Annotated in this window: 103 protein-coding genes and 4 pseudogenes; 61 read left to right on the top strand and 46 right to left on the bottom strand. The window is 71.0% G+C overall.

What is annotated here, in order from left to right; all coding sequences use genetic code 11:
• Nucleotides 1-100 precede the first annotated feature (100 nt).
• A complete protein-coding gene (locus AB0D59_RS22250; RefSeq protein WP_362567892.1) occupies nucleotides 101-577 on the top strand; it encodes a DoxX family protein in 477 nt (158 codons plus the stop codon).
• 288 nt (nucleotides 578-865) lie between these two features.
• On the opposite strand, the gene AB0D59_RS22255 is transcribed toward AB0D59_RS22250, so the two are convergent.
• Nucleotides 866-1,477, bottom strand: a complete 612-nt coding sequence (locus AB0D59_RS22255) for an RNA-binding S4 domain-containing protein (protein ID WP_362567894.1) — start codon at nucleotides 1,475-1,477, stop codon at nucleotides 866-868.
• Nucleotides 1,478-1,619: 142 nt separating this feature from the next.
• Between AB0D59_RS22255 and AB0D59_RS22260 the strand changes: the two genes are divergently transcribed.
• Nucleotides 1,620-2,348, top strand: a complete 729-nt coding sequence (locus tag AB0D59_RS22260) for a uracil-DNA glycosylase (protein ID WP_362567897.1) — start codon at nucleotides 1,620-1,622, stop codon at nucleotides 2,346-2,348.
• A gap of 11 nt (nucleotides 2,349-2,359) precedes the next feature.
• Here the strand turns inward: AB0D59_RS22260 and AB0D59_RS22265 are convergent, their stop codons facing one another.
• On the bottom strand, nucleotides 2,360-3,832 hold the full coding sequence (locus tag AB0D59_RS22265) for a LamG domain-containing protein (RefSeq protein ID WP_362567899.1): 1,473 nt from the start codon (nucleotides 3,830-3,832) through the stop codon (nucleotides 2,360-2,362).
• A gap of 113 nt (nucleotides 3,833-3,945) precedes the next feature.
• The gene (locus tag AB0D59_RS22270) at nucleotides 3,946-4,620 is read right to left on the bottom strand and encodes a GntR family transcriptional regulator (RefSeq protein WP_362567901.1); all 675 of its coding nucleotides are present in this window, start codon (nucleotides 4,618-4,620) and stop codon (nucleotides 3,946-3,948) included.
• Between the two features lie 265 nt (nucleotides 4,621-4,885).
• Between AB0D59_RS22270 and AB0D59_RS22275 the strand changes: the two genes are divergently transcribed.
• Together AB0D59_RS22275 and AB0D59_RS22280 are read left to right on the top strand one after the other, a co-directional pair.
• Nucleotides 4,886-6,343, top strand: a complete 1,458-nt coding sequence (locus AB0D59_RS22275; RefSeq protein ID WP_362567903.1) for an NCS1 family nucleobase:cation symporter-1 — start codon at nucleotides 4,886-4,888, stop codon at nucleotides 6,341-6,343.
• A 5-nt stretch (nucleotides 6,344-6,348) separates the two neighbouring features.
• A complete protein-coding gene (locus tag AB0D59_RS22280) occupies nucleotides 6,349-7,071 on the top strand; it encodes an aspartate/glutamate racemase family protein (protein WP_362567905.1) in 723 nt (240 codons plus the stop codon).
• A 104-nt stretch (nucleotides 7,072-7,175) separates the two neighbouring features.
• On the opposite strand, the gene AB0D59_RS22285 is transcribed toward AB0D59_RS22280, so the two are convergent.
• The 3 genes from AB0D59_RS22285 to AB0D59_RS22295 all read right to left on the bottom strand — a co-directional run bounded on the left by AB0D59_RS22285 (nucleotide 7,176) and on the right by AB0D59_RS22295 (nucleotide 8,546).
• A complete protein-coding gene (locus AB0D59_RS22285) occupies nucleotides 7,176-7,634 on the bottom strand; it encodes a GNAT family N-acetyltransferase (RefSeq protein ID WP_362567907.1) in 459 nt (152 codons plus the stop codon).
• The gene (locus AB0D59_RS22290; protein WP_362567910.1) at nucleotides 7,631-8,044 is read right to left on the bottom strand and encodes a RidA family protein; all 414 of its coding nucleotides are present in this window, start codon (nucleotides 8,042-8,044) and stop codon (nucleotides 7,631-7,633) included. Before AB0D59_RS22290 ends, AB0D59_RS22285 begins: the two co-directional genes overlap by 4 nt.
• A 118-nt stretch (nucleotides 8,045-8,162) precedes the next feature.
• Nucleotides 8,163-8,546 carry a hypothetical protein gene (locus AB0D59_RS22295; RefSeq protein ID WP_362567913.1) on the bottom strand — a complete coding sequence of 128 codons (384 nt, stop codon included), beginning with the start codon at nucleotides 8,544-8,546 and terminating at the stop codon, nucleotides 8,163-8,165.
• Between the two features lie 123 nt (nucleotides 8,547-8,669).
• Here AB0D59_RS22295 and AB0D59_RS22300 point away from each other — a divergent pair, with 123 nt between their 5' ends.
• A complete protein-coding gene (locus AB0D59_RS22300; protein WP_362567915.1) occupies nucleotides 8,670-9,188 on the top strand; it encodes an adenylate kinase in 519 nt (172 codons plus the stop codon).
• A gap of 349 nt (nucleotides 9,189-9,537) precedes the next feature.
• Here AB0D59_RS22300 and AB0D59_RS22305 read toward each other — a convergent pair whose 3' ends face one another.
• Complete coding sequence (locus tag AB0D59_RS22305) at nucleotides 9,538-9,942, bottom strand: nuclear transport factor 2 family protein (protein ID WP_362567918.1); 405 nt, start codon at nucleotides 9,940-9,942, stop codon at nucleotides 9,538-9,540.
• A 95-nt stretch (nucleotides 9,943-10,037) separates the two neighbouring features.
• Nucleotides 10,038-11,018 (bottom strand): aldo/keto reductase, encoded by a 981-nt coding sequence (locus AB0D59_RS22310; protein ID WP_362567921.1) that lies wholly within the window; start codon nucleotides 11,016-11,018, stop codon nucleotides 10,038-10,040.
• Between the two features lie 232 nt (nucleotides 11,019-11,250).
• On the opposite strand from AB0D59_RS22310, the gene AB0D59_RS22315 reads away from it, so the two are divergent.
• Together AB0D59_RS22315 and AB0D59_RS22320 are read left to right on the top strand one after the other, a co-directional pair.
• Complete coding sequence (locus tag AB0D59_RS22315; protein WP_362567924.1) at nucleotides 11,251-12,165, top strand: helix-turn-helix transcriptional regulator; 915 nt, start codon at nucleotides 11,251-11,253, stop codon at nucleotides 12,163-12,165.
• Nucleotides 12,166-12,680: 515 nt separating this feature from the next.
• Complete coding sequence (locus tag AB0D59_RS22320) at nucleotides 12,681-14,537, top strand: FUSC family protein (RefSeq protein ID WP_362567927.1); 1,857 nt, start codon at nucleotides 12,681-12,683, stop codon at nucleotides 14,535-14,537.
• 68 nt (nucleotides 14,538-14,605) lie between these two features.
• On the opposite strand, the pseudogene AB0D59_RS22325 reads toward AB0D59_RS22320, so the two are convergent.
• From AB0D59_RS22325 to AB0D59_RS22340, 4 genes and pseudogenes are all read right to left on the bottom strand, one after another.
• Nucleotides 14,606-14,707, bottom strand: a pseudogene (locus AB0D59_RS22325) (IS5/IS1182 family transposase); the annotation flags it as partial.
• Between the two features lie 42 nt (nucleotides 14,708-14,749).
• Nucleotides 14,750-15,535: a DUF4253 domain-containing protein gene (locus tag AB0D59_RS22330; protein WP_362567930.1), complete on the bottom strand. Its 786-nt coding sequence runs from the start codon at nucleotides 15,533-15,535 to the stop codon at nucleotides 14,750-14,752.
• A gap of 90 nt (nucleotides 15,536-15,625) precedes the next feature.
• Nucleotides 15,626-16,993 carry an SMI1/KNR4 family protein gene (locus AB0D59_RS22335; protein ID WP_362567932.1) on the bottom strand — a complete coding sequence of 456 codons (1,368 nt, stop codon included), beginning with the start codon at nucleotides 16,991-16,993 and terminating at the stop codon, nucleotides 15,626-15,628.
• 93 nt (nucleotides 16,994-17,086) lie between these two features.
• Nucleotides 17,087-18,043, bottom strand: a complete 957-nt coding sequence (locus AB0D59_RS22340; RefSeq protein WP_362567935.1) for an endonuclease/exonuclease/phosphatase family protein — start codon at nucleotides 18,041-18,043, stop codon at nucleotides 17,087-17,089.
• 122 nt (nucleotides 18,044-18,165) lie between these two features.
• On the opposite strand from AB0D59_RS22340, the gene AB0D59_RS22345 reads away from it, so the two are divergent.
• The 3 genes from AB0D59_RS22345 (at nucleotide 18,166) to AB0D59_RS22355 (ending at nucleotide 20,716) form a co-directional block, all read left to right on the top strand.
• Entirely contained in the window at nucleotides 18,166-19,593 is a 1,428-nt protein-coding gene (locus AB0D59_RS22345) for an amidohydrolase (RefSeq protein ID WP_362567937.1), read from the top strand.
• A 144-nt stretch (nucleotides 19,594-19,737) separates the two neighbouring features.
• Nucleotides 19,738-20,382, top strand: a complete 645-nt coding sequence (locus AB0D59_RS22350) for a DUF899 domain-containing protein (protein ID WP_362567940.1) — start codon at nucleotides 19,738-19,740, stop codon at nucleotides 20,380-20,382.
• 154 nt (nucleotides 20,383-20,536) lie between these two features.
• Entirely contained in the window at nucleotides 20,537-20,716 is a 180-nt protein-coding gene (locus AB0D59_RS22355) for a hypothetical protein (RefSeq protein ID WP_362567943.1), read from the top strand.
• On the opposite strand, the gene AB0D59_RS22360 is transcribed toward AB0D59_RS22355, so the two are convergent.
• The 3 genes from AB0D59_RS22360 to AB0D59_RS22370 all read right to left on the bottom strand — a co-directional run bounded on the left by AB0D59_RS22360 (nucleotide 20,713) and on the right by AB0D59_RS22370 (nucleotide 24,034).
• Nucleotides 20,713-22,587 carry an ABC transporter ATP-binding protein gene (locus AB0D59_RS22360; protein WP_362568527.1) on the bottom strand — a complete coding sequence of 625 codons (1,875 nt, stop codon included), beginning with the start codon at nucleotides 22,585-22,587 and terminating at the stop codon, nucleotides 20,713-20,715. The two genes, AB0D59_RS22355 and AB0D59_RS22360, sit on opposite strands and share 4 nt — an antisense overlap.
• Before the next feature lie 440 nt (nucleotides 22,588-23,027).
• Complete coding sequence (locus tag AB0D59_RS22365) at nucleotides 23,028-23,462, bottom strand: hypothetical protein (protein WP_362567945.1); 435 nt, start codon at nucleotides 23,460-23,462, stop codon at nucleotides 23,028-23,030.
• Nucleotides 23,459-24,034: an ATP-binding protein gene (locus tag AB0D59_RS22370; protein ID WP_362567948.1), complete on the bottom strand. Its 576-nt coding sequence runs from the start codon at nucleotides 24,032-24,034 to the stop codon at nucleotides 23,459-23,461. The genes AB0D59_RS22365 and AB0D59_RS22370 overlap by 4 nt, the downstream gene beginning before the upstream one ends.
• 500 nt (nucleotides 24,035-24,534) lie before the next feature.
• Here AB0D59_RS22370 and AB0D59_RS22375 point away from each other — a divergent pair, with 500 nt between their 5' ends.
• The 3 genes from AB0D59_RS22375 (at nucleotide 24,535) to AB0D59_RS22385 (ending at nucleotide 26,538) form a co-directional block, all read left to right on the top strand.
• Nucleotides 24,535-25,395 (top strand): helix-turn-helix transcriptional regulator, encoded by an 861-nt coding sequence (locus tag AB0D59_RS22375; RefSeq protein WP_362567950.1) that lies wholly within the window; start codon nucleotides 24,535-24,537, stop codon nucleotides 25,393-25,395.
• The gene (locus AB0D59_RS22380) at nucleotides 25,396-25,671 is read left to right on the top strand and encodes a DUF397 domain-containing protein (RefSeq protein WP_089100964.1); all 276 of its coding nucleotides are present in this window, start codon (nucleotides 25,396-25,398) and stop codon (nucleotides 25,669-25,671) included.
• Nucleotides 25,672-25,755: 84 nt separating this feature from the next.
• Nucleotides 25,756-26,538, top strand: a complete 783-nt coding sequence (locus AB0D59_RS22385; RefSeq protein ID WP_362567953.1) for an SAM-dependent methyltransferase — start codon at nucleotides 25,756-25,758, stop codon at nucleotides 26,536-26,538.
• Between the two features lie 125 nt (nucleotides 26,539-26,663).
• Here AB0D59_RS22385 and AB0D59_RS22390 read toward each other — a convergent pair whose 3' ends face one another.
• The 3 genes from AB0D59_RS22390 to AB0D59_RS22400 form a co-directional block, all read right to left on the bottom strand.
• A complete protein-coding gene (locus tag AB0D59_RS22390; RefSeq protein ID WP_362567954.1) occupies nucleotides 26,664-28,151 on the bottom strand; it encodes a glutamate synthase subunit beta in 1,488 nt (495 codons plus the stop codon).
• A gap of 199 nt (nucleotides 28,152-28,350) precedes the next feature.
• On the bottom strand, nucleotides 28,351-28,830 hold the full coding sequence (locus AB0D59_RS22395; RefSeq protein ID WP_362568530.1) for an anthrone oxygenase family protein: 480 nt from the start codon (nucleotides 28,828-28,830) through the stop codon (nucleotides 28,351-28,353).
• Between the two features lie 123 nt (nucleotides 28,831-28,953).
• The gene (locus tag AB0D59_RS22400) at nucleotides 28,954-29,655 is read right to left on the bottom strand and encodes a DUF2293 domain-containing protein (RefSeq protein ID WP_362567957.1); all 702 of its coding nucleotides are present in this window, start codon (nucleotides 29,653-29,655) and stop codon (nucleotides 28,954-28,956) included.
• Nucleotides 29,656-29,860: 205 nt separating this feature from the next.
• On the opposite strand from AB0D59_RS22400, the gene AB0D59_RS22405 reads away from it, so the two are divergent.
• Complete coding sequence (locus AB0D59_RS22405; protein WP_362567960.1) at nucleotides 29,861-30,493, top strand: uridine kinase; 633 nt, start codon at nucleotides 29,861-29,863, stop codon at nucleotides 30,491-30,493.
• Nucleotides 30,494-30,721: 228 nt separating this feature from the next.
• Here the strand turns inward: AB0D59_RS22405 and corA are convergent, their stop codons facing one another.
• The gene (corA, locus tag AB0D59_RS22410; protein ID WP_362567962.1) at nucleotides 30,722-31,849 is read right to left on the bottom strand and encodes a magnesium/cobalt transporter CorA; all 1,128 of its coding nucleotides are present in this window, start codon (nucleotides 31,847-31,849) and stop codon (nucleotides 30,722-30,724) included.
• Between the two features lie 351 nt (nucleotides 31,850-32,200).
• Here corA and AB0D59_RS22415 point away from each other — a divergent pair, with 351 nt between their 5' ends.
• Nucleotides 32,201-32,995, top strand: a complete 795-nt coding sequence (locus AB0D59_RS22415) for a methyltransferase domain-containing protein (protein ID WP_362567965.1) — start codon at nucleotides 32,201-32,203, stop codon at nucleotides 32,993-32,995.
• 49 nt (nucleotides 32,996-33,044) lie between these two features.
• On the opposite strand, the gene AB0D59_RS22420 is transcribed toward AB0D59_RS22415, so the two are convergent.
• Nucleotides 33,045-33,959 carry a sugar kinase gene (locus AB0D59_RS22420; protein ID WP_362567967.1) on the bottom strand — a complete coding sequence of 305 codons (915 nt, stop codon included), beginning with the start codon at nucleotides 33,957-33,959 and terminating at the stop codon, nucleotides 33,045-33,047.
• Nucleotides 33,956-34,861 carry a pseudouridine-5'-phosphate glycosidase gene (locus AB0D59_RS22425; protein ID WP_362568533.1) on the bottom strand — a complete coding sequence of 302 codons (906 nt, stop codon included), beginning with the start codon at nucleotides 34,859-34,861 and terminating at the stop codon, nucleotides 33,956-33,958. Before AB0D59_RS22425 ends, AB0D59_RS22420 begins: the two co-directional genes overlap by 4 nt.
• Before the next feature lie 102 nt (nucleotides 34,862-34,963).
• On the opposite strand from AB0D59_RS22425, the gene AB0D59_RS22430 reads away from it, so the two are divergent.
• Complete coding sequence (locus AB0D59_RS22430; RefSeq protein WP_362567970.1) at nucleotides 34,964-35,392, top strand: VOC family protein; 429 nt, start codon at nucleotides 34,964-34,966, stop codon at nucleotides 35,390-35,392.
• 22 nt (nucleotides 35,393-35,414) lie between these two features.
• On the opposite strand, the gene AB0D59_RS22435 is transcribed toward AB0D59_RS22430, so the two are convergent.
• Nucleotides 35,415-35,969: a methylated-DNA--[protein]-cysteine S-methyltransferase gene (locus tag AB0D59_RS22435; protein ID WP_362567973.1), complete on the bottom strand. Its 555-nt coding sequence runs from the start codon at nucleotides 35,967-35,969 to the stop codon at nucleotides 35,415-35,417.
• A gap of 51 nt (nucleotides 35,970-36,020) precedes the next feature.
• Entirely contained in the window at nucleotides 36,021-36,890 is an 870-nt protein-coding gene (locus AB0D59_RS22440) for a glycerophosphodiester phosphodiesterase family protein (protein WP_362567976.1), read from the bottom strand.
• 276 nt (nucleotides 36,891-37,166) lie between these two features.
• Between AB0D59_RS22440 and AB0D59_RS22445 the strand changes: the two genes are divergently transcribed.
• The 7 genes from AB0D59_RS22445 to AB0D59_RS22475 all read left to right on the top strand — a co-directional run bounded on the left by AB0D59_RS22445 (nucleotide 37,167) and on the right by AB0D59_RS22475 (nucleotide 45,929).
• Nucleotides 37,167-38,033, top strand: coding sequence for an MHYT domain-containing protein (locus AB0D59_RS22445; protein ID WP_362567979.1), 867 nt, complete (start codon nucleotides 37,167-37,169; stop codon nucleotides 38,031-38,033).
• Nucleotides 38,034-38,073: 40 nt separating this feature from the next.
• On the top strand, nucleotides 38,074-40,221 hold the full coding sequence (gene uvrB, locus AB0D59_RS22450) for an excinuclease ABC subunit UvrB (RefSeq protein WP_362567981.1): 2,148 nt from the start codon (nucleotides 38,074-38,076) through the stop codon (nucleotides 40,219-40,221).
• Between the two features lie 157 nt (nucleotides 40,222-40,378).
• Nucleotides 40,379-40,957 (top strand): TerD family protein, encoded by a 579-nt coding sequence (locus AB0D59_RS22455; protein WP_362567984.1) that lies wholly within the window; start codon nucleotides 40,379-40,381, stop codon nucleotides 40,955-40,957.
• 49 nt (nucleotides 40,958-41,006) lie between these two features.
• Nucleotides 41,007-43,058: a TerD family protein gene (locus tag AB0D59_RS22460; RefSeq protein ID WP_362567986.1), complete on the top strand. Its 2,052-nt coding sequence runs from the start codon at nucleotides 41,007-41,009 to the stop codon at nucleotides 43,056-43,058.
• Nucleotides 43,059-43,280: 222 nt separating this feature from the next.
• Nucleotides 43,281-44,282 (top strand): TerC family protein, encoded by a 1,002-nt coding sequence (locus AB0D59_RS22465; protein ID WP_362567989.1) that lies wholly within the window; start codon nucleotides 43,281-43,283, stop codon nucleotides 44,280-44,282.
• Between the two features lie 129 nt (nucleotides 44,283-44,411).
• Entirely contained in the window at nucleotides 44,412-44,714 is a 303-nt protein-coding gene (locus AB0D59_RS22470; protein WP_362567992.1) for a hypothetical protein, read from the top strand.
• Between the two features lie 114 nt (nucleotides 44,715-44,828).
• Nucleotides 44,829-45,929, top strand: coding sequence for an ionic transporter y4hA (locus AB0D59_RS22475; RefSeq protein ID WP_362567995.1), 1,101 nt, complete (start codon nucleotides 44,829-44,831; stop codon nucleotides 45,927-45,929).
• Between the two features lie 10 nt (nucleotides 45,930-45,939).
• Here the strand turns inward: AB0D59_RS22475 and AB0D59_RS22480 are convergent, their stop codons facing one another.
• Nucleotides 45,940-47,211, bottom strand: coding sequence for an MFS transporter (locus AB0D59_RS22480; RefSeq protein WP_362567998.1), 1,272 nt, complete (start codon nucleotides 47,209-47,211; stop codon nucleotides 45,940-45,942).
• Nucleotides 47,212-47,383: 172 nt separating this feature from the next.
• Here AB0D59_RS22480 and aroQ point away from each other — a divergent pair, with 172 nt between their 5' ends.
• Nucleotides 47,384-47,857: a type II 3-dehydroquinate dehydratase gene (gene aroQ, locus AB0D59_RS22485; protein WP_362568001.1), complete on the top strand. Its 474-nt coding sequence runs from the start codon at nucleotides 47,384-47,386 to the stop codon at nucleotides 47,855-47,857.
• Nucleotides 47,858-47,861: 4 nt separating this feature from the next.
• Here the strand turns inward: aroQ and AB0D59_RS22490 are convergent, their stop codons facing one another.
• The 5 genes from AB0D59_RS22490 to AB0D59_RS22510 all read right to left on the bottom strand — a co-directional run bounded on the left by AB0D59_RS22490 (nucleotide 47,862) and on the right by AB0D59_RS22510 (nucleotide 52,304).
• Nucleotides 47,862-48,614 carry an amino acid ABC transporter ATP-binding protein gene (locus AB0D59_RS22490; protein ID WP_362568004.1) on the bottom strand — a complete coding sequence of 251 codons (753 nt, stop codon included), beginning with the start codon at nucleotides 48,612-48,614 and terminating at the stop codon, nucleotides 47,862-47,864.
• Nucleotides 48,611-49,531, bottom strand: a complete 921-nt coding sequence (locus AB0D59_RS22495) for an amino acid ABC transporter permease (protein WP_362568006.1) — start codon at nucleotides 49,529-49,531, stop codon at nucleotides 48,611-48,613. Before AB0D59_RS22495 ends, AB0D59_RS22490 begins: the two co-directional genes overlap by 4 nt.
• A complete protein-coding gene (locus AB0D59_RS22500) occupies nucleotides 49,528-50,412 on the bottom strand; it encodes an ABC transporter substrate-binding protein (protein WP_362568009.1) in 885 nt (294 codons plus the stop codon). Before AB0D59_RS22500 ends, AB0D59_RS22495 begins: the two co-directional genes overlap by 4 nt.
• 501 nt (nucleotides 50,413-50,913) lie before the next feature.
• A complete protein-coding gene (locus AB0D59_RS22505; protein ID WP_362568012.1) occupies nucleotides 50,914-51,570 on the bottom strand; it encodes an MBL fold metallo-hydrolase in 657 nt (218 codons plus the stop codon).
• Between the two features lie 44 nt (nucleotides 51,571-51,614).
• Entirely contained in the window at nucleotides 51,615-52,304 is a 690-nt protein-coding gene (locus AB0D59_RS22510) for a maleylpyruvate isomerase family mycothiol-dependent enzyme (RefSeq protein ID WP_362568015.1), read from the bottom strand.
• 225 nt (nucleotides 52,305-52,529) lie between these two features.
• On the opposite strand from AB0D59_RS22510, the gene uvrA reads away from it, so the two are divergent.
• Nucleotides 52,530-55,559, top strand: a complete 3,030-nt coding sequence (uvrA, locus tag AB0D59_RS22515; protein ID WP_362568018.1) for an excinuclease ABC subunit UvrA — start codon at nucleotides 52,530-52,532, stop codon at nucleotides 55,557-55,559.
• 187 nt (nucleotides 55,560-55,746) lie between these two features.
• Here uvrA and AB0D59_RS22520 read toward each other — a convergent pair whose 3' ends face one another.
• Nucleotides 55,747-56,658, bottom strand: a complete 912-nt coding sequence (locus AB0D59_RS22520; protein WP_362568021.1) for a carbohydrate kinase — start codon at nucleotides 56,656-56,658, stop codon at nucleotides 55,747-55,749.
• Nucleotides 56,655-57,815 (bottom strand): LacI family DNA-binding transcriptional regulator, encoded by a 1,161-nt coding sequence (locus AB0D59_RS22525; RefSeq protein ID WP_362568024.1) that lies wholly within the window; start codon nucleotides 57,813-57,815, stop codon nucleotides 56,655-56,657. The genes AB0D59_RS22520 and AB0D59_RS22525 overlap by 4 nt, the downstream gene beginning before the upstream one ends.
• Before the next feature lie 375 nt (nucleotides 57,816-58,190).
• On the opposite strand from AB0D59_RS22525, the gene AB0D59_RS22530 reads away from it, so the two are divergent.
• Nucleotides 58,191-58,622, top strand: a complete 432-nt coding sequence (locus AB0D59_RS22530) for a Rieske (2Fe-2S) protein (RefSeq protein WP_362568027.1) — start codon at nucleotides 58,191-58,193, stop codon at nucleotides 58,620-58,622.
• Nucleotides 58,623-58,648: 26 nt separating this feature from the next.
• On the opposite strand, the gene AB0D59_RS22535 is transcribed toward AB0D59_RS22530, so the two are convergent.
• Nucleotides 58,649-59,596 (bottom strand): hypothetical protein, encoded by a 948-nt coding sequence (locus tag AB0D59_RS22535; RefSeq protein ID WP_362568030.1) that lies wholly within the window; start codon nucleotides 59,594-59,596, stop codon nucleotides 58,649-58,651.
• Nucleotides 59,597-60,564: 968 nt separating this feature from the next.
• Between AB0D59_RS22535 and uvrC the strand changes: the two genes are divergently transcribed.
• From uvrC to pgi, 12 genes are all read left to right on the top strand, one after another.
• Nucleotides 60,565-62,856, top strand: a complete 2,292-nt coding sequence (uvrC, locus tag AB0D59_RS22540) for an excinuclease ABC subunit UvrC (protein ID WP_362568032.1) — start codon at nucleotides 60,565-60,567, stop codon at nucleotides 62,854-62,856.
• Entirely contained in the window at nucleotides 62,853-63,893 is a 1,041-nt protein-coding gene (gene rapZ / locus AB0D59_RS22545) for an RNase adapter RapZ (RefSeq protein WP_362568035.1), read from the top strand. The genes uvrC and rapZ overlap by 4 nt, the downstream gene beginning before the upstream one ends.
• Complete coding sequence (yvcK, locus tag AB0D59_RS22550; protein ID WP_351694916.1) at nucleotides 63,890-64,957, top strand: uridine diphosphate-N-acetylglucosamine-binding protein YvcK; 1,068 nt, start codon at nucleotides 63,890-63,892, stop codon at nucleotides 64,955-64,957. The genes rapZ and yvcK overlap by 4 nt, the downstream gene beginning before the upstream one ends.
• The gene (gene whiA, locus AB0D59_RS22555; protein WP_089100932.1) at nucleotides 64,948-65,937 is read left to right on the top strand and encodes a DNA-binding protein WhiA; all 990 of its coding nucleotides are present in this window, start codon (nucleotides 64,948-64,950) and stop codon (nucleotides 65,935-65,937) included. Before yvcK ends, whiA begins: the two co-directional genes overlap by 10 nt.
• 168 nt (nucleotides 65,938-66,105) lie before the next feature.
• Complete coding sequence (locus tag AB0D59_RS22560; RefSeq protein WP_362568040.1) at nucleotides 66,106-69,060, top strand: M14 family zinc carboxypeptidase; 2,955 nt, start codon at nucleotides 66,106-66,108, stop codon at nucleotides 69,058-69,060.
• Between the two features lie 274 nt (nucleotides 69,061-69,334).
• Entirely contained in the window at nucleotides 69,335-70,345 is a 1,011-nt protein-coding gene (gene gap, locus AB0D59_RS22565; RefSeq protein WP_362568043.1) for a type I glyceraldehyde-3-phosphate dehydrogenase, read from the top strand.
• A gap of 150 nt (nucleotides 70,346-70,495) precedes the next feature.
• Nucleotides 70,496-71,707: a phosphoglycerate kinase gene (locus tag AB0D59_RS22570; RefSeq protein ID WP_362568046.1), complete on the top strand. Its 1,212-nt coding sequence runs from the start codon at nucleotides 70,496-70,498 to the stop codon at nucleotides 71,705-71,707.
• A gap of 41 nt (nucleotides 71,708-71,748) precedes the next feature.
• Complete coding sequence (gene tpiA, locus AB0D59_RS22575) at nucleotides 71,749-72,504, top strand: triose-phosphate isomerase (RefSeq protein ID WP_362568536.1); 756 nt, start codon at nucleotides 71,749-71,751, stop codon at nucleotides 72,502-72,504.
• A 142-nt stretch (nucleotides 72,505-72,646) separates the two neighbouring features.
• Nucleotides 72,647-72,877, top strand: coding sequence for a preprotein translocase subunit SecG (secG, locus tag AB0D59_RS22580; protein ID WP_351733361.1), 231 nt, complete (start codon nucleotides 72,647-72,649; stop codon nucleotides 72,875-72,877).
• A gap of 210 nt (nucleotides 72,878-73,087) precedes the next feature.
• Nucleotides 73,088-73,423, top strand: a complete 336-nt coding sequence (locus AB0D59_RS22585; RefSeq protein ID WP_362568048.1) for an RNA polymerase-binding protein RbpA — start codon at nucleotides 73,088-73,090, stop codon at nucleotides 73,421-73,423.
• A gap of 116 nt (nucleotides 73,424-73,539) precedes the next feature.
• Nucleotides 73,540-74,232 (top strand): hypothetical protein, encoded by a 693-nt coding sequence (locus tag AB0D59_RS22590; protein ID WP_362568051.1) that lies wholly within the window; start codon nucleotides 73,540-73,542, stop codon nucleotides 74,230-74,232.
• A 65-nt stretch (nucleotides 74,233-74,297) separates the two neighbouring features.
• Nucleotides 74,298-75,950, top strand: coding sequence for a glucose-6-phosphate isomerase (gene pgi / locus AB0D59_RS22595; RefSeq protein WP_362568053.1), 1,653 nt, complete (start codon nucleotides 74,298-74,300; stop codon nucleotides 75,948-75,950).
• Nucleotides 75,951-76,020: 70 nt separating this feature from the next.
• Here the strand turns inward: pgi and pgl are convergent, their stop codons facing one another.
• The 5 genes from pgl to tkt are packed head-to-tail and all read right to left on the bottom strand — an operon-like array spanning nucleotide 76,021 to nucleotide 82,688.
• Nucleotides 76,021-76,803: a 6-phosphogluconolactonase gene (gene pgl, locus AB0D59_RS22600; protein ID WP_362568056.1), complete on the bottom strand. Its 783-nt coding sequence runs from the start codon at nucleotides 76,801-76,803 to the stop codon at nucleotides 76,021-76,023.
• Nucleotides 76,800-77,927 (bottom strand): glucose-6-phosphate dehydrogenase assembly protein OpcA, encoded by a 1,128-nt coding sequence (gene opcA, locus AB0D59_RS22605; protein ID WP_362568059.1) that lies wholly within the window; start codon nucleotides 77,925-77,927, stop codon nucleotides 76,800-76,802. Before opcA ends, pgl begins: the two co-directional genes overlap by 4 nt.
• Nucleotides 77,924-79,447: a glucose-6-phosphate dehydrogenase gene (gene zwf / locus AB0D59_RS22610; protein ID WP_362568062.1), complete on the bottom strand. Its 1,524-nt coding sequence runs from the start codon at nucleotides 79,445-79,447 to the stop codon at nucleotides 77,924-77,926. The genes opcA and zwf overlap by 4 nt, the downstream gene beginning before the upstream one ends.
• Nucleotide 79,448: 1 nt before the next feature.
• A complete protein-coding gene (gene tal, locus AB0D59_RS22615; protein WP_362568065.1) occupies nucleotides 79,449-80,567 on the bottom strand; it encodes a transaldolase in 1,119 nt (372 codons plus the stop codon).
• Nucleotides 80,568-80,600: 33 nt separating this feature from the next.
• A complete protein-coding gene (gene tkt, locus AB0D59_RS22620) occupies nucleotides 80,601-82,688 on the bottom strand; it encodes a transketolase (RefSeq protein WP_362568068.1) in 2,088 nt (695 codons plus the stop codon).
• 390 nt (nucleotides 82,689-83,078) lie between these two features.
• Between tkt and AB0D59_RS22625 the strand changes: the two genes are divergently transcribed.
• From AB0D59_RS22625 to AB0D59_RS22640, 4 genes are all read left to right on the top strand, one after another.
• The gene (locus tag AB0D59_RS22625) at nucleotides 83,079-84,032 is read left to right on the top strand and encodes a heme o synthase (protein ID WP_362568539.1); all 954 of its coding nucleotides are present in this window, start codon (nucleotides 83,079-83,081) and stop codon (nucleotides 84,030-84,032) included.
• 69 nt (nucleotides 84,033-84,101) lie between these two features.
• Nucleotides 84,102-84,422: a hypothetical protein gene (locus AB0D59_RS22630; protein ID WP_362568071.1), complete on the top strand. Its 321-nt coding sequence runs from the start codon at nucleotides 84,102-84,104 to the stop codon at nucleotides 84,420-84,422.
• Nucleotides 84,423-84,587: 165 nt separating this feature from the next.
• Nucleotides 84,588-85,694 (top strand): amidohydrolase family protein, encoded by a 1,107-nt coding sequence (locus AB0D59_RS22635; protein WP_362568074.1) that lies wholly within the window; start codon nucleotides 84,588-84,590, stop codon nucleotides 85,692-85,694.
• Between the two features lie 18 nt (nucleotides 85,695-85,712).
• Nucleotides 85,713-85,925 carry a hypothetical protein gene (locus AB0D59_RS22640; protein ID WP_362568077.1) on the top strand — a complete coding sequence of 71 codons (213 nt, stop codon included), beginning with the start codon at nucleotides 85,713-85,715 and terminating at the stop codon, nucleotides 85,923-85,925.
• Here AB0D59_RS22640 and AB0D59_RS22645 read toward each other — a convergent pair.
• Genes AB0D59_RS22645 through AB0D59_RS22665 form a run of 5 tightly spaced genes read right to left on the bottom strand, consistent with a single transcriptional unit; the run spans nucleotide 85,880 to nucleotide 91,317 of the window.
• Nucleotides 85,880-86,902 carry a COX15/CtaA family protein gene (locus AB0D59_RS22645; protein WP_362568080.1) on the bottom strand — a complete coding sequence of 341 codons (1,023 nt, stop codon included), beginning with the start codon at nucleotides 86,900-86,902 and terminating at the stop codon, nucleotides 85,880-85,882. The two genes, AB0D59_RS22640 and AB0D59_RS22645, sit on opposite strands and share 46 nt — an antisense overlap.
• 58 nt (nucleotides 86,903-86,960) lie before the next feature.
• Nucleotides 86,961-88,712: a tetratricopeptide repeat protein gene (locus AB0D59_RS22650; protein WP_362568083.1), complete on the bottom strand. Its 1,752-nt coding sequence runs from the start codon at nucleotides 88,710-88,712 to the stop codon at nucleotides 86,961-86,963.
• A gap of 46 nt (nucleotides 88,713-88,758) precedes the next feature.
• Complete coding sequence (locus tag AB0D59_RS22655) at nucleotides 88,759-89,547, bottom strand: ABC transporter permease (RefSeq protein ID WP_362568086.1); 789 nt, start codon at nucleotides 89,545-89,547, stop codon at nucleotides 88,759-88,761.
• Nucleotides 89,544-90,467, bottom strand: a complete 924-nt coding sequence (locus tag AB0D59_RS22660) for an ABC transporter ATP-binding protein (protein ID WP_362568088.1) — start codon at nucleotides 90,465-90,467, stop codon at nucleotides 89,544-89,546. Before AB0D59_RS22660 ends, AB0D59_RS22655 begins: the two co-directional genes overlap by 4 nt.
• 46 nt (nucleotides 90,468-90,513) lie before the next feature.
• Nucleotides 90,514-91,317 carry an AAC(3) family N-acetyltransferase gene (locus AB0D59_RS22665; protein ID WP_362568091.1) on the bottom strand — a complete coding sequence of 268 codons (804 nt, stop codon included), beginning with the start codon at nucleotides 91,315-91,317 and terminating at the stop codon, nucleotides 90,514-90,516.
• Nucleotides 91,318-91,489: 172 nt separating this feature from the next.
• Here AB0D59_RS22665 and AB0D59_RS22670 point away from each other — a divergent pair, with 172 nt between their 5' ends.
• From AB0D59_RS22670 to AB0D59_RS22705, 8 genes are read left to right on the top strand one after another with little or no spacing between them, the layout of a single operon-like run.
• Nucleotides 91,490-92,224: a metalloregulator ArsR/SmtB family transcription factor gene (locus AB0D59_RS22670; RefSeq protein WP_362568094.1), complete on the top strand. Its 735-nt coding sequence runs from the start codon at nucleotides 91,490-91,492 to the stop codon at nucleotides 92,222-92,224.
• On the top strand, nucleotides 92,221-93,642 hold the full coding sequence (sufB, locus tag AB0D59_RS22675; RefSeq protein WP_362568097.1) for a Fe-S cluster assembly protein SufB: 1,422 nt from the start codon (nucleotides 92,221-92,223) through the stop codon (nucleotides 93,640-93,642). Before AB0D59_RS22670 ends, sufB begins: the two co-directional genes overlap by 4 nt.
• Nucleotides 93,643-93,697: 55 nt before the next feature.
• Complete coding sequence (sufD, locus tag AB0D59_RS22680) at nucleotides 93,698-94,882, top strand: Fe-S cluster assembly protein SufD (RefSeq protein ID WP_351732935.1); 1,185 nt, start codon at nucleotides 93,698-93,700, stop codon at nucleotides 94,880-94,882.
• Nucleotides 94,879-95,208, top strand: coding sequence for a non-heme iron oxygenase ferredoxin subunit (locus AB0D59_RS22685; RefSeq protein WP_362568100.1), 330 nt, complete (start codon nucleotides 94,879-94,881; stop codon nucleotides 95,206-95,208). The genes sufD and AB0D59_RS22685 overlap by 4 nt, the downstream gene beginning before the upstream one ends.
• Before the next feature lie 7 nt (nucleotides 95,209-95,215).
• Nucleotides 95,216-96,007 (top strand): Fe-S cluster assembly ATPase SufC, encoded by a 792-nt coding sequence (gene sufC, locus AB0D59_RS22690; RefSeq protein WP_362568103.1) that lies wholly within the window; start codon nucleotides 95,216-95,218, stop codon nucleotides 96,005-96,007.
• Complete coding sequence (locus tag AB0D59_RS22695; RefSeq protein WP_362568106.1) at nucleotides 96,004-97,260, top strand: cysteine desulfurase; 1,257 nt, start codon at nucleotides 96,004-96,006, stop codon at nucleotides 97,258-97,260. Before sufC ends, AB0D59_RS22695 begins: the two co-directional genes overlap by 4 nt.
• Nucleotides 97,261-97,278: 18 nt before the next feature.
• Nucleotides 97,279-97,749, top strand: a complete 471-nt coding sequence (sufU, locus tag AB0D59_RS22700; RefSeq protein WP_362568109.1) for a Fe-S cluster assembly sulfur transfer protein SufU — start codon at nucleotides 97,279-97,281, stop codon at nucleotides 97,747-97,749.
• Nucleotides 97,746-98,078: a metal-sulfur cluster assembly factor gene (locus AB0D59_RS22705; RefSeq protein WP_351694866.1), complete on the top strand. Its 333-nt coding sequence runs from the start codon at nucleotides 97,746-97,748 to the stop codon at nucleotides 98,076-98,078. Before sufU ends, AB0D59_RS22705 begins: the two co-directional genes overlap by 4 nt.
• 92 nt (nucleotides 98,079-98,170) lie before the next feature.
• On the opposite strand, the gene AB0D59_RS22710 is transcribed toward AB0D59_RS22705, so the two are convergent.
• A complete protein-coding gene (locus tag AB0D59_RS22710; protein WP_362568112.1) occupies nucleotides 98,171-99,046 on the bottom strand; it encodes an AbfB domain-containing protein in 876 nt (291 codons plus the stop codon).
• A gap of 272 nt (nucleotides 99,047-99,318) precedes the next feature.
• Here AB0D59_RS22710 and AB0D59_RS22715 point away from each other — a divergent pair, with 272 nt between their 5' ends.
• The 5 genes and pseudogenes from AB0D59_RS22715 (at nucleotide 99,319) to dapD (ending at nucleotide 103,039) form a co-directional block, all read left to right on the top strand.
• Nucleotides 99,319-99,639, top strand: coding sequence for a multidrug efflux SMR transporter (locus AB0D59_RS22715; protein ID WP_351694858.1), 321 nt, complete (start codon nucleotides 99,319-99,321; stop codon nucleotides 99,637-99,639).
• A complete protein-coding gene (locus AB0D59_RS22720) occupies nucleotides 99,639-100,175 on the top strand; it encodes a TetR family transcriptional regulator (RefSeq protein ID WP_362568115.1) in 537 nt (178 codons plus the stop codon). The genes AB0D59_RS22715 and AB0D59_RS22720 overlap by 1 nt, the downstream gene beginning before the upstream one ends.
• A gap of 116 nt (nucleotides 100,176-100,291) precedes the next feature.
• Nucleotides 100,292-100,932, top strand: a pseudogene (locus AB0D59_RS22725) (sigma-70 family RNA polymerase sigma factor).
• A 2-nt stretch (nucleotides 100,933-100,934) separates the two neighbouring features.
• The gene (locus AB0D59_RS22730; protein ID WP_362568118.1) at nucleotides 100,935-101,918 is read left to right on the top strand and encodes a CU044_5270 family protein; all 984 of its coding nucleotides are present in this window, start codon (nucleotides 100,935-100,937) and stop codon (nucleotides 101,916-101,918) included.
• Between the two features lie 131 nt (nucleotides 101,919-102,049).
• Nucleotides 102,050-103,039: a 2,3,4,5-tetrahydropyridine-2,6-dicarboxylate N-succinyltransferase gene (gene dapD, locus AB0D59_RS22735; protein WP_362568121.1), complete on the top strand. Its 990-nt coding sequence runs from the start codon at nucleotides 102,050-102,052 to the stop codon at nucleotides 103,037-103,039.
• A gap of 173 nt (nucleotides 103,040-103,212) precedes the next feature.
• Here the strand turns inward: dapD and AB0D59_RS22740 are convergent.
• Nucleotides 103,213-103,430: pseudogene (locus AB0D59_RS22740) on the bottom strand (hypothetical protein); the annotation flags it as partial.
• A 222-nt stretch (nucleotides 103,431-103,652) separates the two neighbouring features.
• Between AB0D59_RS22740 and AB0D59_RS22745 the strand changes: the two are divergent.
• The 4 genes and pseudogenes from AB0D59_RS22745 to AB0D59_RS22760 form a co-directional block, all read left to right on the top strand.
• Nucleotides 103,653-104,588, top strand: a complete 936-nt coding sequence (locus AB0D59_RS22745; RefSeq protein WP_362568124.1) for an FG-GAP-like repeat-containing protein — start codon at nucleotides 103,653-103,655, stop codon at nucleotides 104,586-104,588.
• Between the two features lie 153 nt (nucleotides 104,589-104,741).
• Nucleotides 104,742-109,142, top strand: a complete 4,401-nt coding sequence (locus AB0D59_RS22750) for a Hint domain-containing protein (RefSeq protein WP_362568127.1) — start codon at nucleotides 104,742-104,744, stop codon at nucleotides 109,140-109,142.
• Nucleotides 109,139-109,414, top strand: coding sequence for a hypothetical protein (locus tag AB0D59_RS22755; protein ID WP_362568130.1), 276 nt, complete (start codon nucleotides 109,139-109,141; stop codon nucleotides 109,412-109,414). The genes AB0D59_RS22750 and AB0D59_RS22755 overlap by 4 nt, the downstream gene beginning before the upstream one ends.
• A gap of 90 nt (nucleotides 109,415-109,504) precedes the next feature.
• Nucleotides 109,505-109,651 (top strand): annotated as a pseudogene (locus AB0D59_RS22760) (site-specific integrase); the annotation flags it as partial.
• 90 nt (nucleotides 109,652-109,741) lie between these two features.
• Here the strand turns inward: AB0D59_RS22760 and AB0D59_RS22765 are convergent.
• Nucleotides 109,742-110,251, bottom strand: coding sequence for a hypothetical protein (locus AB0D59_RS22765; RefSeq protein WP_362568132.1), 510 nt, complete (start codon nucleotides 110,249-110,251; stop codon nucleotides 109,742-109,744).
• A 141-nt stretch (nucleotides 110,252-110,392) separates the two neighbouring features.
• Between AB0D59_RS22765 and AB0D59_RS22770 the strand changes: the two genes are divergently transcribed.
• On the top strand, nucleotides 110,393-110,953 hold the full coding sequence (locus AB0D59_RS22770) for a SigE family RNA polymerase sigma factor (protein ID WP_362568135.1): 561 nt from the start codon (nucleotides 110,393-110,395) through the stop codon (nucleotides 110,951-110,953).
• Nucleotides 110,950-112,167, top strand: a complete 1,218-nt coding sequence (locus tag AB0D59_RS22775; protein ID WP_362568138.1) for a WD40 repeat domain-containing protein — start codon at nucleotides 110,950-110,952, stop codon at nucleotides 112,165-112,167. The genes AB0D59_RS22770 and AB0D59_RS22775 overlap by 4 nt, the downstream gene beginning before the upstream one ends.
• Here AB0D59_RS22775 and dapA read toward each other — a convergent pair whose 3' ends face one another.
• On the bottom strand, nucleotides 112,168-113,097 hold the full coding sequence (dapA, locus tag AB0D59_RS22780; protein ID WP_362568141.1) for a 4-hydroxy-tetrahydrodipicolinate synthase: 930 nt from the start codon (nucleotides 113,095-113,097) through the stop codon (nucleotides 112,168-112,170).
• Nucleotides 113,098-113,269: the final 172 nt, after the last annotated feature.

Consider the following 113,269-nt stretch of genomic DNA (forward strand, 5'->3'; position numbering starts at 1 on the left):
CCGGAGAGCCGGACGGCCACTCCTGAGAAGCCACTGAAGGCAAGACCCCATAAGCCACATCCGGCCCTCCCGGGCCACCTAACAACTTACGGAGAACCCCATGCCCAAGCCCACCGCTTCCGTCGCCCTCGCCGCTTCCACCGCATCCACGGCTTCCGCCGCCCCCGTCGTCGCCGAGTCGGCGACGGCCCGCGGGCGCCGTGCCCGCCTGGCCCTGCGCACGGTGCAGGTGCTGCTCGCCCTCTTCTACGCCATCGCGAGCGCGCTGCCCAAGCTGATCGCGCATCCGTCGGCCGTCGAGTCCTTCGACAGGATCGGCTGGGGCAGTGCCGGCATGTACACCATCGGCGCGCTCGAACTGGCCGGTGCCGTCGCCCTGTTGATACCGCTGCTGCAGTCGGTGGCGGCGATGGCGCTGAGTGCGCTCATGGTGGGCGCGTTCATCGTCCAGCTCACCGTCTTCGACGGCCAGTACGCGGCGACCCCGCTGATCCTGATCGTGCCGCTGGCCCTGATCGCCTGGGCCCGGCGCGGACAGAACGCGCGGCTGTGGGGACTGGTGCGGTCACGTGCGTGACGCGCCGCGCCCGCCGAACGAGGGCAGAGCCGAAACCCGACCCGGTGGGCCGGACCAGACCCGGCGGGCCGGACCAGACCCGGCGGAGCCCTGCCGGTCGCTCCTGCCGAGGCCGACCCTCGCGCCGCCGGTCCCGACCTGAACCGAGCCTTGCGCTGCCGACCCTGACCAGGCCGACCCTCGCGCCGCCCACCCCGACGAGGCCGGGCCTTGTGCCGCCGACCTCGTTCCGCTCCTCGCGCCGCCGACCCTGACCGGGCCGGGCCCTGAGGAGTCAGCCCCGGTGGGTTACCGTCCGCCGGGGCGTTCGCCGCCCGGCCGGCCCGTTCCGGTCGCTCCGCCCGCGCCTCCCATCCCGCCGAGGCCGCGCAGCCGTTCCAGCTCGCGGCGGTCGCGCTTGGTGGGGCGACCGGTGCCGCGGTCGCGCAGGCCGATGGGGACGAAGGCCTCGCGGGGCGGTGGCGGCGGCGAGTTGTCGATGTAGCACTGGGCGGCCACCGGGGCGCCGACCCGCTTGCGGATCAGACGCTTCACGATGACGACCCGCTCCCGCCCCTCATGGCGCAGCCGCACCTCGTCACCCACGCGCACGGAGTGGGCGGGCTTGACCCGCTCGCCGTTCACCTGGACGTGCCCGCCCCGGCAGGCGGTGGCACCCATCGAGCGGGTCTTGATCAGGCGCACAGCCCAGATCCAGCTGTCGATCCGCACGTTCTCGCCGGGAGCGGGCGCCGCGGCCTCGGCGGCGGCGACGGCGGCGGCGACGGCCGCGGGATCGGAGTCGGGGGCCTGGGCGGCAGGCGCCCCGGTGCCTTCGGCAGGCTCGGCCGAGGCGGCGGCGGGGGTTCCCGCCCCACTGCTCTCCCGCTCCCTGCTCTCGCCCGCGTCCTCAGAAGCCATGCCCCGACCTTAGCCCCCCGAGCCGGTAGAAACGGAGCTGATTTCCCGGTCACCCACGCGGCCCACGCACCCCACGCGCCTCACGCGCACCGACCGCATCGATCCCGCACGGCCGGGTCCGCCCGGCTCTACCGTGGACCTTGTGCCCCACTCCCCTCCCACCCCTCCCACCCCTCCCGCCCCCCTTGATCCGCTCGCCCGCCTCGACCAGCGCGTCAGCGCCTGCCGGGCCTGCCCTCGCCTGGTCGCCTGGCGCGAGGAGGTGGCACGCACCAAGCGCGCCGCGTTCGCCGACTGGACGTACTGGGGCAGACCCGTCCCCGGCTTCGGGCCGCCCGACGCCCCGCTGCTGATCATCGGCCTCGCCCCGGCCGCGCACGGCGGCAACCGCACCGGCCGGATGTTCACCGGCGACCGCTCCGGCGATGTGCTGTACCAGGCGCTGTACGACGTCGGGCTGGCCTCGCAGCCGACGTCGGAGCGCATCGACGACGGCCTGGAGCTGTACGGCGTGCGCATCACCGCGCCCGTGCACTGCGCCCCGCCCGACAACAGACCGACCCCCGAGGAACGTGACACCTGCCGGTCCTGGCTGGTCGAGGAGTTGACGCTGCTGCGGCCGACGGCGCGCGCGGTCGTCGTGCTCGGGGCCTTCGGCTGGCAGGCGGCGCTGCCCGCTCTGGCCGAGGCCGGCTGGAGCGTGCCCCGGCCCCGTCCGGCCTTCGCCCACGGCACCCGCGTCGACCTCGACGGCCTGGACCTCTTCGGCTGCTTCCATGTCAGCCAGCGCAACACCTTCACCGGCCGCCTCACCCCCGAGATGCTCCGCGACGTGCTGCGGACGGCGGCCGAGGCGGCCGGGCTGCGGTGACGGCAGTGGGCTCAGACGATGCGGGCCGCCGCCACCGGGCGGTCGGTCACCGGGTGGGTGCCGGTGGACGCGGAGGAGTTGACGCTCCAGCGGTAGCGGGAGAACGCACCCGTGGAGTTGGCGGCGTAGAACATCATGTGGCCGATGCCGACGCCCTGGAAGTTCTCGCCGTCCACGCTGCCGACCATGCGGGTGTCGGGGTACTGCGGGTAGTTGCTCAGGCCGTACACCCCGTGCGGGTCGGAGGTGCAGTCGATGATCTCGACGGCGTACTGGGTCTCGTTCGGGAAGTCGGCGACCCCGCTGAAGACCCCCTTGACCTCGCGGACCATCACGATGTGCCCGGTGTTCTCGGCGTCCTGCCCGTTGTAGTCGACCGCGATCAGGTCGCCCGGCCGTAGGTCGGCGACCTTGCGGACGGGACGCAGGCGCGGGCCGCCGGTGTTCTTCAGGAAGGCCGAGCAGTAGTCGGCGGCCTCCGGGCCCTTCTCCTGGAAGTACTGGAGGAAGTAGGCGTCGGTCGCCCAGCCGTAGGTGTGCCCGAGCAGTGCCGTGACGAAGGACGCGCAGCGGGCCCGGGCCACCCAGCTCGCGAGGTCGTCGGGGCGGCCCCAGGTGACGGTGGCCGTCGAGTTCATCAGATAGACGTTGTTGGCGCGTGCCGTGGCGCCGCTGATCAGGGCGATCTCGGCGGCGCTCAGGGCACGGCCGTAGGCGCGGACGTCGCCGACCGCGCCCTTGAAACGGTTGACGTAGCCGCCGTCCCAGCGGGCCCGGCCGATGCTGAAGCCCTGGGTCGCGGCCCAGGACAGGGTCGTGTCGGCGCTGCCTTCCAGCACGCCGTTCACGTACAGCTGGACGCGTGTGCCGTCCCAGACACCCGTGAGATGGGTCCAGACGCCGGTCTTGGTGACGGGCGTGGAGCCGAGGGCGGATGCCTTGGCGCTCTGGTCCTCGCTGCGCACCTTGAAGGCCCAGGTCCCGGCTGTGTCGTCGTACTGGAGCAGGAAGCGGCTGGCGCTGCCGCCGTCCTGGCTCACGGCCGTGTACATGTTCGTGAGCACGGCGTCGTCGGCCAGCCGGACCCAGGCCGCGACCGTGAACGGGGCCGTGGTGTCCAGGACGGAGCCGGTGGCCGCGTAGGCACCGGAGGTGCCGTCGAAGCCCAGCTCACCGCCCGCCCGCAGACTGGTCCAGCTCGCCCCGGAGCCCAGCGTGACGGGATGCTCCAGGCCGGAGCGGTCGGTGCCGGAGCCGTCCAGCGGCCAGTGCCCGGCCAGTCCCGTCGGCAGGTAGCCGGACGCCAGCATGCGCTGGTACTGGACCAGCTGTTCGGCCTCGGCCAGATGCGGTGCGGCGACCGGGGTGAACGGTGTGTCCAGCGGCGTGTCGGCCGAGGCGGTCCCCGTGCCCGCCGCCGTGCCGGCCGCCGCGCTCATCCCCATGAGTGCGGCTCCGCTCAACAGCCGCCGTCTGCTCACCATGGTCAGGCCCTCCCCGTGTGGTCCGATCGGATCCGTTCCGATCTTCACTGATGAGGAGAACTCTAGGAGATCCCTGTGCGAACTGGTGTTCCTGTGGGAAACCCGGTGCGAGGTCAGAGCCGCTGTTCGGTCTCCTCGCCGAAGAGGTGCCGTACCGTCGACCGGTAGTTGGCCCGGACGTGGCCGAGGGCGCGGGCGCGGGCCCGGTCCGGGTCGCCGGAGGCGATCGCGTCGTACAGCTCGCGGTGTTCGGTGAGCAGCTGCGGCCACTCCTCGTTCCGCCGGGTGAGCCAGCGCAGCCGGCCGTCGACCGGTTCCATCACCGAGATGAGCAGGCTGTTGCCGGCCAGGGCCAGGATCCGGTCGTGGAAACGGGTGTTGATGTCGGTGATCGTCTCGGCGTCCCCGGCCCGCGTCGCCGCGGCGGCCCGGTCCAGCAGGTCCCGCAGCTCGGCCAGCGCCTGCGGGGTCGCCCGTGCCGCCGCCAGCCCGGCCGCGTACACCTCCAGCGCCTCGCGCAGCTCGAAGAGTTCCTTGACGTCGGTCGGGGTCAGCCGGCGTACGACGGTCCGGCGGGCCGACTCGAAGTGGACGAAGCCCTCGGCGACCAGGGCCCGGATCGCCTCCCGGACCGGCACCCGGGACACCCCGAACCGCTCGGCCAGCTCGCGTTCGACCAGTCGGTCGCCCGGGCCCAGACGCCCCGCGATGATGTCCTGCCGCAGGGTGGCGAGGACGCGCTCGCGCACCGCGCCCAGAGGTTCGATCTTCGTCGTGGGGGATCCCATGAGGCCATCTTCGCCGACCTGAGGGGGCTTTTACGGAGCCGTAACGGGGCGGACATCGGTCGGAACGCTTGACGGGAGGACCATGACGACAGTTTGGTATACCAAACCCGGGCAGCAACCGGAATCCGGCATCCGCCAGCAGCACCCCGCAGCCGTCCCCCTCCCTCGCTCCTTCCCCCTCGCTCTCTCCCTCTCCCTCGCCCTCTCCCTCTTCCTCTTCCTCTTCCTCTCCCTCCCTCCCCGCCCTGTAGTCCCTGGAGGCTCCGTGTCCCTGGCCGATCGCGCCGAAGCCACCGGCGCACCCGCGTTCGTCCCCGACCCACGGCTCACCAACGAAGACCTCGCCCCCGCCGAGCAGCGGAATTGGAAGGTCTTCGACCTCTTCGCCATGTGGATGTCCGACGTCCACAACCTCGGCAACTACACCTTCGCCGCCGGACTGCTGGTCCTCGGCATGAACGTCTGGCAGGTCTTCACCTCCCTCCTCGTCGGCTTCGTGCTCATCTACATCGGCATGAACTGGATGGGGCGGATCGGCCAGCGCCACGGTGTGCCGTTCCCGGTGGTCAGTCGGATCAGCTTCGGCGTCTGGGGCGCCAACATCCCGGCGCTCATCCGGGCCGTGATCGCCATCATGTGGTACGGCATCCAGACCTATCTGGCGTCCGTCGCCGTCAACGTGATGCTGCTGGCGGCCTGGCCCGGCCTGGAGTCGTGGACGCACCACTCCTTCCTGGGCCTGGACGCCCTCGGCTGGATCTCCTTCGTCTCCCTCTGGCTGATCCAGGCGGCGATCATCAGCCGGGGCATGGAGACGATCCGCAAGTTCCAGGACTTCTGTGGACCCGCGATCTGGCTGGTCATGATCGCGCTCGCCGTCTGGATCCTGGCCAAGGCCCACTGGACGATCTCGCTCACCTCCACCCCGCACCCGGTCTCCATCGGCGAGCAGTGGCGGCAGTGGTTCGGCGCGATCGGCCTGATCCTGGCGACCTACGGCACGCTGATGCTCAACTTCTGCGACTTCTCGCGCTTCGCGCCGGACTACCGCACCGTCCGGCGCGGCAACTTCTGGGGCCTGCCGATCAACTCCACGGCCTTCGTCGTCGTCTCCGTGATCGTCACGGCCGGTTCCCTGGAGGTCTTCGGCGAGGCCATCACCGACCCGGCCGAACTGGTCGCCAAGGTCGGCAACACCTGGGTCCTGGTCGTGGCGGCCCTGACCTTCGCGGTCGCCACCATGGGCGTCAACATCGTCGCCAACTTCGTCTCACCGGCGTACGACCTGGCCAACGTCTGGCCGCAGAAGATCAGTTTCCGGGTCGGCGGCATGATCAGCACGGTCGCCGCGCTGGTCGTCACCCCCTGGAACCTCTTCTCCAACCCCACCGTCGTCAACTACTTCCTCGGCGGCCTCGGTGCCTTCCTGGGCCCGCTGTTCGGCGTGATCATGGTCGACTACTACTGGGTCAAGCGCGGCAGGGTGGACGTCGACAAGCTGTTCGACGCAACGCCGGGAGCGCCGTACCACTACCGCAAGGGCGTCAACCCCAAGGCCCTGTGGGCGTTCCTGCCGTCGGCGGCGGTCGCGGCGGTACTCGCGCTGGTGAAGACGTTCAGCGACGTGGCGCCGTACTCCTGGTTCATCGGCACGGCCCTGGCCGCCGGACTGTACGCGGCGCTCTGCCGCACCGACCGAGCCGTCGCACCCCGGGAGGTCTGACGACCGTGCGGATCGTCGTCACCAACTGCAACACCACGCAGGAGATGACCGAGGAGATCGTACGAGGTGCCCGGGCCGCCGCAGGCCCGGGCACCACCGTGACCGGACTGACCCCGAGCTGGGGCCCGGAGTCGGCGGAGGGCTGGCTCGACAGCCACCTCTCGGCCGCGGCCGTGATCGACGCACTGCGGACGTACCACGGCCCGCCGTACGACGCGGTGGTCATGGCCGGTTTCGGCGAGCACGGGCGGGAGGGCGTACGGGAGTTGGTGGACGTACCGGTCGTGGACATCACCGAGGCCGCCGCCCATCTGGCCTGTCTGCTGGGGCGCCGGTACGGCGTCGTCACGACCCTGGAGCGGTCGCGCGGGCAGATCGAGGACAGCCTGGAGACGGCCGGGGTGGCCCGCAACTGCGCGGCCGTGACGGGCACCGGACTGGGCGTCCTCGACCTCGCCTATGACCCCGGGCGCACGGAGGCCGCGTTCCTCGCGGCGGCCGAACGGGCCCGGGACGCGGGCGCCGAGGTCCTGGTCCTCGGCTGCGCCGGGATGACGGGACTGCAGCGCGCGGTGGGGGAGAAGCTCGGGCTTCCGGTGGTCGACGGGGTCGGCGCGGCGGTGAAGCTGGCGGAGTCGCTGGTGGCGCTGGGGCTCACGACCAGCCGGGCGGGGAGCTATGCGAAGCCGTTGCCGAAGAGGCGGGTGTGGGGGGCCGGGTCCTCCTAGGTCGACGGTCGCGCGGGAGCCCGGATCCCCGGGAGTCCTCGACGCCGGCCTGATCACCGGGGTGCGCGCTCGACCGGCACCGGCGGTGGATCCGGCGCGTGGCTTCAGGGCCGCCAGACGTACCGCACGTCCGGCTCCCGCTCCTCGTTCCCGCTGCCGTCCGTGTGCTCGACGGCGAGGAAGCCGTGCCGCTCGTAGAAACGGTGGGCGGGCCTGTTGACCTGGAACGTCCAGAGCGTGAGTCCCTGCGGGGAGCGCTCCTTGGCCAGCGAGACGAACCGGTCACCGAGGCCCCGCCCCCGCCAGTCGGGGGCCAGATACAACTGGGACAGCAGATCCCCCGCGAGCACCATCACGCCCACGACGCGACCCCCCACCTCCGCGAGCCAGGTCTCCCGCTCCGGCACCACGACATCCCGGAAGTACGCGCGCACCTCGTCGTCGGAGCGCGGCCGGACGACGGTGGGCAGGGCGGCGGAGAACGACCGCAGCCAGACGTCGGCGACGGCGCCGGCGTCCGGTCCGGCCGCCCGGCGCAGCACGGCCTCGTCACCCGCGCTCACGAACGCGCCTCCTCGGGCACGACGGCCGTGGCGGTGATCTCCACCAGCTGACCGGTGTACCCGAGGCAGGCCACGCCGACCAGCGTCGACGAATGCGGCCCGGCACTGAGCCCGGAAGCCTCGACGACCTCCCAGACGCTGGACAGCACCGCGGGTTCACTGCTCACGACGTACACGTCGGTCGTCAGTACATGCTCCAAGTCGCTGCCGATCGAGCGGAGTTGCGCCCGCAGATTGGCGATCACCCGCTCGGCCTGCCGCGGTGGATCCCCCTCCCCGACGAGCTTCCCCTCGTCGTCCAGCGGAACGGAACCGGCGAGGAACGCGAGCTTCGCACCGGCCTCGACGACGGAGACGTGGGAGTAGCCGGGCGGCGGGAAGAGAGCCGGGGCGGTGACGCGCTGGATCACTGGGGCTCCTGACATAGACGGCGGGCGACTGCCGATCATCCGCGCTCGGACCGGGCGCCCGCACCTGAATTTCCGGCGCAGGCGGCACAGGGCGGGCAGGCCGCCGTACGACCTGGCCTCACACCGCCGCGGAGGTGCTCTCGACCTCAGGTGCGGCTGCGCTGCCCAGCAGGCGCAGAGCCGCCTCGGAGGGTGAGCCCGGTTCGGCCGTGTAGGCGATCAGGCGCCGGCCGGACGAGCCGGGGATGACGAGGTTCTCGAAGCTCAGGTCCATCGTGCCGACCAACGGGTGACGCAGCTGCTTCACCCCCGAGGTGCAGGTGCGCACCGGATGGCGGGCCCAGCGGGAGGCGAACTCATCGCACTGAACGGCGAGTTGGCCGACCAGTTCGGTCAGTCGGCGGTCGTCGGGGTGCCGGCCCGCGATCAGCCGCAGCGAGGCGACCGCGAGGTGCGCCTCGTCGTGCCAGTCGGTGTACAGCGCGCGGTAGCGCTCATCCACGGGGTCACGGATATGGGGCTGCATCGTGGCCCCCGCGAACAGTGAGGGATGGCGAAGATCCGGCCCGACCCGGGTGAGGAGCGCGGGAGCGTTCGTGCCAGGGCGCCGGGATAGGCTGCACCCGTGGAACGGATCTTGGTGGTGGGTGTCACCGGTGCGGGCAAATCCACGCTCGCCCAGACACTGAGCAGCCGTCTGGGCCTGCCGTACCACGAGATGGACGCGGTGTACTTCAACGGCCCCGACTGGGCCGTCAACGACAACTTGGCCGAAGAGGTGTCGAGGCTCGCTGCCGGGTCTCGCTGGATCATCGACTCCCTCGGCTATCCGGAAGTCCGTGACCTGCTGTGGGACCGGGCCGATACCGTGATCTGGCTGGACTATCCCAGACACGTCATCATGCCGCGTGTTCTGCGCCGCTCCTTCCGGCGCACCGTCACACGCGAGGTCCTCTTCGGCGGCAACAGGGAGACGTGGACGGGCTGGCTGAGCCGGGAACACCCGGCCTGGTGGGCCTGGTCGCAACACGGGGCCCGACGCCGCGAAGTCGAGCGCCGTATCCGCGATCCCCGCTTCGCCCCTCTCGAGACGCTCCGCTTCGGCCATCCCGATGACATGGCGGTCTGGCTGGCATGCCTCTGATCCGGCAGGCCCGGCAGGCCCGGCAGGCCCGGCAGGCCCGGCAGCCGGGCCATGCCCGCGGGCAACTGGTCGGCCGGCACCGCAGTGCGCTGGCCCCAGGCGGGACAGGCGTACGCGGAGCATCTGAGGCGAATCGATGGAGCGGACGGGGTGCGACGACTGATCGCCTCAAGGACCCGGGGACCGTCTCCTGGGGAGGCCCGGCCGGAGCGCGGCGAGGGCCGGCGTTCGCGGTGTCCGGGGTACGCACAGAGGCGCCTTCCGGGACCCGAGCCGGGCCGGCGGCGGTCCGCGAGTTCCACCACTGGGTGAGGAACGTTCGAGGGCGGTCGGCGAGTTCGAGTGCGCGCTACACGACCTTCGGCTTGTCGATCAAGCTGCCGACGTTGTGGTAGAATACCCGGTTCTCAATGATCTTGCCCTCCTTGAGGGTGAATTGTTCGATGAAGTGGGTCAGCTCTCCGGTCGCGACGTCCGTGATGCCGACGCACGCCGCGACGCGGTCGCCGTCGGCGATGGTGTAGTGCACCGTGATCTTGGAGACGTCGAGGTAGTTCGGCAAGACCTGGGCGAGGCCGAGGAATTCGTCCTTGCCGTGGTAGGCCTTCCCGAAGGGCAGGAACACCGGCTCGATGACCGCGACGTCCTCGGACAGGTAGGAGAAGACTCCCTCGACGTCACCGTTGTTCGCCGCCGCGAACATGGCTTCGACGACCGCGCGGTTCTGCTCGGTCGGTGATGTGGCTGCGGACATGGCGTCTCTCCTCTGAGGCGAAGGCTCTCGTGCGTCAAGAACCCCCTTGGGGTCCGGTGTTCGGGCTGGTTGCGGCAGACTCGTCGATGCTGGGTTCAGCGGTCGATCGTGGACTCGTTGAAGTCGTCGTGCCGGGCGCCGGTGGCCGGCGTGAGGGTGTCGAGCCGCTGCACCTGGTCGGCGGTCAGGACGACTCCGTCGGCGGCGGTGTTCTCCTCGACGCGAGCGACTCGCCGGCTGCCGGGGATCGGGGCGATGTCCCCGCCCTGGGCCACCAGCCAGGCCAGCGCGATCTGTGCCGGGGTGGCACTGACCTCGGCCGCGATGCTCCGTACTTCCTCCACGAGCCGCAGGTTCTGGTGGAAGGCCTCGCCGATGAAGCGCGGATTGGTCTTGCGCCAGTCGCCGTCGGGGATCTCCTCCGGCGTGCGGATCTGGCCGGTCAGGAACCCGTGCCCGAGTGGCGCGTAGGGGACGAGGCCGATGCCCAGCTCGCGTAGCAGGGGCAGCAGCTCGGTCTCGACGTCGCGGGTCCACAGGGAGTATTCGGTCTGCAACGCGGCGATCGGATGCACGGCGTGGGCGCGGCGGATCGTGTCCGGAGAGGCCTCGGACAGGCCGATGCTCAGGACCTTGCCCTCGGCGACCAGCTCGGCCACGGTGCCGATGGTCTCCTCGATGGGGGTGTTCTGGTCGACCCGGTGCTGGTAGTAGAGGTCGATCCGGTCGGTGCGCAGGCGCTTCAGGGAGCCCTCGACGGCGGTGCGGATATTGGCCGGGCTGCTGTCGAACAGGCCGGTTCCGTCCCCGGCGTGGGACAGGATGCCGAACTTCGCGGCGAGGACGACCTGGTCGCGCCGGCCCTCCAGCGCCTGACCGACGACCTCCTCGCTGTGGTACGGGCCGTAGCTTTCGGCGGTGTCGATGTGGGTGACGCCGAGGTCGAGCGCGCGATGGATGGCGCGAATGGATTCAGCGTCGTCCAGGCCGCCGCCGGAGAGGAGGGTGCCGGCCATGGACATGGCACCCAGGCCGATCCGGGAAACCCGCAGGCCGCCCAGCATGGCGTGCTGCATCAGAGAACTCGTTTCTCGTCGAGAGTGTCGAAGGAAGGCGGATCAGAAGGAAGGCGGATCAGAAGGAAGCGGCGAGGACCGGCGCGCCCACGGCGCCCACGGCATCCGGGCGCAGTTCCCGATCTCGCCGACATCCAGCCAACATCGGGTCACCACATCCCGACAGGCACTGCGAAAAGGGGTACTCACAGGGACCCCTTCCGGGACGCGGGCCAGGCCTACCCTGGAGCTCATGGACGAGAAGGAGGCCGCACGGGCGGCGGTCCGCGAGTTCCTCACCACCCGCCGCGCCCGGGTCACCCCGACCGACGCCGGCCTTCCTCCGCAGGGCGTCCGCCGGCGGGTGAAAGGCCTGCGCAGGGAGGAGGTCGCGTTGCTCGCCGGGGTCAGCCCGGAGTACTACGTGCGGCTCGAACGCGGCCAGGCAACCGGGCCCTCCGCCGGAGTCGTCGACGCCGTAGCCGGCGTCCTGCGTCTGGACGACGACGAACGCGCCCACCTCGACCGGCTGCTCGCCGCTCTGACCCCCGCGGCCCGCAAGCGACGCCGCAGCACAGCGAAAGACCTGGTCACCCCCGGAATCCGGGTGCTGCTGGACGCTATGGACCACCTACCCGCAGTGGTCTTCAACGGCCGGTTCGACATCCTCGCGGTCAACACACTGGGACGCGCACTCCTCGCACCCGTGTACGACCTGCCCGGACGGACGAACAGCGCCCGCTTCCTGTTCCTCGACGAGCCCGGAGCCCGGGACCTGTTCCCCGAGTGGGACCGGATCACAGCCGACACCGTGGCGATGCTGCGCATCGAGGCCGGCCGCCACCCCGACGACCCCGACCTGACCGAACTGATCGGGGAACTCGCCACCCGCAGCACTGAATTCCGGACGCGCTGGGCGGCCAACGACGTACGGACCCCCCGAGCCGGCGCGAAGACCTTCCGGCACCCAATCATCGGCGAGGTCACACTGCCCTACGAGACCCTGCGCATCGACGCCGTCTCCAGCCAGGTACTCAGTGTCTACACCCCTCGGCCCGGTACCCCCGAAGCCGACGCGATCCGCCTCCTGGCCGGCTGGAACGCCGACAACCAACGGAACGACAACGCGACACCAGGAACACGGCCGGAACCCCGGGGACTGACTTGATCTTCAGCCTGCGGCCGGTCGGTAGTGCCCGGCTGATCACGGCGACAGCCCTTAACGATCATTCCACTCGCCCGCGCGCAGCTGGACCGACGGGTTCGGCCGGTGGCGCCGGCACCCCGGTGCCCTGCGGATCGAACGTGCCCGCGACAGTACGTCGAAATGCAGGCTCAAGTCCTGCCCGTGCAGCTCGATGCGTGGTGGTCCAGATGCGTGGTGGTCCAAAGGAAGGACGCGGGGCGACCTCACGACTGACCCGGGTTCTCCAGCGTGCCGGCGCGTGACGATGGGCGGCACTCCAGGGCCCGGGGGCAGGCCACGCCCTCGGGCCCGTGCACGGGCATCGTGAAATTGCGTTCATAAAGAACACGGCCCTTCGCCCCACTTGTCACACCTCGGAAATGCAAACGCACCGTTCCGTACGGGAACACGATCTACGGTGGAGAAACCAGACCGGAAGCCACGGCCGCCGTCGCCCGAAGGCATATCCCCGCCCTCGTCCGCCGTACAGGAGCCCCGTGTCCCGTCGTGTCGCCCTGCCGCCCTGGCTCGCCCACGCCCTGCGCGCCCAGCGCGGGCCCGTGCCCTGGAGCGCCGTGACGAGAGGGGCGCTGGCCGCCGGGCCGCTGCTGCTTACCGCGGTCGTACTCCACCACACCTCGCTCGGTGTCGTCGCCGCCATCGCCGCGATGCTCGCCGGGATCAACGACCGGCCGGGCAGCCGGCGGGCCGCCGTGCGGCGACTCGGGGCGCCCGCGGCGGCGGGGGCCGTGGGGCTGCTCGCCGGGACCTACGGCGGCGAGCACCTCACCGCCCTCCCCCTGAGCCTGCTGCTCACCGGGCTCGGACTGGTCGCCGGCGGCATGAGTGCCGTCGGGCCCGTCGCCTCCGGGGCCGGGACGCAGTTACTGGTCGCCGCCGCCATCGGCGCCGGGATGCCGGTCGCCGAGGAGGGCTGGCAGCGGGCCCTCGCCTTCCTCGCCGGAGCCGGCTGGCTGCTGGTGCTGCGGCTCGCCCTGCCCACCCCCGGCGCCCTCGCCGGCGACTACCGCTTCGACGGGGAACGGGACGCCGTCGCCGCCGTGTACGACGCCGTCGCCGACCTGCTCGACGCCGTGGGCGATGAGGCCGCCCTCGGGCGGCGCAAGGCACTGAGCACCGCCCTCGACCATGCCCAGGACGCGCTCACCGGGCCCCGGTTGCGGCGGCACGCCAGTTCCGCCGCCGAACGCCGGCTGCACGCGCAGTACGCCGCCGCGCTGCCCCTCGCCGAGGCCGCCACCGCCCTCGCCTGGGCGGAGGAGCCGATATCCGCCCGGGCGGCCGAAGGGCCCCGGCGGCTCGCCGTCGCGGTCCGCGGGAACGACGGCACCGGGCCGCTGCCCGCGCCGTCCCGGTCGGCGCCCGCCCTGCGCGCCCTGGACGACGCCCTGCTGCGCGCCGCCGAGGCCTTCGACCGGGCCGAGGGCGCGCGGCACCGGCCGCCCGCCCGGCGCCGCAGCCCGAAGGAGGTGCTGCGGGCCGCACTCGGCAGCGGCGGCCGGGAGTACGGGCTGCGGGTCGCCCTCAGCTTCGGGGCCAGCGCCGCCATCGCCCAGGCCCTGCACCAGACCCGCTGGTACGGCGAGCACCAGCACTGGTACTGGCTGCCCGCCACCGCCGTCTTCCTCGTCAAGCCCGACCTCGGACCGCTCGCCTCCCGGGTGTTGTGCCGGGCCGCCGGGACCGTGCTCGGCGCCCTGCTCTTCGCGGGCTTCGCCGCGGTGCTGCCCCGGCCCGAGGGGCTCATCGCGCTGGTCGCCGTCTGCGGAGCGGTCATCCCGGTGTCCACCCGGCACTTCGCCGCCCAGACCGCCGCCGCGACCGTCCTCGTGCTCGCCCTGGTCATGGTCGGCGGCGAACCGCAGGCCTCCGCCAGCCGCATCGGCGAGACCCTGCTGGCCTGCGCGATCGTGCTGATCGTGGGGCACCTGCCGATGGCGGGGAAGCGGGGCGGCGGGGTACGGGCCCGGCTCGCGGCGGCCGGGCGGGCCGCGCACGCCTACCTCGACCACGTACTCAGCGAGTCCGACGACCGCGGCGAACGCTGGGCCCTGCGCCGCGAGGCCTACCGCACCCTCGCCGAGGCCCGCACCACGATCGCCCTCGCCGCCGCCGAACTCCCCGCCCTCGCCCGGCACACCGAGGGCACGGACGCGGTGGCCGCCGTACTCGAACGACTCGTGGACACCACCACCGCGTGTGCCGTGCACCTCGACGAGACAGGCCGGCTCACCGCCCGCCACACCCGCCGACTCCAGGACCTGGCAGCAGAGTTGGAGCACGGCGGGCAGCGGCTCGGACTCACGGTGCCCCGGATGCCGGTCTCCGCGTAGGGCGTTCCGTTCGGATCACCCCGGGCGGCCGCCGCGACGAAGCCGGTGGCCGCGTCACTCGGCCGTCACGGGATCACCGCGCGGATCCCGCGCCTGCGCGGGGGCCCGCGATGCGTGCGTGAAGAGTCCGTCTCGTCGGCCAGGACCTCGTCCGGCTCGGTGCGCGGCCGTACCCGCCGTCGTGGAGTCCACCCAGACGGCCCCCGTCCTGCCTAGTCCCACCAGAACGACCAGGAAGTCCGTCCCACGAGGTCCGTCGCGTACTCGGGGAACGGTGTGGGCGGGTCATCGACGATGTTGTCGGCGGTCGACAGCACGTGCTCCAGAGCGAGCAGGTTCGCGTGGCCTGGTTCAACGGGAGGTCTCGCGACCGATACGTACAGCTCGCTGCCGAACCCCGCCACCAGCCGGGCACCGAAGCGGTCCTCCCAGCTCCGCAGGAGTGCGCACAGCAGAGGCAGCGGTGCCTCCGCGGACCAGCCGGTCAACGCCAGAGCATCACCGCCGCGACGGGCCGGGACGAGAACGAGGCGGCAATCGGCCAGTCCGAAATCGCCCCTCTTGATCAGCTGCGCCAGCAGACCGGACGCGGCTTCCTCGGGCGTCGGGGCCGCGGACGTGACCGGCATCTCCGGTGCCAGGCCCGGCCACTGCTCGAAAGGCGGTCCGGGGTCGTGCGGCCACGGCTCGATTCCTTCGGGTGCCGCGACCGGCGTCGGGTCCGTCCAGAAGGGCAGCCTCCTGCGGCGGTACTCGGCGAAGTCCGCCGCCAGCACCTCCTCCAGGCGGACGGCGTCGACATGACTCAGGCTGAGCGGACTGCCCAGGCCGCTGGGCCAGCACAGGAACGGAATCAGGCCGTGTGCTCCATGCTCGTTCAGCAGACGAGGCCACAGCCGTTCGACGTCGTCAGGGAACTCGTCGGAGATCCACACGTGTGCGGGACCGCAGGGCAGGAACCGGCCAGGAGGCAGACCGTCGGGCAGGGCAAATGACATGGTGGCACCGTAGACGGGGGGACTGACAGCGCGGCCGCCCGGAGAACCGAAGGGCGCCTTCCGTCCGTTGTCCCGAGGAAGCCGCCCAGGTCAGTGCCCCAGGTCGCCCTCCAGCACCGTGACAGGGATGAGCGGGCGGTCCCAGAGCGCGAGGATCTCGTTGGCCAGGGCCACGATCGGCAGCGGCCGCCGTCCGCCGTGCACCTCGACGGCAGCGGCCGAGAGGCCGCGCGGCACCGCCGAGGCATCCAGCAGGACACGCCAGTCCTCCGGGCCCAGCGCCAGGAACTCCAGGCCGGTCAACTCGCCGATCTCCAGCGGGTCGGCGAGCGTACCGGGCAAGGCGCTCAGGGTCCGCAGCCGGGGCAGCCCGGTGACCGGGCCGAGACCGAACCGTCGGCCCTCGTCCAGTACGCCGATGCTCAGCACCTCCAGCGCCGGGTGGGCCGCCGCCCCGACGCTGCCGATGCCCCGGCTGTTGACGTACGCCACGACCGGGGGCCGGCCCCCGGGGGCGCAGCGCCGCGCGTCCTCCGGCAGGTTCACCACCAGATCGGTGAGCGAGTCGGCGAGCAGGTCGGCGCCGGTGTGGTGCTCGTGACGGATCATGATGATCTGGCCGATGCGGCCGCGCGGGCCCGGCGTGAGGTCCACCGCGATCCGGTCCCCGCCGCCGTTGTCGCCGAAGACGATCCAGCCCGGTGAGCCGACCAGCCCCTGCACCGCCGCGTCGGGCGGGGTGACGACGGCGTCCATCGCCGCGAACCGCCAGTCGGCCCGCCGGGTCGCCGCCTCCGCCAGGTACACCTCGTCCAACGGGAAGAGTTCGCAGCCGACCGCCTCGGCGCCGGCGAACGGATCGTCCCAGTCCTCCCAGCGCGCCCGCGCCACCCGGTACAGCACCCTGAGCTCCTCGGGCAGCGGGATACCGAGCCGCGCCTCCGCCGCCGCGATCTCCGCCCCGGTCGCGCCGACGGCGTCGGGGAGCCGGTCGCGCAGTGTCCGCTCCAGCAGCACCGGGTCCGCAGCGGGGTGCGGCAGCGCGCCGGGCACCGGGTCGGGCAGCCGGCGCCATGGCTCGGGGACGGCGTCCTCGACCAGAACGAGCGAGCCCGGGTGCGGACCTCCGATTCCCGGTGTCACCGCGGGGCTGCGGCCGATGAGGTGCAGCACGTTCCGCTCGTCCGGCCCGGTCTCCGCGACGAAGGCCGTGTCGTCGGTACCGGCCGCGGTCAGCGCCTCCCGCACACGCTGCACCGCGTCGAACTCCTCCTGTACGTCTGCCACCTGAGCCGCCCGGCCGGGAGGCGGAGCGGGACGGTCCAGCGGGAGACTCCAGCCGAACAGGCCGATACGTCCGGCCACTTGGCCGCCCGGCGCGGCGAGCCGCTCCGCGTGGGCGGTCCGCAGCAGCCGCAGCACCGGTGCCCAGACGGCGAAGTCGTGCAGTGCGGGCACGGAGAGACTCCAGTCGTTTCGGGAGGGCGGCGATGCGATTATCGCGGAGACCCCCGCCGTCCCGGACGCCCCCCGCCGTTACCCGCCGGGGCCTCAGTCCCCGAAACGCGCCCACACCGGTGCGTGGTCAGACCCCGGTGCCCCGCGGCGCTCCGCCGGGTCCTCGCCCACCGACGGCAGGGACGGTGGTGCGGTGGTGCCGGGGAGGCCCGTGCCGGCCTCGGTCAGGCGGTGGACCAGGTGGTGGCTGAGGAGGATGTGGTCGATGAGCTCGTGACGGCCGGAGTCGACGCGGGAGTAGCGCTGCTCGGCCGGTATCCGCGGGGCCGTGTCCCACAGCCGTACGGCGTCGCCCTTGTCCGCGTGGTCGTAGCCGGTGCTGCCGAGTTCGGAGCCGGGCGGGCCGAGGAGGATCTGGGTGGTGGCCGCCTGGACCTCGTCGTTGAGGTCGCCGAGCACCGCCACGTCCCTCGACCTGCCCTGCCCGGCCAGGAGTTCGTCCGCCAGCGCCCGCAGGGCCGCCGCCTCGGCGGCGCGCCGGAAGAGGGCGTACGCCCCGTAGCGCGCCCGTTCGCCCTCGTCGTGCGGGTAGAAGCGGTCGCCGGGGTAGGTGAGCAGCTTGGACTTGAGGTGGGCCACCGCCGCCGTCAGCGGACCGGCCGGGGCCTGGACCGTCACGGCCAGGAAGCCGCGTCCGGCCCCGGTGGCGGTTCCGCCCGAGTCGTCGGTCTGCACCGGGTCCAGCCGGGCCGGAAGGGCCGCCGTGTCGGACACCACCGTCAGCTCGGTGCGAGCCAGGAAGCCGACCCGGATACCCCGGCCGTCGGGGTGCGCGGAGAGGGCGACGCGCCAGTTCACGCCCAGCAGTTCGGCCAGATCCTCCAGGGCGCCGGGGTCTCCGACCTCCTGGACCCCGAGCAGCGTGGGGTCGAGTGCGCCGATCACGGAGGCGAGGGCGGCCAGCTTCGCCTCGTACGCGGACTTGTCCTTGGGACCGTAGGGGCTGCCGGGGCGGTAGAGGTTCTCGAGGTTCCAGGTACCGAGGAGCATGCCCGGCTCCTTCCAGGAGGTGGTGCGGCCAGCGTGCTCGTCCGGGCCGGTACGCGACAGAGGCAGGACGGGATGCGCGGTTCGGCTCACGCGGGCCGACGACCCTGCCCTACGTTGGGGCGATGAGCTCCGCTCCCGCCGATCGCGGCTCCGACCCTGCCGATCGCGGCTTCACCCCCGCCGATCGTGACTCCAGTCCCGCCGATCGTGCTTCCGCTCCCGCCGACCTCGTCATCACCGGCTGTACCGCGCTCACCCACGACGAGCAGGAACGGATCGTCTTCCTGGCGGACGCCTCGATCGTCGTACGGGACGGAGTCGTCGAGTCCGTGGGAGCGGGCGCCGACACGGCCGCCGTGGAGCGGATCGACGCGCGCGGGCAGGTCGCCATGCCGGGGCTCGTCAACTGCCACACCCACGCCCCGATGGTCGCGCTGCGCGGGCTCGCCGAGGACCTGCCGACCGAGGCCTGGTTCAACGACGTCGTCTGGCCCGTCGAGTCCAACCTCACCGAGAGGGACGTCGAGTTGGGCGCACGGCTCGCCTGCGCCGAGATGATCCGGGGCGGGGTCACCTGCTTCGCCGACCACTACTTCCACATGGACGCGGTCGCCGCGGTCGTCGCCGAGTGCGGGCTGCGGGCCCATCTGGGAGAGGCGTACTTCTCCTCGCAAGGGCCCGCAGGGCGGGAGCGGTCGGCGGAGTTCGCGCTACGGCACCGGGGCGGCGCGGACGGCCGTATCACCACCGCCCTCGCCCCGCACGCCCCCTACACCGTCACCGACGCGGATCTCGCCGCCACCGCCGAACTCGCCCGCACCCACGGCCTGCCCGTGCACCTGCACGCGGCCGAGAACCGCGACCAGACCGACACCAGCCTCGCCCGGCACGGCGCCACCCCCATCGAGATCCTGGACCGCGCCGGGCTCCTCGACACCGAGCTGCTCATCGCCCACGGCACCGGCATCCTCGACCGCGACCTGCCCCTGCTGGAGCGCACCGGCGGCCGCACCGCGGTGGCGACCGCGCCCCGCGGCTATCTCAAGTTCGGCTGGCCCACCACCACCCCGGTACGGGCCCTGCGCGCCGCCGGCGTCCCGGTCGGCCTCGCCACCGACGGCGCCGCCTCCAACAACTCCCTCGACGTATGGGAGTCGATGGCGCTCACCTCGCTGATCCAGAAGTCCAGCGAGGGCGATCCGCGCTGGCTGACCTCCCGGCAGGCCCTGCACCACGCCACGCTGCAGAGCGCGCGGGCCGTCGGGCTGGGCACCCGCATCGGCCGTCTCGCCCCCGGCCACCGCGCGGACATCGTCCTCGTCGACCTCACCGGGCCGCACACCCAGCCCGTCCACGACCTCGCCGCCACGCTCGTGCACAGCGCCCGCGCGGCCGACGTCCGAACGACGATCGTCGACGGCCGGGTCCTGATGCGTGACCGAGAGCTGCTCACCCTCGATGTGCCCGCGATCGTAGGAGAGTTGGGGGAGCGGCTCCCCGCCCTCGTCGACCGCGGTCAGGGCCGACGCATCCAGGAGTACGACACCTGACGGTGACGCGGGAGTACGACACCCGACGGTGACGTGGGAGTACGACACCCGACGGTGACGCCGGAAAAAATCTTCGGCCGCGCCGATGAGTTCTCCTTCCCCCGGCGGTCACCACCCGGAACCGACCGTCATCCAGGAGGGCCCATGTCGCTTCCGGAGATCGTCTCGCGTGAGCGGTGGCGTGCCGCGCGTGAGGAGTTACTGCTCAAGGAAGAGGCGCTCACGCGCGCGCGGGCCGTGCTCAACGCCGAGCGGCGCCGGCTCCCGATGGTCGAGGTGGACCCCGAGTACGTGTTCGAGGGCGGCGACGGCAAGGTCACCCTGCTCGACCTCTTCGAGGGGCGGGACCAGCTGATCGTCTACCACTTCATGTTCGCCCCGGAGTGGGACGCCGGCTGTCCCAACTGCTCGGCGTTCCTGGACCAGATCGGCCACCTCGCCCATCTGCGGGCGCGCGGCACCTCGTTCGCGGCGGTGTCCCGTGCGCCGTTCACCAGGATCCTGCCCTTCAAGGCGCGGATGGGCTGGACCCTGCCCTGGTACTCCTCCCACCACAGCGACTTCAACCGCGACTTCGGGGCGACCCTCCTGGTCGACGACGAAGCGGTCGAACGACCCGGGATCAGCTGCTTCCTACGGGAACACGACCGGGTCTTCCACACCTACTCCGCCCACGACCGCGGCCTCGACGGACTCGGTTCGACCAACTCCCTGCTCGACCTGACGGCGCTCGGCCGGGTGCCCGCGGGCAGTGACCGGGTGCGTTATCACGACGAGTACGAGGACTGACACAAGCGGTCACGGAAGTGGCCGAAAGTCAACGGACTCTCACCCTCCGCGCCGATGACGTGTCGGCTATGTCTCAGTACCGTCACCGGGCGAGCCATTCGTGTTCTCCAGAGCGTTAACTCCTACAAGTACGACGCACTTCTGGAGGTGCAGGATGGTGAACGGGCGAACGGTGCTCGAACGCTTTCCCGCAGGCGGACCGCGAGGATCTTGGCCGGCGGAGGAGTTCGCGCACGCGCGGCGACTCGAAGGCATGCCCGTAGAGGTCGTCATGGACCTGGCTACGGACATGTTCCTGGTCATCCTGCGCGGCGGTGACGGAGCCCAGGGCTAACCCACCTTCCGGGCGGGCACATTGGCCGTGAACTGGTCCGCCTGGAGCGCGTACAGCTCCGCGTAGACCCCGCCGCTCGCCAGGAGTTCGTCGGGAGTCCCGGACTCCACGACCCGGCCCTGGTCGAGGACGTGCACCAGGTCGGCGTGGCGCACCGACGCCAGCCGGTGCGTGATCAGGACGACGGTCTGTCCGTTGCCCGCCAGCGCGCGGATCTTCTCGAAGACCTCCAGCTCGGCCCGGGCGTCCAGGGCGGCCGTCGGCTCGTCCACGATCAGGATGTGCCCGCGCCGGTAGGCGGCCCGCGCGATGCCCAGCCGCTGCCACTGACCGCCGGACAGCTCGTGCCCGCCGCTGAAGTTGCGGGCCAGCAGGGTGTCCAGGCCGCGCGGCAGATCCTCCACCACCTCCTCCGCGCCCGCCTCCGAGACCGACCTGGCCAGCCGCTCCTCGGTGAGCGGTGCCGACGAGCGGCCGACGGCCACGTTGACCTTGGCGGTGAAGGGCCAGCGCTTGAAGCCCTGGGCCACCATCGCGATGCGCTCGGCGAGCCGGTGCCGGTCGGCCCGCGCCGCGTCGACCCCGTCCCACAGGATGCGGCCCCGGTCCGGCTGGTACAGCCCGGCCAGCAGCTTGACGAGGGTGGTCTTGCCGGAACCGTTCTCGCCGACCAGGGCGACGATCCGGCCGAGCGGGAGGGTGAGGGTGACGTCGTCCAGGGCGGGGCGGGTCGCATCACCCGGATGATCACTCGGATAGGCGAAGGTGACGTTCTCGAAGCGGATCTCCCGTGGATCCTCCGGGAGCGGGTCGCCGCCGACCGGGATCGCCCGTTCGGCCGCCTCGACGTACAGCCGCTCCAGATCGCCCACGAACAGCGCCTCCTCGTGCAGCGTGTTGATCTCCAGCACCAGCGTGTTGAGGCTCGCCGAGCCGGTGCGGATCGCGATCACCGCCGTACCGGCCACCGACAGGGCCATCGCCCCGCTGAGCAGCAGCGCGCCCAGCGTCGCGTACGTGGCTACGGTCGCGAGGCCGGTCCAGGCCGCCGCGATCAGGCCGGTGCGGGCGGCGAGCCGGGCCAGCCGGGCCTGCTCCGCCTCCGCCGTCTCCGACATCGCCCGGAAGTGCCGCAGCAGGAAGGGGCCGACCCCGTGCACCCGGATCTCCGGCGCGGCCTCCGGCTCGGTGAGCAGGGAGCTGATCAGATGGCCGGCGCGGGCGTGCTGCACCCAGGTGTGGAACGACTCGTAGCGGCGCCGGGCATTGGTCAGGGCGCCCCAGGCACTCGGGATCGTCATCGTGATCAGCAGCGGCAGCAGGGCCGGGTGCAGCACGGTCAGCACACCGGCCGCCGCGATCAGCGAGATCATCGCGTTCACCACGCGGGTGCCGTAACTGATCATGCGGCGGGCCGAGGAGGCGCCGTACTGCGCGGTGTCCAGCAGTTTGTGGAAGGCGTGGTCCTCGATCGCGGCGAGCTCGACGGCCGCCGCGCGCTCCAGGTACATCTCGGTCGCCACCCGCTCGACCTTGGGTTCCAGGCGGCCCGTCGCGTAGGTGGACGCGGCGCGCAGCAGGGCGGCCAGGAACATCACGGCGGCCATGATCACCAGGGCGGGGGCGGCGCCGCGCAGCCGTTCCTCGATGGTGCCGGTGCCGATCAGCCGGCTCAGCACGCTGTTCATGGCCAGCAGGCTCACGGCCTGGGTCACGCCGATGGTCACCTGCGCGGCCAGCACCAGGCGCGCGGCGCCGGCGTCCGCCTGGCGGGCCAGCCGCAGGCTGGACATGAGCATGCCGGGCAGACGGGTCAGCATCGCGCGGAGGTCCAGCTCCAGGAAGGCGTCCCGGTGCTGGTTCCATCCCATGTCGTAGCGGAGCGGCCCTCCGAACAGCAGCCGCTCCGAGTCCGACACCTCGGACGCCGCCGTGTCCTGCCTCTTCGTCACCGAGTTCCTCCCCAGGGCCGTCGACGAACGGCCACTATCGCGGCCACGGCGCCCGCCGGGCAGGGCGTGCGACGGGGCTCGCGGGGCGCGGGGGAGTGCGCCGGGGGTGCGGGCGAGGACGGGCGGACCGGGGATGTGCTGAGCCGGACCGGTCCTCGGTCCGAGCGGCCGGGCTGGACGTCGCTGTGAACGGCCGAGTCGGTCCTCGGTCCTGGGGTCCGATCGGCCGAGCCGGTCCTTGCTCCGAACGGTCGAGTCGGTCCTTGCTCCGAACGGTCGAGTCGGTCCTCGGTCCGGACGGCCGAGCTGCTCTTTCGCCGGTCGGTCTCACGCCTCTGTCGGCCGAAGCCGCGCAGCGGTCACGCGCTGAGTGGGCGGGACCACTCCGGTGTCGTCCCCGTCACCCGGCACAGGGCGAGGTAGAGCGGTATCGGCGGGGTGTACGGCACCGTGCCCTCGGAGCGGTGGATCAGCCGGGCGCCGCCGGGCATCGGGGCACCCGGGCTGTAGTGGGCCGGGGCGGGCCAGCTGAGTGCGTAGTCGGAGTCCGACGGGACGATCCACCACCAGTGCGTGCCGTCGGCGTACACGCAGCCCACCCGCGGCAGCCGGGGTACCACCAGCGGCCCGAGACGTGCCGGTACCGCCACGGCGTCGCAGCCCAGCGGTGTCGTCATGCCCTCGGGTACCGGGAACCGACGGGTACCGCCCTCGGCCGCCGGCCGCTGGCCGCGTCGCAGCCGGACCAGGGTGTCAAGGCCCAGCGAACGGCCGAAACCGGGGACGCCGTTCACGCCTGCCTCCGCCCGGGCACCGGGCGCAGCGCCGCCTCCGACTGCCCCTCTTCCCCGGAACCGGGCGAGGGACGGTGGACCGGGCTGTGCGCGGGCCCGTGCGACGGGTCGCGCGAGGGCCCGCGGGACGAGCCACGCGACGGGCCCGGGTCGGGGCGGGCGCCCCACCCCAGGTCGTTGCGGGGTTCGGCGGTGTCCTGGGCGGCATCGGTCTGGCGCGGCAGCTCCGCCCAGACCAGCAGCCCGGGACCATGCTCCTGAGCTCCCCACGCCTGGCACAGCGCCTCGACGAGGAGCAACCCCCTCCCGTGCTCCTCGTCCGGACGCTGCGGGGACGGGTGGGGCTCGTCGGGTGCACAGCCCTCGTCGTGCACGGCTATCCGCACCGTGTCGTCGTGGTCGTGCAACTCGCACACCACGCGACTGCTCGCGGTGTGCACGATCGCGTTGGTGACCAACTCGGATATGACGAGTACGGCGGTGTCACAGGTGTCCGCGCAGACCGACCAGCCGGTCAGCCGGGCGCGCACCAGGCGTCTCGCCTGGGCGGGGGAACCCGGATGAGCGGCCAACTCGAACCGGAACCGGCGCTCGGCAGCGCCCCTACCAGGGGCGACAACCGCGGCAGCGCCGAGACCGAGACGGTCTCCGGCGGCGTCTGTTCCTAAGGGCGCGGACGGAATCACGCTTGCCACTATCGCCCCGCCGTGAACACTTGGCAAGAGTCACTCTGAAAAATGCAGAGTGCTGTGTGACGCGGTGAGAGGCCGTGGCACACTGCTCGCAACAGCATGTCGAGCGGCGCCAGTTGGGATCAGTGAGGATCTGGCGGACCGATCCGGCCAATGCGATCGATGCGACTGAACCGGGAGTTTCCGGTTGTTCTGGTCAATTCGGTCACTCTGTCGGCCTGGTTGTCCCGTCAGACCTTCGAATGAGTCTTCGAATGGCGCCGCTGGGCTGTCAGCATGCCGCTGACACCTGTAGCCGGGTGACACCTGTATGTGGCGGCGGCCGTGCCGCCGACGCGCACAAGTGGCGCTCCGGTCAGGGAACTTCGTGGAGGTGGAGCGTGAGTGAGCCGCGGTCCGCGCCGACCGTGGGCCAGGTGGTCCTCGGCCGGCGCCTCCTTGACCTGCGCGAACGCGCCGGGCTCAAGCGTGAGGAGGCCGCCCGTGTGCTCCGCGTGGCGCCCGCCACCGTCCGCCGTATGGAGATGGCCGAGGTCGCCCTCAAGATCCCGTACCTCCAACTGCTCCTGAAGGCCTACGGGGTGACCGACGAGGAGGCCGACGTCTTCGTCCGGCTCGCCGAGGAGGCCAACCAGCCCGGCTGGTGGCAGCGGTTCCACGACATCCTGCCGGGCTGGTTCTCCATGTACGTCAGCCTGGAGGGCGCGGCGAGCCTCATCCGCTCCTACGAACCGCACTTCGTGCCCGGGCTGCTGCAGACCGAGGACTACGCGCGCGGGGTGCTGAAGTCGGGAGCCGTCGGCCAGACCCAGCCGGAGGAGATCGAGCGCCATGTCGCCCTGCGCAGGCAACGCCAGGACCTGCTCACCCGTGATGACGCCCCCCGTTTCTGGGCCGTGATGGACGAGACCGCCCTGCGCCGCCCGGTCGGGGACCCGGAGGTGATGCGCGCGCAGATCGACCGGCTGCTGGAGGTCACGAAGCTGCCCAATGTGACGCTCCAGGTCGCCCCGTTCGCGAGCGGGCCGCACCCGGGGACGTACGGGCCCTTCGTGCTGTTCCGATTCGCCATGCCCGAACTGCCGGACATGGTCTACAGCGAGTACCTGACCGGCGCCGTCTACCTGGACGCGCGCACCGAGGTGGCGACCCACCTCGAGGTCATGGACCGCATGGCGGCGCAGGCCGCCACGGCACAACGCACGAAGGAGATCCTCCGGGATCTCCGCAAGGAGCTGTGAATGGATCGCATCAAACCCCAGTCCGGGCCACGGAACCGCACCGAGCGGATCTACAACGGCATGCCCGCCCGAGAACTGGGCAGCGAGGGCTGGCACAAGCCGTGGAGCGGCGGCAACGGCGGCAACTGCCTGGAGGCGATGAAGCTGGCCGACGGCCGGATCGCCGTCCGTCAGTCGACCGACCCGGACGGGCCGGCGCTGATCTACACCACGGACGAGATGACGGCCTTCATCGAGGGCGCCAAGGCGGGTGAGGCCGACTTCCTGCTCTCCTGAAGCTGCTTCTTTTTCTCTTGTTCAACTTCTTTGTAATGGTGCTGAATTGATCGTCTACCGTGTCAGACGCTTACGGAGTGCCTCGTGATCGACACCAGCAAGCCGCATCCCGCACGGATGTACGACTGGTATCTCGGCGGGAAGGACAACTACCCGGTCGATGAGGAGATGGGCAGGCAGATGCTGGCCCTCGACCCCCGGGTGCCGGTGATGGCCAGGGTCAACCGCGCCTTCATGCACCGCTCCACCCGGTGGCTGGCCGAGCAGGGCGTACGGCAGTTCCTGGACATCGGCACGGGCATCCCGACCGAGCCCAACCTGCACCAGATCGCCCAGGGCGTCGCGCCCGAGACCCGGGTCGTCTACTGCGACAACGACCCGATCGTGCTGGCCCACGCGGCTGCCCTGCTGCGCGGCACGCCCGAGGGCGCGACGGAGTACCTCCAGGCCGATGTGCGCGACCCGGCGGCGATCGTCGCCGGCGCACGCGAGATCCTGGACCTCGAGCGCCCGGTCGCGCTGTCCCTCGTCGCCCTGCTCCACTTCGTCCCCGACGAGGACGGGGCGCACGAGCTGGTCGGCCGGCTGCTCGCCGAAGTGCCGTCCGGCAGCTACCTGACGATGACCCACGCCACCGCCGACTTCACCCCGGAGGAGTCGGCGGCGGCCACCGCGAAACTCAAGGCCGCCGGAGTCACCCTGGCGCTGCGCTCCCGGGAGGAGTTCGGCCGCTTCTTCGACGGCCTGGACCTGGTCGACCCCGGCGTCTCGGTGGTCCACCACTGGCATCCGGAGCTGGGTGAGCCGGTGCCGGGGCAGGACGACGGGGTGATTCCGGGGTACGGGGCGGTGGGGCGCAAGCCGTAACGGCTGACGGGGGCTGCCGTATCCGGCCGGGGCCGAGGCTCAGCCCGTGGTGGATCTGCGCCAGTACGGCGTCCCGATGCCGCCGACCGTGAGGCGCGCGGGCCGCACGCCCCCGGCGAACATGCCTACACGGACATCGGCCGGTCGTACGGCGATATCGGTGCCGGCAGCTGCGAACTCCCCGTCAGGTAGCGGTCGACGGCGGCCGCCACCGCCCGTCCCTCCGCGATCGCCCAGACGATCAGCGACTGCCCGCGCGCCGCGTCCCCGGCGGCGAACACACCGGGCACGTTCGTGGTGAACTCCGCGTCCCGGGCGATCGTCCCGCGCGGCTCCATCACCACCCCCAACTGGTCGATGAGCCCGTCCTCCCGGTCGGGACCCGAGAAACCGAGCGCGAGCAGCACCATGTCGGCGGGCAGCGTGCGACCGGTCCCGTGCACCGGCTGCCGCGCCGCGTCCACCTCCGTCAGGTGCAGCGACCGCACATGCCCGCTCTCGTCGCCGGTGAAGCGGAGCGTCGACGCCGCGAACAACCGCGCGTCCGCGTGCGCCGCGGGCGCCGTCTCAAGGTCCCGCGCCTCCTCGTGCGCCGCCGACAGCCGGTAGATCTTCGGATACGTCGGCCACGGCTCGACGTCCTCGTCCCGCTCCGCCCCCGGCTGCGCGTAGATGTCCAGCTGGGTCACCGACGCGGCCCGCTCCCGCACCGCCGTCCCCAGACAGTCCGCCCCCGTGTCACCCCCGCCGACGATCACCACATGCCTGCCGGCGGCCGACATCGGCGACCGGTCCAGATCCCCCTCGCCCACCCGGTTGGACAGCGGCAGATACTCCATCGCCTGGTGTATCCCGTCCAACTCCCGGCCCGGCACCGGAAGTTCCCGCCACGCCGTCGCCCCGGTCGCGATCACCACCGCGTCGTACCGCGCCCGCAGCTCCGCCGCCCCGATGTCCCGCCCCACCGCCATCGACGTACGGAACTTCGTCCCCTCGGCCCGCATCTGCCCCAACCGCCGCTCCAGATGTTGCTTCTCCATCTTGAAACTGGGGATGCCGTAGCGCATCAGCCCGCCCAGCCGGTCGTCCTTCTCGTACACGGCGACGGTGTGACCGGCCCGGGTCAGCTGCTGCGCCGCCGCGAGCCCGGTCGGACCGGACCCGATCACCGCCACGGTCCGCCCGGACAGCCGTTCCGGGGGCCGCGGCGAGGCGAACCCCTCCGCCCAGGCCCGGTCGGCGATGGCGCACTCGACGTTCTTGATCGTGACGGCCGGCTGGTTGATCGCGAGCACGCACCCCGCCTCGCACGGCGCCGGACACAACCTCCCCGTGAACTCGGGGAAGTTGTTAGTCGCGTGCAGCCGGTCGCCCGCAGCCCGCCAGTCCTCCCGCGACACCAGGTCGTTCCATTCGGGGATCAGGTTGCCCAGCGGACACGCGTCATGGCAGAACGGCACCCCGCAGTCCATGCAGCGGTCCGCCTGCTTGCTGATGATGGGCAGCAGCGCCCCTGGGACGTACACCTCGTCCCAGTCCCGGACCCGCTCCTCGACCGGCCGCCGCGGCCACTCCTCCCGCGGCGTGGTCATGAAACCCTTGGGATCGGCCATGGTCGACTTCCTCGTGTGCGATTGCCCCAGGCCGTGCGTCATCGGGCGGTGCTCTTTCGGCCACGATACGTCCGCTCGGTGGCGCCCGCAGAGTGGCCGGCAGCGCCTTCTGCGGGGCTTCCTCAGGTGATCGCCAGCCGGGAGTCAGCCAGGAGCCAGGCGGAGGTCAGTCGGCTGTCAGTTTTCTCCCATGCCTCCCTCAGGACAGGGCCAGTACATAGACGACCGCCGCCACGGCCGACGCGAGGGCGCGCACATGGTTCCACCGCGTCCACTCACGCACATATGCCGGCCAGTAGGAGGCGGCCTCCGGGGTGCCCGGCTCCAGCTCGGCCAGCGCCTCGTTCCGGGGCACGTTCGCCACCAGGGTCAGCCCGAACGAACCGAACATATACAGCGCGCTGCCCAGCAGCAGCTCCGTCTTCCCGTCGTCCGGCCACACCACGAACGTCACCACCGCGATCATCGCGCACAGCACCGCCGACCCGGCGAACACCAGCATGAACGCGGGGGTCACCGCCGCCCGGTTGATCGCGTTCATCGCGGCGACCCCCCGCGCCGGCGGCAGCGCGGCCAGCCCGGGCATCACAAAGGTCGAGAACCCGCAGAACACCCCCGCCACCAGCCCGGTCCCCAGGACCCCCAGCAGGACCAGTACGTAATACGGCCCGTCGATCACGATCACCACACTCACTCTCGCCCCTCGCCTCGGACACCTCCGCCACTCAAGTCAATGCCCACGCCCGCCCTGCCTACCTCCCTGTCCTGCCCGGGCTCCACCGGCCAGCTGTCCTGCCCGGCGTCAGCCGGTCAGGCGGATCTCCACCCCGGCCTCCCACTCCCGCAGCACCGCCTCCACCGTCCTCGCGATCCGCCGCCGCGCCTCGTACCGTGGCACCCCGCTCATCAGCAGCTGGTCGTACGGCGTGTCCACATGCCGTACCCCCGCCACCACCGCCGAGACCACCACCTCCTCCGTCAGCGCCCGCCCGGCCGCGGTCCGCCCCACCCGCCCGCTGCCCCGCAGCGAGGCGTGCGCCGCGATCGTCCGGGCCCGCTCCACCGGGCAGCCCGGGAACAGGCGCAGGATCTCCGCCGCGAAGGCCTCCGCGAACCGCACGTCCTCCGACGCCCGCCGCTTCGCGTCCCGCGCCCGGCGCCGCCGCCGCGCCTCGGCATCGGCCAGACACCGCTCCTCGGCCCGGGCCAGCGCGCTCTCCTCGACGAGGACGCCCTGCCGCTCGTACCGGCTCCTGCGCCGGTTGAACCGCACCACCACCGCCGACAGCGTGCTCTCCTCCCGCGACCGCCGGGTCAGCGCGGTGTCCCCGCGCGGCAGGAACACCAGATGCCCGAGATCGGCACACTCCAGACACCGCGGCGCCCCGTCCTCCAGCATCAGCAACGACAGCGGCCCCCGCCGACAGGCCGCACACCGCTTGTGCCGAAGGGGCTGCACAACCAGAAGCCCACCGTGGTGAGGGGGAGTTGCGAGGCGTGTCATATGCGGTTCTTTCCCCTTTCGGGCGAGGTATCCCACGTCCGTACGGCGCCGGGCGCACGACCGGCGGTCCGGCCGGGAGCAGGGGCGCGACCCGGTCGCCGTCGGCCATACCCGCGACTCAGGGCACCGGGCACCTTGACGCACCTCACCGGGGTGCCCCGGCCCCGGCACGTCCGCAGCCCTGCCCACGCGGCATCATGACCCCGTGCGACTCGAAGCGATCACCTGGGACCGGCTCGCCGAGCGCCTTGCCGAGCGGCTGGCCGAACTGAAGCCCGCCGACGGGGGCGCCTGGCCGCGTGTCGCCCTCGACGGTGCCCCGGCCGCCCGGCCCGGGGACCTCGCGGAGCGCGTCGCGGAGGCGTTGCACCTGCGAGGCCGGCCTTCGCTCGTCGTGGGCGCCGAGGGCTTTCTGCGTCCCGCCTCGCTGCGTCTGGAGCACGGTCGCCGCGACGCGGAGTCGTACTACGGCGGCTGGTTCGACACCAACGCCCTGTGGCGGGAGGTCTTCGGCCCGCTCGACCCCGGCGGGACCGGACGTGTCCTGCCCGACCTGTGGGACCCGGCCACCGACCGGGCCACCCGCAGCCCCTACCTCCAGCTCCCGCCCGGTGGCCTCCTGCTGCTGCACGGACCGCTTCTGCTGCGGCACTGGTTCCCGTTCGACCTGACCGTCCACCTCCTGCTGTCTCCCGGCGCCCTGCGCCGCCGTACTCCCGAGTCCGAGCACTGGACCCTCCCCGCCTTCGCGCGCTACGAAGCCGAGAGCGACCCCGCCGGCACGGCCGACGTCCTGGTCCGCGCCGACGACCCGAGGCATCCGGCATGGAGCGGCTGAACCACCCGCGGCAGGCCCCGCGATCTGCCCTCGGCGGCCGATCCGGCAACCGCCTTTGTGCGCGCACGCCTGCAACTGGTCTGTTCGCATGATTCTTCGACCCGGCCGACCCCTACCGCTCCGCGTGATCACCAGGGTCGTCCCGCGCAGGGTCGTCGCGTTCTCGGCCTGAAGCCGCCCTGAGGGGCCGTGGGGGTCGTGGTCCTCGGTGCTGCCGGTCGTGGAGGCTCAGAGCCAGCCGTTGCGCCGGAAGCCCCGGTACAGCACCAGACAGGCCAGCGATATGACGCCGATGACGAGTGGATAGCCGAACCGCCAGTGCAGCTCCGGCATGTGATCGAAGTTCATGCCGTACACCCCGCACACCATCGTCGGCACGGCGATCACCGCGGCCCAGGCCGTGATCTTCCGCATGTCCTCGTTCTGGGCGACCGTCACCTGCGCAAGATGCGCCTGGAGAATGGAGTTGAGCAGTTCGTCGAAGGACGCGATCTGCTCCTTGGCGCGCATCAGATGGTCGAGCACGTCCCGGAAGTAGGCCTGTATCTCCGGGGCGATCACCCGTATCGGCCGGGTCGTCAGCTCCTCCATGGGCCTGCCCAGCGGCACCACCGCCCGCTTCAGCTCCAGGAGTTCACGCTTCATCTGGTAGATCCGCCCCGGATCGGCCCGCGCCCCGTTCTCCGCGAAGACGTCCGCCTCGACCTGGTCGATGTCGGCCTGCACAGCGTCCGTGACGTTCAGATAGTCGTCTACCACATGGTCCGCGATCGCGTGCAGCACCGCCGCCGGCCCCTTGGCGAGCTGGTTCGGCGTCGCCTCCAACTCCTCGCGCAGCGGCCCCAGCGAGCCGTGCCGGCCGTGCCGTACCGTGATCACGAACTCCTCGCCGACGAACACCATGATCTCGCCGGTGTTCACCACCTCGCTGGTCGCCGTCAGCTTCTCGTGCTCGACATAGCACACGGTCTTGAACACCGCGAACAGCGTCTCGCCGTACCGCTCCACCTTCGGGCGCTGATGGGCCTCGACCGCGTCCTCCACGGCCAGTGGGTGCAGGTCGAACAGCTCGGCGATGCCCGCGAACTCGCTGTCCGTCGGCTCGTGCAGCCCCAGCCAGACGAACCCCTCGCCCTTCTTGCGCACCCGCTCCACGGCGGAGTACAGATCGCTGCACTCCGGGACCCGCACACCCTCCTCGTACGTCACGCAGTTGACCACCGAAGAGCCCAGCGGCGACCGCGCGTGATGGTTCAGGTCGACGCGGGGCCGCCGCCGGGCCAGCCGCGCCACCTTGCGCAGGCCGCCGGCCCTGCCCAGCTCTGTGACCTTGCGCAGATTCCCTGCCATCGTCATCCGGATCTCCTTGCATGGATCCCTTCGCACAACGCTTCCGCGCCCTGCCGGGCAAGTCTGCCAGCCCGGCGTGAGACACGGGTAAGCCTGTGGGAGCAGCAGGTTCCGGTTGGTTCCCGCCTGTGGACAACCCGGCCTCGCGAGGCCTGTTCCGGCCCGTACACCGGCCGGCCACGAGTTCCCCGCCTCCGGCGACCGCACTCCCGCCGTCCCGTCCCGGAGCCTCGGCCGGACCGGAGGCCTGACCGTCCCGGAGCCTCGGCCGGACCGAGGGCTTGACCGCCCCGGAGCCTCGGCCGTACCAAGGGCTTGACCGTCCCGGACAACCCGGGCAACTGGGATGATCGCTTCATGACACCAGCCGACGGATATCTCCTCGACAACCGCCAGAGCGAGGCCGGACAGCGCTTCGACGCCTTCGCCGCCCTCTTCGACCCCACCACCTTCCGGCACCTCGAGGCGTTCGGTCTCGGACCGGGCTGGCGCTGCTGGGAGGTCGGGGCCGGCGGCACCTCGGTGGTGTCCTGGCTGGCCGAGAAGGTCGGACCGACCGGCCAGGTCGTCGCCACCGACATCGACACCTCGCTGCTCACCACGGCCGCCCGCGCACCGGTCGAGGTCCGCACCCACGACGTCGGCGCCGAGGAGGCGCCGGGGGAGGGCTTCGACCTGGTGCATGCCCGGCTCGTCCTGGTCCATGTCCCGGACCGGGAACGGGCGTTGCGCTCCATGATCAAGGCCCTGCGCCCCGGCGGACGGCTGCTGATCGAGGACGCCGACCCCGCCCTCCAGCCCCTGACCTGCCCCTACGAGTACGGCCCCGAGCAGCGGCTCGCCAACCGCCTGCGCCGGGGCTTCCGCAAGCTCCTCGCCGAACGTGGCGCCGATCTGTCGTACGGCCGCAAACTCCCGCGGCTGCTGCGCGCGGCCGGGCTGCACCACGTGGAGGCAGACGCCTACTTCCCCGTCGCCTCGCCCGCCTGCACCGCCCTGGAGTCCGCCACGGTCCGGCAGATCCGCGGCCGGCTCGTCACCGCGGGCCTGGCCACCGACGAGGAGATCGACCAGCACCTCGCCAATGTGACGGCCGGCGACATGGACCTCGCCACGGCCCCGATGATCTCTGCATGGGGCCGCAAGGAGTAGATCCGCCGGGCGAAGGCGCCGGCCGGCCGATTCCGGTCGCGGTGCCGTGTCAGCCGTGGACGGGCGGTCTGGCGCCCACACGCTCCACCGCCCTCGCGCCCGCCCGGCAGCCCCGAGCCGCCGCTTCCCCGGGATCCGCGCCGGCGACCAGCGCGGCGAGGAACGCCCCGGTGAAGGCGTCGCCGGCGCCCGTGGTGTCCCGGGGCGTCGCCGGTTCGGCCGGAACCCGCGCGAGGACGCCGCCCGCCTCGGCGACCAGCGCACCGTCCGCCCCCGCCTTGGCCACCACCAGCGGGACACGGCGGCTCAACTCGGCCGCCGCGTCCGCCGGGTCGGGCAGCCCCGTCAGCAGACAGGCCTCGTCCCGGCTCGGCAGCAGGACGTCCACGCCCTCCACGAGCGCCAGGAAACGGTCCACGCCCAGCGTCACGAGGAACCCGGCCGACGCCGGATCCAGGCTCACCGGTACGCCCCGAGCGCGTGCCGACGCCAGGGCCACCGCTACCAGCGCCCGGCTTGCCTCGGAGAACAGCAGATAACCCGACAGATGCAGCCGGGCTACCCCGTCGAGCAGCGCGTCCGACCAGTCGGCGGGCTCCAGCCGCAGCGACGCCCCGCTGTCCGTGAGAAAGGTGCGCTCGGCCGAGTCGCCGTTGTCAACCAGGCAGATCACCGTCCCCGTCGCTGCCTCGGGGTCCACCACCAGCCGTGGCCGCACCCCGGCCGCGAGCAACTCCCGCTCGTGCCACTCGGCCGCGTCCGCGCCGACCCGGCCCAGCAGCCGTACGTCCGCACAGCCCGTACGGGCGGCCCAGCAGGCCACGTTCGCGCCCGCCCCGCCGGGCACGGTCCGGATCACGGCGGCCGTGTCCGTGCCGGTCGCGAGCGGACCCCGGTGGCGCGCCACGACATCGGTGACGACGTCCCCGACGACCAGCAGCGCGCCCTCTGCGGCTGCCGTCACCCCCTGGCCCACGCCGACGCGATCCGCGCCGCCAGCCGTACGTTGCCGCGCACGGCCGCCAGATTGGCCTCCAGCGAGGCGCCGTCCGTGTGCCGGACCAGATAGCCGAGCAGGAACGGCGTGACCGCCTGACCGGTGATCCCCTCCGCGTCGCACGCGTGCAGCGCGTCGGCGAGTACACGCGCGTGCAGCACGGGATCGAGCTGCTCCGCCTCCGGGACCGGATTCGCGACGATCAGCGACGTGTCCGCCGCGTCGAGCGCGTCCTGCGCCCGCATGACCTCCGCGACCTGCGCCGGGGTCTCCAGCGTCCAGTCGACCGGATACCCGGAGTCGGACAGATAGAAGCCGGGGAAGCGGGCCGTGCCGTAACCGGCCACCGCCACCCCCAGGGTCTCCAGACGCTGCAGGGTCGCCGGCACGTCCAGGATCGACTTCACGCCCGCACAGACCACGGTGATCCGGGTACGCGCCAGCAGACCCAGATCGGCGGACTCGTCCTGGGTGACCGTCCACTCCCGGTGCACCCCGCCGAGACCGCCCGTCGCGAACACCCGGATGCCGGCCAGCGTCGCCAGCTGTGCCGTCGCCGACACGGTGGTCGCCCCGCTCGCCCCGGCCGCCACAGCGAGCGGGAGGTCACGGTGGCCCAGCTTGCGGATCCCGTCCTCGTTGGCGACCCGCTCCAACTGGTCCTTGGCCAGGCCGACATGGGGCCGCCCGTCCAGCACGGCGATGGTCGCGGGCACGGCACCCTCGTGCCGTACCGCCTCTTCCAGCTCCAGTGCCACCTGGAGGTTGCGCGGGCGCGGCAGCCCATGCGCGATGATCGTGGACTCCAGGGCCACCACTGCCCGGCCCGCGCCGAGCGCCTCACGGACCTCTTCCGACATCACCAGCACCACGCGCCTGCCTCCTGTCCGTCGGTCTTCCCTCATCTCTGGCGGGCGGCACACCCGGCTAAACGCTTGCGGCCTGTGCCGGACGCCACCAGCCTGGGCCGCATGACGCATCACATGGCACGCCTGGACCATGTCGTCCTCTGGGTCGCGGATCCGGTCGCCGCGGCCGGCTTCTACGAGCGGATGCTCGGCCTGGAGCCGCTGCGGATCGCCGAGTTCACCGCGGGAGAGGTGTCCTTCCCCTCTGTACGCGTCAACGAGGAGACGATCCTCGACCTCGCGCCGCACACCCTCGCCGAACGCATGCCGGCGCTTCCCGGCGCCGCCGACAGCGCGGGCCACCCGGTGAACCACATCTGTCTGTGCCTGCCGTCCGACGCGTTCGGCGCCCTGCGCGCCCGCCTCGCGGAGCACGCCGTCCCCATGACCGACATCGGCCACGGCTCCTTCGGCGCCCGCGGGAGGGCCCCGCGCAACTTCTACTTCCGCGACCCGGACGGCAATGTCATCGAGGCCCGGCACTACGACTGACCGTCGCTCCCGCCGAGGCGCCTCAGAACAGCGGCTCGGGCAGGACGCCCTCCAGGGCGAGCAGCTTCCGCTTGGTCTCCAGACCGCCGCCGAACCCGCCGATGCCGCCGTCGCTCTCCACCACCCGGTGACACGGCACGACGACCGGCAGCGGATTGGCCCCCATCGCCGCGCCCACCGCCTGCGCCCCGCCGGGCTGCCCGACCCGACCGGCCAGATCGCCGTATCCGACCACGCTGCCGTACGGGACGCCGGCGGCCAGTTCGCGCAGCACCTGCCGGTTGAAGCCGGAGATCAGCGACCAGTCCAGCGGCAGGTCGAAGTCCTGCCGCTCGCCCGCGAAGTACGCCCGCAGCTGGCGTATCGCCTCGGCCAGCACCGGCGCCGCGGCATCCTCGACGGGCTCGGCGCCCAGCCGGGCCGCCAGCCGCTCCACAGTCCGCTCCCGCACCGCGTCCGTGGCGTGGAAGCCCACGGTGACCAGGCCCTCGCGGGTCGCCGCCAGCAGCAGCGGACCGATGTCGGTGCTCACAACGGCCCACACCACCCGCTGCTCGTACTGCCCTTCGCTGTCCATGCGACCCACCGTACGACCCGCCACTGACAACGCCGTCCCTCCCGGCCCCGCTCAGTTCGCGCGCAGCGCGGCTTGCACCACGTCCGGCTTGTTGGTGATGATCCCGTCGACGCCGTAGCCGACGGCCTTCCAGGTGGTGGCCGCGTCGTTCACCGTCCAGGTGAAGACACGCAGCGGCCTGCCGTGCGGGCCGTCGAACGAGTGCACGGAGGCCACATAACCGGCGGAGATCGACCCCACCGACGGGTTGATCAGGTCCGTGAAGCGCGCGTACCGGTCCAGGGACGTCACGGGCGGTGTGCCGAGGTAGCCGGTCGTCACGGCCGGCCTGAGCCCGTGCACGACGCGCAGACTGTCCGCGCTGAAGCTCTGCACGACGATCCGGCCGAGGTGCGGACCGTCCAGCCAGCCCTCGTTTCCCAGCAGCTTGACGATCTGCCGCTCGATGCCCGGGTACAGCTCCGGGTTCTTGATCTCCAGGAGCAGTTTCTCGTGGTTGTGCTCGATCCTGTGCATGTATTGCGCCAGCGTGGGCACGCGCGTGCCTGTGTACGAGGGTGAGAACCAGCTGCCCGCGTCCAGCCGGGCGATCTCCGCGGCGGTGAAGTCCTTCACCTTCCAGGGCGCCCGGCCGGGGAAGACCTGTTCGGCGTTCGTGGTGCGCGCGAGGCTGTCGTCGTGAAGGACGACCAGTCGGCCGTCCCTGGTGCGCTGGACGTCGTTCTCGACCCAGGTGAAGCCCAGCTCGGCCGCCTTGTCGACGGCGGCCAGCGTGTTCTCGGGCGCGTAGGCGCAGGCGCCCCGGTGGGCGAGCACCGTGGGCTCGCGCGCGTCGCCCGCCCGGGCGGCGGGCACGGGGCTGAGCAGGGCGGCCGTGCCCAGCAGCGCGGTGGTCGTGGCGGCGACGGCACGCGCGTGCATGCGTACTCCTCACGTCGGCGAATACGGACAGCACAAGAGTGACAGCAGGGAGTCAACGATGGTCGGGTACGGGATGGCCACAGATTGAATGGAGTTAACCAAGTCCGCTCACCGGTGCCGCACAACTGCGGCAAGGCCGTGTTTCTTTGCCGGAAAATCGTTCGACCATTCCGGTGCGGGTCATACTCTCTGCGTCAACCCTGACTGCCCGGGCGGTCCTGGGACGGGGGCGCATATCAAATATTCCGGGACGCAAAGGGTGAAGGGCAGCCACGTATGCAGGGCACGGTCGACGGATTCAGCTATGGGGTCGTCACCCCGCTGGTGGCCTACGTGATGGCCTGCCTCGGCGGTGCCCTGGGGCTGCGCTGCACGACCCGGGCGATGCTGGTGGCCCAGTCCTGGCGGCCCGCCTGGCTCGCCCTGGGGTCGGCCGCGATCGGCTCCGGCATATGGACCATGCACTTCATCGCGATGATGGGGTTCAGCGTCAAGGAGACGCCGGTCCACTACGACAAGGCGATCACCTTCGCGAGCCTCGGCCTCGCCATCGTCATGGTGGGCGTCGGGATCTTCATAGTCGGCTACCGGGGCGCCACCGGAACCGCGCTCTTCACGGGCGGCACGATCACCGGCCTGGGTATCGCCTCGATGCACTACCTCGGCATGGCCGGCCTGCGCCTCAACGGGACCCTGGAGTACAACACGCTCACGGTGGGCGCGTCGGTCGTGATAGGGGTCGTGGCCGCCACCTCGGCCCTGTGGGCGGCCGGACAGATCCGCGGCTTCCTGCGGAGCGTCGGCGCGAGCCTCGTCATGGGACTCGCCGTCAGCGGCATGCACTACACCGGCATGGCCGCCATGAGCGTCCACCTCCACCACACCGGTGGCACGCCCCCCGGCGACTCGCCCGCCTCCCTGCTCGCTCCCATGCTGATCGGCCCGCTGGCCTTCCTCTGCCTCGCGGCCGCCGTCGTGGTGTTCGACCCCATGATGATCACCGGCAGGCCCGACCGGTTGCGTGTGGAGCACAAGCCGGGTGTCCCGGCCGACGAGGTCACCCACCACCCGAGCCGCCGCCCGCAGCTGCGCATCGGCCGCCAGCAGAGCCACCACAGCTCGCGCACTCCGCAGAATCGCTGATCAGAGCCTGTTGTCAGTGCGGGGTCGTACGGTGGAACCCATGCGGCCCGTTTCCCACATCGAACGCACGGTGGCGCCCTTCGAGGTCGTCAGCCCGTACCAGCCCAGCGGCGACCAGCCGGCGGCCATCGCCGACCTGGCCAAGCGCGTCGAGGCCGGTGAGAAGGACGTCGTCCTCCTCGGCGCGACCGGCACCGGCAAGTCCGCCACCACCGCGTGGATGATCGAGAAGCTCCAGCGCCCCACCCTGGTGATGGCGCCGAACAAGACGCTGGCCGCCCAGCTGGCCAACGAGTTCCGCGAGCTCCTCCCGAACAACGCGGTCGAGTACTTCGTCTCGTACTACGACTACTACCAGCCCGAGGCGTACGTCCCGCAGTCGGACACCTACATCGAGAAGGACTCCTCGATCAACGAGGAGGTCGAGCGACTGCGCCACTCCGCCACCAACTCGTTGCTCACCCGCCGCGACGTCATCGTGGTCGCCTCCGTGTCCTGCATCTACGGCCTCGGTACACCGCAGGAGTACGTCGACCGGATGGTCCCGCTGCGGGTCGGCGACGAGATCGACCGCGACCTCCTGCTGCGCCGTTTCGTCGACATCCAGTACACGCGCAACGACGTGGCGTTCACCCGCGGCACCTTCCGCGTCCGCGGCGACACCATCGAGATCTTCCCGGTCTACGAGGAGCTCGCCGTCCGCATCGAGATGTTCGGCGACGAGATCGAGGCGCTGTCCACGCTGCACCCGCTCACCGGCGAGATCATCAGTGACGACCAGCAGCTGTACGTCTTCCCGGCCTCCCACTACATCGCGGGTCCCGAGCGCCTGGAGCGGGCCGTCAACGACATCGAGAAGGAGCTGGCGGAGCGCCTCGCGGAGCTGGAGAAGCAGGGCAAGCTCCTGGAGGCCCAGCGGCTGCGCATGCGCACCACGTACGACATCGAGATGCTCCGCCAGATCGGCAGCTGCTCCGGCGTGGAGAACTACTCGATGCACTTCGACGGCCGCTCGCCCGGCTCTCCGCCCAACACCCTGCTCGACTACTTCCCGGACGACTTCCTCCTCGTCATCGACGAGTCGCACGTCACCGTGCCGCAGATCGGCGCCATGTACGAGGGTGACGCCTCCCGCAAGCGCACCCTCGTGGACCACGGCTTCCGGCTGCCCTCCGCCCTGGACAACCGCCCCCTGAAGTGGGAGGAGTTCCAGGAGCGGATCGGGCAGGCGGTGTACCTGTCGGCGACCCCCGGCACCTACGAGCTGTCCCGCGGGGACGGCGTCGTCGAGCAGATCATCCGTCCCACCGGCCTCGTCGACCCGGAGGTCGTCGTCAAGCCGACCGAGGGCCAGATCGACGACCTGGTGCACGAGATCCGCAAGCGCACCGAGAAGGACGAGCGCGTCCTGGTCACCACGCTCACCAAGAAGATGGCCGAGGACCTCACCGACTACTTCCTGGAACTCGGCATCCAGGTGCGCTATCTGCACAGCGACGTCGACACCCTGCGCCGCGTCGAGCTGCTGCGCGAGCTGCGCTCCGGCGAGTACGACGTCCTGGTCGGCATCAACCTGCTGCGTGAGGGCCTCGACCTGCCCGAGGTGTCCCTGGTGGCCATCCTCGACGCCGACAAGGAGGGCTTCCTGCGCTCCGGCACCTCGCTGATCCAGACCATCGGCCGCGCGGCGCGCAATGTCTCCGGCCAGGTCCACATGTACGCCGACAAGATCACCCCGGCGATGGAGCGGGCCATCGACGAGACCAACCGCCGCCGGGAGAAGCAGGTCGCCTACAACACGGCCAACGGCATCGACCCGCAGCCGCTGCGCAAGAAGATCAACGACATCGTCGCGCAGATCGCCCGGGAAGAGGTGGACACCGAACAGCTGCTCGGCTCGGGCTACCGCAAGCAGAAGGACGGCAAGGCGGCCAAGGCCCCCGTTCCGGCTCTGGGCGACAAGGCGGCCAAGGGCGCGAAGGCCGGCAAGGCGGCCAAGGGCAAGGCGAAGGAGACGGTGCCGACCGACCGTCCGGCGGCCGAACTCGCCGAGCAGATCGAGGAGATGACGGAACGTATGCGTGCCGCCGCCGCGGATCTGCAGTTCGAGATCGCGGCCCGGCTGCGTGACGAGGTCTCCGAGATGAAGAAGGAACTGCGCCAGATGAGGGAGGCGGGCCTGGCCTGAACCCGAGCTGCCGCCTGACCCCGGCAAGGGCGCGAAGTGTTGCAACACCGACACAAACCGCGGGCCGGGGTTCGGCACTGTCAGCGGCGCTGCATAGGGTTTTGGACAACCGCGCACTTCGCGGCAACCGGGGACATCCGACGAGGGGACAGCAGCCGTGACCGTCAACATGACCAAGGGTCAGGCCATCAGCCTGGAGAAGAAGGACGGCGGCTCCCTGAGCGCGGTCCGCATGGGTCTTGGTTGGAAGGCGGCACCCCGGCGCGGGCTGTTCGGCTCGCGCACCCGGGAGATCGACCTGGACGCCTCGGCGGTGCTGTTCGCCGACAAGCAGCCGGTCGACGTCGTGTTCTTCCGTCACCTGGTGAGTGACGACGGCTCCGTCCGGCACACGGGCGACAACCTCGTCGGCGGCGCGGGGCAGGGCGGCGACGACGAGGCCATCCTCGTCGACCTCGCGCGCGTCCCGGTCCACATCGACCAGATCGTCTTCACCGTCAACTCCTTCACCGGCCAGACCTTCCAGGAAGTGCAGAACGCCTTCTGCCGGCTGGTCGACGAGACCAACGGCCAGGAACTCGCCCGCTACACGCTCGACGGCGGCGGCGAGTACACCGCCCAGATCATGGCGAAGGTGCACCGGACCGGCTCGGGCTGGACGCTGACGGCCCTGGGTGTGCCGGCCAAGGGCCGCACCTTCCAGGACCTGGTGCCCACGATCCTGCCGGTCCTCTAGGAGAAGCCCCGCGGCGCACGACGACACGACATACAGGGGGACATGGGCGATGGCGGCCGAGCTGGCGCGCGGGCAGAACCATCCACTCTCGCGGAACCGGATCGAGATCCGGATCTCGGCCGATGTGCCGGTCGTGACGGGGGCCACCCTCGCCGACGACACCGGCCGGGTGCGGGACGCCGACCGGGTGGCCCATCCGGGCGCACCCACCCTGCCCGGGATCGAGGTCTCCCGGCAGGCGGCCGCCGAACACCGGCTCGCCGTCGACCTCGACGCCCTGCCCGAGACCGTGCACCGGGTCAGCGTCCTGATCGCCCTGCCCGCAACCCCCGGCGGCCCGCTCCGCTTCGGCGCCATCGCTCCGCCGCGCGCCGCGGTCACCGGCCTCGACGGCACCGAGGTCGCCGGCTACACCCTCGCCGGCCTGGACGCCGAGTCGGCCGTCGTGGCCCTGGAGCTCTACCGCCGTCAAGGCGCCTGGAAAATCCGCGCGGTGGGCCAGGGCTACGCGGAAGGCCTCACCGCGCTCTTCGCCGACCAGGGCCTGCCCCAGGGCGCCGAACTCGCCTGCGGGATCGAGGAAGCGGTGGCGCGCGGTGTGGCCCGGGCAGTCCCGGTGCGCACGGACACCGGCCGCTCCCGCCGTACGGCCGGCTCCGCCGCCGGCCCCGATCCGTCCGGCTCCGTCGCCGGTTCCCCGTACGACGTTCAGGCACCCGGCGACGGCAGCGACCAGCCGATCCCTTCCGGCGGACCTGGCGGACCTGGCGGACCTGGCGGACCTGGCGGACCTGGCGGTCCCGGCGGACCGGAGCCGGTGCCTGGTGACGGCCTCTCCCCGGTCTCTGATGGGCCCGCTGCCGCTGCCGCTGCAACGTCCGCCGGCGCTCCCCTCGACTACACGCATCCGAAGCGCCGCCAGGCCTCCCCGTCCACGGCCTCGGCGGCGCCTGCCCCGGTCGACGGGCCCGTGCCGCCCGTCGCGGGCGATGCGGTCGGCTGGTCCATGGACGAGCGGCTGTACAACCAGGTCTGGGGCATGTTCGAAGACCTGGCCCGCTCCACCGCCGCGTACCGCAGTGCCGTCGACTTCGCCGAGTCGCGCTTGGAGAAGGAGCTCGACCAGGTCCTCGCCGACCCACGCAGCCGTCTGGGCTCGACGGGGGACGCCGCACGCGAGACGGCCCGCGCCCGGCAGGCCCAGCTGATCGACCAGGCCCAGGCGGCCCTCGACCGCGACCTCGCCCAGCTCACCGCCGAGTCAGAAGTCGTCGAGCCCGCCCTGCCACCGGCGTACGCACGCTGGGACAACCCCGTCTGGCACGTCTACCAGGTACCGACGGAGCCGCCGATGGCCGTGCGACTGGGCGACCTGCACCTTGCGGAGAGCGACCCGCTGCGCATCCCGATGCTGGTCCGGCTGCCGCTGGAGCGGGGCCTTTGGATCGACAGCGGCCTCACCGCGCCGGTCGACGGTGCCTTTCCCGACGCCGGTGAGCTGCGGCACCTCGCTCTGCAGACGGCGGTGGCGCTCGCGGCCCGGCTGCTCGCCGTGCATCCGGCCGGGGAGTTCGGCGTACAGGTCATCGATCCGGCCGGTTCCGGTGCCTCCGCACTCGACCCGCTGACGGGAGCCGGTGTACTGGCCCGGCCGCCCGCGACGGGTGCCGCCGGTGTGGCGGACGTGTTGGGGCGGCTGACCGAGCGTGTCGACCTGGTGCAGATGGCTGTGCGCGGCGGCGCGGCCGACGCCCTGCCGCCCGGTCTGGACACCTCGCGGCAGTTGCTTGTCGTCAACGAGTTCCCGCACGGTTTCGACGACCGGGCCGTCACCCAGCTGCGCTATCTCGCGGACGAGGGCCCGGACGTCGGTGTCCATCTCCTGCTGGTCGCAGACCGCGAGGACGCCGCCGCCTACGGACCGTTGCTCGATCCGCTGTGGCGTTCACTGATGCGACTCACGCCGGTACCGGACGATCACCTGGCCGACCCGTGGGTGGGGCATGCCTGGACGTACGAGCCCTGTCTGGTGCCGGCCGGCAGCCAGATGCTCCAGCAGGTGCTCAACCAGGTCGCGATCGCTTACACCAAGCGTATGTAAAGTCCTCCGAACAGGCAGTTTGGTCTTTCTTTTACCAATCGCTTTACCGTTCCTTGGTGATTGGGGTACTGTTTTCCTCACGGAGGGGAGTACTCCCTGTCTGCTGCGGCGTACCCGTCAATACGGATCCGACCGGATCCCGGGGCGTCGGCCCGTCTCGGGTGGAAGAGACCTCCGGCAGCGACGACGCTGACCCTTTGCCATTCACGAACCGGAGGCGCAGTGGATGTATCCGTGACCCTTTGGGTCCTCACCATCTTGGGTCTGGCCGCCCTGATCGCGGTCGACTTCTTCATCGGCCGCAAGCCGCATGACGTATCCGTCAAGGAAGCCGGAATCTGGACCGTCGTCTGGATCGCCCTGGCCGGACTCTTCGGCCTCGGCCTACTCGTCTTCGGTGGCGGCCAGCCCGGCGGCGAGTTCTTCGCGGGCTTCATCACCGAGAAGTCGCTGAGCGTCGACAACCTCTTCGTCTTCGTCCTGATCATGGCGAAGTTCGCCGTGCCCTCGCAGTACCAGCAGCGGGTGCTGCTCGTCGGCGTCCTGATAGCCCTGGTCCTGCGGGCTGTCTTCATCGCCGCGGGCGCCGCGATCCTCGCCAGCTTCTCGTGGGTGTTCTTCCTCTTCGGCGCCTTCCTGATCTGGACCGCCTGGAAGTTGATCCAGGAGGCCCGGGCCGACGAAGAGGAAGAGGAGTTCGAGGAGAACAAGCTGCTCAAGGCCGCGGAGCGCAGGTTCGGCGTGGCCGACCGCTACCACGGCACCAAGCTGTGGATCCAGCAGAACGGCAAGCGCGTCATGACCCCGATGCTGGTCGTGATGCTTGCGATCGGTACGACCGATGTCCTGTTCGCGCTGGACTCCATCCCCGCGATCTTCGGCCTGACACAGGACCCGTACATCGTCTTCACGGCCAACGCCTTCGCGCTGATGGGTCTGCGGCAGCTGTACTTCCTCATCGGCGGACTGCTGAAGAAGCTGGTCCATCTCTCCTACGGCCTGTCGGTCATCCTGGGCTTCATCGGCGTCAAGCTCGTGCTGCACGCCCTGCACGAGTCGGGCGTCCACGTCCCGGAGATCAGCATCCCGGTCTCGCTCGGTGTCATCTGCGCGGTCCTGATCGTCACCACGATCACCAGCCTGCGGGCCTCCAGGAAGCAGGCGGCGGCCGAGGCGGCGCAGACCCGGAGCGAAGGCGCTCCGAAGGACAGCATCGACGTCTGACCACGTCGGACGTAGGAACAACCACCCCGTGGAGCGGTGCGAAGCGCATTGCCGACCCACCGCTCCCGGTGCTTCGTTGGGTGGCGGAGCGCCCCCGGTCGGGGGCGCCGCCATACGGTGGAGGCAACCGTGACATTCGTCCAGATCATCGACTTCGAGACCGACCGCATCGAGGAGATGAGGGCCCTCGCGGACGAGATGGGCAACCAACTCGCCGGCGGTGAGAACAGTCCGACGCGCCGACTGATCCTGGGGGACCGGAGCCGGCCCGGCCACTACCTGGGCGTGATCGAGTTCAACTCCTACGAGGAGGCCATGCGCAACAGCGACGACCCCGAGACGAGCAAGTTCGCCGAGCGGATGGCCGCCCTGTGTACCCGCCCGCCGTCTTTCACCGACTGCGACGTCGTGGACATGACCGACTTCACGTAACCGTTCGACCGACCGCACCCGTACGACCCGGGGGTCGTGCCGCGCCGACGGCGGGCCCCCGGAGCCCGAAAGGATCGGAATGCGAACCCGGTACGCCTCTGCCACCATCGCTGCATGATCACTCGGCTCGGGTCGCTCACCACTCAGTGGACGTTCCTCGTGCCGGTGCTCGCGGTCGTCCTGCTCCTGTTCACCTGGGGCCGTGATCTGCCCGGCGCGGTCGTCGCACTGGTGACCGTGGTTCTCGCCGGATCCGTCCTCGCCGCCGTCCACCACGCCGAGGTCGTCGCCCACCGGGTCGGGGAACCGTTCGGCTCCCTGGTCCTCGCCATCGCCGTCACGATCATCGAAGTCGCCCTGATCGTCACCCTCATGGCAGACGGCGGCGACAAGAGTTCCACCCTGGCCCGGGACACCGTCTTCGCCGCCGTGATGATCACCTGCAACGGCATCGTCGGCATCTGTCTCCTCGTCGCCTCGCTGCGCTACGGCACCGCGGTCTTCAACCCCGAGGGCACCGGCGCCGCCCTCGCCACCGTGGCCACCCTGGCCACGCTCAGCCTGGTCCTGCCGACCTTCACCACCAGCAGGCCGGGCCCGGAGTTCTCCGGCGTCCAGCTGACCTTCGCGGCCCTGTCCTCACTGATCCTTTACGGCCTGTTCGTCGCGACCCAGACCGTGCGGCACCGCGACTACTTCCTGCCGATCACCCGGCAGGGCGAGGTGATCGACAGCGACGACCACGCCGAGGCCCCCTCCGCGCGCACCGCCTGGATCAGCCTCGGCCTGCTGGGCCTCGCCCTCGTCGGCGTCGTCGGACTGGCCAAGGGCGTGTCGCCGACGATCGAGTCGGGCGTGGCGGCGGCCGGCCTGCACCAAGCCGTCGTCGGTGTGATCATCGCCCTGCTGGTGCTGCTCCCCGAGAGCATCGCCGCCTTGCGCTCCGCCCGCCGCGACCGAGTGCAGACCAGCCTCAACCTGGCGCTCGGCTCGGCGATGGCCAGCATCGGGCTGACCATTCCCGCCGTCGCCCTCGCCTCCATCTGGCTCTCCGGCCCCCTGGTCCTCGGCCTCGGCGCCACCCACATGCTGCTGCTCGCGCTCACCGTGGTGGTCAGCTCCCTCACGGTCGTGCCGGGCCGGGCCACACCCCTCCAGGGCGGCGTCCACCTGGTGCTGTTCGCCGCCTACCTGGAGCTGGCCGTCAACCCCTAGATCACGACGATCATCCGGTGACCGGCTCGGCCGCCGCCACCGGCACCGGGCGCGTCTCCGGCAGCAGCGCGAAGCAGCCGAGGCTCAGCAGCGCGATCGCCGTCAGGTACGCCCCCACGGACCACGGCACGCGCCCGCTGTGCTCCGCCAGCGCCGTCGCCACGATCGGCGTGAGCGCGCCCCCGAGGACCCCGCCGAGGTTGTAGCCGACGGCGGCGCCGGTGCAGCGCACCCGGGGCTCGTACAGCTCCGGCAGATAGGCGGCGACGACCGAGAACATGGTGATGAAGGCGATCAGCGCGCCCGTGAATCCGAGGAACATCAACAGGGGCTCACCGGTCGCCAGCAGCGCCACCATCGGGAACATCCACAGCGCCGAGGCCGTGCACCCCACCAGGCACAGCGGCCGCCGCCCGTAGCGATCGCCGAGCAGGGCCATGACCGGCGTGAGCGAGCCCTTCACCACCACGGCCCCCATGATGCAGACGAGCATGACGGTACGGCTCACCCCGAGCCGGTCCGTCCCGTACGCCAGCGACCAGGTGGTCACCGCGTAGAACACCGCGTACCCGACCGCGAGTGCCCCCGCCGTCAGCAGCACCAGCCGCCAGTGATGCCGTACGACCTCGGCGATCGGCACGCGCGCGTGGTCGTCGAGCTCCAGGAACCGAGGGCTCTCGGCGAGCGACGAACGCAGCCACAACCCGCTCAGCGCCAGTGCTCCGGCCGCCCAGAACGGCACCCGCCAGCCCCACTGCGCGAACTCCGCTTCGGACAGCGACGCCGACAGGGCCAGCATCACGCCGTTGGCGAGCAGAAAGCCGACGGCCGGGCCGATCTGCGGGAAGCTCGACCACAGGGCGCGCCGCCCGGGGGGCGCGTGCTCCGCGGTCAGCAGCACCGCCCCGCCCCACTCCCCGCCGAGCCCCAGCCCCTGCAGGAAGCGCAGTACGAGCAGCAGTACGGGCGCGGCGACGCCGATCGTGCCGTAGGTCGGCAGACAGCCGACCGCGACCGTCGAGGCGCCGGTCAGCAGCAGGGACGCGACCAGGACCGGACGCCGGCCACGCCGGTCCCCGATGTGCCCGAACAGCACCGAGCCCAGCGGCCGGGCCACGAACCCCACGCCGAACGTCCCGAACGTCGCCAGCGTCCCCGCGAGCGGTGAGAACGTCGGGAAGAACAGCGGCCCCAGGACGAGCGCCGCGGCGGTGCCGTAGACGAAGAAGTCGTAGAACTCGATGGCGGTCCCGGCGAGCGAGGCGGCCGCAAGCCGCAGCATCGAGGGAACCTTTACGGTGCGTACATCGTGCATGTCGCGTCAACTACCCACGGTGACCGTCAGTTACGGGGGCGCACGGCGCCCTTCGCGGGCGCCTCGGCGCACCGTGATAAACCGGTCTGAGCTGCGGTCCGCCCAGGACCGCTCATCGTCTGAACGGACCGGAGGAAGCGTGCCCCGCACCCTGGCCAACGCCCCGATCATGATCCTCAACGGGCCCAACCTGAACCTGCTCGGCCAACGCCAGCCCGAGATCTACGGCTCCGACACGCTTGCCGACGTCGAGGCCCTCTGCGTCAAGGCGGCGGCCGCGCAGGGCGGCACCGTGGACTTCCGCCAGTCCAACCACGAGGGCGAACTGGTCGACTGGATCCACGAGGCCCGCCGTGACCACTGCGGGATCGTCATCAACCCGGGTGCCTACTCGCACACCTCGATCGCCATCCTGGATGCCCTCAACACCTGTGACGGGATGCCTGTGTTGGAGGTCCACATCTCCAACATCCACAAGCGTGAGTCGTTCCGGCACCACTCCTATGTCTCCCTGCGGGCCGACGGCGTGATCGCCGGATGCGGTGTGCAGGGCTATGTGTTCGGCGTGGAGCGGGTGGCGGCGCTGGTCGGCGCCGCCACTGCCGACGCGTGACCCCTCAGAGCCGTCCGGCCTCCACGATCCGCCGCAGGAAGCGCCGGGTTCGTTCCTGCTGCGGGTCGCCGAACACCTGCTCAGCGGTGCCGCGTTCGAGTACGACGCCGCCGTCGAGGAAGCAGATCTGGTCGGCGACGTCCCGGGCGAAGCCCATCTCGTGCGTCGCCAGCACCATGGTCATGCCCTCCTCCTTCAGGCCACGGACCACGGTGAGCACCTCGCCGACCAGCTCCGGGTCGAGGGCGGCGGTGATCTCGTCGAGCAGCAGCAGCCGGGGCCGTACCGCCAGGGCGCGCACGATCGCCACCCGCTGCTGCTGACCGCCGCTCAGCCGGTCGGGGTAGGCGCCCGCCTTGTCACCCAGGCCGAGGCGCTCGAGCAGCTCCCTGGCCCGCTCCTCGGCCTCCGCGCGGGAGACGCCGTGCACCCGGCGCGGCGCCAGGGTGATGTTCTCCAGCACGGTCATGTGCGGGAAGAGGTTGTACGCCTGGAAGACCACGCCGATACGCCGGCGCACCGCGTCCCGGTCCGCGCGCGGGTCGGTGATCTCCTCGCCGTCCAGCCAGATCGCGCCGTCGTCGATCTCCTCAAGGAGGTTGGCGCAGCGCAGCAGCGTCGACTTGCCGGATCCGGAGGCGCCGATCAGCGCGGTCACCGTGTGCGGGGCGACCGCCAGGTCCACGTCCCGCAGCACCACCGAGCCGCCGAAGGTCTTGCGGACGGACTCCATGCGCAGGACAGGTGCGTCGCTCATATGGATCCTCCCTGGGCCCGCTGCCGGTCCATCCTGGCCGTCACCCAGTCCGTGAAACGGGTCATCGGGATGGTCAGCGCCACGAAGACCAGCCCGGCGACGATGTACGGCGTGTAGTTGAGGCTGCGGCCCACGATGATGTCCGCCGCGCGTACGGCGTCGATCGCACCGCCGATCGACACCAGGCCGGTGTCCTTCTGGAGCGACACCAGGTCGTTCAGCAGCGGTGGTACCTGACGTCGTACCGCCTGCGGAAGCACGACGTAGCGCAGGGCCTGCCGGTTGGTCAGGCCCAGCGAGCGGGCCGCCGCGCGCTGCGAGGGGTGGACCGACTCGATGCCGGCGCGGAACACCTCGGCGACATACGCGGAGTACGTCAGCGTCAGCGCCGTACCGCCCAGCAGCACCGGATCGACCGTCACACCCTGGAGTCGCAGCGCCGGGACGCCCAGGACCACGATCATCAGGTTGATGATCAGCGGCAGCCCGCGGAAGAAGTCGGTGTACGCCGCCGCGAGCGCCCGCAGCGGGAAGAACACCGGTCCGCGCAGCGTGCGCGCGATGGCGATCAGCATCCCGAGGACCAGTACGGCGGCACCGCAGACGACCAGCAGCCGGACGTTCAGCCACAGTCCTTCGAGGACCTTCGGAAACGCCTCGCGCGCGTACTGCCCGTTGAAGAACGTCTCCTTGGTACGCGGCCAGCCGGGCGCGCTCACGACGACCAGATAGAGCGCGGCCGCCGTGACCAGCGTCGAGAGCGCGGCGATCGCGGTGGCACGGCGGGCCCGGGCACGCCGGTAGCGCTCCCGCTCCAGCCGCCGTCCGGACGGGGTGTAGCCGTCGTCCCCGAGCTCGGACATGCCACTCGCGCCGTCCGCGCCCTCCCGTCCTGCCCCGTCCTTCGTGACGGTCACTTGAGCACCGGGGCGTCGACGGCGTCGGAGAGCCACTGCTGCTCGATCTTCGCCAGGGTGCCGTCCTTGCGCAGCGCGTCGACGGCGTTCGTGACGCACGAGGTGAGCGCGCTGCCCTTGTCGAGGACCAGGCCGAACTGCTCGGGCGTACCGCCCTGGTTCTCGAACTGGCCCACGATCTTCGCGTTGGTCACCTCGGCCGAGGTGATGTAGAAGGCGGTCGGCAGGTCGACCACGATCGCGTCCACCTGGCCGTTCTTCAGCGCCGACTTGGCCTGGTCGTTCTTGGCGTACACGGCGGGCTGCTGCGACGGCTTCACCACGTCGGTGATGTAGTCGAGGCTGGTGGTGCCGACCTGGGCGCCCAGCTTCAGCCCCGTCAGATCCGCGATGGTGGTCGCCTTCGCGGCCTTGCTGCCCTTCAGCGCGATGACCGCCTGGCGCACGTCGTAGTAACCCGACGAGAAGTCCACGGCCTTCTTGCGCTCGGTGCTGATGGAGACCTGGTTGATGTCGAAGTCGAAGGTCTTCACCCCGGGCGCGAACGCCTTGTTGAAGGGCACGCTCTGCCAGACGACCGCACTCTTGTCGTACCCCAGCTGCTTCGCCACGGCGTACGCGACCGCGGACTCGAAGCCCTCGCCGTTGGCCGGCTTGTCGTCCTTGAACCAGGGCTCGTACGCGGGTTCGTCCGTCGCGATCGTCAGCTTGCCGGACGTCTGGGTGGCCAACTTGCCCTTGGCGCAGGTGGTTCCGGCCGACGAGGAAGAACCGCCGGAGGCCTTGTCGTCCGGCTGCGGAGCGCAGCCGACAGCGGTGGCGAGCAGGGCTATGGTGGCGGCGGCGACAGCGCGGCGCAGTGCGCTAGGGGCAGGGTGCATGGCGGGAGAGTGACAGCGAAGGCCGCGTTTGTCCAGGTCAAGAGGGTATTTGTCCGCATACTGGGAACCGGTGTTGCGGTCGTGTGAACGTTGCCTGCTGCGGGTTGCGAGGTGATCACGCCGGGGCCGCCGGTCGAGGGCGGGGAATGGTGACCGGCGGCCCGTACCGCGCAGGAGCCGTCATCCTGTGCGGGGCTGTGACCAGTTGACCGTGCAACGGCGCGCGCGGGGAGCGTGCGCTGGACTCCGGCGCGTGCGAACTGTTCACACGGGGCGCGCGATGAGTCCGCGCGGGGCGTGTGGGGTCGTGCGCGCGGGGCGCGAGTGAAGGGGCATGCGCTGGGGGTGAGTTGAGAACCGCGGGCCGGGCGAACTGAGCCTCGTGCGCCGGGCCGCGCGCTCACACGGCTCACCCGGACGGCTCGCGCCCATGGCGCGCGCGCCTGGCGTTCACCACGCGCGCGTGCGCCCGTGCTCACCACCCCACACGTGCCTCCGCACTCACCACCCGCGCGCGTGCCACTCCGGCAGGTGCGGGCGCTCGGTGCCCAGCGTGGTGTCGTTGCCGTGCCCCGGGTACACCCAGGTCTCGTCCGGCAGCACGTCGAAGATCTTCGTCTCCACGTCGTGGATCAGGCTGGCGAAGGCCTTCGCGTTCTTGTGCGTGTTGCCGACTCCGCCGGGGAAGAGGCAGTCCCCGGTGAAGACATGCGGGTGGCCGTGCGGGTCGTCGTAGACCAGGGCGATGGAGCCGGGGGTGTGGCCGACCAGGTGGCGGGCGGTCAGTTCGACCTGGCCGACCCGGATGACGTCGCCGTCGTCGACGGCGACGTCGGTGGTGACCGGGATGCCGGAGGCGTCCTCGCGGCCCGCGTACGTCCGTGCGCCGGTGGTGGCGACGACCTCGGCCAGCGCCTGCCAGTGGTCGCCGTGCTGGTGCGTGGTGACGACGGACGCGATGCCGTCGTCACCGATCATCCCCAGGAGCGTCTCCGCGTCGTTGGCCGCGTCGATCAGCAGTTGCTCGTCCGTGGCGCGGCAGCGCAGCAGATAGGCGTTGTTGTCCATGGGCCCGACCGCGATCTTGGTGATCATCAGGTCCTTGAGCTCGTGCACGTCCGCCGGTCCGCCGACCGTCACCTCTCCGCTGTACGTCATGGCGGTCAGCCTATAGCGGGGAGTGGCCGGTGAGGTGCCGTGCGCTACAGCGGCGGAAGCGTGGGCAGGGTGCCGCCCCGCACCGTCAGGGCCGAGCCGTCACGGCGGCCGGCGAGCCAGCCGAGCAGATCCGCGGCGCTTCCTTCGACGCCGACCGGGCCTCCAGGAGCGCCGCCGCCGGTCGTCCAGACGCGGCCGCCGTCGGTGCGCAGTCCGGTGGAGGGGACGTCCCGGTGGCCGCCGAAGCGGTCCGCGAGGAAGTCGATCTCCCGCTCCGTGAACTCCTCCGGGAGGTCCTCCAGCTCGTACCCGATTCCCAGGTCGACATGGTGCAGCTCGACTTCGGCCCAGCGCCGGAACGGCACCGCCGCCGCCGCGTCGGTGACCCCGTTGCGCAGCTCCACCGTGCGCGTCCAGTCCGCGGGCTCGGCCCCTCTGGCCCGGAAGCGGGCATCGCTCTCGCGCAGGTCGGTGAGCTGGGCGTCGAGCGGGCGCGGGGCGTCACGCTCGATGTCGGCGTCCCGGGCATCGACGGAGACGTACATGGGACGTCCGTCGAGGACGTTCGTGAGCGCGTCCGCGTTGCGGGCGAGATGGGCCAGGACGTGGCCGACGGTCCAGTCGGGCAGCCGTGACGGTCGCGCTACGGACGCGTTGTCCAGTTTGGCGGCTGCGGTGAGGAGCCGGTTCGTCGCTTCCTGTACAGACACCAGGTCATGAGCGTGATCAACCATGGGGCTGACAGTAGTCCCGCCACACCTTCGGGTGAAGGTTTCGCGCCAGGTCCGTAAATCGAATGCGCGTGCTATATCGTCGATGGTGGCGTCGGGCATGCTGGATGGTCCGGGATTGTTTACGCATCCAGGAATCCGAACCGGCGTTGTCAGTGGCTCCCCCTAGTCTGAAGAAGCACGGGGCTCTGCCCCTGTCACTTCTCTCAAGAAAGGTGCGGACCGGCTGTGGCCGACCGTCTCATCGTCCGTGGCGCGCGCGAGCACAATCTGAAGAATGTCTCGCTCGACCTGCCTCGTGACTCGCTCATCGTCTTCACGGGGCTGTCCGGGTCGGGCAAGTCCTCCCTGGCCTTCGACACGATCTTCGCCGAGGGCCAGCGTCGCTACGTGGAGTCACTCTCCTCGTACGCCCGCCAGTTCCTCGGGCAGATGGACAAGCCGGACGTGGACTTCATCGAGGGTCTGTCCCCGGCGGTGTCCATCGACCAGAAGTCGACCTCGCGCAACCCGCGCTCGACGGTCGGCACCATCACCGAGGTCTACGACTACCTGCGTCTGCTCTTCGCGCGCATCGGCAAGCCGCACTGCCCCGAGTGCGGCCGTCCGATCTCCCGCCAGTCGCCGCAGGCCATCGTGGACAGGGTCCTGGAGCTGCCGGAGGGGAGCCGCTTCCAGGTGCTCTCGCCGCTGGTGCGCGAGCGCAAGGGCGAGTTCGTCGACCTCTTCGCCGACCTCCAGACCAAGGGTTACTCCCGCGCGCGTGTGGACGGCGAGACCGTCCAGCTCTCCGAGCCGCCGACGCTGAAGAAGCAGGAGAAGCACACCATCGAGGTGGTCATCGACCGTCTCACGGTGAAGGACACCGCCAAGCGCCGCCTCACCGACTCCGTGGAGACCGCGCTCGGTCTGTCCGGCGGCATGGTCGTGCTCGACTTCGTCGACCTCCCCGAGGGCGACCCTGAGCGCGAGCGCATGTACTCGGAGCACCTGTACTGCCCGTACGACGACCTGTCCTTCGAGGAACTGGAGCCGCGCTCCTTCTCCTTCAACTCGCCCTTCGGCGCCTGCCCCGAGTGCACCGGCATCGGCACCCGCATGGAGGTCGACCCGGAGCTGATCGTTCCGGACGAGGACAAGTCCCTCGACGAGGGCGCCATCCACCCCTGGTCGCACGGGCACACCAAGGACTACTTCGGCCGGCTGATCGGCGCCCTCGCGGACGCGCTGGGCTTCCGCACCGACATCCCCTTCGCCGGCCTGCCCCAGCGCGCAAAGAAGGCCCTGCTCTACGGCCACAAGACGCAGATCGAGGTCCGCTACCGCAACCGCTACGGCCGCGAGCGCGTGTACACCACGCCCTTCGAGGGCGCGGTGCCCTTCGTCAAGCGCCGGCACAGCGAGGCCGAGAGCGACGCCAGCCGGGAGCGCTTCGAGGGCTATATGCGCGAGGTGCCCTGCCCGACCTGTCAGGGCACGCGCCTGAAGCCGATCGTCCTCGCGGTCACGGTCATGGACAAGTCGATCGCCGAGGTCTCGGCGATGTCCATCAGCGACTGCGCGGAGTTCCTGGGCGAGCTCAAGCTCAACGCCCGCGACAAGAAGATCGCCGAGCGCGTGCTGAAGGAGGTCAACGAGCGGCTGCGGTTCCTGGTCGACGTCGGCCTGGACTACCTCTCGCTGAACCGCGCGGCCGGCACCCTCTCCGGCGGCGAGGCCCAGCGCATCCGCCTGGCCACCCAGATCGGCTCCGGCCTCGTCGGCGTCCTGTACGTCCTCGACGAGCCGTCGATCGGCCTGCACCAGCGCGACAACCACCGGCTGATCGAGACCCTGGTCCGGCTGCGCGACATGGGCAACACGCTCATCGTCGTCGAGCACGACGAGGACACCATCAAGGTCGCCGACTGGGTCGTCGACATCGGCCCCGGCGCCGGCGAGCACGGCGGCAAGGTCGTGCACAGCGGCTCCCTCAAGGAACTGCTCACGAACGAGGAGTCGCAGACCGGCCAGTACCTGTCCGGCAAGAGGTCGATCCCGCTGCCCGACATCCGCCGCCCGCAGGACCCGTCCCGCCGGCTCACGGTGCACGGCGCCCGCGAGAACAACCTCCAGGACATCGACGTGTCCTTCCCGCTGGGCGTGTTCACGGCCGTCACGGGCGTGTCCGGCTCCGGAAAGTCGACGCTGGTCAACGACATCCTCTACACGCACCTGGCTCGTGAGCTGAACGGCGCGCGGAACGTCCCCGGCAGACACACGCGCGTGGACGGCGACGACCTCGTCGACAAGGTCGTGCACGTCGACCAGTCGCCCATCGGCCGCACCCCGCGATCGAATCCGGCGACGTACACCGGTGTCTTCGACCACGTCCGCAAGCTGTTCGCCGAGACCACCGAGGCGAAGGTCCGCGGCTACCTGCCGGGCCGCTTCTCCTTCAACGTCAAGGGCGGCCGCTGCGAGAACTGCGCCGGCGACGGCACCATCAAGATCGAGATGAACTTCCTCCCGGACGTCTACGTCCCGTGCGAGGTCTGCCACGGAGCCCGGTACAACCGGGAGACGCTGGAGGTCCACTACAAGGGCAAGTCCATCTCCGAGGTCCTGAACATGCCCATCGAAGAAGCCATGCACTTCTTCGAGGCCGTCCCGGCGATCAACCGCCACCTCACGACGCTGAACGACGTCGGTCTCGGCTACGTCCGCCTCGGCCAGTCCGCGACCACCCTGTCCGGCGGCGAGGCGCAGCGCGTGAAGCTCGCCAGCGAGTTGCAGAAGCGCTCCACCGGGCGCACCGTCTATGTCCTGGACGAGCCGACCACCGGTCTGCACTTCGAGGACATCAGCAAGCTGCTGAAGGTCCTCGCCGGCCTCGTGGACAAGGGCAACACGGTCATCGTCATCGAGCACAACCTCGATGTGATCAAGACCGCGGACTGGGTCGTCGACATGGGTCCGGAAGGCGGTGGCGGCGGCGGCCTGGTCGTCGCGGAGGGCACGCCCGAGGAGGTCGCCGCCGTCCCGGCCAGCCACACCGGCAAGTTCCTGCGCGAGATCCTGGGTGCTGACCGCATCAGCGACGCCAGCTTGGTGAAGGCGCCGCGCAAGACGGCGGCGAAGAAGACGGTCGCGGCCAAGTCGACGGCGAAGAAGACGGCGACCGCCACGACCGCCAACAGCACGGCTACGAAGAAGGCGGCCGGGGTCACGAGGAAGGCGACGCCCGCGAAGAAGACGACGCGGGCCCGCAAGGCCTGAGCCCCCGGGTAACCGGCTCGGACAAATCCAGAAAAGTGCGGCGCCCCGTGGGAACTTCCCGCGGGGCGCCGCTCGTTCCACCATCAGCCGCCCGATCCCCGCGGCGACGACGAACCTTGACTCATCAACAGCGGAATCAGCGGAATCAGCGGTAGCGGCGAATCGGCGACGAGGAGCCGAACGTCCCTTAAAACGGCCCGAGTTCGGAGGCGTACGGCGGCTCCGCACCCGCCCGGGAGCAGGTGATCGCGGCTGCCCGCGCCGCGAATCGAAGCAGCTTCGTCCAGCCGTCGGCGCCCAGTCCCGCGAGCGCCTCGGCGGACAGGGCATCCTGGGCGCCAAGGCCATGCAGCAGAGCCGCGTTCACGGTGTCGCCGGCGCCGATCGTGTCCACGACGTCGACCTCCTCACCCGGGACGGCGTACACGGTGCCGTCGGGGGTGAAGGCGCTGAGACCGTCACCGCCGTGGGTGATCACCACTGCGGAGGGGCCCGACGCCAGCCATTCGCGCGGGGTGCCGCCCAGCCACAGCGCGTCCTCCTCCGAGAGCTTGAGGAGAGCCACCGAGGGCAGCCAGCTTTTGAAGCGCGCCCGGTAGGCGTCCGGGTCCGTGATCAGACCTGCCCGGATGTTCGGGTCCAGAGCGGTGAACAGACCCTGCCCGGCCGCACCGCGCATCAGCTCCTCGTAGGCGCTCGCCCCCGGTTCCAGGGCGAGTGAGAGCGTGCCGAAGGAAATGGCACGGGTCGTGGCGGGAAGGCCGGCGGGGGCGGTGAACAGGCGGTCGGCGGTGCCGTCGACATAGAAGGAGTAGGAGGCCGAGCCCTGCGCGTCGATCGTGGCGGCCGCGAGGGTGGTCGGTTCCGTGCCGCGCTCCACGAGGGAGACATCGACACCCGCGCGCCGCAGCCCGTCCAGCAGGGCCTCGCCGAAGGCGTCGGACGAGGTGCGGGAGCAGAACGCGGTGGGGGAGCCGAGGCGGCCGAGTGCCACGGCCGTGTTGTACGGGCCGCCGCCGAGCGCCGGCTGCAGGGGTGCGAGGGCGCCCGTGCCCTGCGGTACCAGGTCGATCAGTGCCTCACCGGCGACGACGATCACGAGAGGGTTCCTTCCTCGGGGTACTCGGAATGCTGGTGGTGTCCGGACCGCCCGGACTGCGGGACCTGCTGGGAGCGTGCGGAGCGTGGCCGCGCCGCCCATACCGACCCGGCCCGCGCGGTCGCCGCCGCCCCGCCGTCCTCCTCCTGGCAGCCGCACGACGTCCGGTGCACGAACGTGCACGGAAGCCGTACGGTCCTGGCGGGCCGGTCGGGTGCGGCCAGCCGTTCGAGGAGCACCCGGACCGCCTCGGCGCCGATCTCTCTGCTGGGCTGGGCGACGGCGGTGAGGCGAGGCGAGAACAGATCGGCCCAGGCGAAGTCGTCGAAGCAGCACAGGGCGATGTCGTCCGGCACACAGAGGCCGTGTGCGCGCAGGGCGCCCAGCGCGCCGATGGTCATCGCGTTGTTGGCGGTGACAAGCGCCGTGGGCGGCACGGAGAGCGACACCAGGGCCGCGGTGGCCCGCTCGGCTCCGGCGGACTCGGAGTGGCCGGAAACGACCAGACCTTCGTCGAGGGGCAGCCCGGCGGTGGCGAGCCCCTTCCGGTAGCCGATGATGCGTTCGCCGGTGGTGCTGAGCCCGGGGAGCCCCGCGACCAGGCCGATCCGGCGATGACCGAGACCGGCGAGGTGGGTGACGAGTCGGGCCGTCGGCTCGGTGTTCTCGGCGCAGACCTGGTCGAAGCGCGGCGCGGTGTCCGCGCGGCCGTCGATCACCCGGTCGAGGAGGACGGTCGGCACGGCGTGCCGGTCGATATAGGCGAGGAGTGCGTGCGGGTCGGCGGAGGGGGCGACGATCATGCCGTCGACACGGCGCTCGTGCAGAAGCTGGACGACCTTGCGTTCGTGCTCGGGGTCGTCGTGCGGATCGGCGATGAGCAGGCTGTAGCCGTGTTCCAGGGCAGCGGCCTCGACGCCCTGGAGGATCTCCGTGAAGTAGGGGTTGCTGATCGCCGACACCGCGATCCCGATGGAGCGGGTGCGGGAGGTCACCAGGGAGCGGGCGAGGGTGTTGGGCGTGTAGCCCAGTTCCTCGATGGCGTCGAGCACCGCCTGACGGGTGTGGGGCAGCACCGGACGCGTCTCGTTCAGCACATGAGAGACGGTCGCCACGGATACACCCGCGCTTCGGGCGACGTCGGCCATGGTGGGCACGGGGCTCCCCTCCTTCGCGTCCAGCCCTTGGGCAAGGCTCTTCCGTTCCCTCGCGGGTTGCCTCGGGCCGTGGGCCTCGGCCGGGAAGCTACCCCATCCGGCAGCGTCGCGTAAACGCTTACGCAAGCGTTTACGTCCGATCGGGTGAACTCTCCCCAGCCATGTTCCCGCCCTCCGCCCGGCCCATCGGCTGCGCCGGTCGATCCGACCTCAGCCCCACCAACGTCGACCCGCGCCTATGGTCGGCCCGGTTGCCCCCGCCCCCCACACGCCCAACGTCCCCCACCCACCTCGAAAGCGGGACGATCCGCCCAGGTATCGTCGCCCTGCCCTCCTACCACCACCGTCCCTGCCCCGCCCCGCCTGGAGCCCCTCATGCCCGCCGCCCGCCCCTCCGCCAGCCGCCGTACCGTCCTGCGTGGGGCCGCGGTCACACCGGTCGCCGGGATCGGGCTGGCCGCCTGTTCGGCTCCCGGCGGCGGAGCCGCGGCGGACGCGACGCCGACCGCTCCGGTCGATCTCGGGGCGGAGAGCGAGGTCACCAAGGGCAGCGCGAAGCTCTACCGGGAGCACAACGTCGTCGTCAGCCGCTCCGCCGACGGCGCACTGAAGGCGTACAGCACGATCTGCACGCACGCGGGGTGCCCGATCAACAAACTCCAGGGCACGACGCTGGTCTGCCCCTGCCACGGCAGCGAGTTCGACGCGGTCACCGGAAAGGTGGTCCGGTCGCCGGCCACCGAGCCGTTGAACGAGCTGCCGGTCAAGGCCGCGAACGGGCGGATCGTGGCGGGGCCGGGAGCCTGATCCCCGGAGGCCGGTTCAGGGTCGGGTCATTCCCAGTCCCAGCCGATCCCGAGAAGGCCCGGCCGTACTCGGGGCTCGACCAGGTGGACGGAGCGGTGCAGTCCGCTCAGCGGGAGGGCCTGCCGGCCGCTGCGCGGGGCCGCCGCGGAGTGCTGGGCGAACCGGTGGCAGCGCGTCGGCAGTGCGTCGGCGGCGAAACGCACCTGGAGGGTGTACTGGCCGCCGGGAAAGCCGAAGTCACGGACGTACTCGCGGGAGACGCCGGCCGTGCCGTCCTCCACGGCGTAGCGGAAGAGAAAGGTGTCGCCGGAGCGCAGGCGGGTGCCGAAGAGGAGCTCGGCGACGAGCAGGCCGGTCTCCGGGTCCGAGCGGATGCGTCCGGTGCGGCAGTTCTCCAGGGCGCGCACGCTCATGTGCTGCGGGGCGCAGCCGGGGTCACCGTGGTGGACGGCCACGAAGCGGTCGACGCCGTCCCGGTGGGCGCGCACGATGTGCTGCGATTCACGGGCGGCCAGTTCGCGGTGGGCGCCGATCCGCACGCGCTCGTGGTGTCCCAAGGCGTGCAGACCACCATCGAGGGACCAGCCGAGCTCGGCCTGCAGACGGTCCAGGACGTCGGAGGCCTCGATCAGGGAGCGGTAGGAGCGGGCGGCGGGGCGGCGTGCGGCAGGGCCCTGGTCGGTATCGGCCAGCAGCCGGATCAGGGACTCCTCCGGGAGCTGGAGTATCTCCTCCAGCGCGCGGACGGCCCGCAGCGACTCCGGGCGCTGCGGGCGGCGGGCCCCCTGCTGCCAATAACTCAGGCTGGTGACACCCACTTTGACCCCGTAGCGCGACAGATGGTGCTGCACGCGCTGGAGCGGCAGCCCGCGGGCGGCGATCGCGGCGCGCAGGGCCACATGGAAGGGGCCGCCGCGCAGGGCCGAGTCCAGTTCCGCGGTGGCGACGTCCGCGTGCTGTGTGCCGTGCCGCATGCAGAGGGGCCTTTCTCTTGGGGGGTTCACAACGGCTGGTCAGGCCGTTGGCGCGGGTCCGGGGCCACCCCGTCGGCGTCGGGGCGGCCGCACCTGGGTACGCCGCGTCCGCAGGCCGCTGCTCACGGCCCCGAGTTCCCCCGCATTGAAGCGTGTTGACCAATCCCCGACAACACCTTCGACCGGCCGAGGGCGCCCACCTGGCCGAGGCGTGATCCCGTCGCCGGAAGGACCGTGCGGGGGAGAGGGTGCCGTGGTCGTCCGCGTGGCCGAAGCCCGTTCGCGCGTAGGGCGCCGATTTGGGGAGGAAGCCGGGCAAGGTCCGTGCCAGGTCCGTTGCGTTCGGCTCAGCGGTTCCGCGCCGGTCATGGGGAGGCCCCGCGTCGACGGAGTGCCGGGACGGCTCACGATGCCACCGAGGTGGCCGATTCCGAGATCCGCTCCCGGCGCGGGCGGGCGGGCGGGGCCTGGTCGCGCCCGGAGCGCGAGGTTCTCGCTCCGACGGCGGAGAGCGGCAGGCGAGGGGCCCGCACGGCGAGGGGCTGCACGGCGAGGGGGCGTGGTGACAGGGCTGAGTGGTGACGGGGCACGCGGCCGCCTCGGCAGATGCTGTCTCCGGGTCCGCTTGGCGCCGCTGGTCTCGCGCCCCAGGGCCCCCGGCGGCGGCGCGCCGCCCCTGGACGTCCCATGAGCCCCCTCCCCTGTCAGCCCACCATCCCCGGACGCACCCGATGCCCTCCGCCGTGTCGGCCGGCTTCCCCAGATGCTCCGATGCCCCTCTGCCCGGCATTCCCCGTATACCTCCGGGCCCCTCCTCTACCTCCGGGCCCCTCCTCGCCCGGCGTTCCCGGACACCCCGCGAGCCCTCTCCTTTCCGCAGCCCCGCTGGCCCTGCCGCCCCCGCCGGCCCCGCCGGGGTTGTCCACAGGCTCGTCGCGGTGTCGGTGTGCGCCAGTAGGGTGTGAGACATGGCCGACCCCTCCAGCTACCGCCCCAAGCCGGGACAGATCCCGGACTCTCCCGGGGTGTACAGGTTCCGTGACGAGCACCGCCGGGTGATCTACGTCGGAAAGGCGAAGAGCCTGCGCCAGCGCCTGGCGAACTACTTCCAGGACCTGACGAGCCTGCACCCCCGCACCCGGACGATGGTCACCACCGCCGCGTCCGTGGAGTGGACCGTGGTGTCCACGGAGGTCGAGGCGCTCCAGCTGGAGTACTCCTGGATCAAGGAGTACGACCCCCGGTTCAACGTCAAGTACCGCGACGACAAGAGCTACCCGTACCTCGCGGTGACGATGAACGAGGAGTTCCCGCGGGTCCAGGTGATGCGCGGTCACAAGAAGAAGGGCGTTCGCTACTTCGGGCCGTACGGCCACGCGTGGGCGATCCGGGACACCGTCGACCTGCTGCTGCGCGTGTTTCCGGTGCGCACCTGCTCCGCCGGGGTGTTCAAGAACGCCACCCGCACCGGCCGCCCCTGCCTGCTCGGCTACATCGGCAAGTGCTCCGCCCCCTGCGTCGACCGGATCTCCCCGGAGGACCACCGCGAACTGGCCGAGGAGTTCTGCGACTTCATGGCCGGCCGCACCGGCACCTACCTCCGCCGTCTGGAGAAGCAGATGATGGCGGCCGCCGAGGAGATGGAGTACGAGCGGGCCGCCCGCCTGCGCGACGACATCGAGGCCCTGAAGAAGGCCATGGAGAAGAACGCGGTCGTGCTCGCCGACGCGACCGACGCCGACCTGATCGCCGTCGCCGAGGACGAGCTGGAGGCGGCCGTCCAGATCTTCCATGTGCGCGGGGGCCGCGTGCGAGGTCAGCGCGGCTGGGTGACGGACAAGGTGGAGGACGTCACCACCGGAGCCCTGGTCGAGCACGCCCTCCAGCAGCTCTACGGCGAGGAGAGCGGGGACTCCGTCCCCAAGGAGGTGCTGGTCCCGGCGTTGCCCGAGCCGGTCGAGCCGGTCCAGGAGTGGCTCACCGGCCGCCGCGGGTCGAATGTCTCGCTGCGCATTCCGCAGCGCGGCGACAAGAAGGCCCTGATGGAGACCGTGCAGCGCAATGCCCTGCAGGCGCTCGGCCTGCACAAGACGAAGCGCGCCTCCGACCTCACCACCCGCTCCCGGGCGCTGGAGGAGATCGCCGACGCCCTGGACCTGGACAGCGCCCCCCTGCGTATCGAGTGCTACGACATCTCGCACCTCCAGGGCGACGACGTCGTGGCCTCCATGGTCGTCTTCGAGGACGGCCTGCAGCGCAAGAGCGAGTACCGCCGCTTTCAGATCAAGGGCTTCGCCGGCCAGGACGACGTGCGCTCCATGCACGAGGTGATCACCCGCCGCTTCCGCCGCTACCTCGCCGAGAAGGAGAGGACCGGTGAGTGGGCGGAGGAGGACGGCACGGAAAGCCCGCTCACAGACGCCGGCGTCCTCACGGCCTCCGGCGCACCCACGGCCGCCGACGCGCCTACAGTCGCCGGTGCGCCCACCGACGCCGGCGCCCTCACAGCCTCCGGCGCACCCGCGGCCGCCGATACCCCGACGGCCGCCGGCACCGACACCGGCACCGACACCGACACCGGCCCGGTCAACGGTTTCAAGGACGACGACGGGCGCCCCAGGAAGTTCGCCTACCCACCCCAGCTCGTGGTCGTCGACGGCGGCCAGCCCCAGGTCGCGGCGGCCAAGCGGGCGCTCGACGAGCTGGGTATCGACGACATCGCCGTCTGCGGCCTCGCCAAGCGACTCGAAGAGGTCTGGCTGCCCGAGGACGACGACCCCGTGGTCCTGCCCCGCACCAGCGAGGGTCTCTACCTGCTCCAGCGCGTCCGTGACGAGGCGCACCGCTTCGCCATCACCTACCAGCGCACCAAGCGTGCCAAGCGCTTCCGCTCCGGCCCGCTGGACGACGTACCGGGCCTCGGTGAGACCCGCAAACAGGCGTTGATCAAGCATTTCGGCTCGGTGAAGAAGCTGCGGTCCGCCACAATCGAGCAGATCCAGGAGGTGCCCGGGATAGGCCGCAAGACGGCCGAGACCATCGCCGTGGCCCTCGCCCAGGCGGCCCCGGCCGCGCCTGCCGTGAACACGGCGACCGGAGAGATCATGGATGACAGGGAAGACGAGGCGCCCGAGACGACGGCGGACGCCTCGGGGGAGCCCGTACCCGCGGGCGCCTCCGAGGCGCCCGAGACGACGGCGGACGCCTCGGGGGAGCCCGTACCCGCGGGCGCCCCGGACGATCGGGGGCAGGAGAGATGACCGAGCGCGACGCACAGCACACAGCCCGGCGAGATCCGGCGTTCAGCGACACGCAGGGTCCGCCCGAGAAAACGCACAACGAGGCGGGCCAGGATCAGCCGCAGGAAGCGGAAGCGGGCCAGGAAAACGGAGCAGAAGTGAGCACGGACGCCACTCCGGCCGGAGTGCCCGAGGCGGCCATCCCCGAGCTGGTGATCATCTCCGGCATGTCGGGAGCGGGCCGGTCGACGGCGGCGAAGTGTCTGGAGGACCTCGGCTGGTTCGTCGTGGACAACCTCCCGCCGGCCCTCATCCCCACCATGGTCGAGCTGGGCGCCCGCTCCCAGGGCAACGTGGCCCGGATCGCGGTCGTCGTCGACGTGCGCGGCCGGCGCTTCTTCGACAACCTGCGCGAGTCCCTCGCCGACCTCGACAGCCGGGGCGTCACCCGCCGGATCGTCTTCCTGGAGTCCTCGGACGACGCCCTGGTCCGCCGCTTCGAGTCGGTGCGCCGCCCGCACCCCCTCCAGGGCGACGGCCGGATCGTGGACGGCATCGCCGCCGAGCGCGAGCTGCTGCGCGAGCTGCGCGGCGACGCCGACCTGGTGATCGACACCTCCAGCCTCAACGTGCACGAGCTGCGCGCCAAGATGGACGCCCAGTTCGCCGGTGAGGAGGAGCCCGAGCTGCGGGCCACCGTGATGTCGTTCGGCTTCAAGTACGGCCTGCCGGTCGACGCCGACCTGGTCGCCGACATGCGGTTCCTGCCCAACCCGCACTGGGTGCCGGAGCTGCGCCCGTACACCGGCCTCAACGAGGAGGTGTCGGCGTACGTCTTCAACCAGCCGGGCGCCAAGGAGTTCCTCGACCGGTACGCCGAGCTGCTGCGACTGATCGCGACCGGATACCGGCGCGAGGGCAAGCGGTATGTGACCATCGCCATCGGCTGCACGGGCGGCAAGCACCGCTCGGTCGCCGTCTCCGAGAAACTCGCTGCCCGTCTGGCCGCCGAGGGAGTGGAGACCGTAGTCGTGCACCGGGACATGGGGCGCGAGTGACCGGACGCTCTCCACGGCTGAGCAGGCTGCGCCGGGTCGTGCCCGAGTCCCGTTCGGGCCGCCCCGTCGAGGCCCGCGGCGCCCGGCCGCGCCGGCGCGGTGCCCAGCCCAAGGTGGTCGCGCTGGGCGGCGGCATGGGCCTGTCCGCCTCGCTCGCCGCGCTGCGCCGGATCACCGGCGACCTCACCGCCGTCGTCACCGTGGCCGACGACGGCGGCTCCAGCGGGCGCCTCCGCGACGAACTCGGCGTGCTCCCTCCGGGTGATCTGCGCAAGGCCCTCGCCGCGCTGTGCGGTGACGACGACTGGGGCCAGACCTGGGCCCGGGTCATCCAGCACCGCTTCCAGTCCAAGGGCGACCTGCACGAGCACGCGGTCGGCAATCTGCTGATCGTCGCTCTGTGGGAACAGCTCGGCGACCACGTCCAGGCCCTGGACCTGGTCGGCAAGCTGCTCGGCGCGCACGGGCGGGTGCTGCCCATGTCCGCCGTGCCGCTGGAGCTCCAGGCCCTGGTCAAGGGCCATGACCCGGAGCGGCCGGAGGAGGTGGACATCGTTCGGGGGCAGGCCACGGTGGCGCTGACACCCGGCGAGGTGCAGTCCGTGCACCTGGTGCCGCACGACCCGCCGGCCGTGCCGGAGGCCGTCGCGGCGGTCCTGGACGCGGACTGGGTGGTGCTGGGCCCCGGGTCCTGGTTCTCCTCGGTGATCCCACACCTGCTCGTCCCCGATCTCCTCGACGCGCTCACCGAGACCAAGGCCCGTAAGGTCCTGTCGCTGAACCTCGCACCGCAGCCGGGTGAAACCGAAGGCTTCTCCCCGCAGCGTCATTTGGAGGTTTTGGGCCGACACGCCCCTAAACTCGCCCTGGACGTGGTGCTGGCCGACGAGGCCGCCGTGCCCGACCGCGACTCGCTCACCGAAGCCGCCAAGCGGCTGGGAGCCGCGGTCGAGCTGGGCCCCGTGGCCCGGACCGACGGATCACCCCGGCATGATCCGGAGCTGTTGGCCGCCGCGTACGACCGTATTTTTCGGATGCATGGAAGGATCGGCCCATGGCGATGACGGCAGCGGTGAAGGACGAGATCTCCCGGCTACCCGTCACCCGGACCTGCTGCCGGAAGGCGGAGGTCTCCGCCATTCTGCGGTTCGCGGGCGGCCTCCACCTGGTGAGCGGGCGCATCGTGATCGAGGCGGAGCTGGACACCGCGATGGCGGCCCGGCGTCTCAAGCGGGACATCCTGGAGATCTTCGGCCACAGTTCCGAGTTGATCGTGATGGCACCCGGCGGGCTGCGCCGCGGCTCGCGGTACGTGGTGCGGGTGGTGGCGGGCGGCGACCAGCTGGCCCGACAGACCGGACTGGTGGACGGCCGGGGCCGCCCGATCCGGGGCCTGCCCCCGCAGGTCGTCTCCGGGGCGACCTGTGACGCGGAGGCGGCCTGGCGCGGCGCCTTCCTGGCGCACGGCTCGCTGACCGAGCCCGGCCGTTCGTCCTCCCTGGAGGTGACCTGCCCCGGCCCGGAGGCCGCGCTCGCCCTGGTCGGGGCGGCCCGCCGGCTGTCCATCGCCGCGAAGGCCCGTGAGGTGCGCGGGGTGGACCGGGTGGTTGTCCGGGACGGTGACGCGATCGGCGCCCTGCTGACCCGCCTCGGCGCGCACGAGTCCGTGCTGGCCTGGGAGGAACGCCGGATGCGCCGCGAGGTGCGGGCCACCGCGAACCGCCTCGCCAACTTCGACGACGCCAATCTGCGCCGCTCCGCGCGCGCGGCGGTCGCCGCCGGAGCACGGGTCCAGCGTGCCCTGGAGATCCTCGCCGACGAGGTGCCCGAGCACCTCGCGGCGGCCGGCCGGCTGCGCATGGAGCACAAGCAGGCCTCCCTGGAGGAGCTGGGCGCGCTAGCAGACCCGCCGCTCACCAAGGACGCCGTCGCGGGCCGGATCCGCCGTCTGCTGGCGATGGCCGACAAGCGCGCGTCTGACCTGGGCATCCCGGGCACCGAGGCCAACCTCAGCGAGGAACTGGCCGACAACCTCGCAGGCTGAGGCACCGTCAACACGCCGGTGTCGATGGCCACGACGGTCGTCGGCACCGGCGTTTGCATCTCTTTTAAGCCACCATGAGCTGTCCGTGAGGCGCCCTTGACTGGATCATGAAGTGTCATGAGCCTGGCAGGGGTTCGCCGCCGTGGCGGGCCACTGCTAGGGGGGTTCATGAGACACAGAGCGAGATCGATCCTCGCTGTCGGCGCGCTTCTGATCGGCGGAGCCGCACTCGCACCCATGGCCCAGGCGCAGACCGCGGGTTCGGCGAAGCCCGACCCCGACGAGGTCAAGGTCTACCGCGCCGACGTCACCAAGAAGCAGATTCCCCTGCTGCTCAAGGCCGGCCAGGACGGCCATGAGCTCGGCGACCAGGTCACCGGATCCGGCAAGACCGAAGTCGAGCTCTATCTCACCGGCGGGCAGGCCCGGACCCTGGAGAAGCAGGGCGTCGACCTCACCGAACACACGCTGTCGGCCAAGGCGGAGACCCGTGTCGCGGACGCCTCCCAGGGCGTGTTCCGCCCGTACAGCGGCAGCGGCGGGCTCAAGGAGGAGATCCTCCGGACCGCGCAGGCCAACCCCGGCCTCACCAAGGTCGAGTCCATCGGCAGGACGGTCAACGGCCAGGACATCCTCGCGCTCAAACTGACCAAGGGCGCGAAGAGTTCCAAGGACGGCTCGAAGCCCTCCGTGCTGTACGTGTCCAACCAGCACGCGCGCGAGTGGATCACGCCGGAGATGACCCGCCGGCTGATGCACTACTACCTGGACAACTACAGCACCGACAAGCGCATCAAGAAGATCGTCGACTCGACCGAGCTGTGGTTCGTGCTGTCGGCCAACCCCGACGGCTACGACTACACCTTCCAGGACTCCGACGCCCGCCTGTGGCGCAAGAACCTGCGGGATGTCAACGGCGACGGCGCCATCAGCACGGGTGACGGCGTCGACCTCAACCGCAACTTCGGCTACAAGTGGGGCTACGACGACGAGGGTTCGTCCCCGAACCCCACCAGCGAGACCTACCGCGGCGCGAGCCCCGAGTCCGAGCCCGAGACCAAGGCGCTGGACGACTTCGAGAAGCGCGTCGGCTTCTCGTACGGCATCAACTACCACTCGGCCGGCGAACTCCTCCTCTACGGCGTCGGCTGGCAGGTGGCCACCCCGACCCCGGACGACGTCCTCTACAAGGCGCTGGCCGGCACCCCGGACAACCCGGCGATCCCCGGCTACCGCTCGCAGGTCTCCTCGGAGCTGTACACCACCAACGGCGAGGCGGACGGCCACGCGTCGAACGTCAACGGCATGGCGATGTTCACCCCCGAGATGTCGACCTGCCAGACGGCCTCGAACATCGACCCGAACGACGCCTGGAACGCCGCCGACTGCCAGTCGGTCTTCAACTTCCCGGACGACGAGACGCTCATCCAGGACGAGTTCGCGAAGAACGTTCCGTTCGCGCTGTCCGTCGCCGAGACCGCCGCCCACCCCGACCAGCCGGTCTCCTCGGTCGGCCTGAGCGCCGCCGACTTCACCCCGGCCACGTTCTCCACGTCGTACTCGCGTGGCGCCGACCAGGAGGTCTCCGCCGTCGTCCGCAAGGCGATCCGCGACAAGGAGCTGAAGTACCGCGTCAACGGCGGCCGCACACGGGACACGGCACTCAGGGCCTGGAAGGGCGGCGAGACCTACGGTGGTGACGACAACCTCTACTTCGACGAGTACCGGGCCAAGGTGAAGGACGGCGTGCCGGGCGACAAGGTCGAGGTCTGGTTCACCGGTGAGACCAAGAGCGGCAAGAAGGTCTCCAGCTCGCACTTCACGTACACCGTCGCCGAGCGCCCCAAGGCGGACACCCTGGTGGTCGCCGAGGAAGGCGCCAAGGCCACCGAGGCCCAGACCTATGTCGACGCGCTGAAGGCGGCCGGGCACAAGGCGGTCGTCTGGGACGTCGCCACCCAGGGCGCACCCGACGCACTCGGCGTGCTGAAGCACTTCGGGACGGTCGTCCACTACTCCGGCACCAAGGGCCCCGGCAACGACACCCAGCTGCAGCTGCGCGCCTATCTCAACGAGGGCGGCAAGCTGGTCGAGGCGGGCGAGCTGGCCGGTGGCAGCGTCGACCTCGGCGACGGCACCCCGTCCAACGACTTCAGCCAGTACTACCTGGGCGCCTACTCCCGTACGTCGACACCGGGCGCCACCGGCTTCACCGGCTCCGGTTCGCTGGACGGCTTCGGCGGAGCCCTCAGCGGCACCACCGCCAACCCGCTCGACAAGGCCGGGACCTACTCCGTCACCTCGGACGAGCTCTCCACCGAGACCTACCCCCAGTTCGCCAGCGCGGGCGCCGGCCAGTTCGCCGGGACCATCAACCCGTACGGGCCGTACTCGGGGTCCTACATGGCGGCGGCCGTGCACACCGACGACGCCTACAAGCGCCTCACCCGCACCATCGACCTCACCGGTGTCACCGCGTCCGACCAGCCGGCCCTGAGCGCCAAGCTGCTCTGGGACACCGAGCCCGGCTACGACCACGCGGTGGTCGAGGCGCACATCGTGGGCGCCGACGACTGGACGACCCTGCCCGAGGCGGGCGGTGCCACCAGTGACGCCGTGCCGAGCGAGTGCGGGGCCGGGTTCCTGATCGCCGAGCACCCGTGGCTCAAGCACTACCTGACCATCGGGAACAACCAGTGCACCGCGAGCGGCACCACTGGCTCCTGGCACAGCCTCACCGGCAGCTCCGCGGGCTGGCAGTCCGTGAAGTTCGACCTGAGCGCCTACGCCGGGAAGACCGTCGAGGTCTCCATCGGCTACATCACCGACCCGAGCACCGGCGGACACGGCGTCCTCGTCGACGAGGCCTCGCTCGTGACCGGCGGCACGGCCACCCAGACCGAGGGCTTCGAAACCTCCTTGGGCGCCTGGAGCGTCAGCGGACCGCCGGCCGGCAGTCCGGCCGTCCTCAAGGACTGGGAGCGCACCGGAGCCCTGTTCAAGACGTACGGGGCCGTCACCACCGGCCGCACCGTGCTGCTCGGCTTCGGCCTGGAACAGGTCACCTCGGCCGCCGAGCGTGCCTCTCTGGTGAAGAAGGCGTTGACGGCACTCGACAACTGATCGCGACGGCACGCGACAAGTGAGCCGACCCGCTCACGAACGAGTGACAACAGGCTGAAACGCGGTCGGCATTCCGTGACAAAGCGGCGTGATACGACCCCCGATCCGAGGTGGTCCGTACCCCTACTGGCGGGTACGGACCGCCTCGCCGTGTATGGGGCATCTGGATGTCACCTCGGGAGCCTCAGGGAGGTAGGGTCGTGGGTGGTCGGGGACATCCCAAATACAGCTCGCCGGCACCGCATGGCCGGCGTACCAACGAGGAGATCGGTTCGTGACGATCCGCGTAGGCATCAACGGCTTCGGCCGCATTGGTCGCAACTACTTCCGCGCGCTGCTGGAGCAGGGTGCTGACATCGAGATCGTGGCTGTCAACGACCTGGGTGACACCGCGACCACCGCCCACCTGCTCAAGTACGACACGATCCTTGGGCGCCTCAAGGCCGAGGTCTCGCACACCGCCGACACCATCACGGTCGACGGTCACACCATCAAGGTCCTGTCCGAGCGCAACCCCTCCGACATCCCGTGGGGTGAGCTGGGCGTCGACATCGTCATCGAGTCGACCGGCATCTTCACCAAGAAGGACGACGCCGCCAAGCACATCGCCGGTGGTGCGAAGAAGGTCCTCATCTCGGCTCCGGCCAAGGACGAGGACATCACCATCGTGATGGGCGTCAACCAGGACAAGTACGACCCGGCGAGCCACCACGTCATCTCCAACGCCTCCTGCACCACCAACTGTGTGGCGCCGATGGCGAAGGTCCTCGACGAGAACTTCGGCATCGTCAAGGGCCTGATGACGACGGTGCACGCGTACACGAACGACCAGCGGATCCTGGACTTCCCGCACAAGGACCTGCGTCGCGCGCGTGCCGCCGCCGAGAACATCATCCCGACCACCACCGGTGCCGCGAAGGCCACCGCCCTGGTCCTGCCGCAGCTCAAGGGCAAGCTGGACGGCATCGCGATGCGCGTCCCGGTCCCGACCGGCTCGGCCACCGACCTGGTCGTGACGCTGCAGCGCGAGGTCACCAAGGACGAGGTCAACGCCGCGTTCAAGAAGGCCTCCGAGGACGGCGACCTGAGCGGCTACCTGGCGTACACCGAGGACGAGATCGTCTCCTCGGACATCGTCGGCGACCCGGCCTCCTGCACCTTCGACTCCTCCCTGACCATGGTCCAGGAGGGCAACACGGTGAAGATCCTCGGCTGGTACGACAACGAGTGGGGCTACTCCAACCGCCTCGTCGACCTCACGGTCTTCGTCGGCAACCAGCTCTGATCGGCCAAGCAGGCACCTCGATGCGGTAGCAGGGCTCGGGCAGCGCACGGTCGCGCCGCCCGAGCCCTGACGCGCGTAAGGATCGACCCGGCGTCTACGGTTCGATCAGCCCTCGTACGATCAAGAGCCCTCCTGTAGGAGTCCCCACCCATGAAGACGATCGACGAACTCCTCGCCGAAGGGGTCGACGGCAAGCGGGTCTTCGTCCGCGCCGACCTCAACGTGCCGATGTCCGACGGCCTCATCACCGACGACGGCCGCATCCGCGCCGTCCTGCCCACCGTCAAGGCCCTCGCCGACGCGGGCGCCAAGGTGGTCGTCGCCTCGCACCTGGGCCGCCCCAAGGGCGCCCCGGACCCCAAGTTCTCGCTGCTCCAGGCCGCCGAGCGGCTCGCCGAACTCCTCGGCGCCCCGGTCGCCTTCGCCCAGGACACCGTCGGCCCCGCCGCCCACGACGCGGTGAACGGCCTGCAGCCCGGCCAGGTCGCGGTCATCGAGAACCTGCGTTTCAACGCCGGCGAGACCTCGAAGGACGACACCGAGCGCGGCGAGTTCGCCGACCAGCTCGCCGCCCTCGCGGACGTCTACGTCGGTGACGGCTTCGGCGCCGTGCACCGGGGGCACGCCTCCGTCTACGACCTTCCGGCCCGGCTGCCGCACTACGCCGGCTACCTGATCGCCACCGAGGTCGGCGTCCTGAAGAAGCTCACCGAGGACGTCAAGCGCCCCTACGTGGTGGTGCTCGGCGGCGCCAAGGTCTCCGACAAGCTCGCCGTCATCGACGAACTGCTCGGCAAGGCCGACCGCCTCCTCATCGGCGGCGGCATGGTCTACACCTTCCTCAAGGCCAAGGGGTACGAGGTCGGCAGCTCCCTCCTCCAGGAGGACCAGCTCGACACCGTCACCGAGTACCTGGAGCGCGCCGAGAAGACCGGCGTCGAGATCGTCCTGCCCGTCGACACGCTGGTCGCTCCCGAGTTCCCGGACCTGTCCGGCAAGGCTCCGTCCAACCCCAGCACGGTCGCCGCGGACGCCATGCCGGCCGGCCAGATGGGCCTGGACATCGGCCCGGAGACGGCCAAGCTGTACGCCTCGAAGCTCGCCGACGCCGCCACCGTCTTCTGGAACGGTCCCATGGGCGTCTTCGAGCACCCCGACTACGCCGCGGGCACCCGCGCGGTCGCCCAGGCTCTCGTCGAGTCCAAGGGCTTCACCGTCGTCGGCGGCGGTGACTCCGCAGCCGCCGTGCGCATCCTCGGCTTCGACGAGAACGCGTTCGGACACATCTCGACCGGTGGCGGCGCCTCCCTCGAATACCTTGAGGGCAAGACGCTCCCCGGCCTCGCCGCACTGGAGGACTGACCTACATGGCTGAATCTATTTCTTCTGGGCGCACGCCGATCATGGCGGGCAACTGGAAGATGAACCTCAACCACCTCGAGGCCATCGCGCACGTCCAGAAGCTCGCCTTCGCCCTGGCCGACAAGGACTACGAGGCCGTCGAGGTCACCGTCCTGCCGCCCTTCACCGACCTGCGTTCCGTGCAGACCCTGGTCGACGGCGACAAGCTCAAGATCAAGTACGGCGCCCAGGACCTCTCGGCGTACGACTCCGGCGCCTACACCGGCGAGATCTCCGGTCCGATGCTGGCCAAGCTGAAGTGCACGTACGTGGTCATCGGCCACTCCGAGCGCCGGCAGTACCACGCGGAGACCGACGAGATCGTGAACGCCAAGGTCAAGGCCGCCTACAAGCACGGTCTGACCCCGATCCTGTGCGTCGGCGAGGAGCTGGAGGTCCGCGAGGCGGGCAACCACGTCTCCCACACCCTCGCCCAGGTCGAGGGCGGTCTGAAGGACGTCACGGCCGAGCAGGCCGAGTCGATCGTGATCGCCTACGAGCCCGTCTGGGCCATCGGCACCGGCAAGGTCTGCGGTTCCGGGGACGCCCAGGAGGTCTGCGCCGCGATCCGCGCCAAGGTCGCCGAGCTGTACAGCCAGGAGCTGGCCGACCAGGTCCGTATCCAGTACGGCGGCTCCGTCAAGGCCGGCAACGTGGCCGAGATCATGGCGCAGGCCGACATCGACGGCGCGCTGGTCGGCGGTGCCTCGCTGGACGCCGACGAATTCGTCAAGATCGTGCGCTTCCGCGACCAGTGAGGGGACCCGCGAGTAGGCGGTAGCGAGGATCCGTCGTACCCTTGCGGGGCCGAAACTGTTATCAGGAGCGTGTTCCGAGCTCCGGTCCCGGTTTCGGCCCCGCAGTCCATCCGTATCCGAGGAAGTTGGTCCAGCCGTGGTTCTGGGGTTCTCGATCGCCCTGATCGTCTTCAGCCTGCTGATGATGCTGCTGGTGCTGATGCACAAGGGCAAGGGCGGCGGCCTCTCCGACATGTTCGGTGGCGGCATGCAGTCCTCCGTCGGCGGCTCCTCGGTCGCCGAGCGGAACCTGGACCGGATCACCGTGGTGATCGGTCTGCTGTGGTTCGCGTGCATCATCGTCCTCGGCATGCTGATGAAGACGAACAGCTGATCCGCGACTCGCACACACGCACAATCCGTACGTAAGGCCCCATGTTCGGTACGCGCACCTGAGCGCGGCCTATCATGGGGCTTGCGTCTAGGTGCGGGGGCGGTAACTCCCAACACTGGACGCGCGTTGGGCCTTACGTAGACTGAGGCGCTCGCAACGAAGCGACACGCCGACTCGCTTCGCGGCACCATCACGCAGGGAGTTACGACCGTGGCAAGTGGCAACGCGATCCGAGGTAGCCGGGTCGGGGCGGGGCCGATGGGCGAGGCCGAGCGCGGCGAGTCCGCGCCGCGTCTGCGCATCTCCTTCTGGTGCTCCAACGAGCACGAGACGCAGCCGAGCTTCGCCAGCGACGCGCAGGTGCCCGAGACCTGGGACTGCCCGCGCTGTGGCTTCCCGGCCGGTCAGGACCGGGACAACCCGCCGGACCCGCCGCGCACCGAGCCGTACAAGACGCACCTCGCGTATGTACGGGAGCGGCGCAGCGACGCGGACGGCGAGGCGATCCTCGCCGAGGCGCTCGCCAAACTGCGGGGCGAGATCTAGGAGTCGGGCCGGCCGGTGCCTGAGGGCGCCTGGCCGGAGTCTTCTCCGCGGCCGGCCCCGGGCCGTTGTCAGTGGTGCCCTCTACGGTTTGTGCATCGGCGCATCGTGAGGGGGCGATGATGACGGTTCAGGAGCGGGCGCCCGCGTGGCGCGGGGGATTCGGGCGGCTGTGGACGGCCGCCGTGGTCTCCCGGTTCGGGGACGCGTCACGGACGTCCGCGCTGCCCCTGCCGGCCGCGCGCCTGACCGACGATTCCCTCGCCATCGCCTCGGTGACCGCCTGCGGCTACGTGCCGTGGCCGCTGCTCGGCGGCGCCGTCGCGGACCGGGAGGACCGGCGGCGCGCCATGTGGGCCGTGGACACCGTACGAGGGCTGCTCGTCGCCGCCTTCGCACGCGCCGTGGTGCTCGGCCACGCCTTAGTCCCGCTGCTGCTCCTGCTCGCCTTCGCGCTGACCACGCTCCAGACGCTCTCCGACAACGCGTCCACGGCCGTGCTGTCCTCCCTGGTCCTCATCGGCTCCGTCCGCCACCTCGGCGCCCTCGTCACCGGCAGGCTGCTGCTCGGCGCGATGAAACATGGTGTGGACCGTCAACCAGGTCACGCTGATGCAGCAACGCGCACCCGAGTCGATGACCGGCCGGATCGCCGCCGCCTTCCGCACCTCCTCGACGTCCGGCGCGCCGCACGTCGCCGTCCTGTCCGGCCTGGCCGTCACCTCGTTGATACCGGTGCGCAAGCCGGACGTACCTGTTGTTGCGCCGCGGGACGGCGCGACAGCAGGCCGCGCCCCACGCTGATCAATTAGGTTGGAACGGCAGCGGGGCAGGCACGCAACAGGACAGGTGCAAGGAAGAAGGCTGAAAGTCGCACATGAACGCAGACGGCCGTACCAGGCTCAACCAGACGCCCGAGTGGACCGCGCTCGCCAAGCACCGGGAGGAGCTCGCCGACACCCATCTGCGGGACCTGTTCGCCGCCGACCCGGCGCGCGGCACGGGCTACACCCTCCAGGTCGGTGACCTCCACATCGACTACTCGAAGCACCTGGTCAACGACGAGACGCTGCGGCTGCTGCGCGAGCTGGCCGCCGCCACCGACGTCTTCGGCCTGCGGGACGCCATGTTCCGCGGCGAGAAGATCAACGTCACCGAGAACCGCGCCGTGCTGCACACGGCACTGCGCGCCCCGCGTGACGCGGTGATCGAGGTCGACGGCGAGAACGTCGTACCGCAGGTGCACGCGGTCCTGGACAAGATGAGCGGCTTCGCCGATCGCGTCCGCTCGGGTGCCTGGACCGGCCACACCGGCAAGCGCATCAAGAACGTGGTCAACATCGGGATCGGCGGCTCCGACCTCGGCCCCGCGATGGCCTACGAGGTGCTGCGCAGCTTCGCCGACCGCGACCTCACGGTCCGCTTCGTGTCCAACGTCGACGGCGCCGACCTGCACGAGGCCACCCGTGACCTGGACGCGGCCGAGACGCTGTTCATCGTCGCCTCGAAGACGTTCACCACGATCGAGACGATCACCAACGCCACCTCGGCCCGCAACTGGCTGCTCGGCGAGCTGGAGGCCGGTCAGGACGCCGTCGCCAAGCACTTCGTGGCCCTGTCGACCAACTCCGAGAAGGTCGCCGACTTCGGCATCGACACGGCCAACATGTTCGAGTTCTGGGACTGGGTCGGCGGCCGCTACTCCTACGACTCCGCCATCGGCCTCTCGCTGATGATCGCCATCGGCCCGGACCGCTTCCGCGAGATGCTCGACGGCTTCCACCTGGTCGACGAGCACTTCCGCACCGCCCCCGCCGAGTCCAATGTCCCGCTCCTGCTGGGCCTGCTCGGCATCTGGTACGACAACTTCCACGACGCCCAGTCGCACGCGGTCCTGCCGTACAGCCACTACCTGTCGAGGTTCACCGCGTACCTCCAGCAGCTGGACATGGAGTCCAACGGCAAGCACGTGGCGCGGGACGGCAAGGAGGTCGACTGGACCACCGGCCCGGTCGTCTGGGGCACGCCCGGCACCAACGGGCAGCACGCGTACTACCAGTTGATCCACCAGGGCACGAAGCTGATCCCGGCGGACTTCATCGGCTTCGCCGAGCCGGTCGCCGAGCTGAGCGGTGAACTCAAGGCGCAGCACGACCTGTTGATGGCGAACTTCTTCGCCCAGACCCAGGCGCTGGCCTTCGGTAAGACGGCCGAGGAGGTCCGCGCGGAGGGCGTGCCGGAAGAGCTGGTCCCGCACAAGACCTTCAAGGGCAACCGCCCGACGACCACGATCCTCGCCCGCGCACTGACCCCGTCGGTCCTCGGCCAGCTCGTCGCCCTCTACGAGCACAAGGTGTTCACCCAGGGCGCCGTCTGGAACATCGACTCCTTCGACCAGTGGGGCGTGGAGCTCGGCAAGGTCCTCGCCAAGCGCGTCGAACCGGCACTGACGGAGGGCGCGGAGGTGCCCGGCCTGGACGCGTCGACGAAGGCCCTGGTGGCCAAGTACCGGGAGCTGCGCGGGCGTTAGGCCCGGACATGGAAGAACCCGTACGGCCACCGGGCCGTACGGGTTCTTCACAGGTTCCTTCAGGGCTTCGTCACGGCGAAGCCGGCGGGTACAGCGACCGAGGCAGTTGGGCTGCCGCTGCCGCGTCCAGGAGCCAGAGGGTGCGCTGGCGGCCCCGGGCGCCCGCTGCCGGGGCCTGGATCTCGCCCGCGCCCGAGAGGGCGATGGCGACGGCCTCGGCCTTGTCCTCGCCCGCCGCCAGCAGCCAGACCTCGCGGGCCGAGCGGATGGCGGGGAGGGTGAGGGAGACCCGGGTCGGCGGTGGCTTCGGGGAGCCGTGGACGCCCACCACCGTGCGTTCCGTCTCCCGGACCGCGGGCAGCTCCGGGAAGAGCGAGGCCACGTGGGTGTCCGGGCCGACGCCCAGCATCAGGACGTCGAAGGTCGGCACCGAGCCGTGGTTTTCCGGGCCGGCCGCGCGGGCCAGCTCCGCCGCGTAGGACTCGGCCGCCGCCTCCACGTCCGCGCCCCAGGGGCCGTCCGACGCGGGCATGGCGTGCACACGCTTCGGGTCCACCGGGACCTGGTCGAGCAGGGCCTCGCGGGCCTGGGTGTCATTGCGCTCCGGGTCGCCCTCGGGCAGGAAGCGTTCGTCGCCCCACCACAGATCGAGCCGGCCCCAGTCGATGGCGTCCCGGGCCGGGGCCGCCGCGAGAGCCGCGAGCAGGCCGTTGCCGTTGCGGCCGCCCGTGAGGACCACGGACGCCTCGCCCCGGGAGGCCTGGGCGTCCACGATCTTCGTGATCAGGCGGGCCGCGGCGGCCTGCGCCATCAGCTCCTTGTCGTGGTGCACGACCAGCTGGGGGGTGCTCATGGTGCCTTCACCCTCTTCTTCAGCGGTTCCTTCGCCGCCGCCTCGGGCGCGGCAGCTTCCGGAGCAGCGGCTTCGGCGGCCGGTTCTCCTTTGGCCGACGGCTCGGGGGCCTGGGCGGCCGGACTGGCCTGGGCCTGGGCGACCGGAGCAGCCTGCGCGGCCGGAGCCTCCCGTACCGGTTCCGCGGCCGGCGAGGCCGACGCGTTCAGCCGCTCCACGCCGAACCGCAGCGCCGAGGCGTACGTGTCGTCCGGGTCGAGCCGCCGCAGCTCCTCCGCGATGAGCTCGGCCGTCTCCCGCCGCTTCAGCGCCACCGCGCGGTCCGGCTGGCCGTCGATGGACAGCGTTGCCAAGGAGCCGTCCGCGCGGTCCAGCGCGATCGGACCTTCGCTGGTCTGCATACGCACCGCCGTGAGGCCCGGGCCGGACGAGAGGGAGCGCTTCACGGGGACGTCCAGCCGGTCCGCGAGCCACATCGCCAGCAGCTCGCAGCTCGGGTTGAACTCCTCGCCCTCCACCTCGACGGCCCTGACCTCGCAGACCACCTGGTCCAGGGCCGCCGCCAGCATCGAGCGCCAGGGCGTGATCCGGGTCCAGGACAGGTCCGTGTCGCCGGGGGTGTAGGCGTCCGCGCGGGCGGACAGCTCCCGTACCGGCTGTTCGGAGGAGTAGGTGTCGGTGACCCGGCGCTGGGCGAGGGCGCCCAGCGGGTCCCTCGCCGGGTCGACGGGGGCGTTCACCGGCCACCAGGCGACGACCGGCGCGTCCGGCAGCAGCAGCGGCAGTACGACCGAGTCGGCGTGGTCGGCCACCTCGCCGTACAGCCGCAGGATCACCGTCTCGCCGGAGCCCGCGTCCGCGCCCACCCGGACCTCGGCGTCCAGGCGGGACGTCGTACGGTCGCGGGGGGAGCGGGAGACGCGCCTGATGACGACCAGCGTGCGCGAGGGGTGCTCGTGCGAGGCGTCGCCGGCGGCCTTCAGGGCGTCGTACGCGTTCTCCTCGTCGGTGACGACGACGAGGGTGAGCACCATGCCCACGGCGGGTGTGCCGATGGCCCTGCGGCCCTGTACCAGCGCCTTGTTGACCTTGCCGGCCGTGGTGTCCGTGAGGTCTATCTTCATGGCCGGCGCCAGCTCCGTCCGTCTCGTGCGAGCATCTCGTCGGCCTCGGCGGGACCCCAGGTGCCCGACGGGTACTGGGCGGGCCTGCCGTGCTGGTCCCAGTAGTCCTCGACCGGGTCGAGGATCTTCCAGGACAGCTCGACCTCCTCCGTGCGCGGGAAGAGGTTGGCGTCGCCGAGCAGCACGTCCAGGATCAGACGCTCGTACGCCTCCGGCGAGGACTCGGTGAACGACTCGCCGTAGGCGAAGTCCATCGAGACGTCCCGGATCTCCATGGAGGTGCCCGGCACCTTGGAGCCGAAGCGGACCGTGATGCCCTCGTCGGGCTGGACGCGGATGACGACCGCGTTCTGCCCGAGTTCCTCGGTGGCGGTGTGGTCGAAGGGGGAGTGCGGAGCCCGCTGGAAGACCACCGCGATCTCGGTGACCCGGCGGCCCAGCCGCTTGCCGGTGCGCAGGTAGAACGGCACGCCGGCCCAGCGGCGGTTGTCGATCTCCAGCCTCACGGCCGCGTAGGTGTCGGTCTTCGACTTGCCGTCGATGCCGTCCTCTTCGAGGTAGCCGATGACCTTCTCGCCGCCCTGCCAGCCGGCCGCGTACTGGCCGCGCACGGTGTGCCTGCCCAGGTCGTCCGGCAGGCGTACCGCGCCGAGCACCTTCTCCTTCTCGGCGGCCAGCGCGTCCGCGTCGAAGGAGGCGGGCTCCTCCATCGCGGTCAGGGCCATCAGCTGGAGCAGGTGGTTCTGGATGACGTCACGGGCGGCGCCGATGCCGTCGTAGTAGCCGGCCCGGCCGCCGATGCCGATGTCCTCGGCCATGGTGATCTGGACGTGGTCCACGAAGGACCGGTTCCAGATCGGCTCGAACATGGTGTTGGCGAAGCGCAGCGCCAGGATGTTCTGGACGGTCTCCTTGCCGAGGTAGTGGTCGATCCGGAACACCTGATCCGGTTCGAACACCTCGTGCACGACCTTGTTGAGCGCCTCGGCCGACTTCAGGTCGTGGCCGAAGGGCTTCTCGATGACCGCGCGCCGCCAGGAGCCGCCGCTCTGGTCCGCCAGGCCGTGCTTCTTCAGCTGCTGGATGACGACAGGGAAGGAACGCGGCGGGACGGACAGGTAGAAGGCGAAGTTGCCGCCGGTGCCCTGCGCCTTGTCCAGCTCCTCGATGGTGGAGCGCAGACGCTCGAAGGCGTCGTCGTCGTCGAAGGTGCCCTGGACGAAGCGCATCCCCTGGATGAGCTGCTGCCAGACCTCTTCGCGGAACGGGGTGCGGGCGTGTTCCTTGACGGCGTCGTGGACCTCGGCGGCGAAGTCCTCGTTGGCCCACCCGCGGCGGGCGAAGCCGACCAGGGAGAAGCCCGGCGGCAGCAGACCCCGGTTGGCGAGGTCGTAGACCGCGGGCATGAGCTTCTTGCGGGAGAGGTCGCCCGTGACGCCGAAGATGACCAGACCGGACGGCCCCGCGATACGCGGGAGCCGTCGGTCTGCGGGGTCACGCAGCGGGTTGCTGCTCGACAATTTAGCCCTCCGAGGGGGCCAGGCGCTCCAGCTCCGCCTGGGTCGACTTGAGCAGGTCGTTCCAGGAGGCCTCGAACTTCTCGACGCCCTCGTCCTCCAGAACCTGGACCACGTCGTCGTACGAGATGCCCAGCCGCTCGACGGCGTCGAGGTCGGCGCGGGCCTGCTCGTAGGTGCCGGTGATCGTGTCGCCGGTGATGCCGCCGTGGTCCTCGACCGCGAGGAGGGTGGCCTCCGGCATGGTGTTCACGGTGTTCGGCGCGACCAGGTCGTCGACGTACAGGGTGTCCTTGTACGACGGGTCCTTCACACCGGTCGACGCCCACAGCGGACGCTGCTTGTTGGCGCCCGCACTCTCCAGCGCGCTCCAGCGGGAGGTCGAGAAGACCTCCTCGTACGCCTGGTAGGCGAGCCGGGCGTTGGCGACGGCGGCCTTGCCGCGCAGCGCCTTGGCCTCGTCGGTGCCCAGGTCGTTCAGGCGCTTGTCGATCTCGGTGTCCACACGGGACACGAAGAACGACGCCACCGAACGGATGAGCGAGAGGTCCAGGCCGCGCTCCTTGGCCTTCTCCAGGCCGGAGAGGTAGGCGTCCATGACCTCGCGGTAGCGCTCCAGCGAGAAGATCAGCGTGACGTTGACGCTGATGCCGAGGCCGATGACCTCGGTGATCGCCGGCAGACCCGCCTTGGTGGCCGGGATCTTGATGAGCGTGTTGGGGCGGTCCACCAGCCAGGCCAGCTGCTTGGCCTCGGCGACGGTCGCCTTGGTGTTGTGCGCCAGGCGCGGGTCGACCTCGATCGACACCCGGCCGTCCTGGCCGACGGTCGCGTCGTACACCGGGCGCAGGATGTCGGCGGCGTCGCGGACGTCCGCCGTGGTGATCATGCGGACGGCCTCTTCGACGGTCACCTTGCGGGCAGCGAGGTCCGAGACCTGCTGCTCGTAGCCGTCACCGGACGAGATCGCCTTCTGGAAGATCGTCGGGTTGGTGGTGACGCCCACGACGTGCTGCTGGTCGATCAGCTCGGCGAGGTTGCCGGACGTGATCCGCTTGCGCGACAGGTCGTCCAGCCAGATCGCGACGCCCTCCTCGGAGAGGCGCTTGAGTGCGTCTGTCATGGAATTACATCTCCTACGTGTCGTATATGAGCGTCAGCGCTGGGCGGCGGCGATGGATTCCCGGGCCTTGGCGGCCACGTTCTCGGCAGTGAAGCCGAATTCGCGGAAGAGCACCTTGCCGTCTGCGGAAGCACCGAAGTGCTCCAGGGAAACGATGCGGCCGGCGTCCCCGACGTACTTGTGCCACGTGAGGCCGATACCCGCCTCGACCGACACACGCGCCCTGACGGACGGCGGCAGCACGCTGTCCCGGTACCCCTGGTCCTGCTCCTCGAACCACTCCACGCACGGCATGGAGACGACCCGGGTGGGCACGCCGTCGGCCTCGAGCTGCTCGCGCGCCTCGACGGCGACGTGCACCTCGGAACCGGTGGCGACGAGGATGACCTCGGGGGTGCCGTTCGACGCCTCGAAGAGGACGTAACCGCCCTTGACCGTGTCCTCGTTGGACTCGTAGACCGGGACGCCCTGGCGGGTCAGCGCGAGACCGTGCGGGGCGCCCTTGCCGAAGACCTTGGTGTAGCGCCTGAGGATCTCGCGCCAGGCGATCGCGGTCTCGTTGGCGTCGGCCGGGCGGACCACGTTCAGGCCCGGGATGGCGCGCAGCGAGGCGAGGTGCTCGACCGGCTGGTGGGTGGGGCCGTCCTCGCCGAGACCGATGGAGTCGTGGGTCCACACGTACGTCACCGGCAGGTGCATCAGCGCCGACAGTCGCACGGCGTTGCGCATGTAGTCGGAGAAGACGAGGAACGTACCGCCGTAGACACGGGTGTTGCCGTGCAGGGTGATGCCGTTCATCTCCGCGGCCATGGAGTGCTCGCGGATACCGAAGTGGATGGTGCGGCCGTAGGGGTTCGCACCCGGCAGCGGGTTGTCCGCCGGCAGGAACGAGCTGTCCTTGTCGATGGTCGTGTTGTTCGACCCGGCCAGGTCGGCGGAGCCGCCCCACAGCTCGGGGATCACGGCACCGAGCGCCTGGAGCACCTTGCCGGAGGCCGCGCGGGTGGCGACGCCCTTGCCGGGCTCGAAGACCGGGATCTTCTCCTCCCAGCCCTTGGGCAGCTCGCCCGCGGCGATGCGGTCGAAGTCGGCGGCCCGCTCGGCGTTGTTGTCACGCCACAGCTGGAACGACTTCTCCCACTCGGCCTTGGCGGCGGCACCGCGCTCCCCGGCCTGCCGGGTGTGGGCGATGACCTCCTCGGCGACGTCGAAGGACTTCTCCGGGTCGAACCCGAGGACCCGCTTGGTGGCCGCGACCTCGTCCGCGCCGAGCGCCGAGCCGTGGGCGGCCTCGGTGTTCTGCGCGTTCGGGGCGGGCCAGGCGATGATCGAGCGCATCGCGATGAAGGACGGCTTGTCCGTCACCTTCTTCGCGGCCTCGATCGCGTTGTAGAGCGCGTGCGGGTCCAGGTCGCCGTCCGGCTTCGGGACGACGCGCTGGACGTGCCAGCCGTACGCCTCGAACCGCTTGACGGTGTCCTCGGAGACGGCCGTCTCGGTGTCGCCCTCGATCGAGATGTGGTTGTCGTCCCACAGCAGGACCAGGTTGCCGAGCTTCTGGTGGCCGGCCATCGAGGACGCCTCGGCGGAGATGCCCTCCTGGAGGCAGCCGTCACCGGCGATGCAGTAGACGAAGTGGTCGAAGGGGGACTCGCCCTGCGGCGCGTCCGGGTCGAACAGGCCGCGCTCGTAGCGGGAGGCCATGGCCATGCCCACGGCGTTGGCGACACCCTGGCCGAGGGGGCCGGTGGTGGTCTCCACGCCCTTGGTGTGGCCGTACTCCGGGTGGCCCGGGGTCTTCGAGCCCCAGGTGCGGAAAGCTTCGAGATCTTCCAGCTCCAGGCCGAAGCCGGCCAGGTAGAGCTGCGTGTAGAGGGTCAGCGACGAGTGACCGGCGGACAGCACGAAACGGTCGCGGCCCACCCAGTCGGGGTCGGACGGGTCGTGCCGCATCACCTTCTGGAAGAGGGTGTACGCGGCCGGCGCCAGGCTCATCGCCGTACCCGGATGGCCGTTGCCGACCTTCTGTACGGCGTCGGCGGCCAGGACGCGGGCGGTGTCGACGGCCCGCTGGTCCAACTCGGTCCAGTCGAGGTCTGTGGTGGTCGGCTTGGTGCTCACCCTGGGTCAGGGCTCCTCTCCACATGTTCGGTTACCGGTCCACGGGCACACGCCCACACCGGCTGCCGGTGCACTGGGTGCCCACCGGCCGCTGTCGAGCCTACCCCCGTAAGGACGTGCGTTTTTTCGAGTGTTTCCAGACTGCCGGGCCTTGCGGGGATCCGCCTCCCGACTGGCCGGGAAGGCGTGTCGGCACGTGAATCCAGTTGAATACGCAGCCGCTCATCTGACTGCTCAACCGAGCCCTCTCCCGGCTCTCCCGAGACGCCTGCCAACACGACCCCACCCCCGCGAAGGTCGAGGTATGGGCAACGTCTAAAGTGGCGTGGTACGCGCGAGCCTTTACCGGGACTTCACACGGGGAGGCTTGCTGGGATGTCTCTGTCAGGGGTGTGCGTGACGGCCGTCGAATCCCGTCCAGCGGGGGTGCTCGGTGCGAGCGAGAGCCCGAGCCACCGGCCGTTCGGGGCCCGTGTCAAAGCTTTCGTGGCGCTGACCAAGCCACGGATCATCGAGCTGTTGCTCATCACCACCGTTCCGGTGATGTTCCTGGCTCAGCAGGGCGTGCCCGACCTGACGCTGGTGTTGCTCACCTGCGTCGGCGGTTATCTCTCCGCGGGCGGCGCCAACGCGCTCAACATGTACATCGACCGGGACATCGACGCACTGATGGACCGCACCTCGCAGCGCCCACTGGTCACCGGCATGGTCAGTCCGCGCGAGTGCCTCGCCTTCGGCATCACCCTGGCGGTCGTCTCCACCCTGTTGTTCGGTTTCACCGTCAACTGGCTGAGCGCCTGGCTGTCACTCGGAGCGCTCCTCTTCTACGTCGTCGTCTACACGATGATCCTCAAACGCCGTACCTCGCAGAACATCGTGTGGGGCGGCATCGCCGGCTGTCTGCCGGTGCTGATCGGCTGGTCGGCCGTCACCGACTCCATGTCGTGGGCGCCGATCATCCTCTTCCTCGTCATGTTCTTCTGGACGCCGCCGCACTACTGGCCGCTGTCCATGAAGGTGAAGGACGACTACGCGCGCGTGGGCGTGCCGATGCTGCCGGTCGTCGCCTCCAACAAGGTGGTCGCCAAGCAGATCGTCGTCTACAGCTGGGTGATGGTCGTGGTCTCCCTGCTCCTGACCCCCCTCGGCTACACCGGCTGGTTCTACACGCTGGTCGCCCTGGTGGCGGGCGGCTGGTGGCTGTGGGAGGCGCACGGGCTGCAGAACCGCGCGAAGGCCGAGGTGACGGGCGGAAAGCTCAAGGAGATGCGCCTGTTCCACTGGTCCATCACCTATGTGTCGCTGCTGTTCGTGGCGGTGGCCGTGGACCCCTTCCTGCGCTGACCCCGAGCGGGCCCACATCACACCGCCCTGCCCTCGCCAGTCGATCTACTCGTGAGTAGCATCCTGCTCATGGCAGACACGCAGCAGGTTGACCAGAAGGCCGAGCGCAAGGTCGCGCGCCTCGCCAAGCAGATCAGCGGCTTCGCCAAGGCCCACGGCGGCGCCGAGGGCCAGGTGGCCTACATCGGCGAACGCGGCGCCCGCATCGTCCTCGTCGGCGAGGACGGCGGCTGGGGGGACCTGGTGGCCCCGAGCACCGAGATCGCCCAGCAGGCGGTGGAGAAGGCGGGCATCACCGTCCACGAGTCCTTCGACGGTGAGTTCGCGGCGAAGGTGACGACCGGGTCGTACGAGTGGAAGCGGATGGCCGGCATTCAGATCGGCGGCTGAACAACGCGTCCCAAAGGGGGGCGGGGCTGTATCGATCTGCGGCTCCGCCGCGTGGGCGCGAGCAGCCCCCACCGACCGGTGGCCGAAGAACGGCCGCACACCGCGACCTCCATCCCGGTTCACCCGTTAAGACGGTCAAGCAGCCGTCCACCTCGGGGAGCCCGGATGATCGAAACGCCGTCCCTGGTGGATCAGTACTGCCACGGAGTGCTGCGTACGGAGCTCGGCCTGGGCACCTTCGAGACCCAGCTCGCCCGCACCGAAGGCCCCCCGGCCCCCGGCACCACCCTCTTCGACACCCAGACCGGTTTCGCGGTACGGCGCTGGTGCCCCCCGCTCCTCGGCCTGGAACCCCACTGCCCGCCCGCCCGCTACCTCGCTCGGCGCCGTGAACTCGGTGTCCTGGAGGCGGGCCGGCGCCTGCTGCGCGGCAGCGGCATCACCACCTACCTCGTCGACACCGGCCTCCCCGGCGACCTCACCGGCCCCGCGGAGCTGGCGTCCACCGGCGCCGCCCAGGCCAGGGAGATCGTCCGGCTGGAGCTTCTGGCCGAGCAGGTCGCCGACACCTCCGGGACCGTCGAGTCCTTCCTCGCCAACCTCGCCGAGTCGGTGCACGGCGCGGCGGCGAACGCGGTCGCCTTCACCTCCGTCGCCGGCTTGCGGCACGGCCTCGCGCTGGCCCCCGAGCCGCCCGGACCCGGTGAGGTGCGAGGCGCCGCGGGCCGCTGGCTGGCGGCCCGCCGGGTCGGCGGCGAACTGACCGACCCGGTTCTCCTACGGCACCTGCTGTGGATCGCCGTGGCCTCCGGTCTCCCGCTCCAGCTGCACGCGGGCCTCGGCGAGCCCGGCGCCCGGATCGACCGTACCGACCCGGTCCTGCTGACCGAATTCGTCCGGGCCACCGCGGGCCTCGGCACCGACCTGGTCCTGCTGCACGGCTACCCCTACCACCGCCACGCCGCCCATCTGGCCGGCGTCTTCCCGCACGTCTACGCCGACTCGGGCGCGGCTCTGGTCCGCACCGGCGCCCGGGCCGCGACGATCCTCGCCGAGATCCTGGAACTGGTTCCCTTCGGCAAGATCCTCTTCTCCAGCGGCGCGCACGGCCTGCCCGAACTGCACGTCGTCGGCGCCCGCCTCTTCCGTGAGTCCCTCGCCCGGGTCCTCGGCACCTGGGTTGCCGAGGGCGCCTGGTCGCTCGGCGACGCACAGCGCGTGGCCAAGCTGATCGCGGCGGGCAACGCGAGGCGGGTGTACGGCCTGGACTGAGCCGCAGGGACCGGGCGCATGCCGACCGGGACCCCGCCGCCGTTGCCGCCGCCGGACCGGGAACCCGGCGACTTCGTCGAACGAGCGGGCCGACTGATCTCCCGGCGGGAGTCGCTCGACCTGCTGCCCGGCCTCGGTGCGCCCGCCCAGCGGTGGACGGCGCACAGGGCCCGGCTGACCCTGGACTACTGGGGGCCGGCCACCGACGCGCTCACGGTGTCGTACGACTGAGCGGGCAGACCGGCGGCCGTGACGTCGGCGCGTTCTCGCAGGGAGAGCAGGACGCGCAACACGCCGATCCACACCAGGCAGGAGCCGAACATGTGGAGGCCCACCAGGACCGTGGGCAGATGCGTGAAGTACTGGACGTAACCGATCACGCCCTGGCCGAGCAGGATCAGGAAGAGGTCACGGGTGCGGTCGCGCGGCCCCTGGGGTGCGTTGACGCCCCGTAGGAAGAACCAGAGCGCGAAGGTCAGCGAGACCACGATCCAGGCCAGGACCGCGTGCAGCTCGGCGACGCCCTCCCAGCTGACGTCGATGCGCTCCACCTCGCCGGAGTCGCCCGGGTGCGGTCCGGCGCCGGTCACCACCGTGCCCACCGCGATGAGCAGCAGCGACACGACCACCAGGGCCCACACCAGCTGCTGCACGGCCTTGCCGACCAGCGGACGCGGCTCCCCGTCGCCCTCGCGGGTGCGCTGCCACATCACCACCGCGACCGTGACGAGAACCGTCGCCAGCAGGAAGTGGGCGGCGACGGTGTACGGGTTGAGGCCGACCAGCACCACGATGCCGCCGAGGACCGCGTTGCCCATCACGATCCAGAACTGCGCCCAGCCCAGCCGGTTCAGGCTGCGCCGGTACGGCTTCTGGGACCGGGCGGCGATGATCGCCCAGCCGACCGCCGCGCACAGCACGTAGGTCAGCATGCGGTTCGTGAACTCGATGGCGCTGTGATAGCTCAGCGCGGTCGTCGGGGTCAGCGAGCCGCCGGTGCACTCGGGCCAGGTCGGGCAGCCGAGGCCCGACGCGGTGAGCCGGACCGCGCCGCCGGTGACCACGATGACCACCGACATGACGAGCGCGGCGAGGGCCGCGCGCCGGACGGTCCGGGGATCCGGGGTCCAGCGGTCGGCGATGAAGGCGAGCGGGTTGCGCACGGCCGCTACGGCGTCGGCGGGGGTCAGCTTTGGCACGGGCACCATGGTAGGGCGCCGCTTGTGCACGAATTCACGTGGGTGCCGGCTGTCGCGTTCGGACCGGTCAGCCGTCGGAACGCGGCGTCTCCAGCAGGCGCAGCCGGGTCCGGGCGCGCACGGTGAGCACGTGGTCGGCGCCGTACGCCGCCTCGTAGCGCCGTACGGCCGCCCGCAGCAGATCGACCGCGCCGTCCCGGTCGTCCTGTGCGTGCAGCGTCTCGGCGAGATCGGCTTCGGCATCGGCCACGTACGGGTGGTCGGGGCCCATCGCGGCCTCGGCCATCCGGCGGGCCTCGTCGAGAACGTCGTACGACTCGCCGGGCGCCCCCGTGTCGCGGTGCAACCGTCCGAGGCGGATCAGGGTGCCGACCACGTCGGGGTGGTCGCCGAGCGGTTCGCGGACCTTCAGGGCGCGTCGCAGGGCCGCGTGGGCCTCGTCGGTCCGGCCGAGTCGGCGCAGGCTCTCGCCGAAGTGGTTGTCGACGTCCGCGACGGCGGGGTGCTCGGTGTCGTACGTCTCGGTGAGCAGGGCGCGTGCGCGGACCAGATGGTCGTGTGCCTGCTGTGGCTCCTCGCGGTCGAGGGCGATGAGCGCCAGGTGTTTGCGCGCGCCCGCCAGATCGGCGGGCCCGGTGGCCGGGTCCCGTTCCCGCAGGGCCAGGGCACGGGTGTAACAGTCGTTCGCCGCGTCGAGGGCGCCCCGGCGCCAGTGGGCGTCGCCGAGGACCATCAAGCAGTCGGCGATGCCGGGGTTCTCCTCGCCCAGGGCGGCCGTGGTCGCCTCCAGGGCCCGCTGGGCGGTGTCCAGGGCGGCCGCGTACTCGCCCTGTTCCCGCTGAATCCTGCTGAGATGGAGCAGCTGCCGGGCCACCCGGAGGTCGTCGGGGCCGTGCAGGTCGGTGTACAGGCGCACGGCCCGCTCGGTGTGCCTGCGGGCGTCGTCCAGGGCGGCGAGGGAGTACTGGGTACGGCCGAGGGCCGCCAGGGTGTCCGCGAGGACCGAGCGGTCGCCCTCCGGGTGGGATTCCTGCGTCTCCAGGGAGCGGGCGAGCAGGTCCAGGGCGCGGGTGTAGTCGCCGCGCAGGTGCAGATAGGTGCCGGCGCGGTGCAGCAGGCGACCGAGGGCGGCGGGCTCGTCGGTGCCGCTCGCACCGCCGTGCCGGATCACCGCCAGCGCGTGCGGCAGCAGCCGGGCGCACCGCGGCCGGGAGTCCGGGTCGACCGGGTCGGCCGGGAAGGCCGACTCCACCAGCAGGACGGCCGCGTCCGCGTGCCGCCGGTGCTCGTCGGCGTCCAGGGTGGAGCGCAGATAGTCCTGGACCTGGCGGGAGACGCCCAGCTCGCCGTGGTCGTCGACGCGCACCAGCGAGTAGGAGACCAGGGGACGCAGGAGGGCGTTGACCGCGAGGTCGCTGCCCAGCCGGTCGCCCAGGGGCGGTGGCAGGACGCGGGAGTGGTCCGGCAGCAGGGAGCGCGGGACGCGGTCGGAGTCGAGGAAGGCGAGCAGCAGGGCGAGGGTGCGGGCTTCGGGCTGTTGCACACAGGCCCGGTGCAGGGACATCCGCCAGGTGGCGGTCATCTCCGGCTGGTACCAGGTCTCCTGGGACAGCAGCGGCGCCGCCGAGGGTTGCCGGTGCAGGACGCGCTCGAACTGGGCGAGGGTGGTGCCGGTCTCCTCCGTGTAGGCGGCGGCCTGTTCCAGGACCAGCGGGAGGTGGCCGAGGGCACGCGCCACGGTACCGGCGGTGGCGGCCGGGGTCAGCCGGTCGTGGCTGCGTCTGCGCAGGAACTCCACGGCGTCCGCTTCCTGGAACACGACACCGGCCGTGCTGTCATGCCTGCTCCTCGGTTCCCTCGGACGCTCACTCCCAGCGGAAGAACCGCCCCGCCGCCCCCAGCCCCGCCACCGCCCACACCGCGAGGATCCCCAGGTCCTTCCACGGCATCCCGGCGCCGTGCTGGAGTACGTCCCGGAGCCCGTCCGACAGGGCGGAGACGGGCAGCAGGCCCAGGATCTCCTGTCCGGTCGAGCCGAACTTGTCCAGCGGGACGATGACCCCGCCGCCCACGAGGAGCAGCAGGAACACCAGGTTGGCGGCCGCGAGCGTCGCCTCTGCCTTGAGGGTGCCCGCCATCAGCAGGCCGAGGCCGGAGAACGCGGCCGTGCCGAGGGCCAGCAGGAGCAGGACGGCGAGCACGCCGGTGGATGTCCCGGCGCCGTGCGGGGACCAGCCGAGGGCCAGGGCGATCACCGTCAGGAGGATCACCTGGAGGATCTCCGTGACCAGGACCGACGCGGTCTTCGCGGCCATCAGGCCCCAGCGGGGGAGCGGCGAGGAGGCGAGGCGCTTCAGGACGCCGTAGCGGCGCTCGAAGCCGGTCGCGATGGCCTGGCCGGTGAACGCCGTGGACATGACGGCGAGGGCGAGGATGCCGGGGGCGAGGAAGTCGACCGCCTTGCCGGATCCGGTGTCGACGATGTCCACCGAGCTGAAGAGCACGAGCAGCAGCGTCGGGATCACGACCGTCAGCAGCAGCTGTTCGCCGTTGCGCAGCAGCATCCTGGTCTCCAGGGCCGCCTGCGCCGCGATCATGCGGGGGAGCGGGGCGGCACCCGGCTTCGGGGTGTAGGTGCCCGTCGCGGTGGTCATGAGCGCAGCTCCTTGCCGGTCAGCTCCAGGAAGACGTCCTCCAGCGTGTGGCGTTCGACCGAGATGCGGTCCGGCATCACCCCGTGCTGCGCGCACCACGAGGTCACCGTCGCCAGCAGCTGGGGATTGACCTTGCCCATGACCCGGTAGGAACCCGGCGTCAGCTCGGCGGCCGAGGAGTCCGCCGGGAGCGCCTTGAGCAGCGAGCCGACGTCGAGGCCGGGGCGGCCGGAGAACCGCAGGGTGTTCTCGGCGCCGCCCTTGCACAGCTCCTCGGGGGAGCCCTGGGCGATCACCCGGCCGGCGTCGATGATGGCGACGTCGTCGGCGAGCTGCTCGGCCTCTTCCATGTAGTGAGTGGTGAGAATGACCGAAACGCCGTCGGTGCGCAGGTCCCGCACCAGGTCCCAGGTGGCCCGGCGGGCCTGCGGGTCGAGCCCGGCGGTCGGCTCGTCGAGGAAGACCAGTTCCGGGCGTCCGACCACGGCCATGGCGAGGGCGAGGCGCTGCTGCTGACCGCCGGAGAGCCGCCGGTACGAGGTACGCCCGCAGCCGCCGAGGCCCAGTCGCTCGATCAGCGCGTCCACGTCCAGCGGATCCGCGTGCAGCTTCGCCACGTGCCGCAGCATCTCGTCCGCGCGGGCGCCGGAGTAGACACCGCCGGACTGGAGCATCACGCCCACTCTGGGGCGCAGCTCGGCGGACTGGCGTACGGGATCGAGGCCCAGGACGCGCACCGAGCCGGAGTCCGGCCTGCGGTACCCCTCGCAGGTCTCGATCGTCGTCGTCTTGCCCGCGCCGTTGGGTCCGAGTACGGCGGTCACACCCGGCCGGGCCACCAGGTCGAGGCCGTCCACGGCGGTTTTCGTGCCGTACCGCTTCACCAGGTCCCGCACCTGGACCACGGGCTCACTTCGCATGGGGACAGAGTCTAGGTACGGCTGCCGTCACCCGGACGGCCGGGTGCTAGATCTCCTCCTCACGGGGTCGATGTACGGCCAGCCATCGCTCGGCGTAGGCCACCGCCTCACGCACGGGGAAGAGCCGCGCCTCGGCCGCGCCGACCGTCCCGCGGACGACGACGGGCCGGTCGCGTTCGAAGTCGTAGCCCAGTTCGTCGAAGCGGTCGGAGGTGATCGACACCTCGGTCACCACCTCCCAGCCGCCGCCCGGGGCGGGCCGGCCGACCGGGACCCGGGGCGACGGTATGCGGTATTCGGCCAAGTGGAAGCTGGTGCAGGTGGCGTAGCCCGCGCCGAGCATGAGCACGCGCGCGTCCAGCTTCTCCAGGCGGGCCAGCGGGCTCCGCTCGCCGAGCCGGCAGTCGGGGGCGTGGCCGTCGACGATCTCGGCCGCACGGGGACCGACGGCCGCGAAGGAGGTCTGCGGGTGCGCGCTGCGCAGCGCGCCCGGCCAGGTCCGCACGGTCTCCGGGATCACGCCGACGCCGCGCGCGGGGGTGATCCGGGGGTCGTACGACGGCATGGTCGCCCGGATGTCCGCCCACCACTCCTCCGGTACCGGCGGGTCGCGCCACACCGACGGGTCCGAGAGGTCGCCGGTCTGGGTGGGGACCACCAGGGTGCCGTCCGGGCCGAGCGCGTCGAGAAGACTTTTGACGACCGCCACGGCTCCGCCGTTGACCCAGCCGAGGGAACTGAGCGAGGTGTGCGCGAGGAGGGTTTCGCCGGTCTTGACACCGAGCAGCCGAAGCTGCTTCGCGAGGGTGTCCCGGGTGGCAAGAGGGCCGGTCGGAGGGGGTGTGGGCATGGTTGTGGAGTGTTCCGGACGGGGCCGCCGACCGCCAGCGGATTGCGTGAGGGATGATCGATCAAAGATCGTTTGCGCAGGTCAGATTAGGTAAACCTAAGTGACGCAGGGCACCGTCCGGCGGTCCGGACGCCGCTTGCCTGGCTCTGAGGAATTACGCAACAATGGCGTTGTGAAAAACGTCGGCGAGGCTCGGGAGACCCCCACGGGGACCCGGCAGGAGGAACTCGCGACCGGTGAGCGTTCGACGCGCAACCGGGTCGCGCGGTCGATCCTGGACCACGGCCCGTCGACCGTCACCGAGCTGGCCGGACGCCTGGGTCTGACCCCGGCGGCCGTACGCCGGCACCTGGACGCCCTGGTCGCCGACGACGTCGTGGAGGCGCGCGAGCAGCGGGTGTACGGCGCGCGGACCCGGGGGAGGCCCGCCAAGGTCTTCGCCCTCACCGACTGCGGCCGCGACGCCTTCGACCAGTCCTACGACAGCCTCGCCGCCGACGCGCTGCGCTGGATCGCCGAGCAGGGGGGCGGCCAGGAGGCGGTCGCCGCCTTCGCGCGGGCCCGGATCGCCGCACAGGCGAGCGCCTACCGCAAGGCGATCGAGGCCGTGAGCCCCGACGACCGCACGGAAGCGCTGGCCAAGGCCCTGAGCAGGGACGGGTACGCTGCAACGGCGCGCACCGCACCGGTCGGCGAACAGCTGTGCCAACACCACTGCCCGGTCGCCCATGTCGCGGAGCAGTTCCCGCAGCTGTGCGAGGCGGAGACGGAGATCTTCGCCGAGCTGCTCGGAACGCACGTCCAGCGACTGGCGACCATCGCGCACGGCGACGGCGTCTGCACGACGTTCATCCCCAAGATTTCCACTGACGCATCTGCTAGCACGGCCGGGAGGAACCCCGCATGACTCTCCCCACGGAGACTGCCCACCCCGAACTCGAGGGTCTGGGCAAGTACGAATACGGCTGGGCCGACTCCGACACGGCCGGCGCCTCTGCCAAGCGCGGCATCAACGAGGACGTCGTCCGGGACATCTCCGAGAAGAAGTCCGAGCCCGAGTGGATGACCAAGCTCCGTCTCAAGGGCCTGCGCCTCTTCGAGAAGAAGCCGATGCCGAACTGGGGTTCCGACCTGTCGGGGATCGACTTCGACAACATCAAGTACTTCGTGCGCTCCACGGAGAAGCAGGCGGAGTCCTGGGAGGACCTGCCCGAGGACATCAAGAACACCTACGACAAGCTGGGCATCCCGGAGGCGGAGAAGCAGCGCCTGGTCGCCGGTGTCGCCGCCCAGTACGAGTCGGAGGTCGTCTACCACCAGATCCGCGAGGACCTGGAGGAGCAGGGCGTCATCTTCCTGGACACCGACACCGCGCTGAAGGAGCACCCGGAGCTCTTCAAGGAGTACTTCGGGACCGTCATCCCGGTCGGTGACAACAAGTTCGCCTCCCTGAACACCGCCGTCTGGTCGGGCGGCTCCTTCATCTACGTCCCGCCGGGCGTCCACGTGGAGATCCCGCTCCAGGCCTACTTCCGGATCAACACCGAGAACATGGGCCAGTTCGAGCGGACCCTGATCATCGTCGACGAGGGTGCCTACGTGCACTACGTCGAGGGCTGCACCGCCCCGATCTACAAGTCGGACTCGCTGCACTCCGCGGTCGTCGAGATCATCGTCAAGAAGAACGCCCGCTGCCGCTACACGACCATCCAGAACTGGTCGAACAACGTCTACAACCTGGTCACCAAGCGCGCCGTCGCCTACGAGGGCGCGACCATGGAGTGGATCGACGGCAACATCGGCTCCAAGGTGACGATGAAGTACCCGGCCGTCTACCTGATGGGCGAGCACGCCAAGGGCGAGACCCTCTCCATCGCCTTCGCGGGCGAGGGCCAGCACCAGGACGCCGGCTCCAAGATGGTCCACATGGCGCCGAACACGTCGTCCAACATCGTCTCCAAGTCCGTGGCGCGCGGCGGCGGCCGTACCTCCTACCGCGGCCTGGTCGAGATCGGCGAGGGCGCCCACGGCTCCAAGTCGAACGTGCTGTGCGACGCGCTGCTCGTCGACACCATCTCCCGCTCCGACACGTACCCGTACGTGGACGTCCGCGAGGACGACGTGTCCATGGGCCACGAGGCGACCGTCTCCAAGGTCTCCGAGGACCAGCTCTTCTACCTGATGAGCCGCGGTATGACCGAGTTCGAGGCGATGGCGATGATCGTGCGCGGCTTCGTCGAGCCGATCGCGAAGGAACTGCCCATGGAGTACGCCCTCGAGCTCAACCGGCTGATCGAGCTCCAGATGGAAGGCGCGGTCGGCTAAGCGACCGCCGTCACCGTCAAGCCACTCACGTAAGAAAGCGAGCAGACCGACAGCCATGGCTGAGGCTCAGAACATCCCGGTGGGCAGCACCACCGCCGGCCAGATCGCGGTGGCCGCCGAGTCGACCGTCGCCACGCGCATGAGCGCGCCCCCGTCCTTCGACGTCGCGGACTTCCCGGTCCCGCACGGCCGCGAGGAGGAGTGGCGGTTCACCCCGCTGGAGCGCCTGCGCGGGCTGCACGACGGCACGGCGGTCGCCACCGGCGACGGCCTGAAGGTCGCGGTGGAGGCCCCCGAGGGCGTCACCGTCGAGCTGGTCGGCCGCGACGACCCCCGGCTCGGCCGGGCCGGCACCCCGGTGGACCGGGTCGCCGCCCAGGCGTACTCCGCCTTCGAGCAGGCCGGCGTGGTCACCGTCCCCAAGGAGACGGTGCTCACCGAGCCGATCCGGATCGCCGTGCACGGCCAGGGCGGGGTCTCCTACGGCCACCAGATCATCGAGCTGGGCGCCTTCGCCGAGGCCGTCGTCGTCATCGACCACACCGGCGACGTGGTCACCGCCGCCAACGTCGAGTACGTCCTGGGCGACGGTGCCAAGCTCACCGTCGTCTCCGTCCAGGACTGGGACGACAAGGCCGTGCACGTGGCCCAGCACAACGCCCTCATCGGCCGCGACGCCTCCTTCAAGTCGGTCGTCGTCACCTTCGGCGGCGACGTCGTACGACTGCACCCGCGGGTCTCCTACGCCGGCACCGGTGGCGAGGCCGAGCTGTACGGCCTGTACTTCACGGACGCCGGTCAGCACCAGGAGCACCGGCTGTTCGTGGACCACAACACCCCGCACTGCAAGTCGAACGTGGCCTACAAGGGCGCCCTCCAGGGCGAGCAGGCACACGCGGTCTGGATCGGCGACGTCCTCATCGAGGCCAAGGCCGAGGGCACCGACACCTACGAGATGAACCGCAACCTGGTCCTCACGGACGGCGCGCGGGTCGACTCGGTGCCGAACCTGGAGATCGAGACCGGCGAGATCGTCGGCGCCGGCCACGCCTCCGCCACCGGCCGCTTCGACGACGAGCAGCTCTTCTACCTGATGGCCCGCGGCATCCCGCAGCACGAGGCCCGCCGACTGGTGGTCCGCGGCTTCTTCGCCGAGCTGGTCCAGCAGATCGGTGTCGCCGACATCGAGGAGCGGCTGCTCGCCAAGATCGAGGAGGAGCTGGAGGCCGCGGTCGCATGACAGCCCCGACAGCGTTCGTACGCGCTTGCGGCCTGAGCGAGCTGGAGGACGACACCCCCAAACGGGTGGAACTCGACGGCACGCCGATCTCGGTCGTCCGCACCGAGGGAGAGGTGTTCGCGATCTACGACATCTGCTCCCACGCCAACGTCTCGCTCTCCGAGGGCGAGGTGGAGGACTGCCAGATCGAGTGCTGGCTGCACGGCTCCAGCTTCGACCTGCGCACCGGCAAGCCGTCCGGCCTCCCGGCCACCCGCCCCGTCCCCGTTTACCCCGTAAAGATCGAAGGGGACGACGTGCTCGTCTCCCTCACCCAGGAGTCCTGAGGCACCCATGGCAACGCTTGAAATCCGAGACCTGCACGTCACCGTCGAGGCCGACAACGCCACGAAGGAGATCCTCAAGGGCGTCGACCTCACCGTGAAGCAGGGCGAGACGCACGCCATCATGGGCCCCAACGGCTCCGGCAAGTCGACCCTCGCCTACTCGCTCGCGGGTCACCCGAAGTACACGATCAGCGGCGGCACCGTCACCCTCGACGGCGAGGACGTCCTGGAGATGTCCGTCGACGAGCGCGCCCGCGCGGGCCTGTTCCTGGCGATGCAGTACCCGGTCGAGGTCCCCGGCGTCTCGGTCTCCAACTTCCTGCGCACCTCCGCCACCGCCGTCCGCGGCGAGGCCCCCAAGCTGCGTACCTGGGTGAAGGAGGTCAAGGAGACCATGGAGCGCCTCTCCATGGACCCCTCCTTCGCCGAGCGCAACGTCAACGAGGGCTTCTCCGGCGGTGAGAAGAAGCGCCACGAGATCCTTCAGCTGGAACTGCTCAAGCCGAAGATCGCGATCCTCGACGAGACCGACTCCGGCCTGGACGTCGACGCCCTGCGCGTCGTCTCCGAGGGCGTCAACCGCGTCCGTGAGACCGGCGAGGTGGGCACCCTGCTCATCACGCACTACACGCGCATTCTGCGCTACATCAAGCCCGACTTCGTCCACGTCTTCTCCGCCGGGCGCATCGTCGAGTCCGGCGGCGCCGAGCTCGCCGACAAGCTGGAGAACGAGGGCTACGAGGCTTACACGAAGGGTGGCCCCGTGAGCGGAGCGAACTCAAGGGGGGCCGTCGCGTGACGCAGCTGCCGGGCCTCCTCGACACCGAGGCGATCCGCAAGGACTTCCCCATCCTGGACCGACTGGTCCACGACGACCGGAAGCTCGTGTACCTGGACAACGCGGCGACCTCGCAGAAGCCGCGCCAGGTGCTGGACGCACTCAGTGAGTACTACGAGCGCTACAACGCCAACGTCCACCGCGGTGTGCATGTGCTCGCCGAGGAGGCCACGGCGCTGTACGAGGGCGCGCGCGACAAGGTCGCCGAGTTCATCAACGCGCCCAGCCGCGACGAGGTGATCTTCACCAAGAACGCCTCCGAGTCGCTGAACCTCGTGGCGAACATGCTCGGCTGGGCCGACGAGCCCTACCGGGTGGACCACGAGACCGAGATCGTCATCACGGAGATGGAGCACCACTCCAACATCGTGCCGTGGCAGCTGCTGGCGCAGCGCACGGGCGCGAAGCTGAAGTGGTTCGGCCTCACCGACGACGGCCGCCTCGACCTGTCCAACATCAACGAGATCATCACCGAGAAGACGAAGATCGTCTCCTTCGTGCTGGTGTCGAACATCCTGGGCACGGTCAACCCGGTCGAGGCGATAGTCCGCCGCGCCCAGGAGGTCGGCGCGCTGGTCTGCATCGACGCTTCCCAGGCGGCTCCCCACATGCCGCTGGACGTCCAGGCCCTCCAGGCCGACTTCGTGGCCTTCACCGGCCACAAGATGTGCGGCCCGACGGGCATCGGCGTCCTCTGGGGTCGCCAGGAACTCCTCGAGGACCTGCCCCCCTTCCTGGGCGGCGGCGAGATGATCGAGACCGTGTCGATGCACTCCTCGACCTACGCCCCGGCGCCCCACAAGTTCGAGGCGGGCACCCCCCCGATCGCCCAGGCGGTCGGCCTCGGCGCGGCGATCGACTACCTGAACTCCATCGGCATGGACAAGGTCCTCGCCCATGAGCACGCGCTGACCGAGTACGCGGTGCGGCGGCTGGCCGAGGTCCCCGACCTGAAGATCATCGGTCCCACCACGGCCGAGGACCGGGGCGCGGCGATCTCCTTCACCCTCGGGGACATCCACCCGCACGACGTGGGCCAGGTCCTCGACGAGCAGGGCATCGCGGTCCGGGTCGGCCACCACTGCGCCCGTCCGGTCTGCCTGCGGTACGGAATTCCTGCGACCACGCGAGCGTCGTTCTATCTGTACTCCACGCCGGCCGAGATCGACGCTCTGGTCGAGGGGCTGGAGCACGTACGGAACTTCTTCGGCTGAAGGGCGTGAACTGAGACCGTGAAGCTGGACTCGATGTACCAGGAAGTCATCCTGGACCACTACAAGCACCCGCACGGGCGTGGTCTCAGGGATGGCGACGCCGAGGTACACCATGTGAACCCGACGTGCGGCGACGAGATCACCCTCCGAGTGAAGTACGACGGCACGACGATCGAGGACGTCTCGTACGAGGGCCAGGGCTGCTCGATCAGCCAGGCGAGCGCCTCCGTACTGAACGACCTCCTGGTCGGCAAGGAACTGTCCGACGCGCAGCAGATCCAGGAGACCTTCCTGGAGCTGATGCAGTCCAAGGGCAGGCTCGAACCCGACGACGCGATGGAGGAGGTGCTGGAGGACGCGGTCGCGTTCGCCGGTGTCTCCAAGTACCCGGCCCGGGTCAAGTGCGCCCTCCTGAGCTGGATGGCGTGGAAGGACGCGACGGCTCAGGCGCTGGGTGGCGCGGCCGACGTCGAAAGGAAGACGGCATGACCGACACCGTTGAGATGAAGCCGGCCTCGGAGGACGAACTCCGCGAGGCGCTCTACGACGTCGTCGACCCCGAGCTGGGCATCGACGTGGTCAACCTCGGCCTGATCTACGGCATCCACATCGACGACGCGAACATCGCGACGATCGACATGACCCTGACCTCGGCGGCCTGCCCGCTGACCGACGTCATCGAGGACCAGGCCAAGTCCGCCACGGACGGCCTCGTCAACGAACTGCGCATCAACTGGGTCTGGATGCCCCCGTGGGGTCCCGACAAGATCACCGACGACGGCCGCGAGCAGCTCAGGGCGCTCGGGTTCAACGTCTGACACCCGCTTCGACGTCTGACACCCGCTTCGACGTCTGACACCCGCGTAGCGAAAAGCGGCGGCACCGGGCAGGTGCCGCCGCTTTCGCGTGCTCAGGCCAGGGGATCCACCAGGCGGAACGCCGAGTCCGCGCGGTAGAGGTCGCTGTTCTGGTAGGAGACCAGTTTCAGCTGGAAGTTCTGGTGGCGCAGGAAACGGCCGGGGTAGTTCACCGACTCCAGCATGACCGCGCCGGAGTAGGCCGAGGTCCGGGCGCAGAAGGTGGCGTCCTGGTGGAAGAGGGACGAGCCGTCGCTGCGGTCGGCGCGCAGCACGAAGTCGCGGTGGCGCAGGTACTTCCCGTCGGACGTCCTGAACGAGTAACAGGAGCTGTTCGCAAGGCCCTTGACGACGGTGAACGTGGAGTCCTCGCGGGACTCCGAACCGCGGACGGGGTCGAGCCTCACCTTGCGGTCGCTCACATGCCAGTAGCGGTCCGGGTAGTTGACGGAGCGGACCGACCTGTGGGTGGGGGACTGCTGAGTGGCGCCGCCCGAACCACCCGAGCCACCTGAACCTCCCTTGGCCGGCGAGGGCTTGGTTGGCTTCGCGCCGGACGGCGAGGGCTTCGGGGTGGTGCCCGGTGCCGCGGCCGACGCCGTGGCGGAGGAGGACGAGGCCGGCGAAGTCGTCAGCACGCCCGACTTGTCCTTCGCGGGGGTGGCCGGTCCCGTCGCCGTCGGTGAGGCGAAGGAGAGCAGGCCGGGGCCGTGGTCGAGGGCCGCGTCGGTCGGCGGGGGAGACGGTGCCGACGCCTGGTCAGGGGTGGTGCGGCTGACGGCTGTCGCGGTGACGCAGGCGACGATCGTGGCGATCGCCAGCGTGCCGGCCAGCCAGAGTCTTCGGGTTCCGGGAGCCCGGGAGGTGTCGGGGGCCCAGCCGTTCTCCCAGGGGGGATGCGGCGGAGGTTGGGGGGCGGTTTCTGGCATGCGCTTTTCCTCCAGCGGCGCCAAGGCAGCGGCAGCCGGGGGTGTGAGGGTGGGGTGGGTGAAGTGTGAAGTGATGATGGATCACAGAGGTGCACACACTAGTGGAGTCGTGCGGCCGCGGGGAGCCGTTTCAGCTAGCGGTTTCTATGAGAATCAATCATCTTCGTGTGGGCGCAGCGGAGTTCAGGCGTGGAGCACGGCGCCCTGCCGCGGAAGTGCTGTGCCTCGGCTGTTGTGTACGGTCGTACGCAACGTTGCGTACACTCGTACGCATGGGATACCTGACACTCGCCGGCGCCATAGCCGCCGAGGTCGCCGCGACGACGGCGATGAAGTACAGCGAGGGCTTCAGCAGGCTCTGGCCCTCGCTGGTGACGGCACTGGGATATGTGGTGTCGTTCCTGCTCCTGGCCGCGACGCTGAAGACCGTGTCGATCGGCACGGCGTACGCGATCTGGTCCGGAGTCGGCACCGCGGCCATCGCCGTGCTCGGCCTGCTGCTGTTCGGGGAGGGGCTGAGCCTGGTCAAGGTCGCCGGGATCGTGCTCATCATCGGCGGAGTGGTGGTCCTGAACCTGGGAGGCGCGCACTGATGCCCCGCCGCTACGACCCCGAGCGCCGGCAGCGGATCATCGAGGCGGCGATCCGCGTGGTGGGGGAGAAAGGGCTTGCCGGGCTCTCCCATCGCTCCGTCGCCGCCGCGGCGGACGTACCGCTCGGCTCGACGACGTACCACTTCAAGACCCTCGACGAGCTGATGGTCGCCGCGCTGCGGCAGGCCAACGAGGGCTTCGCCAAGGTGGTCGCCTCGCGCGGCGGACTGGACGACTCCTCGGCGGACCTCGCCTCCGCCCTCGCCCGGATTCTCGGCGACTGGCTGAGCGGGGACCGCACCGCCGTGGAGCTGGAGTACGAGCTCTACCTCGCCGCCCTGCGCCGCCCGGCCCTGCGCCCCGTCGCCGCCGAGTGGGCCGACGACCTCGCCGAACGGCTGGCACGGCGCACCGACCCGGTCACGGCCCGGGCACTGGTCGCGCTGATGGACGGGATCTGCCTCCAGGTGCTGCTGACGGGGACGCCGTACGACGAGGGGTACGCGCGGGAGACGCTGGGGCGCGTGATTCCCTGAGCGGCACACGTCCGCCGCTCCCCTTCCCGGCGAGCCGGCCGAGGCACCGTGAACCCTCGGAGGGCATCGGGGAACAGGGGCGACACGCACGCACTGACGACCCAGGGGGAGCCCTCGTGAGCGGACCGCCGCCGGCCACGGCACAGGCGGGGGACGACGCGGAGACCGTCGCCCAGTCACTGGAACAACCGGAGCTCTTCGCCCGGCTCTACGATCGCCACGCGCCCGACATCCACCGGTACGCGGCGCGCAGGCTCGGCGAGACCGCGGCCGGCGACTCCCCCACGCTCGAATGCGCTCGCGCGGGGGGACCCCCATCGCGGACACCTTCCTCGTCGCCTTCCGGATCCGCTCCCGCTACGACCTCGCACGCCCCAACGCGCGCCCGTGGCTGTACGGCATCGCGGGCAACCTGATCGGCAAGCAACGCCGGGCCGAGGTACGGGCGCTCAAGGCGCTGGCCCGCACCGGGCACGACCCCCTCGCCGCGTCCTGGAGCGAGTCCTGGGTCGGGCACACCGAGAACCGGATCGACGCGCAGGGCCCGCTCGCCGGCGCCCTCGCCGCACTCACGGCGGGCGACCGGCACGTCCTGCTGCTCGTCGCCTGGGCCGACCTCACCTACCAGGAGGTCGCCGAGGCGCTGGACATCCCGGTCGGCACGGTCCGCTCCCGGCTCAACGGGACGCGGCGCAAGGTACGTACGGCGCTGGGCGCCGATCCGGCATTCGTGGGCGACACCGCGGAGGTGGCATAGCGATGGACGAGATGACCGAGGTGCGCGCGCTGCGAGCCCACGCACCGGTGCCCGACCGGGCACGGCTGGCGGCGGGGCGTGCCCTGCTGACCGACGCGGTACGGGCCGGGGAGCGACGCCGAGCCGGGTGGTGGCGGCGGGAGTTCGTGATCGTCGCGGTCGTGGCCGCGGTGACCGCCGTCGCCGTCACCGCCGCCCTGCTGGTGGGCGGGGGCGGCACCGGACGCAGGGTGCAGCCCGCGACGCCGGACCTCGACCTGAAGGGGATGAGCGCGCACGACTTCCTGGAACGGTCGGCCGATGCGCTGGAGAAGCAGCCGACGGGCACCGAGCCCACCGGGAAGCAGTGGATCTGCACCAGCACGGCCATGAAGCCGGGCCACGGGGAACGGTCGTCCGTTTACTGGCGCCGGTACGACGGCGAACTTCGGGCCTATCACCCGGCGGACGGCGATCCCGAGCTCACCGTCATCCCGGCACATCTGAGGAGCCAAGGGCCGGACGACTACGACTCGCCGCGTGATGTGTACCGGTTCCTGGCCGCACTGCCGGCCGACGGCGGGGGAACGCTGCGGGCGCTCCGCAAGAGGAACGCGGTCCGGGACGACGGGTCCCAGGCGTGGGACGACTACGCCGAGATCAGTCAGCTCCTCAAGGTCGACCTCGTGCCGCCCGCGGGGCTGGCCTCGCTGTACCGCGCCCTCGCGCTCCTGCCCGGCGGGAGCGTCACCGACCACCTGGTCGACACGGTCACCGGCCGCAAGGCCGTCGCCCTGACCTACGACATCACCCCGGTCGGCACGGGCAAGGTCAGCGGCACGGCCGACAGCAAGGCCGGCGGCAAGGCCTGGGGGGTCGCACAGACGCTGATCGATCCGCGGACCTGCCACGTCGTGGGCTGGCGCACGGTCGTGAACGGCAAGGTCACCATCGCCAGCGAGCGGCTCACGACGGCGGTGGTGGACAAGGCCGGCGAGCGCCCCTGACGCCACCCCCGGACCCGGGCCGCCCGCTCCACGGGGGAGTGCGGGCCGCCCGGCGTTCTTCACGGCCCGTCCCCTGAGACGCCCCGCACGCTGGTTCGCCTCCCCGGCCCCCGGCCGGTTAGGTTGCCCTCATGACCGACACGACTGCTCTTCGTCCCACCGGCGCCGTGGCCGCCGGGCTCGCCACCATCGCCGCCGACGGCACCGTTCTCGACACCTGGTTCCCCGCCCCCGCGCTGGTCGCCGAGCCCGGCCCGGCCGGCACCGAGACGCTCTCCGCCGAGCAGGCCGTGGAACTCCTCGGCGAGGGTGCGGCCCAGGCGATCGGCCCGGACCCCCGCCGCAACGTCGAGGTCGTCGCGGTCCGTACGGTCATCGCCTCGATCGACGAGAAGCCGATCGACGCACACGACGTCTACCTGCGTCTGCACCTGCTCTCGCACCGCCTGGTCAAGCCGCACGGCCTGAGCCTGGAGGGCCAGTTCGGCTTCCTCGCCAACGTCGCCTGGACCTCCCTCGGCCCGGTCGCCGTCGACGACATCGAGACGGTCCGGCTGAACGCCCGCGCCGAGGGCCTGCACCTCCAGGTGACCTCGATCGACAAGTTCCCGAGGATGACCGACTACGTCGTCCCGAAGGGCGTCCGCATCGCCGACGCCGACCGGGTCCGCCTCGGCGCGCACCTCTCCGAGGGCACCACCGTCATGCACGAGGGCTTCGTCAACTTCAACGCCGGCACGCTCGGCACCTCGATGGTCGAGGGCCGTATCTCGGCCGGTGTCGTGGTCGGCAACGGCTCGGACATCGGCGGCGGCGCCTCCACCATGGGCACCCTCTCCGGCGGCGGCAACGTGATCATCGCCATCGGCGAGCGCTGCCTGGTCGGCGCCGAGGCGGGCGTCGGCATCGCCCTCGGCGACGAGTGCGTGGTCGAGGCCGGCCTGTACGTCACCGCGGGCACCCGGGTCACCATGCCCGACGGCCAGATCGTCAAGGCCCGCGACCTGAGCGGCGCCTCCAACATCCTCTTCCGCCGCAACTCGGTCACCGGCGCCGTCGAGGCCCGCCCGAACAACGCGGTCTGGGGCGGCCTGAACGAGATCCTGCACAGCCACAACTGACCAACGGCGGCCGCGACCTGTGGCCGCCCGCACGATCAGCGTCCTGACCTGCCGTCGAGCTGTCGGCAGTTGTCGACGTCGGTCATCGCTGAGCGCCCTTCCACGGCCCGAGGACGGCCCGGGGGAGGGCGCTCACGGTTTCCTCCGGGAAAGACGCCGGCCCGTGTTCCCCCCTGAACGCCGAGGAGTGAGGCTTCCCCGGCGGTCGCCTGCCGGGGTTCTGGCTGCTGCACGCCGTGGCTGACGGTGATCCCGATGGCGGCCATGCGGTGGACGACGCCTGTCCCGGCGAGCGGACCTCCCTCGGGGAGGACGACGAGTCCGCGCGGAACGCCGACCCCGGGGGCCGCTCGCGCGCCGAGGACCGTACGACCCGCACGCGCCGCCGCGGCCGCTGAGGGGTGGCCGGCGCGGGGGCGCCTGCGGGGAGCTTCGCTCCGCCCCTTCCCGAAGTGACAATGTGCGCCTGCGTCGCTTTTACACCCGCACCCATCACGATCTCACCATGCTCACCCCAAAACTTCTTCACATCACATCCAGCCGCCTCGTACAGTGCACGGGCCGTGATCCTCATCAGGTCATGTGCCCATCCACAACGGGGAGTTGATCGGGCATGCCCACGCGCATATGGTTCGCGCGCAGAAAACCGCGCACGTTCACCCGCACAGCCATCGCGAGACTCTCGACCGCCACCGCACTGGCCCTGGTCGTCTCCGCAGCAGCGCTGTGGTCAGCCGGCTCCGCGCCGACGGCAACCGCGACCACAGCGGACGGCAGTGACGCCCAACCCGTGGCCGGCGGCGCACCGATGCTGCCGCTGCTGGTACGCCGTACCTCCGATGGCCACCTGCTGACGTACGAGCCCAAGGGCACCGGCGGCGGCGTCAAGGCCGCCCTGGACCTCGGCGCCGGCTTCAGCACCGCCACCGCCATCGTCCGCGTCAACAACTCCGACAGCGGCACCCACAGCGACCTCTACGTCCGGATGGGCAACGCCCTCTACTACACCGCCGAACGCTCCACCGAGACCAAACTCATCGGCAGCGGCTGGGACCAGTACAACCTCCTCATGTCCCCCGGCAGCCTCGGCGGCACCACCCAGCCCGACCTCCTGGCCCGCGACACCGCCGGCGCCCTGTGGCTCTACCAGGGCAAGACCGACGGCACCGTCGTCACCAGGGTCAGAGCGGGATCCAGCGGCTGGAACGCCCTCGACATCCTCGCCGGCTACGGCGACTACACCGGCGACGGCAAGACCGACCTCCTGGCGCGTACGCCCGCCGGAGCCCTCTACCTGTACCCCGGCACCGGCAACGCCACCGCCGACGCCGTCTTCGGTACCCGCGTCAGTGTCGGCACCGGCTGGCAGGCCTACAACGCGCTCGTCTCCACCGGTGACAACGACGGCGACGGCAAGACCGACCTCATCGCGCGCGACACCGCAGGCGCCCTCTGGCTCTTCAAAGGCACCGGCAGCTCCACCGCACCCTTCGCCACCCGCGTCCAGATCGGCGCCAGCGGCTGGAACGCCTTCAACGCCCTCTTCTAGAACCGCACTTCACGCCGATCACCACGTCGGCGCCCGTTGTCCTTCATCCTCCCGGCCGACCTCCGGCAGCCCGCCATGCCCGAGCCCGCACCCGCGGCGCTCGCCCCTGGCGTGACCCCGGTCCGGCCCAGCCCAGAAGGCTGACCACTGACGATGCGTACCAACGCGCCCCCGGCACGGTCACGTGCCCGCCGGAGGTACCCCCTGCTGGGGAGACTCCTGTCGAGCACGGCGGTCCTCTGCTCCGTCGCGCTCCTGGCCTCCACCGCGCAGCCCACCGGGCTCACCCGCGACCTCCCGGCCGCCGCCACCGGCACCGATCCGGCCACCGGCTACGACCTCGACCAGGCCGTCAAGATCCGCGACGCCCAGTGCCTGATGAACATCATGCAGCGCCGGGGCGGGCAGGAGATGAAGGCGGTCGCCCGCACCAGCCTGGCCGGCACCGACGCCGACCTCCTGGCGGCCGGTGACCCGGAGTACTACAAGACTCCCAAGCCCCCGCTGTCCGTCGCCTACGACAAGGACAAGGCGACCGCGTCCGCGAAGATGGACGAGCTCTACGACCGGCACACGGTCTGGGAGGCCTCCCTCGACGTCACCCCGCCCGCCGGCTACACGCAGACCGGCTTCCAGTGGGTCGATCAGAAGGACAACCCCTTCGCCACCACTGGCCTGTCCGGCTGGATCGCCGACCAGTTCTGGCAGTCCGAGGACGACCTCTTCAGCACGGACCAGGCGCCCGTTGCCGGGCAGTCCTCGGTCGACGCGGTCACCGGCATCGTCAACACCCGTTACTCCGAAGACCGTTCCGAGGACTACGAGGACTGGTCGGCGTGGAAATGGGAGATGCAGTTCATGCACCCCATGTACGCGGACGACGCCCGGATCTTCCTCCAGAACGGCGGCTTCCCCACCACCGCCCCCGACCCGGAATCGGTCGAGTTCCGGATCGACGTGGAGGCGTTGAAGGCCCGCTTCGCGTCGTGCACCACCAGCAATCCGATCGACCCGCACAACGTCCTGACCGCCGAGACCGTCGTCGCGTCCACCGAGTGGCAGGCCGAGATCTCCGGCCAGAAGGCGCAGCGCGACAGCATCCTCGCCGCCGAGGCCGCCGCCAACGGTGACCTCCAGGTCGCCACCCAGGCGCTCGGCGAGGCGCTCGGCCAGTCGATCATCGCGAGCCGGCTCGCCGACTGGCAGGCCTACTGGCTCAAGCAGCCCACCACCAACGCCAGTTACCCGGCCGCCGCCGAGTTCACCAAGGTCGCGGCCGACATCGTCAAGGCCCAGGCCATGGCGCTCGGCCGGCTGTACGTCGCCTCGCGGGCCGCCCAGTCCGCCCAGACACAGGCCGCCAAGGCCACCGCCGCGCAGACCGACGCGTACGCCGTCGCCGACGCGGCCGGGCTGCCGCGCGGCCGGGGGCTGCTCTACGGGCAGCAGGCCGTCCAGGTCACCAAGGCCTCGGCCGCCGCCGCGACCGCCGTCGCCAAGGCCACGGAGACCGCGTCCAACGCGACCCGCGCCTCCGCCGCCGACAGCAAGACGCTGATGGCACTGGCCCAGACCCAGGCGCACGCCTCCGCCGCCGAGTTCCGGCGCGCCGCCGCCCAGGAGGCCGCCGCCCAGGCGAAGGCCGCCGCCGACGGTGCCGCCGTACAGGCCGCCAAGGCCGCCGAGAACGCGGCCAAGGCCAAGACCGCCCGAGCGAAGGCGGAGGCCGCCGAGGCCACCGCGAAGGACGCGGCAGCCGACGCCAAGGCCAAGCGGGCCACCGCCGAGGCCGAACGCGACAAGGCCAAGGCGCAGCGGGACATCGCCGCCTCCGAGCGGGCCAAGGCCGCCGACGCCAACCAGCGGGCCCAGTCCCAGCGGCAGGCCGCGGCGGACAAACTGAGCGCCGCGCAGACCGCCGGTGGCATCGCGTCCACGAAGAAGGACGAGGCGCTGGCCGCCGAACACCGGGCCGCCATAGCCCGGGACAACGCGGTCAACGCGAAGAACACCGAGGACGCCCTGTCCGCCCGCGCCGACGCGGCAGAGTCCCGCGCCGCCGCCGACGAGGGCACCGACGACGCCGCGAGCTCCCGCGCCGCCGCGACCCAGGCCCGTACCGCCGCCGACGAGGCCGGTGACGCCGCCCGCGCGGCACGCGCCGCCGCCGACGACGCCACCGCCGCGGCGGTCAACGCCCGCGAGGCCGCGACCCGCGCCGAGGCGGCGGCAGCCCGTGCCAAGGCCGCGTCCGACGCGGCGCAGCGCGACGCGGCGATCACCCACGCGGCGGTGCAGAAGGCCCACGCGGCCGCCGCCGACGCCATCGCCGCCTCGAGCGCGGCGGCGGAGAACGTACGGGTCGCCAAGGCCCTCGCCGACACGGCGAAGGCGAAGGCCACCGAGGCCAAGGCCAACGCGGCCATCGCCCGTGCGGAGGCCAACGCGGCCGCCGCCACGGCCGTCCAGACCGCCGGTTTCGCCTACGCCACAGCGCAGGCCGCGCTGGCCGCACGCGACGCGGCGGCCCAGGTGATCAAGCCCGCCAACGACGCCATCGAACTGGGCTCCCCGTACCAGGAGACCGACTCCTCGGCCGGCCTCGCCGTGCTGTCCGGGCAGGCCGCGAAGACGGCCTCCGAGCAGCAGGCGGCGCTGGCCCAGGCCAAGGCCGCCCAGGCCGCGAAGGCGTCCACCGAGGCCGCCGCGCTCGCCGCCCAGGCGAACGCCGACGCCAAGGCCGCCGCGGTGGCCGCCGCCGACGCCGCCGACTCGGCCGCCAAGGCCGCCGCGTCGCTCGCCCAGGCCCGCACCTCGGCCGCCGCCGCGGCGGCCGACGCCAAGGCGGCCGTCAAGGCCGAGGCCAACACCGTCGCGTACGACCAGCAGGCCACCGCCGACGCGGCAGCCGCCGCCGGTGCGGCCACCACCGCGAGCGGCTACGCGGACGACGCCCGGGACTCGGCGGACGCCGCCGAGACCGACGCCGCCTCCGCGCGCTCCGCCGCCACCGAGGCCGAGGCCGACGCCGCCACCGCCAGTGACGTCGCCGACCGGGCCGAAGCGGACGCCACCGCCGCCGAGGCCTCGGCGGCCCGCGCCCGGCAGGACGCCACCGAGGCCGAGGCCGCCGCCACCGAGGCGGAGACCGCGGCCAACGCGCAGAGCGAGACCGTCCGGATGGGCGAGAACGGGCCGGCCGGCGCCGAAGGCGTCATCGCCCAGCCCTACGGCCTGAAGGACACCATCTCCTCCGACGGCATGTGCACCGGTACGCACAGCGGCAGCGACGTCGGCTGCGAGATCGACGTCACCCACCACATCACCGGGACCATGATCTACCTGGTCCTGACCTGCCCGCTGCCCAACACCAGCGCCGTCGACTGCATCGGCAGCTACACCGCCGACTACCTCGACAGCGTGCCGATCGACTTCAGCTACGACGACCAGATCCACATCGACGGTTGGGAGCTGACCGCCGAGATCCTCAAGACCGTCGCCTACGGCATGGTCCAGGACTTCATCGGCTGCGCCCGCCTGGTCTTCACCGGCTCGGGAGGCACCGGCAGCGACTGCGCCTGGGCGATCGGCAGCATCGTGGTGCCGCCCATGCTCAAGGCCGCCTCGCGATACGTCCTCGCGCTCCGCGCGGCCATGCGTACCGGCATCGGCCTGGACCAGGCCATCTTCAACCTGCGCCGCTCCGGCCTGACCGCCGACGCGCTCGCCAACCTCACCAAGGTGGGCCGGGCCGCGAAAGCGGCCTGCTTCCCGGCGGGCACACCCATCGCCACCGCCGACGGCACCAAGAAGATCGAGGACATCAAGGTCGGGGACCGGGTCTGGGCCGCCGACCCGGTGACGGGCAAGCAGACCCTGCGCCGGGTCACCCAGCTCTTCCGGCACACCGCCGACGGCCTGGTGCGGATCCACGCAGACGGCCGCGACGTCCGGGCGACTTCCGAGCACCCCTTCCAGGTCAAGGGGAAGGGCTGGGTCGACGCGGGCGACCTCAAGCCGGGCGATCTGCTGGAGAAGCGGGACGGTACGACGGTCGCCGTGGACGGCGTCTCCGAACTGCCGGGCCCGGCCCAGGTGTTCAACTTCGAGGTGGAGACCGACCACACCTACTACGCGACCGGCCTCGACGTGCTGGTGCACAACACCTGTGGCGAGTACTCCGAGCTCTACGACAACGGCACCGCGATCCTCGCCTCCATCGACAACAAGGGCATCCTCAACACCGCCGTCGAGGTCGTCAAGAACGGCACGGAGGCGACGGCGCCCACCGGCGGTGAGATGTTCACCAGAGCCATGGACGCCCTGGCCGGTGACGCGGAAGGAGTACGGGGCACCTGGAACAGCGGGGCACTGCGCGACAATCTCGACAGTTTCAACGCCGGCATCCAGAACCTGCTCTCCCCGGAGGACGCCGCCCGGTTGACGTTCACCGGAAAGATGGCCGCGAAGTACGGTTTCACCAAGGTGACCATCGAGGAGACCGTCGGCTCGCCCGGCGAGTACACAGCGGCGAAGGTGGTGTTCAGGAAGTGACCGACCGAACGGCGATCGTGGCCGGCCTGCGCCGGCTCGGCGAGGAGGGCCGCCCGGCCTCCGAGGCCGCGCGCTGGGTGATGCGGGAGATGGGAGACGACTTCAAGGTCTTCCAGCTCATGGTCCACTTCTTCAGCGCCTACCACGTCCCGGTGGAACGCCTCCGGGAAATGGAACGCTGGGAGGGCCTGGGCACCGGCGGCCCCCTCACGGACGCGGACCTGGACGCGATCGTCGGCCCGCTCATGGTCCGGGAAGCACCGCCGTCCTGACGGGGCGGCGGTGGTACGGAGTCTCAGTGCGGGGCGGTCACCGGATGGTGGCCGCCCCTTCCGTTTCCGGTCCGGCCCCTCCGACCATCAGGTCACCATGACCCGAGCTTCACGCTCCGCACGTACACGCACCTGATGCCGAACAGCGAGGCGCGCACCCGGGCCGCCGTGGATCGGGGCTTCCGGGACCCTGGTGACACCGACGACGGCCCCGGCACGGCCCATAGGGCAACATGAGCCCGTGACCCGCACGGACATCAGAACAGCCACAACTGACCCGCTCGGGTTCTCGGTAAGAGCGCTCTCCGGCCCCGGGCGGGAGGGCACTCAGTCGTCCTGGGGCAGGGCTGCCCGGAACTCCGCCAGCGCGGCGAAGTCGCCCTCCCGCAGGCCGATCCGGGGGTCGACGTGGTGCAGCAGGGCCGGCCCGGGATGGTGGGCGCGGACGTACCGGGTGTCCGCCGGGCTCTGCTCGTCGTCCACCCAGGCGAACGGCCGCCCCTCGGCGTACGCCACGATCGCCTCCGTCTTCCAGTGGACCCCGTCCGGCCGCATGGCCAGCAGGCCCCGGCCGAAGTCGACGTACGGCAGCTCGGGCAGGCCCACGACCGGGGCGATCCAGTGGTTCGCCTCGGCCATCCACGTGGTCGCCCAGCACAGCTCGTAGCCGAGGGCGAGCAGCGTGGGACCGTGGGACGGGTTCAGCCACACCCGCAGGGGGCGCCCGGGGCGGACGGTCGCCCGGATCGTCGTATAGCCCTCGGGGCGCCGCTCGGGCTGCGCCGCGTACGGGTTGAGGGGGCCGTCGACGTCCAGGAACAGCAGGGGGCGGCTCACGCGGACAACGTACGACAGCGGGGGCGCGCGGCGGCGTTGAATATTGCTCGCGCCGCACAGGCATAGTGACGCCGCCCCGCACGCGTCACCACAGGTACAGGGCCCGGACACGAGGTGGGCCCGGGGGAAGAGAAGGTGACGATGGATGCGGAACTGGACGAGAGCTTCCGGGAGTTCGTGGACGGCCGGTCCTCGGCGCTGCTGAGGACCGCCGTGCTGCTCGCCGGCGGCGACCGGCACGCGGCCGAGGACCTGCTGCAGAACGCCCTCATCAAGGCGGCGGGCCGCTGGCACCGCATCGACGAACCCGAGGCCTATGTACGGCAGGTCCTCTACCGGCAGCAGATCGGCCGCTGGCGCCTGAAGTGGCGCCGGCGCGAACTCAGCGTCGCCGAACCCCCGGAGAGCCCACCGGCCCCCGACACGGCGTCCGCCGCCGAACTGCGCCTCGTCCTGCGCACGGCCCTGTCCCGGCTCACCGCCCGCCAGCGCACCGTGCTGGTCCTGCGCTACTTCGAGGACCTGCCGGAGGCCGACGTGGCCCGGCTGCTCGGCTGCTCCGTCGGCACCGTACGGTCCACCACCCACCGCTCCCTGGCCCGGCTGCGCGCCCTCGCGCCCGAACTGGCCGCCCTCGACCCGGACCCCGGCCGCGCACAGCCGCCGTCCCGTGACTACTCGCCCGTGGAGGTACGGCCGTGAACGTCGAGGAACTCGTCCGGGACACCCTGCGCGAACAGGCCGCCGAACAGTCGCCGGCGGGACCGGGCTTCGCCGACCGGGTGCTGGCCGTCCGCCGGCGCCGCCGTACCCGCAGGCTCGCCTCCGTGGCCGCCGCGACGGCCGCCGTGATCACCGTCGCGGTGGCGGTGCCGCTGCTGGACTCCGGGAAGAGCGATGTGCGTCCGTCCGGGGTCGTGCAGCGGAACGGGATCACCGGCCACCCGGACCAGTCGCCGCCGCGCGAGCTCATCGCGGCCGGCCAGACGGAGCTCGCCGCGTACTACACCTGGCGGACCGTGCCGCAGTCGGGCGACCGGGGCATCGGCGTACGCACCTACCGGCTGCTCGACCCGGGGACCGGCACCTACGTGAAGGACTCCCGGTGGGCCTTCGTCGCCGTCGCGCCGGGCCTGCGGACGGCCGCCGTGCTGGAGCAGACCCTGCCCGTCCGCCGGATCGGCCTGCTCGACCTCGCGACGAGGAAGGTCGAGCGGTGGATCCCGGTCGAGCACGGCGTCGGCGGACTCGCCTTCTCGTACGACGGGACCAGGCTCCTGGCGACGACGTACGACGACAACCCCGATGTGCGCGCCAAGGTCCAGAACGTCAAGGGCGGCTGGGACTGGGGACCCGCGTTCGCCACGTCCAGCCGGACCGGCTTCTACGACTTCGACGTGGCCTCCGGCAAGGGCTCCTGGACCGGGGTCGTGTCCGACCGCAACGACCTCGCGCGCGGGGACTTCTCCTTCAGCCGCACCGGCGGCCAGGTGTACGCGCATGTCATCGGCGGCCGGGACGGGATGCAGCAGTTCTACGACCTCGACGGCGCCAAGATCACCGCCCCGGCGGACGAGAAGTACCTGCGCGCGGACGTCGACGCACGGCTGTCCCCGAACGGCCGGCTCGCCGCGCTCGGTCTGACCAGGGAGGTCGCTCCCGGGAAGTCGTACTCCTCGATCCGCGACCCCCGCACCGGCAAGGAGATCACCAAGGTCCGCGGCGGCGACCTGCTCGCCTGGGTCGACGACCGGCGGCTCATCGCCTGGGAGCGGGCCAGCGGCCTGGACGAGCCGTACCGGGCCCGGCTGGTGCTCGTGACGATCGGCAGCGACAAGATCGTCCCGCTGAGCGGGGTCCAGAAGGAGATGTACGACGCCCTGAAGGCGTGGCAGCCCGTCTTCGCCCGCCGCTGATCAGCCGGCCAAGAACTCCTCGTACACCGCCCGCAGTCCGTCGGCCGCCTCCCGGCCGGCGGACCGCAGCGGTGCGCGTACCGGTCCGGCCGGCCGGCCGAGCGCGGTGAGCAGTGCCTTCGACGTGACCGTGCCCGGCAGGCCCGCGGCCGTCATCGCCTCGATCAACGGCGTGGCCCGCAGCTGCAGTTCGGCGGCGCGAGCGGTGTCCCCGGCGTCGAACGCGTCCAGGATCGCCGCGACGCGGGACGGGACGACGTTGGCCACCGTGCTCACACATCCCGCCGCGCCCACCGCGTACAGGGCGAGGATGTGCTCGTCGCAGCCCGCGTAGTACGCCAGCTCGGTGCGCGCCAGCACCTTCTGGATGCCGAGGAAGTCGTACGAGCAGTCCTTCACGGCCACGATCGCGGGGTGTGCGGCGAGCCGGATCAGCGTCTCCGGTTCGATACGGGTGCCGGTGCGGCCCGGGATGTCGTACAGCATCACCGGCAGCCCGCTCGCCTCCGCCACCTCCAGGAAGTGCGCCTCCAGCGCGTCCTGCGGCGGCCTGCTGTAGTACGGCGACACCACCAGGACGCCGTCCGCGCCCGCCTTCTCGGCCGCCAGCGCCAGCTCCACGGTGTGCCGGGTGTCGGCGGTGCCCACGCCCGTCACGATCGACACGTCCGCGCCCACCGCGTCCCGGACGGCCGTGACCAACTCCGCCTTCTCCCTGTCCGTGGTGGTCGGCGACTCTCCCGTGGTGCCGTTCAGCACCAGACCGTCACAGCCCTCCGCCACCAGCTGCGCGGCCAGCCGTCGGGCGCCGTCGAGGTCGAGCGTCCCCGCCTCGGTGAACGGCGTGACCATCGCGCAGAGGGTGCGGCCGAAGGGACGGGGAGAGCGGGGACGGCGGGGCGAGCGGGCGGTGTCGCGTGCGTTCGTCATGGGGGTAGTCTCGGCAACGCGACAGCTTAGCTCCACTTAATTCTTCTACGGGGTACGTCTTAGAAACGCTAAGTCATCGCTCCTCTCGGGCGCGCCAAGACCGAGGCCCTGTGTCCAACTCGGCCCCTCATGGGCCACTATGGGCCGGACGGTCACCGACGGCAGGTCATGG

Source organism: Streptomyces sp. NPDC048417, from assembly GCF_040651615.1.
Taxonomy (GTDB): Bacteria; Actinomycetota; Actinomycetes; order Streptomycetales; family Streptomycetaceae; genus Streptomyces.

What these genes read in the sequence shown, in the direction of transcription:
- AB0D59_RS22250 (WP_362567892.1), top strand. Translation starts at nt 101, where the DNA reads ATGCCCAAGCCCACCGCTTCCGTCGCCCTCGCCGCTTCCACCGCATCC.
- AB0D59_RS22255 (WP_362567894.1), bottom strand. Translation starts at nt 1,477, where the DNA reads ATGGCTTCTGAGGACGCGGGCGAGAGCAGGGAGCGGGAGAGCAGTGGG.
- AB0D59_RS22265 (WP_362567899.1), bottom strand. Translation starts at nt 3,832, where the DNA reads ATGGTGAGCAGACGGCGGCTGTTGAGCGGAGCCGCACTCATGGGGATG.
- AB0D59_RS22270 (WP_362567901.1), bottom strand. Translation starts at nt 4,620, where the DNA reads ATGGGATCCCCCACGACGAAGATCGAACCTCTGGGCGCGGTGCGCGAG.
- AB0D59_RS22305 (WP_362567918.1), bottom strand. Translation starts at nt 9,942, where the DNA reads ATGTCCGCAGCCACATCACCGACCGAGCAGAACCGCGCGGTCGTCGAA.
- AB0D59_RS22310 (WP_362567921.1), bottom strand. Translation starts at nt 11,018, where the DNA reads ATGCAGCACGCCATGCTGGGCGGCCTGCGGGTTTCCCGGATCGGCCTG.
- AB0D59_RS22315 (WP_362567924.1), top strand. Translation starts at nt 11,251, where the DNA reads ATGGACGAGAAGGAGGCCGCACGGGCGGCGGTCCGCGAGTTCCTCACC.
- AB0D59_RS22330 (WP_362567930.1), bottom strand. Translation starts at nt 15,535, where the DNA reads ATGTCATTTGCCCTGCCCGACGGTCTGCCTCCTGGCCGGTTCCTGCCC.
- AB0D59_RS22340 (WP_362567935.1), bottom strand. Translation starts at nt 18,043, where the DNA reads ATGCTCCTCGGTACCTGGAACCTCGAGAACCTCTACCGCCCCGGCAGC.
- AB0D59_RS22345 (WP_362567937.1), top strand. Translation starts at nt 18,166, where the DNA reads ATGAGCTCCGCTCCCGCCGATCGCGGCTCCGACCCTGCCGATCGCGGC.
- AB0D59_RS22350 (WP_362567940.1), top strand. Translation starts at nt 19,738, where the DNA reads ATGTCGCTTCCGGAGATCGTCTCGCGTGAGCGGTGGCGTGCCGCGCGT.
- AB0D59_RS22355 (WP_362567943.1), top strand. Translation starts at nt 20,537, where the DNA reads ATGGTGAACGGGCGAACGGTGCTCGAACGCTTTCCCGCAGGCGGACCG.
- AB0D59_RS22360 (WP_362568527.1), bottom strand. Translation starts at nt 22,587, where the DNA reads ATGGGATGGAACCAGCACCGGGACGCCTTCCTGGAGCTGGACCTCCGC.
- AB0D59_RS22380 (WP_089100964.1), top strand. Translation starts at nt 25,396, where the DNA reads ATGGATCGCATCAAACCCCAGTCCGGGCCACGGAACCGCACCGAGCGG.
- AB0D59_RS22390 (WP_362567954.1), bottom strand. Translation starts at nt 28,151, where the DNA reads ATGGCCGATCCCAAGGGTTTCATGACCACGCCGCGGGAGGAGTGGCCG.
- AB0D59_RS22400 (WP_362567957.1), bottom strand. Translation starts at nt 29,655, where the DNA reads ATGACACGCCTCGCAACTCCCCCTCACCACGGTGGGCTTCTGGTTGTG.
- corA (WP_362567962.1), bottom strand. Translation starts at nt 31,849, where the DNA reads ATGACGATGGCAGGGAATCTGCGCAAGGTCACAGAGCTGGGCAGGGCC.
- AB0D59_RS22415 (WP_362567965.1), top strand. Translation starts at nt 32,201, where the DNA reads ATGACACCAGCCGACGGATATCTCCTCGACAACCGCCAGAGCGAGGCC.
- AB0D59_RS22430 (WP_362567970.1), top strand. Translation starts at nt 34,964, where the DNA reads ATGACGCATCACATGGCACGCCTGGACCATGTCGTCCTCTGGGTCGCG.
- AB0D59_RS22435 (WP_362567973.1), bottom strand. Translation starts at nt 35,969, where the DNA reads ATGGACAGCGAAGGGCAGTACGAGCAGCGGGTGGTGTGGGCCGTTGTG.
- AB0D59_RS22440 (WP_362567976.1), bottom strand. Translation starts at nt 36,890, where the DNA reads ATGCACGCGCGTGCCGTCGCCGCCACGACCACCGCGCTGCTGGGCACG.
- AB0D59_RS22445 (WP_362567979.1), top strand. Translation starts at nt 37,167, where the DNA reads ATGCAGGGCACGGTCGACGGATTCAGCTATGGGGTCGTCACCCCGCTG.
- uvrB (WP_362567981.1), top strand. Translation starts at nt 38,074, where the DNA reads ATGCGGCCCGTTTCCCACATCGAACGCACGGTGGCGCCCTTCGAGGTC.
- AB0D59_RS22460 (WP_362567986.1), top strand. Translation starts at nt 41,007, where the DNA reads ATGGCGGCCGAGCTGGCGCGCGGGCAGAACCATCCACTCTCGCGGAAC.
- AB0D59_RS22475 (WP_362567995.1), top strand. Translation starts at nt 44,829, where the DNA reads ATGATCACTCGGCTCGGGTCGCTCACCACTCAGTGGACGTTCCTCGTG.
- AB0D59_RS22480 (WP_362567998.1), bottom strand. Translation starts at nt 47,211, where the DNA reads ATGCTGCGGCTTGCGGCCGCCTCGCTCGCCGGGACCGCCATCGAGTTC.
- AB0D59_RS22490 (WP_362568004.1), bottom strand. Translation starts at nt 48,614, where the DNA reads ATGAGCGACGCACCTGTCCTGCGCATGGAGTCCGTCCGCAAGACCTTC.
- AB0D59_RS22500 (WP_362568009.1), bottom strand. Translation starts at nt 50,412, where the DNA reads ATGCACCCTGCCCCTAGCGCACTGCGCCGCGCTGTCGCCGCCGCCACC.
- AB0D59_RS22505 (WP_362568012.1), bottom strand. Translation starts at nt 51,570, where the DNA reads ATGACGTACAGCGGAGAGGTGACGGTCGGCGGACCGGCGGACGTGCAC.
- AB0D59_RS22510 (WP_362568015.1), bottom strand. Translation starts at nt 52,304, where the DNA reads ATGGTTGATCACGCTCATGACCTGGTGTCTGTACAGGAAGCGACGAAC.
- AB0D59_RS22530 (WP_362568027.1), top strand. Translation starts at nt 58,191, where the DNA reads ATGCCCGCCGCCCGCCCCTCCGCCAGCCGCCGTACCGTCCTGCGTGGG.
- AB0D59_RS22535 (WP_362568030.1), bottom strand. Translation starts at nt 59,596, where the DNA reads ATGCGGCACGGCACACAGCACGCGGACGTCGCCACCGCGGAACTGGAC.
- uvrC (WP_362568032.1), top strand. Translation starts at nt 60,565, where the DNA reads ATGGCCGACCCCTCCAGCTACCGCCCCAAGCCGGGACAGATCCCGGAC.
- rapZ (WP_362568035.1), top strand. Translation starts at nt 62,853, where the DNA reads ATGACCGAGCGCGACGCACAGCACACAGCCCGGCGAGATCCGGCGTTC.
- whiA (WP_089100932.1), top strand. Translation starts at nt 64,948, where the DNA reads ATGGCGATGACGGCAGCGGTGAAGGACGAGATCTCCCGGCTACCCGTC.
- AB0D59_RS22560 (WP_362568040.1), top strand. Translation starts at nt 66,106, where the DNA reads ATGAGACACAGAGCGAGATCGATCCTCGCTGTCGGCGCGCTTCTGATC.
- AB0D59_RS22570 (WP_362568046.1), top strand. Translation starts at nt 70,496, where the DNA reads ATGAAGACGATCGACGAACTCCTCGCCGAAGGGGTCGACGGCAAGCGG.
- tpiA (WP_362568536.1), top strand. Translation starts at nt 71,749, where the DNA reads ATGGCGGGCAACTGGAAGATGAACCTCAACCACCTCGAGGCCATCGCG.
- AB0D59_RS22590 (WP_362568051.1), top strand. Translation starts at nt 73,540, where the DNA reads ATGATGACGGTTCAGGAGCGGGCGCCCGCGTGGCGCGGGGGATTCGGG.
- pgi (WP_362568053.1), top strand. Translation starts at nt 74,298, where the DNA reads ATGAACGCAGACGGCCGTACCAGGCTCAACCAGACGCCCGAGTGGACC.
- pgl (WP_362568056.1), bottom strand. Translation starts at nt 76,803, where the DNA reads ATGAGCACCCCCCAGCTGGTCGTGCACCACGACAAGGAGCTGATGGCG.
- opcA (WP_362568059.1), bottom strand. Translation starts at nt 77,927, where the DNA reads ATGAAGATAGACCTCACGGACACCACGGCCGGCAAGGTCAACAAGGCG.
- tal (WP_362568065.1), bottom strand. Translation starts at nt 80,567, where the DNA reads ATGACAGACGCACTCAAGCGCCTCTCCGAGGAGGGCGTCGCGATCTGG.
- AB0D59_RS22630 (WP_362568071.1), top strand. Translation starts at nt 84,102, where the DNA reads ATGGCAGACACGCAGCAGGTTGACCAGAAGGCCGAGCGCAAGGTCGCG.
- AB0D59_RS22635 (WP_362568074.1), top strand. Translation starts at nt 84,588, where the DNA reads ATGATCGAAACGCCGTCCCTGGTGGATCAGTACTGCCACGGAGTGCTG.
- AB0D59_RS22640 (WP_362568077.1), top strand. Translation starts at nt 85,713, where the DNA reads ATGCCGACCGGGACCCCGCCGCCGTTGCCGCCGCCGGACCGGGAACCC.
- AB0D59_RS22645 (WP_362568080.1), bottom strand. Translation starts at nt 86,902, where the DNA reads ATGGTGCCCGTGCCAAAGCTGACCCCCGCCGACGCCGTAGCGGCCGTG.
- AB0D59_RS22655 (WP_362568086.1), bottom strand. Translation starts at nt 89,547, where the DNA reads ATGACCACCGCGACGGGCACCTACACCCCGAAGCCGGGTGCCGCCCCG.
- AB0D59_RS22660 (WP_362568088.1), bottom strand. Translation starts at nt 90,467, where the DNA reads ATGCGAAGTGAGCCCGTGGTCCAGGTGCGGGACCTGGTGAAGCGGTAC.
- AB0D59_RS22665 (WP_362568091.1), bottom strand. Translation starts at nt 91,317, where the DNA reads ATGCCCACACCCCCTCCGACCGGCCCTCTTGCCACCCGGGACACCCTC.
- sufB (WP_362568097.1), top strand. Translation starts at nt 92,221, where the DNA reads ATGACTCTCCCCACGGAGACTGCCCACCCCGAACTCGAGGGTCTGGGC.
- sufD (WP_351732935.1), top strand. Translation starts at nt 93,698, where the DNA reads ATGGCTGAGGCTCAGAACATCCCGGTGGGCAGCACCACCGCCGGCCAG.
- AB0D59_RS22685 (WP_362568100.1), top strand. Translation starts at nt 94,879, where the DNA reads ATGACAGCCCCGACAGCGTTCGTACGCGCTTGCGGCCTGAGCGAGCTG.
- sufC (WP_362568103.1), top strand. Translation starts at nt 95,216, where the DNA reads ATGGCAACGCTTGAAATCCGAGACCTGCACGTCACCGTCGAGGCCGAC.
- AB0D59_RS22705 (WP_351694866.1), top strand. Translation starts at nt 97,746, where the DNA reads ATGACCGACACCGTTGAGATGAAGCCGGCCTCGGAGGACGAACTCCGC.
- AB0D59_RS22710 (WP_362568112.1), bottom strand. Translation starts at nt 99,046, where the DNA reads ATGCCAGAAACCGCCCCCCAACCTCCGCCGCATCCCCCCTGGGAGAAC.
- AB0D59_RS22715 (WP_351694858.1), top strand. Translation starts at nt 99,319, where the DNA reads ATGGGATACCTGACACTCGCCGGCGCCATAGCCGCCGAGGTCGCCGCG.
- AB0D59_RS22720 (WP_362568115.1), top strand. Translation starts at nt 99,639, where the DNA reads ATGCCCCGCCGCTACGACCCCGAGCGCCGGCAGCGGATCATCGAGGCG.
- AB0D59_RS22730 (WP_362568118.1), top strand. Translation starts at nt 100,935, where the DNA reads ATGGACGAGATGACCGAGGTGCGCGCGCTGCGAGCCCACGCACCGGTG.
- dapD (WP_362568121.1), top strand. Translation starts at nt 102,050, where the DNA reads ATGACCGACACGACTGCTCTTCGTCCCACCGGCGCCGTGGCCGCCGGG.
- AB0D59_RS22745 (WP_362568124.1), top strand. Translation starts at nt 103,653, where the DNA reads ATGCCCACGCGCATATGGTTCGCGCGCAGAAAACCGCGCACGTTCACC.
- AB0D59_RS22750 (WP_362568127.1), top strand. Translation starts at nt 104,742, where the DNA reads ATGCGTACCAACGCGCCCCCGGCACGGTCACGTGCCCGCCGGAGGTAC.
- AB0D59_RS22770 (WP_362568135.1), top strand. Translation starts at nt 110,393, where the DNA reads ATGGATGCGGAACTGGACGAGAGCTTCCGGGAGTTCGTGGACGGCCGG.
- dapA (WP_362568141.1), bottom strand. Translation starts at nt 113,097, where the DNA reads ATGACGAACGCACGCGACACCGCCCGCTCGCCCCGCCGTCCCCGCTCT.